Here is a 114,389-nt window from a genome sequence, read left to right as displayed (position 1 = left end):
GCGAGGACGGGATCGTCGCCGCCTCCACCGCGGTGCGCGAGCAGACCGCCGACCGGCCGACGGGTCCGGGAACGGATGTGCTCCGGGCTCGACCGGCCAACTAGGCTGAGCGACTCCCGACCACAGGAGTACCCAGAAGTGCCGAAGAAGCCGCCGTCCGCCCTCGACCACGTCGTCTCCCTCGCCAAGCGGCGCGGGTTCGTGTTTCCCGCGGGCGAGATCTACGGCGGCACCCGCAGCGCCTGGGACTACGGGCCGCTGGGCGTGGAGCTGAAGGAGAACATCAAGCGGCAGTGGTGGCGCTACATGGTCACCGCGCGCGAGGACGTCGTCGGCCTGGACTCCTCGATCATCCTGCCCACGCGCACCTGGGAGGCCTCGGGCCACCTGGAGACCTTCACCGACCCGCTCACCGAGTGTCAGAACTGCCACAAGCGCTACCGCGAGGACCACCTGCAGGAGGACTACGCGCAGAAGAAGGGCATCGGCGACCCCGACACCGTCGACATGAAGGACGTCGTGTGCCCCAACTGCGGCGTCCGCGGCGCTTGGACGGAGTCGCGCAACTTCCAGATGATGCTCAAGACCTTCCTCGGCGTCGTCGAGGACGAGTCGTCGGTCTACTACCTGCGCCCCGAGACCGCGCAGGGCATCTTCTTGGACTTCCAGAACGTCGTCACCGCGACGCGGAAGAAGCCGCCGTTCGGCATCGCCCAGATCGGCAAGAGCTTCCGCAACGAGATCACGCCGGGCAACTTCATCTTCCGCACGCGCGAGTTCGAGCAGATGGAGATGGAGTACTTCGTCAAGCCCGGCGAGGACGAGGAGCTCCACCAGTACTGGATCGACGAGCGCACCCGCTGGTACACGGACCTCGGCATCGACCCCGAGAACCTGCGCCACTACGAGCACCCGAAGGAGAAGCTGTCGCACTACTCCAAGCGGACCGTCGACATCGAGTACCGCTTCGGGTTCTCCGGTCGTGACTTCGAGGAGCTCGAGGGCATCGCGAACCGCACCGACTACGACCTCACCCAGCACTCCACGTTCTCCGGCCAGGATCTCTCCTACTTCGACCAGGCCGCCGACGAGCGCTACATGCCCTACGTCATCGAGCCGGCGGCCGGGCTGACCCGCAGTCTCATGGCCTTCCTCATCGACGCCTGGACCGAGGACGAGGCGCCCAACACCAAGGGCGGCGTCGACAAGCGCACCGTGCTGCGCCTGGACCCGCGGCTGGCGCCGGTGAAGGCCGCGGTGCTGCCCCTCTCTCGCAACGCCGACCTGACCCCGAAGGCCAAGGACCTCGCGCAGGTGCTGCGCGCCAACTGGAACATCGAGTTCGACGACTCCGGCGCCATCGGCCGGCGCTACCGCCGCCAGGACGAGATCGGCACGCCGTTCTGCATCACCGTCGACTTCGACACCCTCGAGGACCAGGCGGTCACCGTCCGCGAGCGCGACGCCATGACCCAGGAGCGGGTGGCGCTGGACCAGGTGCAGGGCTGGCTCGCCCAGCGGCTGATCGGCTGCTGATGGTCCGCTACCCGGTGCTGGTGGTTCTCGCGGCGCTGGTCACCGGGTGCAGCAGCACCGGAGGCGGCGCCGACGCCCCCGCCCCGAACGCCTCCAACTCCGGCATCGTGCCGCCCTCGCTGACCGCCAGCGCCGCGGCCCAGGGGCAGGGGCAGGGGCAGAAGCTGTCCTTCGGGCAGAGCGCGGAGGTCTCGTTCCGGCCCAACGCGAAGCGGGCCACGACGCTGCGGCTCGCCGTCACCGTCGCCCGCACCGGCCGGGTGAGCGACCTGGCGGCGTACGCGCTCGACGACCAGGCGAAGGCCTCGACGCCGTACTACGTGCGCGTCGACGTCGCCAACGACGGCTCCGGCGACGTCGGCGGCTCGCCGGTGCCACTGTGGGCGACCACCACCGCCGGCGCCGTGGTCGGTGCGTCGTCCTTCGCGCAGCCGTTCGCCAAGTGCCGCTCGACGCCGCTGCCGCAGCCCTTCGCCCGCGGCGCGAGCCTGCACACGTGCCTGCTGTTCCTGGTCCCGCAGGGTGCGACACTGGTGGCGTTGACCAACCGCACCGCCGCCGGCGACGTCGCGGTGACCTGGACGGGGCAGGTCGAGCCGCCTCGCCCGCAGAAGAAGTAGCGCTGAGGAGGTAGGAGTCCGGTGACCGTCACGCTCGAGCGCGGCCTGCAGCTCGGGCCGCTGCACGTCGACGTGCCCGTCGTGCTGGCGCCGATGGCGGGCATCACCAACGCCGCCTACCGGACGCTGTGCGCCGAGCAAGGCGCAGGCCTCTACGTCTGCGAGATGATCACCAGCCGCGGCCTGGTCGAGGGCGACGCGACGACGCGGGCGATGCTGGCCTTCGACGAGTCCGAGACCGTCCGCTCGGTGCAGCTCTACGGCACCGACCCCGGCTACGTCGGCCGCGCCACCGAGATCCTCTGCAGCGAGTACGGCGTCGCGCACGTCGACCTCAACTTCGGCTGCCCGGTACCCAAGGTGACCCGCAAGGGCGGCGGCGCGGCGCTGCCCTGGAAGCGCACCCTGCTGGCCCGCATCCTCGAGGCGGCGGTGGCCGCCGGCGAGCGCCACGGCGTGCCGGTGACGATGAAGACGCGCAAGGGCATCGACGACGACCACCTCACCTACCTCGACGCCGGCCGCATCGCGCAGGAGTCCGGCGCGGCCGCGATCGCGCTGCACGGTCGCACCGCGGTGCAGGGCTACTCCGGCGAGGCCGACTGGGACTCGATCGCGGCGCTGGTCGAGCACGTCGACATCCCGGTGCTCGGCAACGGCGACATCTGGGAGGCCGCCGACGCGCTGCGGATGGTCGAGCAGACCGGCGCCGCCGGCGTCGTGGTGGGTCGGGGCTGCCTGGGCCGGCCGTGGCTCTTCCGCGACCTGGCCGCCGCGTTCGGGGGCCCCTCCTCCCACGGCCAGCAGCGCACCGCGCTGCCCACGCTCGGCGAGGTGACGGCCATGATGCGGCGCCACGCCGAGCTGCTGTGCCGGCACATGGGGGAGGAGCGCGGCTGCAAGGAGTTCCGCAAGCACGTGGTCTGGTACCTCAAGGGCTTCCGGGCCGGCGGTGAGCTGCGGCGCTCGCTCGGCCTGGTCGACTCCCTCGCGACGCTGGACCTGCTGCTGGCCGACCTCGACCCAGCGGAGCCGTTCCCGGTCTCCGAGCTGGGTGCTCCGCGCGGTCGCCAGGGCAGCCCGCGCCACGGCGTCGCCCTGCCGGAGGGCTGGCTGGCGGACACCGACGGCACCGGCTGCGAGCTCGTGGAGGACGCCTCGGAGACCTCCGGCGGGTGATCCGGCTCACGCGATGAGCGGGCAAATCGGGGCGATCCGGCGCGGAAACTTGACCAAGGCGGTGGCCTTGGGGACGGTAGCGGGGTCCATCAGCCCCCGACGACGAGGATCGATCTGGTGCCCACGGGTCGACATGCGGCCGCCCGACATCGCGCGGTGCGCCCGGCGCGACGGCTCTCGCCGCTGACCGCGAAGAACCCCGCGCTGCGCGCAGCGGCCGTCACCGCTCCCGCTCTCACGGTCGGGGTCGTCGGCGTCGGCCTGGCCAACGCCGGGTCCCTGTCCGGCGAGCTCGCGGCCGCCGACGTCCACAGCACCGTCGCCTCACCGGCCTCCGACCCGGTGCAGACGACCCGGGCGGCCCAGTCGTCCCAGGCGCGGACCTCCTCGCTCTCCCGGTCGGCCGTCCGCGTCGTCGCCGTCGCCCGCGAGGGCCGGCAGGCCAGGCAACGGCTGGTCCGCTTCACCACCGACAGCCTCGACGTGCGCCTCACCCCCGCCTCCGACGCGCAGGTCGCCGAGGAGATCAGCAGCGGCACGAAGCTCATCGCCACCGGCCTGGTGCGCGGCGCGTACGCCGAGGTCAGCTGGAAGGGGCAGCGGCGCTGGGTGACCGCCCAGTACCTCTCCGACCAGCGGCCCACCGATCCTGCCGACCTGCCGCTCTCCGATGCCCCCTGCCCGGACTCCTCGGTCGAGCACGGCCTGACCGACGGTGCGGTCCGCGTCTACCGGGCGGTGTGCCACGCGTTCCCGATGATCACCTCGTACGGCGGCTGGGACGCCCACGGCGAGCACGCAAGCGGCAAGGCGATCGACATCATGCACCCCAGCGTCGAGGTGGGGTACCAGATCGCGGAGTTCCTCAAGGCCCACGCCGCCGAGCTCGGCCTCTTCGACGTCATCTGGCGCCAGCACATCTGGACCCCGGTGCGCGCCTCGGAGGGGTGGCGCTCGATGCCGAACCGCGGCTCGGCCACGGCGAACCACTTCGACCACGTGCACGTGTCGGTGAACTGACCCAGCCACCGGTGCAGAGATTGGGTCGCCCGCCCGTCCCGGGCCCGGTCGAGCTCGCTCGGTCCCTTCGCTTCCCACGATGGACGGACGGTTCCCGCGGTGAGTTCGTCATGGGAACCGTCCGTTCACCAAGGCACCGTGGTGAACGGACAACCAGGGGCCCTGAGGGTCACCGGCCGCGGGAATGGTCGGCGCCCCCCTTTAGGTTGGGGACCCGTGACCGACAACCTCGCCTCCGCACGCACCGGGACGCTGCGCGACGGGCTGCGGGTGCTCGGGGTGGCGATCCGGCGCGAGCCGGGGATCTTCACGCTCTCGGCGCTGGGCAGCGTGCTGTTCGGCGCCTTGACGGTGGCCGACGCCTGGGTGCTCGGGTGGGCCACGGACCACGCGATCGTACCGGCGTTCCGCGAGGGGCGGGTCGGCAGCGGCGTGCTGGTGGCGGTGGCGGCGCTGTTCCTGGGCGTCGCGCTGCTGCGGGCGGTCGGCATCGTGGCGCGGCGGCTGGGGGCGGGCGTCATGCAGTACCGGATGCAGGCGGCCTACCGGCGCGAGGTCACCCGGCAGTACCTGGCGCTGCCGATGGAGTGGCACCAGCGCCACCCCACCGGACAGCTGCTCTCCAACGCCAACTCCGACGTCGAGGCCGCGTGGTCGCCGATCGCGCCGCTGCCGATGGCGGTCGGCACCATCGCGATGATGGTCTTCGCGGTGGTGCAGATGCTGGTCACCGACCTGGTGATGGCGGTCGTCGGGTGTTGCGTGTTCCCCCTGGTCATCGTGGCCAACGTCGCCTACCAGCGGCTCTCCTCACCGCTGGTCACCCGGATCCAGGCGCTGCGCGCGGAGCTGAGCGAGATCGCGCACGAGTCCTTCGACGGGGCGCTCGTGGTCAAGACGCTGGGCCGCGAGGCGCAGGAGACCGAACGTTTCGGCGCGAAGGCGCGCCAGCTGCGCGACCTGGGCATCCGCGCCGGCCGGATCCGGGCTGCGTTCGACCCGCTGCTGGAGGGCCTGCCCAACCTGGGCATCCTCGTCGTGCTCGGCGTCGGCGTACTGCGGGTGCGCGGCGGTGCCGCCGACGCCGGCGACGTCGTCACGGTCGCCTACCTGCTCACCATCGTCTCCTTCCCGATCCGCAGCATCGGCTGGCTGGTGGGGGAGTTCCCGCGCAGCGTCGTCGGCTACGAGCGGGTGCACCGGGTGCTCGACGAGGAGCTCGAGACCAGCTACGGCGGGCAGCACCTCACGTCGCCGCGGCACGGTGTGCGGCTGGCCGTGGACCACCTCTCCTACTCCCACACGCCCGGTCAGCGGCTGCTGGAGGACCTCGACCTGGTGGTCGAGCCGGGGCGCACCGTGGCCCTGGTCGGCGCCACCGCCAGCGGCAAGAGCACGCTCGCGTCGCTGCTGATGCGGCTGGTCGATCCCGACGCCGGCGCCATCACCGTCGACGGCACCGACCTGCGCGACCTCGCCCACGGCGCGCTGGCCGAGCAGGCCGCGCTGGTGCCGCAGGGCACGTTCCTCTTCGACGACACCGTGCGCGGCAACGTCACCCTCGGCGCCGACGTGCCCGACGACGCCGTCTGGGCGGCCCTGCGCACCGCCCAGGCCGACGGCTTCGTCGCCGCCCTGCCGCACGGCCTCGACAGCCGTCTCGGCGAGCGCGGCACCACGCTGTCGGGCGGTCAGCGGCAGCGGCTCTCGCTGGCCCGCGCGCTGGTGCGCCGGCCGCGGCTGCTGGTGCTCGACGACGCCACCTCCGCGGTCGACCCCGAGGTCGAGCAGCGCATCCTGGCCGCCATGCGCGAGAGCGCCGACGACGACGCCGTGACCATGGTGCTGGTCGCCTACCGCAAGGCCACCATCGCGCTGGCCGACGAGGTGGTCTTCCTCGCCGACGGCACGATCGCCGACCGCGGCACCCACGCCGAGCTGCTGGCCCGCAACCCGGCCTACGCCCGGCTGGTCAACGCCTACGACGCCGAGGAGGTGCCCGCGTCATGACCACCGTCGCCACCGGCGAGGAGATCGGCGCGCTCGCCACCCTGCGCCGCGGCCTGCACTTCTCACCCGAGCTGGGCGACGGGCTCAAGGGCACCCTCGCGCTGGCGGTGCTGGGCACCGTCGGACGCGTCGTGGTGCCGATCGCGGTGCAGCAGACGCTCGACAAGGGTCTCAACGGGGCCGGCGGCATCGACCTGGGGTTCACCGGGCGGATGGCGGTGGTGGCCGCGGTGGCCATCCTGGTCACCGGGGTGTCGTCGTACCTGATGACCTTCCGGCTCTTCCGCACCGCCGAGACCGGGCTGGCCACGCTGCGCACGAAGGCCTTCCGCCACGTGCACGAGCTGCCGGTGCTCACCCAGAACACCGAGCGCCGCGGCGCGATGGTTTCCCGCGTCACCAGCGACGTCGACCAGGTCTCCCAGTTCCTGGTCTTCGGCGGCATCCTGGCGCTGGTCAGCGTGCTGCAGGTCATCGTCGCCACCGTGGTGATGCTGTTCTACTCCTGGCAGCTCACGGTCTGGGTGTGGGTGAGCTTCCTGCCGCTGATCTCGAGCCTGCGGTACTTCCAGCGCCGGCTCTCCGCGGCGTACGGCGTGGTGCGCCGCCAGGTCGGCCTGATGCTGGCGGCGATCAGCGAGCCGGTGGTGGGCGCGGCGGTGGTGCGCACCCACGCCATCGAGTCGCGCACCCAGGCCCGGATCGATGAGTCCATCGACGCCTACCAGCTGGCCTCGACCCGGGCCCAGGGGCTGACGGCGGTCTCGTTCTCCCTCGGCGGCATCTCCTCGGGGCTGGCCAACGCCGGCGTCGTGGTGATCGGCATCTGGCTCGGGTTCGGCGACCACATCACCTCCGGACAGGTGCTGGCCTTCGCGTTCCTGGTCAGCCTGTTCGTCGGCCCGGTGCAGACCGGCACGCAGGTGCTCACCGACGCCCAGAACGCCATCGCCGGCTGGCGGCGCACCATCGGCATCCTCGACACCCCGGCCGACCTTGCCGACCCCGGACCCGTGGGCGTCGACCTGCCCGCCGGTGCGCTGGCCGTCGACTTCGACGACGTGGGGTTCGCCTACCCCGGCGGCCCGCCGGTGCTGCGCGAGGTCACCGAGCACATCGACCCCGGCACCCGCGTGGCCGTGGTGGGCGAGACCGGCTCGGGCAAGACCACCTTCGCCAAGCTGCTCACCCGGTTGATGGACGCCGGCTCCGGCACGGTGCGCCTGGGCGGGGTCGACGTGCGCAGCGTCGGCTTCGACGCGCTGCGGCGGCGGGTGGTGATGGTGCCGCAGGAGGGGTTCCTCTTCGACTCCACGTTGCTGGCCAACGCCCAGTACGGCCGGCTCGGCGCCATCGCCGACGACGTGCGGCGCGCCGTGACCGACCTCGGCCTGGCCGACTGGCTCGAGGGGCTGCCCGAGGGGCTGCAGACCCGGGTCGGGCAGCGGGGCGAGTCGCTGAGCGCGGGGGAGCGGCAGCTGGTGGCGCTGGTGCGCGCCCACCTGGCCGACCCCGACCTGCTGGTGCTCGACGAGGCCACCAGCGCCGTCGACCCCGAGCTCGAGGTGCGCATCGGCCGGGCCCTGGAGCGGCTGATGGCGGGGCGGACGTCGGTGACCATCGCCCACCGGCTCACCACGGCCGAGAACGCCGACGAGGTGATCGTCTTCGACGCCGGCCGCGTGGTCCAGCGCGGGCCGCACGCGGCCCTGGTCGCCCAGGGCGGCGTCTACGGCCGGCTGCACGCCTCGTGGGTGGCCCAAGGGTCGGCGCCGGCCCCCGCACCGGGGACACTGGAGCCATGACCACGGCACCCGTCTCCGGTCTCGACCCCGCGATCGCCGCGCGCCTCAAGCGCAACGAGGCCGGCCTGGTGGCCGCGATCGTGCAGCAGCACGACACCGGCGAGGTCCTCATGCTCGGCTGGATGGACGACGAGGCGCTGCACCGCACGCTCACCACCGGTCGCGGCACGTTCTGGAGCCGCTCGCGGCAGGAGTACTGGGTCAAGGGCGAGACCTCCGGCCACCGCCAGCACGTCAAGGAGGTCCGCCTCGACTGCGACGGCGACGCCGTGCTGGTCAGCGTCGACCAGGAGGGCCCGGCGTGCCACACCGGCACCCGCACCTGCTTCGACGACGGGCTCCTCTCGTGACCCCACCACACGCCTCCTCCCCGGTCCGCTCCGCCGAGCAGCGACGCGAGGGATCCGCACGGGTGGGGCGCCGCACCTTCGGCCCCGTCGTGCTGGTCGGGCTCGCCTCGGCGGTGCTGCTCGCGGTCGCGGCCGCCCGGGTGTGGGTCTCGCACTCGCTGACCGTCGGGGGTCGTGACGCCGGCATCGACCTGGTCGGCTCCGACCTGGGCAAGGAGGCGCTGGCCGCGCCGCTGGCGTACGTGCTGCTGGTGGGCTGGGGCGTCGTCCTGGTCACCCGCGGCGCGGTGCGCCGGGTCGCGGCGGTGGTCGTCGTGCTGGTGGCGCTGGGGCTGCTCGTCGACGTCGTGCTGGGCGGCTTCGGGCTGGCCGACGACGTGCGCTCGGCCTTCGCCTCGCAGACCAAGGCCGGCGCCCGGCTGCACACCGGGTTCACCGCCTGGTACTGGGTGGCGCTGGCCGCGGCGGTGGTGGCCCTGATCGACACCCTCGTCGCGCTGCGGGTGGTCGGCACCTGGCCCACGATGGGCCGCCGCTACGACGCACCGAGCGCCCAGAGCGACGCGCCTCGCGCCGTCGCCCGCCCCGACGCCGACCCCGACGACCCCGAGGGCGGCAACCGGGCGCTGTGGAAGGCCATCGACGAGGGCGACGATCCGACGACACCGGGCGAGAGGGATCGCTAGCGTGGCCCACGTGACACAGGAACCACTGCGGTCGAGGCTGCTCCGGTGGGACCCGTTGACCGTCGGCATCGACATCGGCGGCACCAAGGTGCTGGCCGGCGTCGTCGACCAGTTCGGCCACGTGGTCGAGGTCAAGCGCCGCGCGACGCTGGGCCACGACGTGAGAGCGGTCGAGGACACCATCGTCGAGCTGATCCGCGAGTTCGCCGAGGACCACGAGATCGCGGCGGCGGGCATCGGGGCGGCCGGCTTCGTCGACGCCACCCGCTCGACCGTCATGTTCTCCCCGCACCTGGACTGGCGCCGCGAGCCGCTGCGCGACCGGGTGATGGCGCGGGTGCGCGTGCCGGTCGTGGTCGACAACGACGCCAACGCCGCGGCCCTGGCCGAGTGCCGGTTCGGCGCCGGGGTGGGTCACCGCTTCGTGCTGTGCGTGACGCTCGGCACCGGCATCGGCGGCGCGCTGGTGATGGACAACCGCGTCTTCCGCGGCGCGAACGGCATGGCCGGGGAGTTCGGGCACGTGCAGGTGGTGCCCGACGGCCACCGGTGTGAGTGCGGCAACCGCGGCTGCTGGGAGCAGTACGCCTCCGGCAACGCCCTGGTGCGCGAGGCCCGGCAACTGATCGCGCAGAACTCACCGGTCGCCCACCACCTGCGCGACCTGGTCGAGGGCGACCCGGCGCGGTTGAGCGGACCGCAGATCACCGAGGCCGCACGGGCGGGCGACGCGCTCTCGCTGGAGCTCATCGCCGACGTGGGGGAGTGGCTCGGCGTCGGCCTGGCCGGCATGGCCGCCTCGTTCGACCCCAGCTGCATCATCGTCGGCGGCGGCGTCTCGGCCGCCGGTGATCTGCTGCTCGAGCCGACCCGTCGCGCGTTCGCGCGACACCTCACCGGCCGTGGCCACCGGCCCGAGCCGCCCATCCACGCCGCCGCGCTGGGTCCCGACGCCGGCTTCATCGGCGCGGCCGACATGGCCCGCTCGGCCGCGCGCCGCGCCCGGCGCACGCGGGTACGCCGCAAGGACCGGCGGACCCGCCGGCTGCTGGAGACCCGCGCCTCGCAGCTGTAGCGCCCGGCGACGGCATTACACGAACGACGCTGACAGACGAACGGCGCTGTCACACGAACGTCATCGACCACGTCGTTGACGGCTCGGCGGTCGGCGGGGCAGGATCGACGACGTCGGATTGTATACGATCCGACCGTCACTGGAGTCGATCTCGAGGGGACCACCGTGACACTGCGACCGACGCTGCCCGTCGTCCGCACGACGTTGTGCCTGCTGGGCCTGCTGCTGATGGGCGCCTGCTACGCCGTCCAACCGCGCCCGGCCGCGGTCGAGCACGCCGACCGGACCAGCGTCGGGTCCGGCGGCCGGCAGGTGCAGCAGGGCGGCGACCTGGTGATGGGGCTCTCGGCGGAGCCCGACGTGCTCGACCCCACGACGTCCAGCTCGCTCTACACCCGCTACGTCATGAGCTCGATCTGCGAGAAGCTCTACGACCTCGACGCCAAGACCGAGCTGGTGCCCCAGCTCGCCTCGGCGCTGCCCACGCTGAGCGACGGCGGGCTCACGGTCACCATCCCGCTGCGCCAGGGGATCGAGTTCGCCGACGGCACCAAGTTCGACGCCGCGGCCGTCAAGACGACGCTGCAGCGCGACCTGACCAAGAAGGACTCCGCGCGGGCCTCGGAGATGGGACCGGTGCAGAGCATCGACACTCCCGACGACCACACCGTGGTGCTGCACTACAAGACGCCGTTCGCGCCGATCACCGCCGCGCTGGCCGACCGCGCCGGCATGATCATGTCGCCGGCCGCGCTGAAGAAGTACGGCGACGACTTCGGCAACCACCCCACGTGCGTCGGCCCTTTCCGCTTCGTCAAGCGCGTGCCTCAGACCGAGATCGTCGTGCGCCGCGACCCGCGCTACTACGATGCCAAGGACGTCCACCTCGACACCATCACCTACCGGATCATGACCGACGCCAACATCCGGGCGGCGAACCTGCGCTCGGGTCAGGTGCAGGTGATCGACACCGTCTCGGCTCAAGACGTCGACGCGCTGCGGCGCGAGCCCGGCATCGGGCTGCTGCAGGTCGGCTCGCTGGGCTACCAGGGCGTCACCTTCAACGTCGGCAACACCCGCGGCCTGGGCAAGCCGCCGGGCAAGATCGACACCCCCGAGGCGCGCGACGCCCGGGTGCGACGCGCCTTCGAGCTCTCGGTGGACCGCACGGCGCTGGTGAACTCGGTGTTCAACAACTGGGCCGAGCCCGCCTGCTCGGGCGTCGCGCCCGACACCGAGTACGCCACCACGGCCAGCAACCACTGCCCGGCCTACGACCCGAAGCGCGCTCGGCAGCTGCTGCGCGCGGCCGGGGTGCGTACGCCGCTGAAGCTGACGATGACGCTCACCAACACCCCGGACACGCTGCGGCTGGGGCAGGCGCTGCAGGCGATGGTGAAGAAGGGCGGCTTCGACCTGCGGCTCCAGGCGGTCGAGTACTCCACGCTGCTGGACCAGCAGGACCGTGGCGACTTCGACCTGCTGCAGCTGGGCTGGTCGGGCCGGATCGACCCCCACGGCAACCTCTACACGTTCCTGGCCACCGAGCAGGGCAACAACGTGGCGGGCTACAGCAACAAGGAGGTCGACGCGCTGCTGGCGCAGGCGGCGCAGCAGACCGACCCGGTGCAGCGCGGCGCCACCTATGGCCAGGCGGTGACGGCGGTGCAGCAGGACGACCCGATCGTCTACCTCTACCGCCAGCGCAACCTCACCGCGTACTCGACCGACGTCACCGGCATCTCCGCCTACGCCGACGGCGTGGTGCGGCTGGGCACGGCGGCCTTCGTGAAGGGAGCGCACTGACCATGGCCCGTTACCTGCTGGTGCGGCTGCTGCAGTCGCTGGTCACCTTGGTGCTCGCCTCGATGGTCGTCTTCGCCGGCGTCCGGGCGCTGCCCGGCGACCCCGCGCGGGCGCTGGCCGGCGAGGACGCCGACCCAGCCGCCGTCGCCGCCATCCGCGCCCGGCTCGGGCTCGACGACCCGCTGCCGGTGCAGTACCTGAAGTTCGTGGGCAACCTGCTGCACGGTGATCTGGGCACCTCGGTGCGCACCGGGCAGCCGGTGATCGACCTCATCAAGGCCACCTTGCCGGTGACGCTGTGGCTCTCGCTGTTCGCGGTGCTCATCGCCGTCGTGGTCGGCATCGGCGCCGGCACGGCGGCGGCCGTGTGGCGCGGCCGCTGGCCGGAGTGGGTGGCCAACCTGGCGGCCCTGGTGGGGCTGTCGGTGCCCAGCTTCTGGCTCGGCATCCTCGCGATCCTCTACCTGGCCGTCGGCCTGCACTGGTTCCCCGCCTCGGGCTACGTGCCGCTCACCGACGACCCGCTGCGGGGGATCTACTACCTGGTGATGCCCGCGGCCGTGCTCGGCACGGCGCTGGCCGCCGTGGTGATGCGCCAGACCCGGGCCTCGATGATCGCCACCCTCACCACCGACTACGTGCGCACCGCCCGCGCCAAGGGGCTGCCGCGCTCGAAGGTGCTGACCGGCTTCGCGCTGCGCAACTCGATGATCGTGGTGGTCACCATCGTCGGCCTGCAGCTGGGCGGCCTGATCTCGGGCGCCGTGGTCACCGAGCGGATCTTCGGGCTGCCCGGGTTCGGCAAGCTCACCCTCGACTCGGTGTTCACCCGCGACTATCCGGTCATCGAGGCCGTCGTGCTGGTGGTGACGGTGGCCTACATCGTCATCAACCTCGTGGTCGACCTCGTCTACTCACTGATCAACCCGCGCATCCGCGTGGGAGGGAGGACCTCATGAGCCAGGCCGTCACCGACACCGCCGCGGTGGACCTGGGCCGCGAGCGCGGCCGGGTGCTGCGCCAGCTGGCGCGCAACCCGCTGGGCCTCGTGGGCGGCGGGTTGCTGCTCGTGGTGGTGCTCGTCGCGATCTTCGCGCCGCTGCTCGCGCCGTACTCGCCCACCACCGTGCACTTCGACGCCCCCTTTCAGCGGCCCTTCACCGTCGGCTACGCGCTCGGCACCGACGACCTGGGTCGCGACGTCCTCAGCCGGCTGATCTACGGCACCCGCGCCTCGCTGCTGGTGGGGCTGCTCTCGGTGCTGCTGGCCGTCGTCGTCGGCACGCCGCTGGGCCTGGTGGCCGGGTACTGGCGCGGCTGCGACGCTGTGGTCTCGCGGCTGACCGACCTGACGCTGGCGTTCCCGTTCCTCATCATCGCCGTCGGGCTGGCCGCCATCACCGGCGCCAGCCTCACCAACGCGGCCATCGCCCTCGGCATCGCCCAGGTGCCCACCATGATCCGCGTGGTCCGCGCCGAGACGCTGCGCCACAAGGAGCTGGAGTTCGTGCTCGCCGCGCGCAGCCTCGACGCCTCCGGGCCACGCATCCTGGCCCAGCACATCCTGCCCAACGCCGCCTCGGCGATCATCGTGCAGGCCACGGTGGTGATGCCGGTGGCGGTCATCGGCGAGGCACTGCTCTCCTTCCTCGGGCTCGGCATCCAGCCGCCCACGCCGAGCCTGGGCATCATGCTGGCCGACGCCCAGCAGTACATCTTCCGAGCGCCGACGGCCGCGGTGTTCCCCGGCGTGACCATCGCGGTCATCTGCTTGGCCTTCAACCTGTTCGGCGACGCACTGCGCGACGCCCTCGACCCGAACGCCCAGCGATGAACGCCCTGTTCGTGACGCCGCCCGAGCACACGACGCGGCCGACCCTGCGCGGCCGGTTCGGGATGTGCGCCTCCACCCACTGGCTGGCCAGCGCCAGCGCCCAGTCGGTGCTCGAACGCGGCGGCAACGCCTTCGACGCCGCCGTGGCCGGCGCCTTCGTGCTGCACGTCGTCGAGCCGCACCTCAACGGCGCCGGCGGCGACCTCACCGGGCTGTTCTCCACCGCGGCCGACCCCACGCCGACGGTGCTGGTCGGCCAGGGCCCCGCCCCCGCGGCCGCGACCATCGCGCACTACCGCGGCGAGGGGCTCGACCTGGTGCCCGGTTCAGGTGCGCTGGCCGCCGCCGTGCCCGGCGCGGTCGACGCCTGGCTCATGCTGCTGCGCGACCACGGCACGTGGGAGCTGGCCGACGTGCTCGGCTACGCGATCTCCTACGCCGAGGACGGCCACCCGGCCTCCGCGCGGCTGGCGTCGGTCATCGCCCAGGTCGAGGAGCTCTTCACCGGCCACTGGCCCACCTCGGTCGAGGTGTGGCACCCCGAGGGCCGTGCCCCGGTCGCGGGCGAGGTGATCCGGCTGCCGGCGTACGCCGCCACGCTGCGGCGCCTGGCCGCCGTCGGCGGCGGCTCCCGCGAGCAGCGCATCGACGCCGCCCGACAGGAGTGGCGCACGGGCTTCGTGGCGCAGGCGGTCGACGCCTTCGTGCGCACCCCGCACCGGCACTCCTCGGGCACCGACCACGCCGGCGTGCTCACCGCGCACGACATGGCGGCGTTCAGCGCTTCTTACGAGCCGGCCGTGACTCGCGACTTCCACGGCGTGACGGTGGCCAAGACCGGACCGTGGGGCCAGGGGCCGGTGCTGCTGCAGGCCCTCGCCCTGCTCGAGGGCTTCGCCCCCGACGAGGTCGACCCGGCCACCGAGGCCGGCGCCCACCGGGTGCTGGAGAGCCTGAAGCTGGCGCTGGCCGACCGCGACGCCTACTACGGCGACGGTGGGGGTGAGGTGCCACTCGACGTGCTGCTGGGCGAGGAGTACACCGCGGCCCGGCGCTCGCTGATCGGCGAGGAGGCCTCGCACGAGTTCCGGCCCGGTGAGGTGGGTGGCGCCGAGCCCTTCCGCCCGCCGCTGCGCACCGACGCCGAGAGCACCGGGACCGGTGCCGGGACCGGCGAGCCGACCGTCGAGGCCTCGGGTCGTACCCGCGGCGACACCTGCCACATCGACGTCGTCGACCGGTGGGGCAACCTGGTCTCCGCGACGCCGTCGGGTGGCTGGCTCCAGTCGTCCCCGACGGTGCCCGAGCTGGGCTTCTGCCTCGGCACGCGGCTGCAGATGACCTGGCTGGAGGAGAGCTCGCCCTCCGCACTGCGCCCGGGTCGCCGTCCCCGCACCACGCTGACCCCGACGCTGCTGCTGCGCGACGGGGTGCCGGTGAGCGCGCTGGGCACGCCCGGAGGCGACCAGCAGGACCAGTGGCAGCTGCTCTACCTGCTGCGCACGATCGTCGGTGGCTACACCCCGCAGCAGGCCGTCGACGCCCCGGCGCTGCACACCACCTCGATGCCGGGCTCGTTCTGGCCCCGGCACTGGACGCCGGGCGGTGCGGTGGTGGAGGACCGGCTGGGGGAGCAGGTCATCGGCGGGCTGGAGCGCCGCGGGCACGTCGTGACCCGCGCGGGCGACTGGTCGCTGGGCCGGCTGTCGTCGGTCTCGCGCGACCCCGCGACGGGCCTGCTGTCGGCCGCCGCCAACCCGAGAGGAGCCCAGGGCTATGCCGTCGGACGATGAGGCGCTGCTCAGCGTCACCGGTCTGGAGGTCTCCTTCCGCACCCACGAGGGGCTGCGTCCGGTCGTGCACGGCGTCGACCTGCGGGTCGCGCGCGGTGAGCGGGTGGCGGTGGTGGGGGAGTCCGGCTCGGGGAAGTCGACGACCGCCGCCGCCGTGATCGGGCTGCTGCCCGGCACCGGCACGGTCTCGGGCGGTCGGGTGAGCTTCGCCGGCGAGGACGTCACCCACGCCGACGAGAAGCGGCTGCAGCGGCTGCGCGGCCGCGAGATCGGCCTCATCCCGCAGGACCCGATGTCGAACCTCAACCCGGCCACCCGGGTGGGTCACCAGGTGGCCGAGACGCTGCTGGCGCACCGGCTCGCGGGGCGCTCGGCGGCCCGAAAGCGCGCCGTCGAGCTGCTCGGCGAGGCCGGCATCCCCGAGCCCGAGCGCCGCTACCGGCAGTACCCGCACGAGCTGTCGGGCGGGCTGCGGCAGCGCGTGCTCATCGCGATCGCGCTGGCCTGCGAGCCCGACCTGCTCATCGCCGACGAGCCCACCTCGGCGCTCGACGTCACGGTGCAGCGCGGCATCCTCGACCACCTCGAGAGGCTGCGGGCCGAGCGGGGGGCGTCGCTGCTGTTCGTGACCCACGACCTGGGCCTGGCCGCCGACCGCGCCGACCGCGTGGTGGTGATGTCGCAGGGGCGGATCGTCGAGGAGGGACCGGCGGCCCGGATCCTGCGCGAGCCGCAGCACGAGTACACGAAGGCGCTGGTGGCGGCCGCGCCGTCGCTGGCCTCGGCGCGAGCCGCGCGCGAGGCGGCGGCGACGCCGGATGCGGCCCCCGCCGGGAGCGGGTCCGAGCCGATCCTGGTCGTCGACGACCTGGTGCGCAGCTTCCGCATCCGTGGGCGCAGCGAGCGGCTGACGGCGGTGGATCACGTCTCGTTCGAGGTCCGGCCCGGCACCACCACGGCGGTGGTGGGGGAGTCCGGCTCGGGCAAGACGACCCTGGCCCGGCTCGTGCTCGGGCTCGACACCCCCGACGCGGGCGAGGTGCGCGTCGACAGCGAGCACGTGGCCACCGCCACCGGGGCCCGACGGCGCGCCATCCGGCGGGCGATGCAGCCGGTCTTCCAGGACCCCTACGCCTCGCTCGACCCGATGTTCACCGTCGAGCACCTCGTCGACGAGCCGCTGCGGGTCTTCAAGGTCGGCGACCGGGCCTCGCGGCGCTCCCGCGTGGCCGAGCTGCTCGACCACGTCGCGCTGCCGCGCAGCGTGGCGCAGCGGCACCCCACCGAGCTCTCCGGCGGCCAGCGGCAGCGCGTCGCCATTGCACGGGCACTGGCGCTGGAGCCACGGCTGATGGTGTGCGACGAGGCGGTCTCGGCGCTCGACGTGCTCGTGCAGGACCAGATCCTCACGCTGCTGGGCGACCTGCAGCGCGACCTGGGTCTGACCTACCTGTTCATCACCCACGACCTCGCGGTGGTACGGCTGGTGGCCCACGACGTCGTGGTGATGCAGCAGGGCACGGTGGTGGAGTCGGGCCCGGTCGAGGCCGTCTTCGACGCCCCCGAGGCCGGCTACACCCGCGAGCTGCTCGCGGCGATCCCCGGAGCGGGTCTGGTCTCGTGAGCCGGCTGGCCGACGACGTCGTGCTGCGCCTGCGCGAGGAGATCGTCGCCGGCACGCACCAGCCCGGCGACCGTCTGGTCGAGCAGCAGCTGTGCCAGGCCTACGGCGTCTCGCGGGTGCCGGTGCGCGAGGCGCTCAAGCAGCTGGAGGCCGAGGGCTTCGTCGTCTCGCGCGCCTACGCCGGCGTGCGGGTGGCGCACCTGAGCGCCGACGACGCCGAGGACCTGTTCGCCGTGCGCACCAGCATCGAGTCCATCACCGCCCGCCGCGCGGCGCTGCGGTTCAAGCGCGGCGACGATGAGGTCGAGGGTCTGCGCACCGGACTGTGCCACCTCGTGGAGGAGGGCGAGCGGCTGCTCGACGCGGGCCGGCGCGACGACCTGCCGCCGCTGAACACCGCCTTCCACCTGGGCATCGCCGAGCTGTGCGGCAACCACAGCCTCACCGCGCTGCTGCGCCAGGTCTCGGCGAAGATCCAGTGGCTCTACGCCATGGACGTCGACGTGCGCGGCGGCCACTCCTGGACCGAGCACCGCACCATCGCCGACGCGGTGCTCGCCGGGCGCGCGGGCGAGGCCGCGCGGCTGATGACGCGCCACATCTCGAACTCCAAGGAGGGCTACCTGCTGCGGCACGCCGCTCCCGGTGTCTCCAGCTAGCGGGTCTGCTGTCCCAACGAGACCGACGCCCCGCTGCAGCCGGCCAGGTAGGAGTGGGTGCGGCGCGCGATCGGCAGCGGCTGGTCGGGCGGGCAGGGGTACATGTCCTGCTCGACGATCGCGTAGAGGTCGCGGTCCAGGCGCCCGACGGCGTCGAGCACCGCGCCCAGGTCGGGCACACCGCTCGGCGGCTCGCACATGACGCCGCGACGCACCGCCTCGGGGAACACCAGGTCCTCGGCCTCGACCTGCGCCACGATCGTGGGGTCGACCTGCTTGAGGTGCAGGTAGCCGATCCGGTCGGGGTGGCGCTCGATGAGGCCCAGGTTGTCGCCGCCGTAGTAGGCGACGTGCCCGGTGTCCAGGCACAGGTTCACGTAGGCCGGGTCGGTGGCCTCGAGGAACCGCTCGATCTCCGCCATCCGGCCCACGTGGCTGTCGGCGTGGGAGTGGAACTGCAGGTGCAGGCCGTACTCGTCGAGGATGCGGCGGCCCAGCTCCTCGGTGTCGCGGGTGAGCTTGGTCCACTGCTCGTCGGTGAGCGTGCCGGGCTCGAGGTTCTCGCCGGTCTTGTGGTCGCGGTAGAGGTCGGGGATCACCACGATGTGCTCGCCGCCGGCCGCCCGGGTGAGCGCGGCGACGTCGGTGACCTGGCGCCACACGTCGTCCCAGGAGTCGGGGCGGTGCAGCGCTGAGAACACGGTGCCGGCCGAGACCTTGAGGCTGCGCTTGTCCAGCGCGGCCAGCAGCTCGTCGGGGTCGCTGGGCAGGTACCCGTACGGGCCGAGCTCGATCCACTCGTAGCCGGCGGCGGCCACCTCGTCGAGGAACCGGTCGGCCGGGGTCTGCACGGGGTCGTCGGCGAACCAGACGCCCCAGGAGTCGGGGGCTGAGCCGATGGTGATCGTCATGTCGTGGGGCCTTTCAGGTAGGGCCGCTGGGCGGCCTTGTGCTGCTTGTAGGTGGCGCGGGCGGCGCGGGTGGACTCCAGGGTCGAGGTCTCGCTGACCGGCACGTCCCACCACGCCTCGGAGTCCGGCGAGCCCGCCAGCGGGTCGGTCTCGACGTGGATGACCGTGGTGCCGGGTGCCGCCTTGGCCGCGTGGACGGCGTCGGCCAGCTCGGCGGCGTCGTGCGCACGGACCACGCGGATGCCGAGGCTGGCGGCGTTGGCGGCCAGGTCGACCGGCAGCGGGTCGCCGTCCAGACGCCCGTCGTCGCTGCGGTAGCGGTAGCGGGTGCCGAAGCGCTGCGAGCCCAGCGACTCCGAGAGCGCCCCGATGGAGGCGAAGCCGTGGTTCTGCACCAGCACCACGATCAGCTTCAGGCCCTCCTGCACCGCGGTGACCAGCTCGGTGGCCATCATCAGGTAGGAGCCGTCGCCGACGAGGACGAACACGTCGCGGTCGGGCGCGGCCAGCTTCACGCCGAGCCCGCCGGCCACCTCGTAGCCCATGCAGGAGTAGCCGTACTCGACGTGGTAGCCCTTCGGGTCGCGCACCTGCCAGAGCTTGTGCAGGTCGCCGGGCATCGAGCCGGCAGCGCAGACCACGACGTCGCGCGCGTCGGCCAGGTCGTTGACGGTGCCGAGCACCTCGCCCTGGGTGAGCGCGGCGCCTGGTGCGCGGTGGTAGGTGGCGTCGACCTGGGCCTGCCAGGCGACGTCGAGGTCGCGGTAGTGCTCGACGTAGGCGTCGTCGACGCGGTACCCGGCGAGGGCCTTGGTGAGCGCGTCGAGGCCCTCGCGGGCGTCGGCGAGCAGCGGCAGCGCGCTGTGCTTGACCGCGTCGAGCCGGGCGACGTTGAGGTTGACGAAGCCGACGTCGGGATCGGCGAAGACGGTGCGGCTGGCGGTGGTGAAGTCGGTGAACCGGGTGCCGACGCCGATCACCAGGTCGGCCTCGCGTGCCACCGCGTTGGCCGCGGTGGTGCCGGTGGCGCCGACGGCTCCCAGGCACTGCGGGTGGTCGAAGACCAGGGAGCCCTTGCCGGCCTGGGTCTGCCCGACCGGGATGCCGGTGGCCTCGCAGAACGCCGCCAGCGCGGCCTCGGCGCCGGAGTAGGCCACCCCGCCGCCGGCCACCACCATCGGCCGCTCGGCCGCTCGGATCATCTCGACCGCGCGCTGCAGCAGCATGGGCTCGGGCAGCGGCCGGGCGACGTGCCAGGTGCGCGGCTCGAACAGCTCCTCGGGCCAGTCGTGGGCCTGGGCCTGCACGTCCTGGGGGAAGCAGACGGTGACGGCGCCGGTGGCGGCCGGGTCGGTGAGCACCCGCATCGCCCCCAGCAGCGCGGCCGGCAGCTGCTCGGGGCGCATGACGCGGTCGAAGTACGCCGAGACCGGCCGGAAGGCGTCGTTGACGCTGACGTCGCCGGCCCACGGCACCTCGAGCTCCTGCAGCAGCGGAGCGGCGCTGCGGTCGGCGAAGGTGTCGGCCGGCAGCAGCAGCACCGGCAGCCGGTTGACCGTGGCCAGCGCGGCGCCGGTGACCATGTTGGTGGCACCCGGGCCGACGCTGGTCGACACGGCGTAGGTGGACAGCCGGTCCTTCATCCGGGCGTAGCCGACCGCGGTGTGCACCATCGCCTGCTCGTTGCGGCCGAGCACGTACGGCAGCTCGCCGGGCCGCTCCAGCTCGTCGGCCAGCAGGGCCTGGCCGAGCCCGGCGACGTTGCCGTGCCCGAAGATGCCGAGCACCCCGGCCACGAGTCGCTGCCGCTCGCCGTCGCGCTCGGACCACTGCTGGGCCAGGAAGCGGGTGGTGGCCTGGGCCACGGTGAGTCGGATCATCGGAAGCTCTCCAACCGCGGGTCGACGTCCTCGTCGCGCCAGGTCTCGCGGATCCAGGCCTGGTCGGGGTGGTCGCTGATCAGCCAGGCCCGCTCGCCGGGGCCGGCCATCACGTTGAGGTAGTACAGGTCGTGCCCGGGGGCGGCGGCGCAGGGGCCGTGCCAGCCGTGCGGGACCAGCGCGGTGTCGCCGTGGCGCACCTCGGCCAGCACGTCGATCTCGCCGGCCTCGGAGCTGGTGGTGCGGTGGAAGCCGAAGCCGTGCGGGCCGGCCACCTCGAAGTAGTAGATCTCCTCCAGCACCGACTCCTCCGGCCCGGCGGTGTCGTGCTTGTGCGCGGGGTAGCTCGACCAGTTGCCGCCCGGCGTCAGCACCTCGCAGGCGATCAGCGCGCCCGCGTCGAGCACGTCGGTGGTGCCGAAGTTGCGCACCAGCCGGCTCGAGCGCCCGGCGCCGCGCTGCTCCACCGGCACGTCGGCGGCCGCCAGCAGGCGGGGCGCGCGGACGACGTCGGTGCGGGCGCCGCAGACCGCCACCCGGGCGCCCGCGTCGCTGACCAGGGTGAGCGCGGTGGCGGTGGGGGAGTAGAGGGTGTCGGTGGCGCCGGCGAAGACGTCGGTGCGGCCGGCCAGGTCGAACCCCTCGTCGCCGACCTCCACCCGCACCGCACCGGTGAGCGGCACCACGAGCCGCTCGTCGGGGCCCGCCGGCATCGTGACGCTCGCGCCGGCCGCGAGGGTGAGCACGTGCAGGCTGGTGTGGGCCCATCCTTCCGGAGCGGTCTCGGGGCTCACCTCGACGTCGAACGGCCCCGATCCGCTGCCGGCCGGCAGCACCCACGGGCTGCTCACGAGCGCACCAGCGAGACGGCGGTGTCGACCGCGGCGGCGACGTCGTCGTCGGGCGGGAAGAGCAGGGCCCGGCCCACGACCAGGCCGCGGACCGAGGGCAGCGCGAGCGCCTTCGCCCACTCGGCGTAGGTGGTGTCGGGCCGGCCCGACGGGTCGCCGCCGAGGATGAGCGTCGGCAGGGTCGTGGCGTCCATGACGCGCTCCATCTCCTCGACGACGGGCAGCTTGAGCCAGGTGCGGGCGCTGGTGGCGCCCAGGCCCTGGGCGACGTGCACCGAGCGGATGACAGCCTCGGCGTCGAGCTGGTTGACCACCCGGCCGCCGGTGCGGTGGCACCAGAACGGCTCGACCATGGCCAGCAGCGACTCGCGGGCCAGGTCGCTGACCGCGCGGCCGCAGGCCTCGAGGGTGCGCACGGTGCCGGGGTCGTCGGGGTCGATGCGGGTGAGCATCTTGCCGCCGTCGAGACCGGCGTCGCGGATGCCGGCGACGTCGTAGCCGGTCATCCGGTCGTCGAGCTCGAAGACGGCACCGGACAGCCCGCCGCGGTTCATCGACCCGACGACGACCTTGTCCTCCAGCGCGCCGAGGAGCAGCAGGTCCTCCACGACGTCGGCCGTGGCCAGCAGCCCGTCGACGCCGGGCCGCGCCAGCGCCGTCCGTAGCCGTGCCAGCAGGTCGGAGCGGCTGGCCATGGCGTCGGCGACGCCGCGCACGCCGAGCGCCGCCCGGGCGGGGTGGTCGCAGGCGACGAGCATCAGCCGGCCGTCGTCACCCAGCAGCGGGCGGCGCGTGCGGGCGGCCAGCAGCTCGGCGATCCGCTCGGGGTGGCGGGCGCGGATCTCGGCGACCTCGGCCAGGTCGCGGGCGAAGCCGGTCATCGCGCGGCCGCGATCTCGGCGGTGGTGGGCATGGCGGTGGAGCACTCCAGCCGGCCCGCGACGATGGCGCCGGCGACGTTCGCGTCGGCGATCACCTGCGCTAGCGGCCGGCCGGCCACGAGCCCGGCGGCCAGCGTGCCGCCGAAGGCGTCGCCGGCGCCGAGGCCGTTGACCACCTCGACCGGCACCGGCTCGGCCACCACGCGCTCCTCGTGCGTCTTGGCCAGCACACCGCGCGGCCCCTGCTTGACCACCGCCAGCTCGACGCCCGCCTCGAGCAGCGCGTCGGCCGCGCGCTCGGGGTCGCTCTCGCCGACCGCGACCCGGCACTCCTCGAGGTTGCCCACGGCGACGGTGACCGAGCCCAGCACCTGCTGCACCTGGGCGGTCGCCTCGGCCTCCGAGGCCCAGAACATCGGCCGCCAGTCCAGGTCGAGGACGGTGTGCGACCGCCGGCCGCGCGCCTCCAGCGCGGCGTGGTGTGCCGCGCGGCTCGGCTCCTTGCTCAGCCCGCTCACCGAGACCCAGAACACCCCGGCCTCGCGGACCGCCGCAAGCGGCACGTCGTCGGGAGTGACCTCGAGGTCGGGTGCGGTGGGCCAGCGGTAGAAGTACAGCGGGAAGTCGTCGGGCGGGAAGATCTCACAGAACGTGACGGGGGTCGGGAACTCGTGGTTGGTCACCACGAAGTCGTCGGCCACCCCGAGCCGCACCAGCTCGCGGCGCACGTAGCGCCCGAACGGGTCGTCGCCCACGCCGGTGATCGTGGCGGCGCTGCACCCCTGTCGGGCCGCGGCCACCGCGACGTTGGCCGTGGTGCCGCCGAGGAACTTGCCGAACGACGTCACGTCCTCCAGCCCGACCCCGGTCTGCAGCGGGTACACATCCACCCCGCTGCGTCCGAAGGTAAGCACGTCGACCACGGGCGCGACGCTACGTCCGGGGGTCGGCGGCGTCAATATTTTGTCAGGACATGCGGACAAGCGTTGGCCGGGGGTTTTGCCGGGTGCCCGGCAAAACCCCGGGAAACGGCGGGCGGTATGCGGCAGTTGTGAAGAGTTTTGCCGGGTGCCCGGCAAAACCCCCCCGGCCCCCGCAGCCCCTACCGATCCACCAACGTCGACTCGAACGCGTACCGGTCCGGCCGGTAGGCATGAACGCCGTACTCGACCGCCCGCCCGGCGTCGTCGTAGGCGATCCGCTCCATCGTCAGCAGCGGGGCGCCGCGCTTCTCCTCCAGCATTCTGGCCTCGGCCGGGTCGGCGCGACGTGCGGAGATCCGCTGCCGGGCGACCCGCATCACGACCCCGGAGGCGCGCAGCAGCCGGTAGAGGCCGTCGTGCTCGAGGTCGGCGCCGGCGAGGTCGATCACCGAGCAGGGGATGTGGTTGCGCATGTGCGCCAGCGGCTCGCCGGCCACCGACCGCAGCCGCTCGAGGAACCACACCTCGGCGTCCTCGGGCAGGCCCAGCTCGGCGGCGACGTCGTCGGAGGGCGCGCGCCGCTCCAGGGCCAGCACCTGCGTGGTCTGCTCCTGGCCGGCGTGGCTGAGGTCGTCGTAGAGGCTGGTCAGCTCCAGCGGCCGGTGCACCCGGCCGCTGACCACCTGGGTGCCGACGCCGCGCTTGCGCACCAGCAGGCCCTTGTCGACCAGCACCTGGATCGCCTGGCGCATCGTCGGTCGCGAGAGCCCCAGATCGGCGGCCAGGGCGATCTCGTTGGCAATGCGCTCACCGGCGCCGAGCGTGCCGTCGGCGATGGCCTGCTCCAGCTGCTCGGCCACCTGGAAGTAGAGCGGTACCGGGCTGAGCCGGTCCACCGTGATACGCATAGCGCCGCAGCATACGAGCCGTCGTCGCTCATGTCCTCATGTCCTAACAAATGATTGACACAAGGTGTGGCGCGGACCACACTGTGGCGGCATCGCCGTCGGAGGAGCCGTCGAAGGAGACGCCCATGAAGAACAGTCACGCCAAGACGATGCTGTGGGTGGCGGTGCTCGCCGTCGTCGCCCTCGTCACAGCCGCCTGCGGCGGCACCGGCCAGCCCAGCGGCGCGAAGGACGCGACGTCGCTGAACCTGAAGTACGCCGTCATCACCCACGGCGCCGCGGGCGACGCGTTCTGGGATCGCGTGAAGTCCGGCGCCGAGCGGGCCGGCAAGGACTACGGGGTGAAGATCTCCTACTCCTCCGACGCCGACGTGGCCAAGCAGTCCCAGCTCATCGACTCCGCCGTGGCCGACAAGGTCGACGGCATCGTGGTCTCCATGGCCAACCCCGACGGCTTGAAGTCCAGCGTCGAGAAGGCGGTGGCCGCCGGGATCCCGGTCGTCACCATCAACTCCGGCATCGACCAGTGGAAGCAGTTCGGCGCCATCACCCACATCGGCCAGTCCGAGGACATCGCGGGTGCGGCGGCCGGCGACCGGCTCAAGCAGGCCGGGCTCACCAACGTCATCTGCGTCATCCACGAGTCCGGCAACGTCGGCCTGGAGCAGCGCTGCTCCGCCGCGGCCAAGTCCTTCGGCGCCAAGATGACCAACCTGCAGGTCGACGGCACCGACGACAACGCCGTGCAGTCGACCATCACCTCCAAGCTGCAGGCCGACAAGACCATCGACGGGGTGCTCACCCTCGGCGGCCAGTACGCCATCGACGCGGTCAGCGCGGTCCAGCAGGCGAACAGCAAGGCCAAGGTGGCCACGTTCGACCTCTCCGACGACGTCATCAAGGACATCGAGTCCGGCTCGATCATCTTCGCCGTCGACCAGCAGCCGTACGTGCAGGGCTACCTCGGCGTCACCGCGCTCTACCTGAAGGACATCAACGGCAACGACATCGGTGGTGGCCAGCCCGTCTACTCCGGCCCGGCGTTCATCACCAAGGACAACGCCGCCCAGGTCGAGAAGTTCGCCAAGCAAGGCACGCGGTGACCGCTGCGACCCAGGCGACCGCCGCCGACGAGCGGGTTTCGCGCCAGAGCACGCTGACCCGGGTGCTGCGACGCCCCGAGGTCGGCGCGCTCGTCGCGGCGGTGGCCGTCTTCGTCTTCTTCGCCGTCCAGACCGAGGTCTTCGCCACCGCCAACGGCGCCAGCACGTGGCTGCGCTCGGCCTCGACGATCGGCATCATGGCGGTGGCCGTGGCGATGCTGATGATCGGCGGCGAGTTCGACCTCTCCGCCGGCGCGATGACCGGCTTCACCGGGCTGGCGGTCGGCGTCATGACCACCCACTGGGGACTGCCGATCTGGCTGGCCATCCTCATCTCGCTGCTGCTCGCGCTGGCGTTGGGCGTGGCCAACGGCGTCATGGTGATCCGTACCGGGCTGCCCAGCTTCATCGTCACCCTCGGCACCTTCTTCGTGCTGCAGGGTGTCGACGTCGCGCTCACCAAGGCCATCACCGGCGACGTCGCCATCCAGGGCATGTCGCTGGTGCCGCAGTACGACCAGCCGCACGCCGTCTTCGGCTCGGCCCTCGACGTCAACGGCGGCTCGCTGTACGTCTCGGTGCTGTGGTGGATCGTGGTGACCGCCGTGGCCACCTGGGTGCTGCTGCGCACCCGCGCGGGCAACTGGATCTTCGCCGTCGGGGGCGCCCAGACGTCCTCGCGGCAGGTGGGCGTGCCGGTCGCGCGCACCAAGATCGCCCTGTTCTGCACCACCGCCGGCGCCGGCTGGCTGGTGGGGATGCTGCTGCTGTTCACCACCTCCACCGTGCAGAGCAACACCGGCATCGGTCAGGAGTTCATCTACATCATCTGCGCCGTCGTCGGCGGCTGCCTGCTCACCGGCGGCTACGGCTCAGCGGTCGGCGCGGCGCTGGGAGCGCTGATCTACGGCATGACCAACCAGGGCATCGTCTACGCCGGCTGGGACAACAACTGGCTCAAGGCCTTCCTCGGCGTGATGCTGCTGCTGGCCGTGCTGCTCAACGAGTGGGTCCGCAAGCGGGCGGAGCTGGCGCGATGAGCGAGACGTTGATCGAGGTCCGCGACATCGGCAAGCGCTACGGCAACGTCATCGCGCTCTCCGGCGTCACGACGTCGGTCCACGCCGGCGAGGTCACCTGCGTCCTCGGCGACAACGGCGCGGGCAAGTCGACCTTCATCAAGATCCTGGCCGGCGCGCACCCGCACTCCGACGGGGAGCTGGTCGTCGACGGCGAGCCGCGGCACTTCACCAGCCCGCGCGACGCCCAGGCGCTGGGCATCGCCACCGTCTACCAGGACCTGGCCGTCGTGCCGCTGATGCCGGTCTGGCGCAACTTCTTCCTCGGCCAGGAGCCGACGAAGGGCTGGGGCCCGTTGCGCCGGCTGGACCGCGAGACGATGAAGCGCACCACCAGCACCGAGCTCGCCGCGATGGGCATCGACCTGCGCGACGTCGACCAGCCCATCGGCACGCTCTCGGGCGGCGAGCGGCAGTGCGTCGCCATCGCCCGCGCGGTGTACTTCGGGGCCCGCGTGCTCATCCTCGACGAGCCCACCGCGGCGCTGGGCGTCAAGCAGTCCGGCGTGGTGCTGAAGTACATTGCGCGCGCTCGCGAGCGCGGGCTCGGCGTCGTGTTCATCACCCACAACCCGCACCACGCCTACCCGGTGGGCGACCGCTTCATGCTGCTGCGCCGCGGCCGGTCGATGGGCGACTTCCCCAAGTCCGACCTCACGCTCGACGAGCTCACCGCGATGATGGCCGGCGGGGCCGAGCTCGAGGCGCTCAGCCACGAGCTGACCGCCGAGCTGGGCCAGGACTCCGAGGTCGCGCAGACGATGTCGCAGGACGTGAAGGTGCTCGACACGTGAGCCCACTGCGCGTCGCGGTCGTCGGGTACGGCTGGATGGGGCAGGTGCACGCCCGCGCCTGGTCGCGGCTGCGTCAGCACTACCCGGACGCGCCGTTTCGCCCCGAGCTGGTCGCGGTCGCCGATCCCAGCGCCCAGGCCCGCGACCTGGCGCTCGCCACCTACGCCGACGTCGCGACCTACGAGGACTGGCGCGAGCTGCTGGCCCGCGACGACCTCGACGTCGTCTCCATGGCCGGGCCCAACGCGCTGCACCACGAGGTCGGCGTGGCGGTCGCCGAGTCCGGGCGCCACCTGTGGATCGAGAAGCCGGCCGGTCGCCGGCTGGCCGAGACCCAGGCGATCGCCGACGCCGTCGAGACGGCCGGCGTGCAATCCGCGGCCGGGTTCAACTACCGCAACGCTCCTGCCGTGGAGTGGGCGCGCGAGCTGGTGCGCGGCGGCCGGCTGGGCCAGGTGCAGACCGTCGAGGTGCGCTTCCTGGCCGACTACGCCGCTCACCCCGACGGCGGGCTGTCGTGGCGGTTCATCGACGAGCACGCCGGCAGCGGCGTGCTGGGCGACCTGGTCAGCCACGCCGCCGACCTGGCCTGCCACCTGGCCGGCGAGGTCGCCGAGCTGGTCGCCGACGAGGGCCGCTTCATCACCGAGCGCCCGCTGGTCGCCGGCGCCGGCTCCCACTTCGCCCGCGGCGGCGACGGGGAGCGTGGCCGGGTGGAGAACGAGGACTACGTCGGCGCGCTGCTGCGTTTCGCCTCCGGTGCCCGCGGCACCCTCGCCGCGAGCCGCACCGCGGTCGGCGAGCAGTGCACCTACGGCTTCAGCGTGCACGGCAGCGCCGGTGCCTTGGAGTGGGACTTCCGCCGGATGGGCGAGCTGCGGGTCTGCCTCGACCAGGACCCGCAGGACGCTGCGTACCGCACCGTCTACGTCGACCGCAACCACGGCGAGACCGCCGCCTTCCAGCCCGCCGGCGGCATCGCGCTGGGCTACGACGACCTCAAGGTGATCGAGGCCCACCGGCTCGCCCGGTCGATCGCCGCCGACCAGCCCGAGGGAGCCACCATCCACGACGCCGTCCGCGCCGCCCGCCTGGCCCAGGCCATGGCCACCTCCGTCTCGACCCGGGGCTGGACGCCGTGCTGAGGGTCGGCATCGTCGGCGCCGGCGCGATGGGCGCCGGCCACGCCGCGATGCTCCACGCCTCGGTGCCCGACGCGGTCGTCGCGGCCGTCCACGACTTCTCCACCGAGCGGGCCGCGGCGCTGGCCGCCCAGGTCGGGGCCGACGTCGCCGCCGGTGCCGAGGAGCTGGTGGCCGGGGTCGACGCCGTCGTCATCGCCTCGCCCGACCCCACGCACGCCGACCTGGTGCGGCTCTGCCTCGAGGCGGGCCGGCCGGCGCTGTGCGAGAAGCCGCTGGCGCCGACACCGGAGGAGTCGGCCGCGCTGGTGGCCCTCGAGGGCGACCGACGGCTCGTGCAGGTCGGCTTCATGCGTCGTTACGACCCCGCGCTGGTGGCCCTGCGCGAGCGGCTGCGTGCCGGTGAGCTGGGGGAGCCCCGGGTGCTGCACTGCGTGCACCGCAACGCCTCGTCGGCCACCAGCACCAGCGACGAGACGCTGGTGACCGGCTCGATGATCCACGAGCTCGACCAGGTGCGCTGGCTGCTCGACGACGAGATCGAGTCCGTCGAGATCCGCTCGCCCCTCGCCGAGGGTTTCCGCGACCCCCAGGTGGGGCTGCTGCGGATGCGCTCGGGCGTCCTGGTCACCACCGAGGTGTTCGTCAACGCCCGCTACGGCTACGAGGTGCGCTGCGAGCTGGCCGGCACCGGCGCCACCGCCGTCGCCGACGGCCCGGTGACCGACGGCTTCCTCGACCGCTTCACCGACGCCTACCGCGCCGAGCTGGCCGACTGGGCCGCCGCCGCCTCGGCCGGGACCGCGTCGGGGGCGAGCATGCTCGACGGCCACCGCGCCACCGAGGCCGCGGCCGCCGGCGTGGAGTCGCTACGCACCGGGCAAGCCGTCGCCGTCGGACCGCCGCAGAGCGGCCTCCCGGCCGAGAAGTAGGCTCACCCCCATGTCGAGCAACCACGGCAACACCCCCGCCGCCTGGACGGGCGTCACGATCATGACGCTGGCGTTCGTGGTGGCCGGCATCGGTGCCGTCGCCTACAGCTGGGTCGTCTTCTGGATCGGCGTGGCGCTGCTGCCGATCGGGCTCGTAGTGGGCAAGGCCATGTCGCTGGCCGGGTACGGCTCTCAGGGTCCCGAGCAGCACTAGCGCGCCCGTGTCCGCCGCGGTCACCGAGCGCACCCCCTCCGACGCCGTCCGGCGCCGGGGGCCCTACGCCATGGCCGGGGCGATCGCCGTCGCGTCGCTGGGCCTACGGCTGCGCGACCCCCACGTCCAGGGCAGCTGGGGGTTCTGCCCGCTCCGCGCGCTGACCGGCCTGGACTGCCCCTTCTGCGGCGGCCTGCGGGCGGTCAACGACCTGACCCACGGCCATCTCGGTGCGGCGGCCACCAGCAACCTGTACTTCGTCGCCTCGCTGCCGCTGCTCGTCGTGCTGTGGCTGTGGTGGCTGCGCAGCGAGCGCCCGACCCCGGTGCTGCGGGCCGTGCTCGGGGTATGGGTGGTGCTCGGGGTGGTGTTCACCGTCTTCCGGAACACTCCGTGGGGAGCCGACCTCTGGGCCTAGGGGGCGGTGTCGAAGTGGTAGTCCAGCGCGCCGGAGGCGTAGAGGATGATGCCGACGATCAGCAGCACCACCGCCACGGCACCGAGGATGATCCCCGAGAGCGCCATGCCGTTGCCTTTCAGCGCCCCGGCCGACTTGGCGATCTGGCTGCGGGAGATGAAGCCGGTGACGATCGCGACGACGCTGATGATCACGCCGAAGCCGCACAGGCAGGTGAACAGCAGCCCGACGATGCCGGTGACCAGCGAGGTGATCGCCAGCGGCGAGGTGCTGGGCACCTGGCCGTAGGGCGTGCCGGGCGCTCCGGCCGGCGGGGGCGGCGGCGGAGGGGCGTTGTAGCTCACGGGGCGTCCAATCGGTGGAGGGAGCCGGGCTGGGAGCCAGAACCTACCGCGAAGCGTCGGCCCTGAAACCCGACCCGCCCGGTCGCGTGAGAGTCTGGACGGTGCACGCGTCCCGCCGCACCCCGTGAGGTCCACCCATGTCCGTCCTCGACGACATCGTCGCCGGCGTACGCGAGGACCTCGCCGAGCGGGAGTCGCGCACGCCGCTGCCCCGGCTGCGTGAGCTCGCCTCGCTGCGGCCCGAGCCGCGCGACCCGATGCCGGCCTTCCGCGCACCCGGTCTCAGCGTGATCGCCGAGGTCAAGCGCAGCAGCCCGAGCAAGGGCCACCTGGCCGAGATCGCCGACCCCGCCGCCCTCGCCACCAGCTACGCCCAGGGTGGCGCCGCCGCGATCAGCGTGCTGACCGAGCAACGTCGGTTCAACGGCTCGCTGGCCGACCTGCGGGCGGTGCGCGCCGCCGTCGACACCCCCCTGCTGCGCAAGGACTTCGTAGTCACCGAGTACCAGCTGGTCGAGGCCCGCGAGGCCGGCGCAGACCTGGTGCTGCTCATCGTGGCCGCGCTGCCCGGCGACGAGCTCGACCGGCTGCACGCGATCGCGGTCGAGCTGGGCCTGACCACGCTGGTCGAGGTGCACGACGAGGCCGAGACCGAGCGCGCGGTGGCGCTGGGGGCCGAGCTGGTCGGCGTCAACGCCCGCAACCTCAAGACCCTGCAGGTCGACCCCGACACCTTCGGCCGGCTCGCCCCCGGGCTGCCCGAGCAGGTGGTGAAGGTCGCCGAGTCCGGCATCACCGGCACCGCCGACGCCGCGCGGCACGCCGCCGAGGGCGCCGACGTCGTGCTGGTCGGCGAGGCGCTGGTCAAGGGCGGCGACCCCGCCACCGCCGTCAAGGAGATGAGGTCCGCATGACGACCGCCGCGTGGGCACCCGACGAGACCGGTCACTTCGGCCGCTTCGGGGGCCGCTTCATGCCCGAGGCGCTGGTGGCAGCGCTCGACGAGCTCGACACCGCCTGGCAGAAGGCGCTGGCCGACCCGGCGTTCGGCGCGGAGTTCGAGCGGATGCTGCGCGACTACGCCGGCACCCCGAGCATGCTCTACGACGCCGAGCGGCTCTCCGCGCGCGCCGGCGCCCGGATCCTGCTCAAGCGCGAGGACCTGCTGCACACCGGCGCGCACAAGATCCGCAACGTGCTGGGCCAGGCGCTGCTGACCAAGCGGATGGGCAAGCAGCGCGTCATCGCCGAGACCGGCGCCGGCCAGCACGGCGTGGCCTCCGCGACGGCCGCGGCGTACCTGGGCCTGGACTGCACGATCTACATGGGCGAGGTCGACACCGAGCGCCAGGCGCTCAACGTCGCTCGCATGCAGCTGCTCGGCGCCGAGGTGGTGCCCGTGCGCAGCGGCTCGCGCACGCTCAAGGACGCCATCAACGAGGCGCTGCGCGACTGGGTGGCCACGGTCGACCACACCGCCTACCTGTTCGGCACCGCCGCGGGGCCCCACCCGTTCCCGAGCCTGGTGCTCTCCTTCGTCCGCGGCATCGGCGACGAGGCCCGGCGCCAGTGCCTGGAGCTCACCGGGTCGCTGCCCAACGTGGCCGCGGCCTGCGTCGGCGGCGGGTCGAACGCGATCGGGCTGTTCGCCGGCTTCCTCGACGACGCCGACGTCGAGCTCTACGGCTTCGAGCCCGGCGGCGACGGCGTCGAGACCGGCCGCCACGCCGCCACCATCCACAACGGCGACATCGGCGTCCTCCACGGCGCGCGCACCTACGTGCTGCAGGACGAGGACGGCCAGACCCTGGAGTCGCACTCGATCTCCGCGGGCCTCGACTACCCCGGCGTGGGGCCCCAGCACGCGCGGCTGGCCGAGACCGGGCGCGCCACCTACGAGCCGGTCACCGACGCCGAGGCGATGGCCGCGATGCGGCTGCTGGCCGAGACCGAGGGCATCATCCCCGCCATCGAGTCCGCCCACGCCGTCGCCGGAGCGCTGCGGCTGGCCCCCCAGCGCCAGGGCCAGACGCTGCTGGTGAACCTGTCCGGGCGCGGCGACAAGGACATGGGCACCGCGCTGACCTACTTCGGGCTCGGCCAGGCCGACGCATGAGCGTCTCCACCGCCTTCGAGAAGGCCCGCGCCGACGGCCGGGCCGCGCTCGTCGGCTACCTCCCGGCGGGCTTCCCCAGCGTCGAGGGTTCGATCGAGGCGATGCGCGCCATGGTCGACGCCGGCTGCGACATCATCGAGGTGGGGCTGCCCTACTCCGACCCGGTGATGGACGGTCCCACCATCCAGGCCGCGGTGCAGCAGGCGCTCGACCAGGGCACGCGCGTGTCCGATGTGCTGCGCGTGGTCGAGGCGGTCGCCGCCACCGGCGCCCCGACGCTGGTCATGACCGCGTGGAACCCCGTGGAGCGCCTCGGCATCGAGCGCTTCGCCCAGGCCCTCGTCGACGCCGGGGGAGCGGGCCTCATCACCCCCGACATCACCCCCGACGAGGCCGGTGAGTGGACGGCCGCGGCCGACGCCCGCGACCTCGACAAGGTCTTCCTCGTCGCGCCCTCCTCCACCCCCGAGCGGCTGCAGCTGACGGTCGACGCCAGCCGCGGCTTCGTCTACGCCACCGCCGTCATGGGCGTCACCGGCGCCCGGGAGACCACCAGCGAGCTGGCCGCTCCGCTGGTCGAGCGCACCAAGGCCGCCACGGACCTGCCTGTCGGCGTCGGCCTCGGCATCTCCAACGGCGCCCAGGCCGCGGAGATCGCGGGCTTCGCCGACGCCGTCATCGTCGGCTCGGCCTTCGTGCGCACGCTGCAGCACGACGCCGACCTGCGGGGCCTGAGCGCCCTGACCGCCGACCTGGCCGAGGGCGTCCGAGGTGCGTAGGGCGCTCGTCCTGCTCGCCCTGCTCGCGGCGCTGGCCGGCTGCGGTCAGCGCGGCGGCAGCGACGGCGCGCTGGTCTCCGGCGTCTCCAACTCCGGCAACGACGGCTACGCCGGCGCGAAGCTCGACCAGCCCTACACGGCTCCCGACGTCGCGCTCACCGACACCGCCGACCAGCCGTACTCGCTGGTGAAGAACGGCTCGGGCAAGCTCAGCGTGGTCTTCTTCGGCTACTCCAAGTGCCCCGACGTGTGCCAGGTCGTGATGGGCTCGCTGGCCTCGGCCTACGCCAAGCTCGACGCCGCGGACAAGGCGCGTACCCAGGTCGTGTTCGTCACCACCGACCCGCGCCGCGACACCCCGGCCGTGCTCAAGACCTGGCTGCGCCGCTTCGACCCGGCCTTCATCGGCCTCACCGGGCCGCTGCGCACCATCGAGCAGGTCGGCGACCCGCTCCACGTCGCCATCGAGAAGGGCCAGAAGCTGCCCTCGGGCGGCTACGACATCACCCACTCCACCTCGGTGCTGGCCCTCGGCGGCGAGGGTCGCGTGCCGCTGGTCTGGGACGGCACCACCTCGCCGGCGCAGTACGCCCGCGACATCCACCGGCTGCTCACGAAGGACCACGCCGCGCCATGACGACGCTGACCCACCTGCTCTTCATCCCCAGCCCCGGCGAGGGCGTCTGGCACATCGGGCCGATCCCGATCCGCGCCTACGCGCTGTGCATCATCGCCGGCGTCCTGGTGGCCGTCTGGCTGGGCAACCGGCGCTGGGTGGCGCGCGGGGGCCGTCCCGGGGAGGTGGCCGACATCGCGATCTGGGCGGTGCCGTTCGGGCTCGTCGGCGGTCGGCTCTACCACGTCATCACCGACAACGACCTCTACTTCGGCAAGGGCAACCAGTACGGCGCCATCGGCACGCTGGAGATCTGGCACGGCGGGCTGGGCATCTGGGGCGCCATCGCGCTGGGCGGGGTCGGCGCCTACATCGGCGCCCGTCGCGCCGGCGTGGTCTTCCCGCCCTTCGCCGACGCCCTCGCGCCCGGCATCGTGCTGGCCCAGGGCATCGGCCGGTGGGGCAACTACTTCAACCAGGAGCTCTTCGGCCGGCCGACGAGACTGCCCTGGGGCCTGGAGATCTCACCGCTCCACCGCCCCGACGGCTACGAGCGGTTCACCACCTTCCACCCCACGTTCCTCTACGAGTGCCTGTGGGACATCGGCGTCTGCCTGCTGATCGTCTACCTCGACCGCCGGTTCCGCCTCGGCCACGGCCGCGTCTTCGCGCTCTACGTCATGGGCTACACCGTCGGTCGGGGCTGGATCGAGAGCCTGCGCATCGACACCATCGAGCTGCACAACGTGCTCGGCTTCCGGTGGGGGGTCTGGATGTCGATCCTGCTCTTCGTCGGGGCGTTGGCCTACTTCGTCTACGTCACCCGCACCCGCCCGGGCCGGGAGGAACGCGTCTACCGCGAGGGCAAGGAGCCCGATCCCGTCCCCGCCGAGACGTCGTAGATCCGCACGTCTGAGCCGCCGAGGCGTCGCAAGATCGCGCGTCCTGGGTGTCGAGGCGTCGCGAATCTCCGCCGACGCCGCACCGTCTCGGTCACCGAGACTTCCATCCCGCGGACCGGACGGGTAACACTGCCGTCACCTGGTTGTAGGCTCACCCTTGCTACGGGCCGATGTCGTCCCAGCACGCTTCATCCGCCGCACGCTCGTGCCCTCCGAGGGGTCCGGGTGCGCTCGACGACGGGAGAGTGCCGATGCCCGCATTCTTGCCGCCCTCGGCTCGTTCGCAGGGCCTCTACGACGGTCTCCACGAGCACGACGCCTGCGGCGTCGCGTTCGTCGCGACCCTGTCCGGGGACCCTGCCCACGACATCGTCGCGAAGGCGCTGACGGCGCTGCGCAACCTCGACCACCGCGGTGCCGCGGGTGCCGAGACCAACTCCGGCGACGGCGCCGGCATCCTGCTGCAGGTGCCCGACCGCTTCCTGCGCGAGGTCGCCGCCGACGCCGGCATCGAGCTGCCCGGCCGTCACCAGTACGCCGTCGGCACGGCGTTCATCCCCGGCGACGACGAGGCCGTGGCCAAGGTCAAGGCCCGGGTGGAGGAGCTCGCCGCCGAGGAGGACCTGGCCGTGCTCGGCTGGCGCGAGGTGCCCACCGACCCCTCCTCGCTCGGCCCTACCGCGCAGTCGGCCATGCCCTCGTTCTGGCAGGTCTTCGTGAGCGGCGCCCACGGCCGCGTCAGCGGCATGGCCCTGGAGCGCATGGCCTACTGCCTGCGCAAGCGCGCCGAGCACGAGGCCGACGTCTACTTCCCCTCGCTCTCGGGCCGCACCCTGGTCTACAAGGGCATGCTCACCACCGAGCAGCTCGACGCCTTCTACCCCGACCTGCTCGACGAGCGCGTCGAGTCGGCGGTCGCGCTGGTGCACTCGCGGTTCTCCACCAACACCTTCCCGAGCTGGCCGCTCTCGCACCCGTACCGCTTCATCGCCCACAACGGCGAGATCAACACCGTGCAGGGCAACCGCAACTGGATGCGCGCCCGCGAGGCGCTGCTGGCCTCCGAGGTCATCCCCGGCGACCTGGAGCGGCTGTTCCCGGTCATCACCCCCGACGGCTCGGACTCCGCCTCCTTCGACGAGGTGCTCGAGCTGCTCCACCTCGGCGGCCGCTCGCTGCCGCACGCGGTGCTGATGATGATCCCCGAGGCGTGGGAGAACAACGCCGACATGGACCCCGCCCGGCGGGCGTTCTACGAGTTCCACTCCTCGCTGATGGAGCCGTGGGACGGCCCGGCGTGCGTGTGCTTCACCGACGGCTCGCAGGTGGGCGCGGTGCTCGACCGCAACGGCCTGCGGCCCTCGCGGTACTGGGTCACCGACGACGGCCTGGTGGTGCTCGCCTCCGAGGCCGGCGTGCTCGACATCGACCCCGCCACCGTGGTCCGCAAGGGCCGCCTGGAGCCGGGCCGGATGTTCCTGGTCGACACCGAGCAGCACCGGATCATCGAGGACGAGGAGATCAAGGGCGACCTCGCCGCCGAGCACCCCTACGACGAGTGGCTGCACGCGGGCCTCATCGAGCTGCCCGACCTGCCCGAGCGCGAGCACATCGTCCACACCCACGCCTCGGTGGTGCGCCGCCAGCAGATCTTCGGCTACACCGAGGAGGAGCTGCGCGTCCTGGTCACCCCAATGGCCAACACCGGCGCCGAGCCGATCGGCTCGATGGGCACCGACACCCCGGTCGCGGTGCTCTCGGACCGGCCGCGGATGCTCTTCGACTACCTCAGCCAGCTCTTCGCCCAGGTCACCAACCCGCCGCTGGACGCCATCCGCGAGGAGCTGGTGACCTCCCTGGCCGGCAGCATCGGTCCCGAGGCGAACCTGCTCGAGCCCACGCCCGCCTCGTGCCGCCAGGTGCTGCTGCCGTTCCCGGTGGTCACCAACGACGAGCTGGTCAAGATCCGCAAGATCAACCGCGACGGCGACATGCCCGGCTTCGAGACCCACGTCTCGCGCGGGCTCTACGACGTGCAGGGCGGCGGCCGGGCGCTGGCGCGACGGCTGGAGGAGATCTGCGAGGAGGTCTCGGCCGCGGTCGAGCTCGGCGCGCGGATCATCGTGCTCTCCGACCGTCACGCGCGGGCCGAGAAGGCGCCGATCCCCTCGCTGCTGATGACCGCGGCCGTCCACCACCACCTGGTGCGGGAGAAGACCCGTACCCAGGTCGGCCTGGTCGTCGAGGCCGGCGACGTGCGCGAGGTGCACCACGTCGCGCTGCTGCTCGGCTACGGCGCCGCCGCGGTGAACCCGTACCTGGCGATGGAGTCCGCCGAGGACCTCGCCCGCGACCGGTACTACGTGACCGCCGAGCCCGAGGTGGCGGTCAAGAACCTGGTCAAGGCGCTCGGCAAGGGCGTGCTGAAGGTGATGTCCAAGATGGGCGTCTCCACGGTCGCCTCCTACACCGGCGCCCAGATCTTCGAGGCGCTCGGGCTCTCCCAGGAGCTGGTCGACAAGTACTTCACGGGCACCACCTCCAAGATCGGCGGCATCGGGCTCGACGAGATCGCCGAGGAGGTCGCCAAGCGGCACCGCACGGCGTACCCGCGCGACGGCATCACCCCCAGCCACCGCACCCTGGAGATCGGCGGGCAGTACCAGTGGCGGCGCGAGGGGGAGGAGCACCTGTTCGACCCCGAGACCGTGTTCCGGCTCCAGCACGCCACCCGCGAGGGCAAGTACGACGTGTTCAAGGCCTACACCCAGCGCGTCGACGACCAAGCCGCGCGGCTCATGACGCTGCGCGGGCTGTTCCGGTTCAAGGACGCCGCGGAGTCCGGTCGCGAGCCGATCGACGTCGAGGAGGTCGAGCCGGTCGCCGACATCGTGAAGCGGTTCTCCACCGGCGCGATGTCCTACGGGTCGATCTCGCAGGAGGCGCACGAGACGCTGGCCATCGCCATGAACCGGCTGGGCGGCAAGTCCAACACCGGCGAGGGCGGCGAGGACCCCGAGCGGCTCTACGACCCCGAGCGACGCTCGTCGATCAAGCAGGTCGCCTCCGGCCGGTTCGGCGTCACCTCGGAGTACCTGAGCAACGCCGACGACATCCAGATCAAGATGGCCCAGGGCGCCAAGCCCGGCGAGGGCGGCCAGCTGCCCGGCCACAAGGTGTACCCGTGGGTGGCCAAGACGCGGCACTCCACGCCCGGCGTCGGTCTGATCTCGCCGCCGCCGCACCACGACATCTACTCCATCGAGGACCTCGCGCAGCTGATCCACGACCTCAAGAACGCCAACCCGGCGGCTCGGGTGCACGTGAAGCTGGTGGCCGAGGTCGGCGTCGGCACCGTGGCGGCGGGCGTGTCGAAGGCGCACGCCGACGTCGTTCTCATCTCCGGTCACGACGGCGGAACCGGCGCGGCGCCGCTGACCTCGCTCAAGCACGCCGGCGGCCCCTGGGAGCTGGGCCTGGCCGAGACCCAGCAGACGCTGCTGGTCAACGGCCTGCGCGACCGGATCGTCGTGCAGACCGACGGCCAGCTCAAGACCGGCCGCGACGTCGTCGTCGCCGCGTTGCTGGGCGCCGAGGAGTTCGGCTTCGCCACCGCGCCGCTGGTGGTCTCGGGCTGCATCCTGATGCGGGTCTGCCACCTCGACACCTGCCCGGTCGGCGTCGCCACCCAGAACCCGGTGCTGCGCGAACGGTACTCCGGCAAGGCCGAGTACGTCGTCACCTTCTTCGAGTACATCGCCCAGGAGGTGCGCGAGCTGCTCGCCTCGCTGGGCTTCCGCTCGATCGAGGAGGCAGTCGGCCACGCCGACGTGCTCGACGCCGCGGCCGCGGTGAACCACTGGAAGGCCCAGGGCCTCGACATCGCGCCGATCTTCCATGTGCCCGACATGGCGGAGTTCCCGCAGTTCGCCGACCAGGACCGCCACTGCACCAAGCAGCAGGACCACGGCCTGGACAAGGCGCTCGACAACACCCTGGTCGAGCTGGCCGCGCCGGCGCTGGAGTCCGGCGAGCCGGTGCGAGCCCAGGTGGAGATCCGCAACGTCAACCGCACGGTCGGCACGATCCTCGGCCACGAGGTGACCAAGCGCTACCGCGGCGAGGGCCTGCCCGAGGGCACCATCGACATCACGCTCACCGGCTCGGCCGGTCAGTCGTTCGGCGCGTTCGTGCCCCGCGGGATCACGCTGCGCCTGGAGGGCGACGCGAACGACTACGTCGCCAAGGGCCTCTCCGGCGGGCGGATCATCGTCCGCCCCGACCGCGCCGCCACCTTCGACGCCGCGGAGCAGATCATCGCCGGCAACGTCATCGGCTACGGCGCCACCACGGGCGAGGTGTTCCTGCGCGGCAAGGTCGGCGAGCGCTTCGCCGTCCGCAACTCCGGGGCCCGGCTGGTGGTGGAGGGCGTGGGCGACCACGGTTGCGAGTACATGACCGGCGGCCGCGTGGTGGTGCTGGGCGCCACCGGGCGCAACTTCGGCGCCGGCATGTCCGGCGGCGTCGCCTGGGTGCTCGACCTGGCCGAGTCGCAGGTCAACCCCGAGCTGGTCGAGCTGCGCCCGGTGGTCGAGGAGGCCGCCGAGGAGCTGCACGAGCTGGTCAAGGCCCACGCCGAGGAGACCGGCTCGCCGGTGGCCGAGGCGCTGCTGGCCGACTGGGACACCGCGCTGGGCCGGTTCACCGAGGTCATGCCCACCGACTACCGCAAGGTCCTCGAGGCGCAGGCCAAGGCCGAGGCCGACGGCCTCGACGAGCAGGCCACCGCCGAGGCGATGATGGAGGCCCTCCATGGCTGACCCGAAGGGTTTTCTGAAGAGCGGTCGCGAGGTGGCCTCGCGGCGTCCGGTGGACGAGCGCGTCAGCGACTGGAACGAGGTCTACCCCGGTGGGCCCGGCCGCGCGCTGCTGCCGATCATCCGCGAGCAGGCCGGCCGCTGCATGGACTGCGGCATCCCGTTCTGCCACCAGGGCTGCCCGCTGGGCAACATCATCCCGGAATGGAACGACCTGGTCTGGCGCGAGGACTGGGACGGCGCCATCGAGCGGCTGCACGCCACGAACAACTTCCCGGAGTTCACCGGGCGGCTGTGCCCAGCGCCGTGCGAGACCGCCTGCGTCCTGGGCATCAACCAGGACCCGGTGACGATCAAGAACGTCGAGGTCTCGATCATCGACCGCGCCTGGGACTCCGGCGCGGTCCGCCCCCAGCCGCCGGAGTGGCTCACCGGCCGGACGATCGCGGTCATCGGCTCCGGCCCGGCCGGCTTGGCCGCCGCCCAGCAGCTGACCCGACAGGGCCACACCGTCGCCGTCTACGAGCGCGCCGACAAGATCGGCGGGCTGCTGCGCTACGGCATCCCCGAGTTCAAGATGGAGAAGAAGGTCCTCGACCGGCGGCTCGACCAGATGCGCCGTGAGGGCACCGTGTTCCGCGCCGGCGTCGACGTCGGGCGGAGCCTCACCGGCGACGACCTGCGTGAGCGCTACGACGCCGTCGTCCTGGCGATCGGCTCGACCATCGGCCGCGACCTCCCGGTGCCCGGCCGCGAGCTGGCCGGCATCCACCAGGCGATGGAGTACCTGCCGCAGTCCAACCGCGTCTCCCTCGGCGGTGAGGTGGAGGACCAGATCCGTGCCGACGGCAAGCACGTCGTCATCATCGGCGGCGGCGACACCGGCGCCGACTGCCTGGGCACCGCCATCCGGCAGGGCGCGGCCTCGATCACGCAGCTGGAGATCCTGGCCCAGCCCGGCGAGGACCGTCCGTCCCACCAGCCCTGGCCGACGTACCCGATGCTGTTCCGGGTCTCCTCCGCGCACGAGGAGGGGGGCGACCGGGTCTACTCGGTCTCCACCCAGGAGTTCCTCGGCGACGACGACGGTCACGTGCGCGCCCTGCGGCTGGCCGAGGTCGACATGAGCTCCGGCAAGCCCGAGGAGGTCGAGGGCACCTCGCGCGAGATCCCGGCCGACCTGGTGCTGCTAGCCATGGGCTTCACCGGCCCCGAGACCGACAGCATCGTCGACCAGCTCGGCCCGGAGCTGGGGGAGCGCGGCGTCATCGCCCGCGACGACTCCTACATGACCACCGCCGAGGGCGTCTTCGTCGCCGGCGACGCTGGCCGGGGCCAGTCGCTGATCGTGTGGGCCATCGCCGAGGGCCGGGCCTGCGCGGCAGCGGTCGACGCCTGGCTCACCGGCTCGACCACCCTGCCGGCCCCGATTCCGCCGACGGAGCGCCCCCTCACCGCCTAGATGAGCGGTCGGTGGCCGCGCCGGTCCTTGGATCGTTCAACTTCTCGCCAGATCCGCAGTAGGGTGAGGAATCGTGCGGAGAGCCAAGATCGTGTGCACGATGGGTCCGGCGGTGGCGACGCCCGAGCGGATCCGGGAGCTGGTCGAGGCCGGCATGGACGTGGCGAGGATGAACATGAGCCACGGCACCCACGAGGAGCACGCCGAGGTGTACCGGCTGGTGCGCGAGGCCTCGGACGCCTCGGGCCGCGGCATCGGCATCTTCGCCGACCTCCAGGGCCCCAAGATCCGGCTCGACAGCTTCGAGCGCGGGGCGGAGACGCTCGCCCCCGGTGACGACTTCACCATCACCACCCGCGACGTCCTGGGCACCGAGCGGCTGTGCGGCACGACGTACAAGGGCCTTCCCGGCGACGTCACGCCCGGGCACGACATCCTCATCGACGACGGCAAGGTGCGGCTGCGCGTCGAGTCGGTCGAGGACGGCACCGAGGTGCACACCAAGGTGATCGTCGGCGGCCGGGTCAGCGACCACAAGGGCATCAACCTGCCCGGTGTCGCGGTCAGCGTGCCGGCGATGTCGGAGAAGGACGTCGCCGACCTGCGCTGGGCGCTGCACCAGACGGTCGACTTCATCGCCCTCTCCTTCGTGCGCTCGGCCAAGGACGCCGACGACGTGCGCGCGGTGATGGAGGAGGAGGGTGTCGTCCTGCCGGTCATCGCCAAGATCGAGAAGCCGCAGGCGATCGACAACCTCGACGAGGTGGTCAAGGCCTTCGACGGCTTCATGGTCGCGCGCGGGGACCTCGGCGTGGAGTGCCCGCTAGAGGACGTGCCGTTCCTGCAGAAGCGGGTGGTGGAGAAGGCGCGCCGCAACGCCAAGCCGGTCATCGTCGCCACCCAGATGCTGGAGTCGATGATCACCAACCCGGCGCCGACCCGCGCCGAGGCCTCCGACGTCGCCAACGCCGTGCTCGACGGCGCCGACGCCGTGATGCTCTCGGGGGAGACCAGCGTCGGCGCCTACCCGATCGCGGCCGTGGAGACGATGGCCCGCATCATCGCCTCCACCGAGAGCCACGAGCTGGAGAAGATGGCCGCCATCGACTGGCAGCCGCGCACCAAGGGCGGCGTCATCGCCAAGGCCGCCGCCGAGGTGGCCGAGCGGGTGGGTGCCAAGTACCTGGTGGCCTTCACCCAGTCCGGCGACTCCGCACGCCGGCTCGCGCGCTACCGCGGCGCCGTGCCGGTGCTCGCCTTCACCCCGGTCGAGGCGGTGCGCTCGCAGCTCTCGCTGACCTGGGGCGTGGAGACCTTCCACGACAAGCCGGTCGAGCACACCGACGAGATGGTCCGCCAGGTAGACGAGCACCTGCTCGACCTCGGCCGCGTCGACCAGGGCGACCTGGTCGTCATCATCGCCGGCTCGCCACCCGGCATTCCCGGCTCGACCAACGCCCTGCGCGTCCACCGGATGGGTGACGCCATCAACGAGGTGGCTCCGGCGTACCACCGCTGAGGCCTCGCGATTCCCCGCACGTGCGGGGAATCGCGGAGACGTCGCGCTAGGCGATCTCCTCGCCCAGGTACGCCGCCCGGACCCGGTCGTCGGCCAGCAGGTCCTTGCCGGACCCCGAGAGGACGACCTCGCCGGTCTCGAGCACGTAACCGCGGTTGGCGAGGGCCAGGGCCTGGGCGGCGTTCTGCTCGACGATGAGCACGGTGACGCCCTCGCCGTTGATCTCGCGCACGATCTCGAAGATCTGCTGCACGATCAGCGGTGCCAGGCCCATCGAGGGCTCGTCGAGGAGCAGCAGCCGCGGCTTGCCCATCAGCGCGCGCCCGATGGCGAGCATCTGCTGCTCGCCGCCCGACAGCGTGCCGGCGAACTGGGTGATGCGCTCCTGCAGGCGCGGGAACAGCTCCATCACGTGGTCGAGCACCTGTTTGTCGGGGCGCTTGAAGCGGAACGCGCCCATCTCCAGGTTCTCCTTGACGCTCATCCGCGGGAACACCCGCCGGCCCTCGGGCACGTGGCAGATGCCGCGGTGGATGAGCGTGTGGGCGGGGACGCCGTCGATGCGCTCGCCGTCGAACCGGATCTCGCCCAACGCGGGGCGCATCATGCCCGAGACGGTCTTCTGGGTGGTGGTCTTGCCGGCTCCGTTGGCGCCGAGCAGCGCCACCACCTCGCCCTCCTCGACGTCGAAGCTGACGCCCTTGAGCGCCCGGATCGCGCCGTAGCGGACCTCGATGTCGTCGACCTCCAGGAGCGCCATCACACATCCCCTTCGGTGAGGTCGAGGTCGGTGTCGATCTTGGTGACCGAGGCGGTGCCGACCAGCTCGCTGGCCTCCTCGGTGGTGGTGCCCAGGTAGGCCGCCACGACGGCCGGGTCCTTCTGGATCTGTTCGGGCGAGCCCTCGGCGATCTTCTGGCCGAAGTTCAGCACCACCAGCCGGTGCGCCACCGACATCACCAGCTTCATGTCGTGCTCGATGAGCAGCACCGAGACGCCGCGCTCGGCGTTGATCTGCTGGATCAGCGCCGCCAGCTCGCGCTTCTCGGCCGGGTTGGTACCGGCCGCGGGCTCGTCGAGCAGGATGACACCGGGGTCGGTGCCGAGCGCTCGGGCGATCTCGAGCCGGCGCTGCTCGCCGTACGCCAGCGAGCTGGCCAGCTCGTTGGCCCGCGCGGCGAGGCCCACCGAGCGCAGCAGCTCGAAGGCCCGCTCGGTGCTCTCCCGCTCCTCGCGGCGCTGCCGGGGCAGGCCGAGCATCGAGGCGATCGGGCCCGACTTCATCCGCGTCTCCACCCCGACCTTGACGTTCTCCAGCGCTGTCAGCGCGGGGAAGAGCCGGATGTTCTGGAACGTCCGGGCGACGCCGAGGTGGTTGATGACGTGCGTCTTCTTGCCGATGGCGCTGACCGGGACGTCGCCTGCGCGAGCGGCCAGCATGATCGTCCCCTCCTGCGGCGTGTAAACGCCGGTGAGGGAGTTGAACAGCGACGTCTTGCCGGCCCCGTTCGGCCCGATGACGGCCAGGATCTCGCCACGGAACATCTGCAGGTTGACGTCGTTGAGCGAGACCACGCCGCCGAAGCGCAGCGTGACGTTGCGGACGTCGTAGACGACCTCGCCCGTGCTCGCCGGGGTGCTCACATCCCCTCCCCGGCTGGCACGGCGGTGGTCTCCGAGGAGTCCTTCTTGTCGAGGCCGCCCAGCTCCGCGCGACGGCGTCGGGCCGGGATGAGGCCGGCGGGCCGGAAGATCATCATGAGCAAGATGACCGCACCGATCCACATCTGCCGGTCCTCGGCCGGCACCTGGTCGCGCAGGAACTCCGGCAGCCAGGTCAGCACGGCGGCGCCGGCCATCGCTCCCGGCAGCGAGCCCATGCCGCCGAAGACGACGTAGGCGACCACCAGGATCGAGTTGTTGAGGATGAAGTTCTCCGGCGTGAACGACCCGATCTGGCTCGCGAAGTAGACACCCGCGACGCCGGACGTCGAGGCGCCGATGGCGAAGGCCAGCAGCTTGACCCGGACGGTGTTGATGCCGGTGGCCTGGGCTGCGACCTCGTCCTCGCGGATGGCCGCCCACGCCCGGCCCAGCCGGGAGTGCTCGAGGCGGTTGAAGAGCAACACCACGATGACGACGAAGACCAGCAGCAGGTACCAGTAGCCCAGGACGTTGTCGCCCCACTTGATGTCCAACGGCCCGATGTGGATCTCCGGCGGCGGGATGTTGAACGCGCCGCGCGAGCCGTTGGTGACCGGCGTGGAGTTGTTGGCCACCACGCGGATGATCTCGCCGAAGCCCAGCGTGACGATGGCCAGGTAGTCACCGCGCAGTCGCAGCGTCGGCGCCCCCAGCAGCACGCCGGCGACCAGGCAGATGACGATCGCGAACGGGATGGCCGCCAGTGGCGTGAGCTCCAGGAAGGACGGTGGCTTCACCGGCAGCCGGCCGGTCAGGTAGGCGGTGGTGTAAGAGCCGATCGCGTAGAAGGCGATGAAGCCCAGGTCGAGCAGGCCCGCCCAACCGACCACCACGTTGAGGCCGATGGCCAGCAGCACGTAGATGCCGATCTCGGTGACCAGCACGGTCTGCCAGAACTGCGTCGCCGTCGGGGGGAAGAACAGCGCGCTCGCGATGATCACCACCAGCAGCGCCGGGCCCAGCTTCGAGCCGGCCGCGAGGGCGGCGTCGCTGGAGACGCCGGGAGCCGCGTCGGGCACCTCGACCTGCTCGTGGCGGGCCACCAGGTAGCCGGCACCGGCCAGCACGGTCAGCGCGCCGCACAGCATCCAGCCGCCGGTGCCCAGGTTGTCCCAGGCGCCGGTGGCGCCGTCGAACTTCGACTGGGCGGCGAGCCCGGAGAAGTCGTGCATCACGTACAGCGTCACCAGCAGGCTCACCACGCCGAGCCCGGCCGCCACCCAGCCCAGCAGGTGATGACGCAGGTAGGAGGCCGCGCCGGCGAGGATGAGGGTGGCGAAGAAGAGGACGTACGCCAGCCAGGCCAGGTAGGCGGCCGAGAAGCCGCTCAGGCCGGTGCCGTGGAACATCGTCGAGGTGAGCCCGATGCCGGCGTTGCGGTCGGTGGGGGAGAACCACGCCGCCGAGAACAGGCCCACGAGCCCGACGACGGCGCCCAGCGCCACCAGCGGCATACCGGGTCGCCAGTCGTAGACACGCTGGAAGAACCCGCCGCTGTCGGCCTTGCCGTGGCTGCGGGCCACGACGATGCCGGAGACGCCGATCGTGACGAAGCCCAGCAGCGCCACGCCGGCTCCGGTGGAGTGGTCGGGGTAGTCGAGGAACGAGCGCACCGCGGACTGGGCGTACTGCGCCCAGATGCCGAACACGATCGCCAGGCCGCCACCGACGTAGCCGAGCGTGGAGGAGTCCTCGAAGCGGATCGCTGCCGCGACCAGCGCCACGACGATCAGCAGGAGCAGCCACGGGGTCAGGGAGAACGCTGAGCCGAAGAACAGCCTCGCGACGGGGTCGATGCCGCCGGTCTGGGCCGCAGCCGGTCGCAGGCCGCCGAACTTGCCGTTGTTCAGGTCGGTGCTGTCGGTCCAGTTCAGCAGCGTGAACGAGACGACGACCGTCAGCGCGCCGGCTGCGAGCGGGCGGACACCGGCTCGGCTGAGGTACGGCACGATGCGCGGCCAGAAGGTCACGGCCAAGAAGACCGCGACGCCGATGAGCGCGAAGATGCCGATGCGCGGGGCGAACACCGACTTGCGGAAGGCGTACCCGAAGTCGTCCTGGGTGCCCTCCTGGGTGCCGATCATCAGTGCCAGCACGAAGGCCAGGAACATGCAGCCGGCGAACCGCTTGGCCAGGGCGATGCGGGCCTCGGCGGCGTCGGAGCGGCGGGACTGCCCGCCGCCCTTGGTGACATCGGTGTAGGTGCTCATCAGGCAGCCCTCCCGAGCTTCTCGCCCAGCAGGCCGGTCGGTCGGAGCACCAGGATCAGCACCAGGATCAAGAACGCGACGACGTCGGTCCACTGGATCCCGATGAGCCCCGTGGCGTGCCACCACGGGAAGGTCGGCAGCAGCACCTCGATCAGGCCCAGCAGCATGCCGCCCAGCATGGCGCCGCGGATGTTGCCGATGCCGCCGAGCACCGCCGCGGCGAACGCCTTGACGCCCGGGATGAAGCCCATGGTGTTGGAGAAGAAGTAGGCGGTGCCGAACAAGAAGCCGGCGGCGCCTGCGAGGGCGCCGCCGATGATGAAGGTGCGCGCGATCGTCTTGTCGATGTCGATGCCCATCAGCGCGGCCGTGGGCGCGTCCTCGGCGACGGCGCGGATGCTGGAGCCGAGCTTGGTGCGGTTCACCATCGTGTCGAGGAACAGCATCATCACCAGGGCGGAGACGATGATGATCGCCTGCACCAGCGAGACGGTGACACCCGCGACGGCGACGACGTGGTGGTTGACGTTGAAGTACGTCGGGAAGTCGTTGTTGTTGAGCCGGTTGAACAGCTTGCCGGCGAGCTGGGAGAGGAAGAACGAGGCGCCGATCGCGGAGATCAGGAACGCCAGCTTGGGTGCCCCCCGGCGCCGCAGCGGCCGGTAGGCGACCCGCTCCAGTCCGTAGGCGACGGCGGCGCCGACCGCGGCCCCGGAGCCCAGGCCGAGGACCAGGATGCCGATCACCCCGTACCAGGCGGGGTGGGCGCCGTCGTGGGTGACGGCGTTGACCACCAGGTAGCTGCCGAACGCGCCGGACATGAACACCTCGCTGTGGGCGAAGTTGATCAGCTGCAGCACGCCGTAGACCAACGTGTAGCCGAGCGCGATGAGCGCGTACATCGAGCCTCGGGTGAGTCCGAGGACGACGTAGTTCAGGAATTCGTGCACCGACGGGACCTCTCTGCTGACCACGACAGATGGAGCGTGGCACAGGGCACGGACAAGGTTCAGGGGCGCCGCCGCCACGACGAGTGGCGACGGCGCCCCTGAGAGATCATGCGAGGTGGTGCTGACTACTTGGCTGCAGCGGCCTTGGTGATGTCGCCCAGGCTCTTGATCGTGCCGTTCTCGTCCTGGTAGAGGTTCACGACGCCGGACCCCTCGGGCAGGTCGCCGTTGCTGCCGAACTTGATGTCGCCGGTGATGCCCTTGTAGTCGATCGCGGACACCGCGTCGTTGACCGACGAGCGCGTCACCGAGCCCTTGCCCTTGGCCGTCTTGATCGCCTGGATCACGATGTTGGCGGCGTCGTAGGCCTCGGGGGAGTACGTCGAGGGGTCGGTGTTGAACTTCGCCTTGTAGGCCGCGGCGAAGTCCTTCGCCGTGCTCGACGTGGTGGCGTCCGCGCAACCGCAGGAGAAGTACCAGCCGTTGCCGGCGTCGCCCGCACCCTTGGTGAACACGTCGGACTTCACGCCGTTGCCCGACATCCGGACGCCGGTGTAGTCCACGGCCTTGAGCGCCTTGGCGAACTGCGCGCCCTGGGCGTCGTAGCCGGCGTAGAACAGCGCCTCGGCGCCCGAGGACTTCACGGTCTGCGCGATCGGGCCGTAGTCCTTGGTCGCCGTGGCGTCGGCGGCCTGCTCGATGACCGTGACGCCCTTGGCCTTCAGCTCCTTGGACACCGCGCCCGCGACGCCGTCGCCGTAGGCGCTCTTGTCGCTGACGACGATGACCTTCTTGACCGACTTGGCCAGCCAGTCGGCCGCGGCCGGACCCTCGGCGTAGTCGTTGGGGATGACGCGGTGCCAGGTCTTGAAGCCCTGGTCCTGCAGCTCGCCGTTGGAGGCCGAGGGGTTGACGATCGCGATGCCGGCGTCGCCGTACTTGCCGCCCACGGCCTGCGTGGCGCCGGAGAAGGAGGGGCCCACGACGCCCATGACGTTGGTGTCCTGGATGACCGTGGCCGCGGCGGCGGGCGCCTTGGCCGGGTCGCCGACGTCGTCGGCCTTGAGGAGCTTGAGCTTGAAGCCGAGGCTCTTGTCGGCGTTGGCTTGCTCGATGGCCAGCTCGACGCCGTTGACCTCGTTGATGCCCAGCTGGGCGTTGTCGCCGGAGAGGGGACCCTCGAAGGCGATGGTGTAGGTCTTGCTGCCGCCGCCGCTGCCGGAGTCGGCCTTCAGGCCGCCACCGCCCGACGACGACGAGCCGCATCCGGTCAGCGTGAGCGCACCGACGACCGCGACGGCCGCCATGCTCACGACAGAACGAGAGCGCATGTATTCCCCTCCATGACTGTGTCCCTGACGCCGCCGCGATCTGTTGCCGCAGCCGGCGGTCCCCCGAGCCCTGGACGAGCCGAGGTGCGAGGACCCTCACCCGGGGGCGGAGGGGGTGTCAAGGAAGCGCGCTCACCCGTGACGCGAACGAGACCGCCGGCAATACAGTGGTCTAGACGTGAGGGCGTTGTGTCGGGGATGTCGCAACCGCGCGCCCGGGAGGCCGCGGGCACGTGCCACCGCCTGCTCGGTGCCCCGGGTGGGACTCGAACCCACACTGGACGGTGTTTGAGACCGCGTTCTCTGCCGATTGGAATACCGGGGCGCAAGGCGCGGGAAACGCTACCCGAGGGGCTCACTAGGATTTCTCCCATGTCGATCTCCGCGCAGGACCCGGGCGCCCGGCGTCGCGTGCTCATTGCCGAGGACGAGGCGCTGATCCGCATGGACCTCGCCGAGATGCTGGGCGAGGAGGGCTACGACGTCGTCGGCCAGGCCGAGGACGGCGAGCGGGCGGTGGCACTGGCCACCGAGCTGCGGCCCGACCTCGTGGTGATGGACATCCGCATGCCCAAGCTCGACGGGCTGGCCGCGGCCGAGCAGATCGCGACGGCGCGCATCGCCCCGATCGTGATGCTCACGGCGTTCAGCCAGCGTGAACTGGTCGAGCGGGCCCGCGACGCCGGCGCGATGGCCTACCTGGTCAAGCCGTTCGACCAGACCGACCTGGTGCCGGCCATCGAGATGGCGCTCAGCCGCTACGCCGAGCTGCGTCAGCTGGAGGCCGAGGTCACCGACCTCACCGACCGACTCGAGACCCGCAAGGGCGTCGAGCGCGCGAAGGGCATCTTGCAGGAGCGGCTGGGCCTGACCGAGCCCGAGGCGTTCCGCTGGATCCAGAAGACCGCGATGGACCTGCGCCTGTCGATGCGCCAGGTCGCCGAGGGCGTGATCGAGCACGGCCCGGGCATCGCCGGCGGCGCCTGAGCCCGACCAGCGCTCCCCGGGTGCGACTCGGGCGAAGCGGACGTCGACCTACCGAAACTCGTCTGCGGTGCCGAAATCGGCGCCGGTTTCCCGGGGTTTTGCCGGGTGCCCGGCAAAACCCCCGCCGCGCGCGGCGCCTCAGCGCACCGCCGCGACGACCACCGTCAGCACCGGTGCCACGACCAGCGCCGGCAGCAGGTCGGCGACCTTGACCTGCTTGAGGTCGAGCAGCCGCAGCGCGACCCCGACCAGCAGCAGGCCACCCGTGGTGGTCAGTGCGGCGAGCTCGGCGTCGGGCAGGAAGTTGCCCAGCGCCGCCCCGAAGGCGGTCAGCAACCCCTGGATGACCAGCACCGCCAGCGAGGCGGTGACCACGCCCCACCCGAAGGAGGCGGCGAAGGCGATCGCGGCGAAGCCGTCGAGCGCGGACTTCAGCAGCAGCTGCTGGGAGCCGCCGCCCAGGCCCTCGGTCAGCGAGCCCAGGATCGTCAGCGGCCCGGCACAGAAGATGATCGAGGCGGTCACGAACCCCTCGATGAAGCGGGCGCGTCCGGCCGACGCGCCGCTGAGGCGGCCCTGCAGCCAGCCGCCGACGCCCTCGAGGCGGTCCTCCAGCCGCAGCAGCGAGCCGGTGATGCCGCCGATGAGCAACGCGCCGAGCACGATCAGCAGCGGTGCGCTGGAGCCGACCGCGCGGCGCCAGTCCGGGTCGCCGATCGAGGTCAGGTTGGTGCCGGCGATGAGCAGGGTGACCAGGCCGAGGCCGTCGGTGACCACGCGGCGGGTGCGCTCGGGCAGCCGCTCGCCGACCAGCACACCGACTGTTCCGCCGACCAGGACGGCGAGGACGTTGACCAGCGTGCCGGCACCGATGAACACGGGCGTCACTATGTCCCAGGGGGCGACTAGGGTCGCCACGTGTCCGCTGATGACCGCCCCCGGCTGCTCCTGCTCGACGGCCACTCGCTGGCCTACCGCGCCTTCTTCGCCCTCCCGGTCGAGAACTTCTCCACCACCACCGGGCAGCACACCAACGCGGTCTACGGGTTCACGGCCATGCTCATCAACGTGCTGCGCGACGAGCAGCCGACCCACCTCGCGGTGGCCTTCGACGTCTCCCGGCAGACGTTCCGCAGCGAGGCCTACGCGGAGTACAAGGCCAACCGGTCCACCTCGCCCGCGGAGTTCTCCGGCCAGGTCTCGCTGATCAAGGAGGTGCTCGACGCGCTGCGCGTCCCCTTCGTGGAGAAGGACGGCTTCGAGGCCGACGACATCATCGGCACGCTCGCCACCCAGGCCAAGGGCGACGGCTTCGAGGTGCTGATCTGCTCCGGTGACCGCGACTCCTTCCAGCTGGTCGACGACCACACCACCGTCATCTACCCGATGCGCGGAGTCTCGGAGATGAAGCGGATGACTCCGGAGGCGGTCGAGGAGCGCTACGGCGTGCCGCCGACCCGCTATCCCGAGCTCGCCGCACTGGTAGGCGAGACCTCCGACAACCTGCCCGGGGTGCCCGGGGTCGGACAGGGTTACGCCGCCAAGTGGATCAACCAGTTCGACGGGCTCACCAACCTGATCAACCGGGCCGACGAGGTCACCGGCAAGAAGGGTGAGTCGCTGCGCGAGCACCTCGACGACGTGCTGCGCAACCGGCAGCTCAACGCGCTGGTCACCGATCTCGACCTGCCGCTCAAGCCCGCCGACCTCGGGCTGCGCCCCTGGGACCGCCAGGAGGTGCACACCCTCTTCGACAGCCTGGAGTTCAGGGTGCTGCGCGACCGGCTCTTCGAGACCCTGGAGTCGGCGGAGGAGATCGACGACTCCGGCTTCGAGCTCGAGGGCGTCCGGCTCGGCGACGACGAGCTCGCCCCGTGGCTGGCCGAGCAGGCAGTCGAGGGCCGCGTGGGGCTGTGGGTGGAGGGCAGCTGGCGAGCCGGCACCGGCGAGGTCACCGGGCTCGCGCTGGCCACCGACTCCGGGGCCGCGGCGTACGTCGTGCCGTCGGGGCTGACCCCTGACGACGATGCCGCGATGGCCGGCTGGCTGGCCGATCCGCAACGTCGCAAGGTGCTCCACGACGCCAACGGCCCGATGCTCGCGCTGGGTGCGCGCGGCTGGCCGCTGGCCGGGCTGGAGCGCGACACCGCGCTCTCGGCGTACCTGGCGCGACCCGACCAGCGCTCCTACGACCTGGCCGACCTCACCGTCCGCTACCTCAAGCGCGAGCTGCGCGGGGCCTCGGCCGTCGGCGACGCCGACCAGCTGAGCCTGGAGGGGCTCAACGACGACGATCCGGGCGAGGCGCCGATGCTGCACGCCCGCGCGGTGCTCGACCTGGCCGAGGCGCTCGACGACGAGCTCGCCGACCGCGGCGGCACCGCACTGCTCAGCGACGTCGAGCTGCCGCTGGAGATGGTGCTAGGACGGATGGAGCAGACCGGCATCGCCGTCGACACCGACCACCTCGAGGCGCTCGAGGAGGAGTTCGCGGTCGGCGTGCGCGACGCCGCCGAGCAGGCGTACGCGGTGATCGGCAAGGAGATCAACCTCGGCTCGCCCAAGCAGCTGCAGGTGGTGCTGTTCGACGAGCTGGAGATGCCGAAGACCAAGCGCACCAAGACCGGCTACACCACCGACGCCGACGCGCTTCAGGGGCTGTTCGAGAAGACCGAGCACCCGTTCCTGGGCCACCTGCTGCGCCACCGCGACGTCATCCGGCTGCAGCAGACGGTGCAGGGGCTGCTCAAGACCGTGCAGCCCGACGGCCGCATCCACACCACCTTCAACCAGCTGATCGCGGCCACCGGGCGGCTCTCCAGCACCGACCCGAACCTGCAGAACATCCCGGTCCGCACCGAGGAGGGGCGCCGGATCCGGGAGGCGTTCGTCGTGGGCAAGGACTACGCGACGCTGATGACCGCCGACTACAGCCAGATCGAGATGCGGATCATGGCCGACCTCTCCGAGGACGCCGGCCTGATCGAGGCCTTCCGCTCGGGCCGCGACTTCCACTCGGTCACCGCCGCGAGGGTCTTCGGGGTCGAGGCCGCCGACGTGACCCCCGAGATGCGGGCGCGGATCAAGGCGATGAACTACGGGCTGGCCTACGGACTCTCCGCCTACGGACTCTCCGCCCAGCTGCGCATCTCCACCGGCGAGGCGCGCGCGCTGATGGATGAGTACTTCGAGACCTTCGGCGGCGTGCGCGACTACCTGACCGGCATCGTCGACGAGGCCCGCCGCACCGGCTACACCGAGACCATCTTGGGTCGTCGGCGCTACCTGCCCGACCTGACCAGCGACAACCGGCAGCGTCGCGAGATGGCCGAGCGGATGGCGCTCAACGCCCCGATCCAGGGCTCGGCGGCCGACATCATCAAGGTCGCGATGCTGCGCGTCGACGCCGCGTTGCGGGAGACCGGACTGACCTCGCGGATGCTGCTGCAGGTGCACGACGAGCTCGTGCTGGAGGTGGCGCCGGGGGAGGAGGAGCAGCTCGAGGCACTGGTCCGCGGCGAGATGGGCTCCGCGGCCTCGCTGGCCGTCCCGCTCGACGTCTCGGTGGGCACCGGACGCAGCTGGCACGAAGCCGCCCACTGATCTGGGCCGCCGCGGGCGCTCGTGACACAATGGGCACCGGCGACACAACGGACGCGCAAGTGGAGGAAACCGCCCTGGTGGGGGTCGGTTCGTCCGGGTTTTTGGTCGGTTTCCCCGCCTAGGCGGGGAAACCGACCCGCCCGCTCCAACCGGACGTACCCGACAACGGGCGCGCGTTCCCGGACGTTTCGCACCCGTTCTGCCCGGCTTCGTCCCCCGGTTTCACCCGCCGGCCGGTGAAACCGGGCCCGCCGCGGACCAGCTCACCCCGCCCGTACCGCCGGCTCCGGCTCCTCGACCAGCCCCGTCGTCCGGATCCGCCACAGGCTGACGGCGAGCAGGACCAGGAACAGCGCCGCGTCGACCCCGCTGACCAAGGTGACCAGCGAGGTGGCGCCGTCGGCGCGGGTGGCGGCGAGCACCAGCAGCGCCAGTGCACCCCAGATCAGGTACACCGAGCGCTGGGACTGGCGGGCCACGACGCTGTAGACCAGCAGCTGGAGCATGGAGAGCAGGGTGCCGAGGATCGCGAACAGCCACAGCCGGTGCTGGACGCCGACGTACTCCTGACCGCCGACGAAGATCAGCGCAAGGCCGCTGAGCACCGAGGCCGCGATCGTGGCCAGCGCGCCCAGGCCGAGCACCAGGAGGACGCTCTTGACCAAGGCGCCTTGTCGCTCGGTGTCGCTGGACATGCTGGGGAAGGCCACGATGACTACGAACTGGGGCAGGAACAGCACGGCCTTCACCAGGATCAGGCCACCGGCGTAGAGACCGGCCTGGTGTGGGGGGAGGAGGGCTCGGGCCAAGATGATGTCGGCGTTGGAGAGGGCGAAGAAGGCCAGTAGCGCGTGGGAGTTGCGGGCGGTCTCGCCGAACACGGTGCGCACGTCGTGGTCGCCCGAGGTCTCCGTCGAGCGGTGGACCGCCGAGCGTCGCAGTGCGGCCCAGCCGACGATCGCCGGCAGCACGAAGCTGACCGTCACGCCGACCATCGCCATCGTCTCGGTCGGCTTGAGGAGCAGGAGGATGCTCGCGACCGCCAGCCGGCTCACGCCGGAGGACATGTACAGCACCGCCAGCGGGTACCACCGGCGCTCGCCCTGCAAGATCCCGGCCTGTCCCCCCATCACGGTCATCGGCCAGGCGCAAAGGCCGACGAGCAGGGCGGTCCAGATGCTCTCGAGGTGGAGCGCCCGGTTCAGCACGGGGGAGAGCGCGAGCAGCGCCAGTCCGAGCACGGTGGCAGTGCGGTAGGTGACCGTGACGATGGCGCGCTCGATCTCGCCGACGTCGCCCGGCGTGGCCGCGACCCGGCGTGCACCGGTCGCCTGGATGCCCAGCTGGACCACGCCGACGACCAGCAGCAGTCCCATCACGGCGGCGAACCCGCCATAGCTGCGCGGGCCCAGCAGCCGGGCCGCGACGATGGTCGCGCCGTAGGTCCCCAGGTTCATCACTGCCATCGCGACGGCGATCCCGGCGCTGCGGCGCAGCACCGGGCGGGGGTCGAGGCGGGTCACGTCGCCACCCTAGATGTCGCCCCGGACGAGACGGCGACGGGCGCGCAGGGGCACCGGACTAGACCAAGCCTGCCGACAACAGGTGCATTCCGGACAGTTACCGGCACGTACTCGTGGTATGGACCACTCGGCCCTAAGTTACCGGCCAGTTAACGAAGCGGAAGGCTTCGTCGTTCGCCGGTCGCTCGCGACCGGCTCGTCTCACGGGAGGGTGAGCGTCCGCATGCGCAGAAGTCTCGTCACCGGCGTCGTCTTGGCGGTCGCCGCCGGGGTTGTCGTCCTCGTCAGCTCGGCCCTGGACCTCGGGCTGGAGTCCGCCGCTCTGCTCGGCGGGGCGCTGGGCGCCGTCGTCGCGTTGGTGCCCGACCGCTCGCCCGGGGCCCGGCTCGGCGGGTTCGCCGTCGGCTTCGTCGCGGCCTGGGTCGGCTACCTGCTGCGGGCGGGCATGCTGCCGGACTCGGCCGGCGGGCGCTCCGCCGCGGTGATGGGTGTCGTGCTGGTCTGCGTGGTGGCCACCGCCGTGTCCGGCGGACGCCTTCCGCTGTGGTCGCTGCTGCTCGGTACCGCGGCCTTCGCCGGCGGCTACGAGTTCACCTTCGACGCCGCCCCGCCCGAGGTGATGAGCACCTCCGTGGCCACGGCCACCACCCTGCTGCTCGACCTGGCCATCGGCTTCTTCGCCGGTTCCCTGGTCCCTGAGTCGGTCGACGAGGCCGACACCCGCACCGAGATGGCGGAGGTGGCCTGATGACGTCGCGCACCCATCTGCGACCCCACCTGCGACCCCACCTGCGACGGGGCGCCGCGCTGAGCGGGGCGCTCGGACTGCTCGCGCTGGCCGGGGCCACCCCGGCGATGGCTGCAGGCACCATCGGCAGCAGCGGCCACGTCGACGTCGTCAACACCGAGACCGTGCAGGTCTACATGTCGCCCGAGGCGAAGATCGAGAGCCAGCGGGTCTACGAGCAGCTGGCCATGACCGGTCACGGGTCGGTCGACCTCCTCAACCCCGTCTCCACCCGGGGACTGCGCAACCTCGACGGCTTCGCCCACATCTCGACCAAGGGCGGCGACCAGGTCGTGCGCACCACCGTCGACGGCACCAAGAAGACCCGCACGGTGAGCACCTACACCAAGAAGCTGCCGCTCGACGTCGCCGTCCACTACAGCCTCGACGGCAAGACGGTCCGGCCCGGCGACGTCGTCGGCAGGTCCGGCAAGCTCCAGGTGACCTTCACCGTCACCAACCGCACGGGTCGCACCGAGAAGGTCCAGATCGCCGACGGCAACGGCGGCACCGTGACTCGCGAGGTGAACGTCGTCATGCCGATCGTCGGGTCGGTCGACACGACGCTGCCCAGCAGCTTCACCAACATCCGCTCCCAGGCCGCCAACATGGCCGGCGATGGAGAGGGCGGCACCCAGCTGTCGTTCACGATGACGCTGTTCAAGCCGGTCGGCTCGACCACCTCCACCTTCGGCTACACCGCTGACGTCAAGAACGGCGTGGTGCCCCGCGTCGAGATCTCCGCGCTGCCGGTCAACCCGCTCGAGAGCCCCACCTTCAAGTCGGCCTCGACCTCCTACCAGGGCGGCGCCGACAGCGGCGCGGAGCTGACCGACGGCGCGGTCAAGATCGACGCCCACCTCCTCCAGCTGCGCGACGGCTCGGCCCAGCTGCTGGCCGGCCTGATCAAGCTGCGCGACGGCGCGAGCCGGCTCGACGACGGCCTGAGCGACGACGCCGCTCCGGGGGCCGAGAAGCTCGCCGCCGGCGCACTGACGCTCAAGACCGGTCTGGGCCAGCTCGACACCGGGTCCGGCAAGGTGGCCGCCGGAGCGGTTGCCCTGCGCGCCGGTCTGGGCAAACTTGACACCGGTGCGCGCAAGCTCGCGGCGGGCAGCTCCGACCTCGCCTCGGGCACCGCTTCGCTTGCCGACGGCACCGGATCGGCGCTGGCCGGGAGCACCCAGCTCACGGCGGGCCTGAAGCAGATCAGCGGTGGCCTCGGCCAGCTCAACGACGCACAGAGCGGACTGCCGTCCGCCAACGACGCCATCGCGCAACTCAAGGCCGGCATCGACCAGCTGATCGCCGGCATGGGCGACAACGCCTCACCCACCACCATTCTGGGCGGTCTGTCATCGCTGAACGGTGCGCTCGGCCAGCTCAAGACCGGTGCGCAGAACCTGCAGGGCGGTCTCTCGCAGGCAGCCGGCGGCATCGGCACGGCGAGGGGCGGCGTCGACCAGGTCAAGTCCAGCCTGAGCGGCGCAGCGGGCTCCATCGACCCGTCGGGCATCGACGCACTCAGCGGCGGGGTCACCGTGCTCAAGGGCTACTGCAACGGTGACCCCACCTGCGTGGGCTATGCCACCAACGTCCTGGGTGGGCTGAGCGCCGCGAAGGGAAACCTCGCCGATCTCAAGTCCGGTCTCACGACGGCCGTCAGCGCTCTGGGCCAGGTCTCCGGCGGTCTGGACTCGGCGCAGACGGCACTGGCCTCGGGCGGTGCGCTCAACAGCGGGGCGGCGCAGATCGCGGGGGGCCTGGCCCAGGCGATCACCGGCGTGGGGTCGCTGCAGACCGGTGCCGGCACGGTCAAGGGCGGCCTCGGGCAGGTCAGGTCCGGTCTCAACGAGCTGGCCGAGGGGGTCGAGGCCGCCGTCTCCGGGATCGCGCAGCTGCAGAGCGGCGCCGGTTCGGCCTACAGCGGCAGCTCGGACCTGACCGCGGGCTTGGGCAAGCTCGACACCGGTGCGAACCAGCTCGACGACGGCGCCGGCCGACTCGAGACCGGTGCCGCGCAGCTCGCCGACGGCGCCACCACGGCCTCCGACGGCTCGGTCGCCCTCTCCGATGGCGCTACCAAGGTCGCCGACGGTGCGGAGACCGCCTCCGACGGCTCCAGGAAGATCTCGGCGGGCGCGACCAAGCTCTCCGGTGGCCTGACGGCCGCCGCGACCGGTTCGAGCAAGCTCGCCGACGGTCTCAAGACCGCCGCCGGCTCGGCTCCTGCGCTGCCCGAGGGTGCCACCAAGCTGTCGAACGAGGGCACCAAGAAGCTGGTCGGCAAGGGCGAGTCCACGGCGCAGACCTACGGCGAGAACGTCGCGGTGATGAAAGCGGGAGCTCGGCTGGCCTCCACCGAGGACATGGCCTACGGCGCGCCGAAGGGTGCCCAGGGCCTGACCGCTTACAGCTACGTCATCCAGGGCGACGACGGGCAGAACGGTCGCAACTTGGCTCGGGCCCTCACCGGCGCCGGCGTGCTGCTGGCCGGTGGCGGAGTGGTGCTGCTGCGGCGCCGGCTGGTCTGAGTCGCCGGCCTGCTCATCTCGGGAGATGCGCCACGTAGATGGCGGTCCCCGGGGTGAGCAGGCCGCGCGTGCGGCTCCATCCGCCCCAGGTGCGGTCGTGCTCGGGCGGCCACTCCGGCTCGACGAGGTCGTCGAGCACGAACCCGGCGCGGGCCAGCGCCCGGACCCAGTCGCCGATGGTGCGGTGGTGCTCCACGTACGTCGGGCGACCGGTGTCCTCGGAGACCTCGACGTAGGGCGTGCGGTCCCAGTAGGACATGTCGGCGACCAGCCCGGCCTCCGACGGGTCGTCCTGGAACATCCACCGCGTCGGGTGGGTGATGGAGAAGGCGAAGCGGCCGCCGGGGCGCATCACGCGCGCCGCCTCGTCGACCACCACCTGCTCCTGCGCGACGAACTGCAGCGCGCCGAACGCGGAGAAGACGACGTCGAAGGAGTCGTCGGCGAAGGGCAGGCGCGTACCGGTGCCGAGCACGACCGGCACCACCAGCCCCGTGGCGTCGTCGATGCGCCGGCTGTGCTGGAGCTGGCGCCACGAGAGGTCCAGCCCGACGGGCCGGCCACCGTGGGCCAGCACCCAGCGCGAGCACTGCCCCGCGCCGCAGCCGATCTCGAGCACGTCGGCACCGCTCACGTCGCCGAGCAGACGCAGCTCGGACTCGTCGGTGCCCTCGGGTGACCAGACGAAGCCGCTGTCGCCGAGGAAGGGGCCGTGGGTGGCTTGGTACTCGTCGGAGTAGCGGTCCCACTCGCCGCGGTTGACCCGATCGGTCTCGTCCTGCCCGACCGCGCGCCGCTCCGGACGCACCGGGGTGTCCATGGTGCTCGAAGATAGACCCCGTGGAGATCGGTGAGCCGACCCCGCTCCCCGGTGGGATGAGCGGCGAGACCTTCCGGGCCCGTGTCGCGGGGGAGGACGTGGTCGTCCGGATCTACGGCGGCCGCTCGGTCCGGCGCGGGCCGAAGGCTCCCGAGGTGGATGCGGCGGTGCTGTCGTGGGTGCGCGGACTCCTGCCGGTGGCCGAGGTGCTCGAGGTCCGCCGCGCCGACCCCGAGCACGAGGCGCCCGGGTTGCTGGTCACCTCCCTGCTGCCCGGCGTACGACTCGAGCAGGTGCTGCCCGACCTCGACGACGCCGCGCTAGGCCGCGTGGGCGACCAGCTCGGCACGATGCTCGGCCGGCTGGCGCTGATCGCCACGCCCCGGCCGGGCCTGCTCGACGGACCGGACCTGGCCATCGCGCCGCTGCCCCCGGCGTACGCCGACCTGCCGAGCTTCGCCGACCACGTCGACCTGGACTGGCCCGAGGCCGACCTGTCGGCGCTGGGCGAGGTGCTCACCGACGCCCAGGCGTTGCTCGACACCGTCTCCCGTACCTGCCTGGTGCACGGCGACGTCAACGCCGAGAACGTGCTCGTCGACCCCGACACCCTCGAGGTGACGGGGCTGGTGGACTGGGAGTTCGCCCACGCCGGATCGCCCTACGCCGACCTGGGCAACCTGCTCCGCTTCGACCGCGCGCCCGCCTACGTCGAGGCGGTGCTCGAGGCGCGGGGCCGGCTGGTGCCCGATCAGCGCCCTGACGCACTCGATCGCGCCCGCGCCGCCGACCTCTTCGCGCTGCTCGACCTGGCCGCCCGGGCCGAGCAGGACCCGGTCGCGGCCCGGGCGACCGGTCAGCTGCGGGCCGTCGTGGCCGCGCGCGACGTGCACGGGTACTACGACCAAAGCCCGATGGCGTGAGGCACCTCGGCGCCCACACCCTGGTGTCAGGCGGATCGGACGTATCGGCGACGACCGATCGCGGGTTGGGACACAATCGAGCTGCGGAGGCACCTTCATGAAGCGCATCACCATCTACCTGGTCGCGGTGGCGGCGGCCCTCGTGCCGGCCGCCTTCGGGCTGTGGGGGAGCGCGTCGTTCGCGCGGGGCGTCAGCCACGACATCGTGCGGCCGCTGGTGGCTGCCGGCGCGGGCGTCGACGACGGTGCGGCCGAAGGGGCTCGCCAAGGGGCCGCCGAGGGCCGGCGCCACGAGGCCGGTGACGACCACGGCCGGCACTCCGAGGCCGGCGACGACCACGGCCGGCACGCCGCAGGCACCGACGACCACGCCCACGACAGCGGCCATCACACGTCGGCTGCCGAGGATCGGCCGCACCACACGGCGAGCACGGACGACCAGTCGCACCAGTCGCACCAGTCGCACCAGGCGCACCAGTCGCACGGGACCGACGACAAGAGCCACGACGCCGCGAGCGCGGACGACCACGGTCAGCACGAGGCGAGCAGCGACGACCACGGCCAGTCCGGCCAGGACGACGGCGGCACCGGCACTGGGTCCGGGGACGACAAGGGCTCAGGTGGACACCACTCGGACGACTGAGAGCAGCGAGCAGACCCGGTCCGTCGACCACGGGCCGCTCGGCCGGGACCGTGCCGGCGCCGACGAGACGCCCACGGCCCCGCTGCCGCGTGCGCCGTGGACGCTGCTCGGCGCGGCCGACCCGGTCGCCGTCGCCGAGCCGCCGCTGTCCTCGCGGCGACTGCTGCTGCAGCTGGTCGTAGCCGTCATCGCCGTGCTCGCGGTGGTCACCATCGGCGGGTCGCTGGCCGCGCGTCGGCTGGCCGAGCGCGAAGCGGTCGCCGACGCGGCCGACACCGCCGACGTGCTCGCCGAGGGCATCGTCCAGCCCGCGATCACCGACGCGCTGATCGACGGCGATCCCGACGCCCGCGCCGCCTTCGACGCCGTCGTCCGCCGCCAGATTCTGGGCGGCATCGTGGTGCGCGTGCGGCTGTGGCGCTCCGACGGCACCATCGCCTATGCCGACCAGGCCTCCTTGGAGGGCAAGCACTTCGGCCTGGAGGACGAGGAGCGCGAGGCGCTGGCCTCGCCGCGCACCGAGGCCGAGATCTCCGACCTCAGCCGGCCCGAGAACGCGCTGGACCGGATCAAGGGCGAGAAGCTGGTGGAGGTCTACCGGCCGGTGTGGACCCCCGACGGGCGCACGGCCCTGTTCGAGATCTACGAGTCCTACGACCAGGTCTCGCGGCGCTCGGGGCAGCTGTGGCGCGGATTCGCCGGGGTCACCCTGAGCACCCTGCTGCTGTTCGTGGTGCTGCTGGCCCCGGTCGTCGTGCACCTGCTCGGCCGCGCGCGTCGCGCGCAGGAGCAGCGGGAGCACCTGCTGCGCCGCGCCGTCGACGCCTCCTCGGCCGAGCGGCGCCGGATCGCGGCGACGCTGCACGACGGACCGGTGCAGGACCTCGCGGCCACCTCGTTCGTCGTGGCGGGAGCGACGGCGTCGGCGGAGAACGGCGGCAACGGCGCCCTGGCCGAGGACCTGCGCACCGTCTCCGCCTCCGTGCGCACCAGCATCCGCGCTCTGCGCACCCTGCTGGTGGAGATCTATCCCCCGAGCCTGTCTCGCGCCGGCCTCGGCGCGGCACTGGCCGACCTGGGTCAGACCGTGCGCGCTGAGGGGCTGCAGGTGCGCCTGCTGCCCGACGCCGACGACGCGCTGGGCCTCGACGGCGCCCAGGAGCGGCTGGTCTACCGCGTCGCCGAGGAGACGCTGCGCAACGCCGCCAAGCACGCCGCACCCGGCACCGTCACCCTCACGCTGCGACGCCACGACCACGCCGTCAAGCTCGAGGTCGTCGACGACGGCCCCGGGTTCGACGTCGCCGAGCGGCTCCGCGAGCCCGCGCCCGGCCACCTGGGCCTGCAGCTGCTGTGCGACCTGGCCGCCGACGCCGGCGCCACCTTGGAGGTGGCCACCGCGCCCGGGGCGGGCACACACTGGCGGCTCACGGTCCCCGATCACGAGGAGCCCCGCGCATGAGCGAGCCGTCCATCGGCGTCCTGCTGGTCGACGACCACCAGATGGTCCGCCTGGGGCTGACGGCGCTGATCTCGGCCGCCGACGGGCTCGAGGTCGTCGGCCAGGCCGGTGACGGCGAGGCGGCCGTCGCGATGGTCGCCGAGCACCGACCCGACGTCGTCTTGATGGACCTCTCGATGCCCGGCGTCGACGGGGTCGAGGCCACCCGCCGGATCCTGGCCGAGCACCCCGAGGTGCGGGTGGTGGTGCTGACCTCCTTCTCCGACCGCGACCGCGTCTCCGAGGCGCTGGCCGCCGGCGCGGTCGGCTACCAGCTCAAGGACTGCGAGCCCGCCGACCTGCTCGCCGCGATCCGCGCCGCCGCCGAGGGGCACGTGCCGCTGGACCCGCGGGTGGCGCGGGTCCTGCTGCCCGATAGCTCGGGGCGCCCCGGCGACTCGATGAGCGCCCGCGAGGTCGAGGTGCTGCGACTGGTCGCGCAGGGGCTGGCCAACAAGCAGATCGCCCGCCACCTGGGCATCAGCGAGCGCACCGTCAAGGCCCACCTGGGGCGGGTGTTCCGCCAGATCGGCGTGGCCGACCGCACCAGCGCCGCGCTGTGGGCCCGCGACCACCTCGACCGCGACCGCACGACGACCTGATCCCGCGCCCGCCGGTTGGCGCGTTGTCGGCCGGGCGGGATACCATGGGGTAAGCACCTGAGGTCTGCGCGAGTCTCGTACGGAGCAGCCTCTCGCTCGCTGGTCAAGGCGACGTGAACTCTCCTCGGCAGTGAAACCGGTCTCGGCGTGCGCCCAGTCCCGATCCCATCCGCCAAGGAACCCACCTCCTCCATGACCCTCACTTCCGACATCTCCGAGGCCCCCCAGGTCGCCATCAACGACATCGGGTCGGCCGAGGACTTCCTCGCCGCCATCGACGAGACGATCAAGTACTTCAACGACGGCGACATCGTCGACGGCACCATCGTCAAGGTCGACCGCGACGAGGTCCTGCTCGACATCGGCTACAAGACCGAGGGCGTCATCCCCTCGCGCGAGCTCTCCATCAAGCACGACGTCGACCCCAACGAGGTCGTCGAGGTCGGCGACCAGGTCGAGGCCCTGGTCCTCCAGAAGGAGGACAAGGAGGGTCGGCTGATCCTGTCCAAGAAGCGCGCCCAGTACGAGCGCGCCTGGGGCACGATCGAGCAGGTCAAGGAGGAGGACGGCGTCGTCACCGGCACCGTCATCGAGGTGGTCAAGGGCGGTCTGATCCTCGACATCGGGCTGCGCGGCTTCCTGCCGGCCTCGCTGGTCGAGATGCGCCGCGTGCGCGACCTCCAGCCGTACGTCGGCAAGGAGCTCGAGGCCAAGATCATCGAGCTGGACAAGAACCGCAACAACGTCGTGCTCTCGCGCCGTGCGTGGCTCGAGCAGACCCAGTCCGAGGTGCGCCAGGGCTTCTTGACCCAGCTGCAGAAGGGCCAGATCCGCAAGGGCGTCGTGTCCTCGATCGTCAACTTCGGCGCGTTCGTGGACCTCGGCGGCGTCGACGGTCTGGTGCACGTGTCGGAGCTGTCGTGGAAGCACATCGACCACCCCAGCGAGGTCGTGGCCGTCGGTGACGAGGTCACCGTCGAGGTGCTCGACGTCGACATGGACCGCGAGCGGGTCTCGCTGTCGCTCAAGGCGACGCAGGAGGACCCCTGGCAGCACTTCGCCCGGACTCACCAGATCGGTCAGATCGTGCCGGGCAAGGTCACCAAGCTGGTGCCGTTTGGTGCGTTCGTCCGCGTCGAGGAGGGCATCGAGGGCCTGGTCCACATCTCCGAGCTGGCCGAGCGCCACGTGGAGATCCCCGAGCAGGTCGTCCAGGTCAACGACGACGTCATGGTCAAGATCATCGACATCGACCTCGAGCGTCGCCGGATCTCGCTGTCGCTGAAGCAGGCCAACGAGACCGCCGCGGCCACCGAGGCCGAGGACTTCGACCCGACGCTCTACGGCATGACCGCCTCCTACGACGAGCAGGGCAACTACATCTACCCCGAGGGCTTCGACCCCGACACGGGTGAGTGGCTCGAGGGCTTCGACGAGCAGCGCAAGACCTGGGAGGACCAGTACGCCAAGGCGCACGCCCGCTGGGAGGCCCACGTCAAGCAGCAGGCCGAGGCCAAGCAGGCCGAGGTCGAGGCGGGCGAGGCCACCTCGTACTCCTCGGGCGGCTCGGACTCCGAGGGCAGCACGACCGGCGGCGACTCCGGTTCGCTGGCCTCCGACGAGGCGCTGCAGGCGCTCCGCGAGAAGCTCACCGGCGGCAACTGACGCCATCGGCCGGCACCACCGGCGATCTCGAGCCCGGACCCGCACAGGGTCCGGGCTCGAGTGCGTGGAGGGCCGGGTGGGGACCTGTGCGCCGTGTACGGGTTGTGTTCGGAGTACCCGAACGGCCCGTGACGGGTGTGACGCGTGCGACCTATCGTGAGACGTCCAGTTCCGTATCACGCTGCAAAGGGGCATCTCCCACCATGAAGACATCGCTCACTCTCGGTCTGGCCACGGCCTCGGTCGCGACCATGGTCGTGGCCGGCGTCGCCGCCTCCTCCGACGCCGCCCCCGGGGCCGTCGTCCCGGTGACCGGCACCGAGACCCACTCGGTGGTGCGCAACAGCACCTTCGTCACCCTCAAGACCGACCCCATCGCCACCGGCGACACCGAGGGCGACCCCGTCGCCTGGAAGATCCTCGTCGGCCCGGCGGGCCACACGCTCCACCAGCGGCTCGCGACCACCATGGGCGCCGGCGAGACGGTGGACTGGAACTACACCTTCCCCACCACCCTGAGCACCCGCCAGATCCAGGTGTACAAGAACGGCACTCTGGTCTCGGCCTACAACTTCACTCCGTAGGCCTCCGCCTCACGCCGACCGGCAGCGGTGCGGCAGACCGGGTTTCGCTCGCGCGAAAGCGGTCTGCGGCACCGCTGCTGTCGTTCTCGACCGGGCGGCGGTACGTGGGGCCGGGTGGTGGTGGGTGGTTCCCGGTCCTGCGTACCAGTGCCGCATCAGCGCTCGTTGACGTCGACGGTTCGCCGGCCCCTGTCGCCCACGGCGGCCCGCAGCGGACAGATCAGCTGGTGCCAACGGTCGGTGGCCAGGTCGGGCGCGGGCCCGGCGTATCCCAGCCGGACCAGCTCGCGATGGATCCGACCCAGCAACTGTCGCGGGCGGCGCAGCAGTTCCTTGGTCACCTGGAGGTAGGGCTGGTCGGCGCGCCGCAGGTCCGCATAGCGATCGAGGTCCGCGAGGTACTGGTCGCGATCGACCTGGTGCTGCTCGCCCTCGTACTCGATCGCCAAGCCAGGCGGTCGGATCTCCAGGTCGGCCAGAGCGACCCGCTGCACTGCTCCGCGAACCGGCTGGTTGACGATCGGTGCGGGAAGCCCTGAGAACGTGATCATGGCGCGCAGCTGTGACTCCGGCAAAGACCGGGACAGGCCGTCGAGGTGGTGGCTGATCCAGAGTGCCTCCTGCGCACCCAGCCGCCAGAGGTCACGCAGGGCCAGCTCGCGCAGCTGCCCGAGGGTGAGATGGCCGTGGTGCAGCAGCCAGTCGCCGACCCCGATGGCCTCGATGGTGCGCGCCGTCGCGCAGTAGGCGATGAAGGCCCCGGCCGGCTCGACGGCGTAGGCGTCGTGGGGCGCGAGCTGCTTCGTTCGGTGCAGGAAGACGCCGTCGAGCCGTTGGTGGTGATCACGGGCGAGAACGAACCTGAGGGGGAAGTGCGGACCGGCGTCGAGGCCGAGCTGCTGGATCCGGGTCATGCCAGTCAGTCGCGCGTCGTCCGGCAAGCCGAGCGCGGCGGCCAGGATCCAGTCGGCGTCGGTCATCTCGTACGCGTTCAAGCGCCACACCTTCGGATGGATCCTGACGAACCGTTGCCCCTCGAACATGTGCCGGCTGACACCCAGCTCGAGAGCGCGGCTGCGGGTGAACGGGCCGGTGTGCAAGACCTCGGGTATCGCTCGCATGGCCCGATCAGACCCTCGTCCAGGCGACCATGCGCCCGCCAGCTGGTCGAGCTGTGGAGAAGTTCGTGCGAGGCGCGGCTGTGGACGCGAAACGACCGCACGGGTCGGCCGGGTGGCGGTGTGTGTGGCCGGGTTTCGGGTGCTGGGACGCGGTCTGGGGTACCGCTGCCGGGGGTCGGCCGGGTGGCGGTACGGGAGGCCGGGTTTCGGGTGCTGGGACGCGGTCTGAGGTACCGCCACCCCGAGGCCGGCCGGTCGCCTCGTCAGCCCACCAGACCCGGCAGGTCGAGCCGGCGGACCTTGCCGGTCGCGGTCCGGGGGAGCTCCTCGAGCCGGTAGTACTGCTTGGGCCGCTTGGCCGGGGCCAGCCGCTCGCGCGCGAAGGCCTCCAACGCGTCGGGGGAGGCGGAGCCCACGACCGCTGCGCAGACCCGCTGGCCCCAGCGGTCGTCGTCGACGCCGAAGACCGCCACGTCGAGGACTCCGTCGGCCTCGGTCAGCACCGCCTCGACCTCCGCGGGGTAGACGTTCACGCCGCCGCTGATGACCAGGTCCTCGCGGCGGCCGTCGAGGTAGACGTAGCCGTCCTCGTCCATGCGGCCCAGGTCGCCGACGGTGAACGCCGGTCCGGCGTCGGTCTCCCGCCAGGCGGCGGCGGTCTTCTCGGGGGCGTCGAGGTAGCTGAACCGGGCGAAGGAGGGCACGACGCACCAGATGGTGCCGTCGTCGTCGACGCTGATGGTCCGGCCCGGCCGCGCCCGCCCGACGGTGCCCGGCCGCTGCTGCCACTCCTCGCTGCGGCAGGCGGTGAACTGGCCCTCGGTGGACCCGTAGAACTCCCAGGTGCTCGCGTCAGGGAACAGCTCGACCAACCGCTGCTTCAGCGACGGCGGGCAGGCGGCGCCGGCGTGCGCGACCAGCCGGAAGCAGGACAGGTCGGGGACGCCGACGTCGTCCCAGTGGGCGAAGAGCCGCTGCAGGTGCGCCGGCACGCAGAACATCGTGGTGGGCCGTTCGGAGGCGATCGCCGCGGTGACCCGGGCCGGGTCGAAGCCCGGCGGCTCCCCGACGACCACCCGCCCTCCGGCCAGCAGTGTCCCAGTGGCGAAGCGCAGCGGCGCGGAGTGGTGCAGCGGGCTGAGCACCAGGTTGACGTCGCCGGGCCCGAAGTCCCACAGGTCGCGCTCCTCGGCGGCCAGCGCCGCGGCATCGGCGGGCCCCAGCAGGCCCGACCACACCCCCTTGGGACGTCCGGTGGTGCCGCTGGTGACGTGAATCGGCCGCCCCAGCGGCGGACCGGACGCCGCCGGCACCTCGGCGAGCAGCGAGTCGACCCCACCCGGGTCGTCGATCACGAGCGTCGGCTCGAGGTCGGCCAGCAGCCGGGCACGCTCGTGCGAGGTGAGCGAGGGGTCCATCGGGACCGGGAACACCCCGTGCCGCAGCAGGGCCACGACCAAGCGCGGGTAGGCGGGCGAGCCGGGCACCAGGAGGGCCACGCGGTCGCCGGCACGCAGGTCCATGTCGTCATCCAACCAGCCCGATCTTTCGCGAACTGCTGACCGGACGGCCGCGAGCAGCGACACTTCTCGACGTGATCAGGGTCGAGGCGTTCTTCGGGGTCGTGACGTTGGCGCTCTGGGTCTACAGCCTGGTCGACGTGATCGGGGCGGACGAGGGGCTGATCCGGCACCTGCCGAAGTCGATGTGGATCCTCATCGTGCTGTTCTTCCCCCTGGCCGGATCGATCGCCTGGCTGGTCGCGGGCCGGCCCCAGACCGCACCGGTCCCGTCCGCCTACGAGCGCGCCGCGCCCGCGTTCCCCGAGTACGACCGGCCCGGGCGCGCGGCGGCAGCCAACCCCGAGGACGACGAGGCGTTCTTGCGCCAGGTCCGCGAGCGGGCCGACGAGCAACGCCGCCGCTACCGCGAGCAGCAGGGCGGCCAGGGCGGCCAAAGCGGCCAGGGGCACCCCGACGAGGGTTGAGTCGCGCTCGCCCATGACGTAGGTTCGAACGCATGAGCGACGACGACACCAGCTCGGCACGCGACCCCGAGCACGCGGAGACCCTGGGCAGCTCGACACCGGAGACGGGCGTCGAGCGCGACCCGGACGACTGGGTCACCGGCGACGACCCGATCACCGGCCCGCAGCGCAGCTACCTGGACTCCTTGGCCCGTGAGGCCGGTGAGGAGATCCCGGCCGACATCACCAAGGCCGAGGCCTCCGAGCACATCGACCGGCTGCAGCAGAAGCTGGGGAAGTAGCCTGCGCGCTGTGCGCGTGGGGCTGACCGGGGGAGTGGCCTCGGGCAAGAGCAGCGTCAGCGCGCTGCTGCGCGAGGCCGGCGTGACGGTGATCGACGCCGACCTGCTGGCGCGCGAGGTCGTCGAGCCGGGGACGCCGGGGTTGGCGCAGGTCGTCGAGGAGTTCGGCGACCATCTGCTCACGGCCGACGGCTCGCTGGATCGTGTGGCCCTGGGGCGGCTGGTCTTCGCCGACAAGAGCGCCCGACGTCGTCTCGAGGCCATCGTGCACCCGCTGGTCTACGAGCGGATCGCGGCGCTCGAAGCGCAGCTGGCGCCCGGCGAGCTGGTCGTGCACGACATCCCGCTCCTGGTGGAGAACGACCGGGCCGGCGACTTCGACGCGGTGCTCGTCGTCGATGCGCCCGAGGAGGTGCAAGTCGAGCGGATGGTGCGCGACCGGGGCTGGAGCGCCGGCGACGCCCGGGCCCGCATCGCGGCCCAGGTGGCGCGGGAGCGTCGGCTCGCCGCCGCCACCGTCGTCATCGAGAACACCGGAACGCGCGAGGACCTCCGACACCGGGTGTCGGAGGTCCTCGAGGAGCTGCGCGGTGAGGAGCGAGAGGGACGAGCTCCTCACTGACCGGCGGGGTGGGGTCCCCGGCGCAGCTGCGGCGTCAGGCGGCCAGGTCGGGATCGGCCAGCTTGCGCAGCCGGTTGATCGCCTCCCGCTCGAGCTGACGGACGCGCTCGGCGGAGATGCCGTGCTTGGCGCCGATGTCGGCCAGCTTGTGCTGCCGACCGTCGACCAGCCCGTAGCGCGAGCGGACGATGTCGGCCGAACGGTCGTCGAGCAGACCCACCAGTGCGCTGAGCCGGTCACGGGACTCGACGTCGAGCACCGTCAGGTCCGGCCCGGGAGAGCTCTCCTGAGCGATGAGGTCGCCGAGCGAGGTGTCGCCGTCCTCGTCGATGGGGGTGTCGAGGCTGACGTGGTCGCGACCCCAGGAGAGCAGGTCGAGCACCCGGTCGTAGTCCATGCCGAGCTCGGCGGCGATCTCCTCGGGCTCCGGGTCGCGGCCCAGCTGACGCTCGAGCAGCCGACGGGCGCCGGAGACCTGGTTGAGCTCCTCCACCACGTGCACCGGCAGTCGCACGACGCGAGCCTGCTGGGCGATGCCGCGGGTGATGGCCTGGCGGACCCACCACGTGGCGTAGGTGGAGAACTTGTAGCCCTTGGCGTAGTCGAACTTCTCCACCGCACGGATCAGGCCGGTGTTGCCCTCCTGGATGAGGTCGAGCATCGGCATCGCGCTGCGCCCGTACTTGCGGGCGATGGAGACGACCAGTCGCAGGTTGGCGTTGATGAACTGGCGGACGGCGCGCTCTCCCTCGGCGGCCAGCCACTCCAGCTCCTCGGCGCTGGCGTTGCCGGGCGCGCCGCCCTTGCGGCGGCCGACGCGGCCCTCGTCGAGCAGCGCCTGGGCGAAGAGTCCGGCCTCGATGGTCTTGGACAGCTCCACCTCGGTGGCGGCGTCGAGCAGCGGGGTGCGCGCGATCTCGTCGAGGTACAGGCCGACCGAGTCGCGGCCCTCGATCTCACGCTCGGTGCGAGTCGCAGTCATGGTGCTCCCTTCCTAGCCAGGTCCGACCGGGGGATCGGGACCTGCACTGGTACCAACGTTCGGGTCGACGAAGGGATTCCCGAAAGTGTGTTCGGACCCCGTCGATGTCCGTGTGGACACCGGAGGCTCCAGCGATCGGGCTCCTCGTGCACCAGGTCAGACGAACGTGCCGTACCCGAAGTTGCCCAGAACTACCAGTTCTCAGGCACTTCTCATCCGCGGGCCGAGGATGGAGCCATGAGGACCATCGACCTGAACGCCGACCTCGGCGAGGGCGTCACCGACGACGAGGGCCTGCTGGCGGTGGTGACCAGCGCGAATGTGGCCTGCGGCTACCACGCCGGCGACGAGGCCACGATGCGCGCGGTGTGCGAGCGGGCGGCCGAGCGCGGTGTGGTCGTCGGCGCCCAGGTCTCCTACGACGACCGTGAGGGCTTCGGCCGGCGCCGGCTCGACGTCGAGCACGACCTGCTGCGCGACCAGGTGGCCGACCAGGTGGACGTGCTCTCGCGCATCGCCGTCGCCGCCGGCACCCGGGTGCGCTACGTCAAGCCTCACGGCGCGCTGTACAACCGGGTCGTCGAGGACGAGGAGCAGGCCGACGCCGTGCTCGCCGGTTCGGGTGACCTACCGGTGCTCGGGCTGCCCGGCTCGGTCGTGCTGCGCCTGGCCGCGGCCGCCGGCCGCCGCACGGTGAGGGAGGGGTTCCCCGACCGCGGTTACACGGGCGGCCGGCCGGGTCAGGGCACCCTGATGCCGCGGGACCGGCCCGGCGCCCTGGTCGAGGACGCCGTCGACGTCGCCGCGAACGCCGTCGTGCTGGCGGCCGGGGTCGACTCGGTGTGCGTGCACGGCGACTCACCCGGCGCCGTCGAGGCCGCCCGCCGGGTGCGGGCGGCGCTGGAGGGTGCGCACTACCGCATCGCACCGTGGGTATGAATCCACATCGATGTGCACACGATCAGACCACTTCCTGTGGAGCCGAGCGCTTTCCTGTGGACATCGATGCCACTTCGGTGGAGTGCCCTGGGGATTGCCAAGAGGCCCTTGCGCGGCCGATCGGCAGCGGGATAGAAATCTCTCACCGCGGACCGCAAGGTTCACGGGGAGGCGGAGTAGGACCGATCCAGACCTCGGGCTTTGGCCAGAGGCGGACGCCAGCGATGGGGCGGACGGGATCGGGGAGGCTCCGGCTCGGTGTGGACCATCGTGGCCGCACCAACCGAAGGCCCCCAGCACTCATACTGCTGGGGGCCTTCATCTTTTCCGAGGCGCACCGGTGTTTTCTAGGCTGGAGCCGTGCAGGTCCACCGGCTCGGCGTCGACGCGCTCCTGGTCGAGTGCGCCGACCTGGCCGAGGCGATGGCGCTGCGCGCCGAGGTGGAGCGGCGCAGGATCGACGTGCGCGACCTGGTGCCGGGCGCTCGGACGGTGCTGCTCGACGGCGTCGCGGACCGCGAGCGGCTCGCCGCCGATCTGACGTCCTGGCCACTGGCCGTGCACGAGGCGCCGAGCGTCGATCCCGTGGAGCTGGCGACGGTCTACGACGGCCCGGACCTGGACGCCGTGGCGCGGCGGTGGGACATGAGCAGCCAGGAGGTCGTCGCCACCCACACCGGTACCCGGTTCACCGTCGCCTTCTGCGGGTTCGCGCCCGGGTTCGGCTACTGCGTCGGACTGCCCGAGGAGCTCGCCGTGCCGCGCCTGGAGAGCCCACGCGCCTCGGTGCCGGCCGGATCGGTGGGACTGGCCGGCGCCTTCACCGGCGCGTATCCGACCGCCTCGCCCGGCGGCTGGCAGCTCATCGGCCGCACCGACGCCGTGCTGTGGGACCCCTCGCGCGAGGCGCCCGCGCTGCTGGCGCCGGGCACGCCCGTCAGGTTCGTCCGTGCCTGAGCTGCGGGTGGTGGCCGCCGGACCGCAGACGACCGTGCAGGACCGCGGCCGTCCCGGGCACGCGCACCTGGGTGTGCCGCGCTCGGGAGCGCTCGACCAGGGCGCGCTGCGGCAGGCCAACCTGCTCGTGGGCAACGACGCGACGGCGGCCGCGCTGGAGTGCCTGCTCGGCGGTCTGCGGTTCACCGTCGACCACGCCGTGACCGTCGCGGTCACCGGTGGCCTCGCGCAGGTCAGCGTCGCGGGGCGAGCGGCACCGTGGGGGAGCGCGGTGAGTGTCCGCGCGCACGAGGAGGTGGCGCTCGGGCCGGTGACCGTCGGGCTGCGGGCCTACGTCGGGATCGCCGGCGGCATCGACGTCGCACCGGTGCTGGGGTCGCGGTCGGGCGACGTGCTCTCCGGCGTCGGGCCGGCGCCGCTGGCCGACGCCGACACGCTGCCGGTCGGGCCGGCGTCGGGACGCCCGAGCGCCGCGGAGATCGCACCGCCGACTCCGGGACGGCGCGAGCTCCGGTTGCGGCTCGGGCCGCGCGAGGACTGGTTCGAGCCGCGCGCGATCGACTCGCTCGACGGCGCGACCTACGCGGTCGGGGAGCGGTCGAACCGCATCGGGCTGCGGCTGGAGGGAGCGCCGATCGGCTGGCGCGGCGCCGAGGAGCTGCCCAGCGAGGGGATGGTGCTCGGTGCGGTGCAGGTGCCGCCCGACGGGCAGCCGGTCCTGTTCCTCCACGACCACCCGGTGACCGGCGGCTACCCCGTGGTCGGCGTGGTCGAGGAGGCCGACCTCGCGGTGTGCGCGCAGCTGCGACCCGGGGAGCGGGTCCGGCTGCGGATCATCGGTTCGTGACGGCGACCTCGTAGCTCCAGACCTCGCTGTGGACGCCGACGGGCTCCGGGGGCGCCTCGCCGCCGTCGCGCTCCTGCTGCGAGCGGTGGCCGTGCGCGAACGCCGCGGAGCTGGTCCAGGCCTCGAAGGCCGCCTCGTCGCGCCACCGGGTGAGGACCAGCCACTGGTCGCGCTCGTCGGTCGGCTTGAGCAGCTCGAACCCCTCGAAGCCGTCGGCGTCGTCCACGGCACCGGCTCGAGCGGCGAAGCGGTGGGCCAGCTCGTCGCCGCTGCCGGCCCGGACGGTGATGGCGTTGATCTTGATGACGCTCATGGTCGACATCGTGACACCGCGACGCACACGCCTCACCGCCGCGGGCGGTGGAGCGAGGTGAGCGCGGGGTCGTCGACGGCGAAGGAGAGCACCTTGCCCGGACCGGACAGGGCGGTCTCGAACCGGACCGTCACCACTCCCTTGCCCGATCCCCAGACCCAGCCTCGGCCGTGGGCCTCGTGCTCGACGTCCATCCCCGGTCGCCACTCCGCGCTCATCGGGGGTGAAGTGGGCAGCAGGTCCCCCGCGGCCTCCTCCTCGGCGCTCGACTCGTCGGCGAAGAGGTCCTCCTGGATCCAGTCTGCGAGCCCCGAGACGCCCACGCCGAGCAGTCGTACGCCGCCGGAGGTGTCGACCTCGCCCAGCAGCGACCGCGCCAGCCGGGACACGACGCGGCCGTCGTCGGTGGGGGCCGGCAACGTGCTGGAGCGGGTGTGGGTGGAGAAGTCGTGCAGCCGGATCTTCACCGTCACGGTGCGTCCCGACAGCTTGGCCGCACGCAGCCGCTCGGCGACCTTGGCCGCCTGCCGGCCGATCAGCCCGTCGAGCACGCGCCGGTCGACGTGGTCGGTCTCGTAGGTGTCCTCGATGCTGACCGACTTCGTCTCGCGCTCGGCCACGACCGGCCGGTCGTCCTCGGCCCGGGCCAGCCAGAACAGCCCGCGGCCGTGCGCCTGCCCCACCACTCGCACCAGCTCCTCCTCGCTGATCTCGAGCAGGTCGGCGACGGTGTGGACGCCGATGCGCCGCAGCCGCTCGGCGGTGGCGGGCCCCACGCCGGGGATCACCGTCACCTGCATGGGGCGCAGCAGGTCCAGCTCGCTGCCCGGCGCGACCACGACGAGGCCGTCGGGCTTGTCGAGGTCGCTGGCGATCTTGGCCACCAGCTTGGAGGTGGCCACCCCGACCGAGCCCGTGATGCCGCCGGTGGCCTGCGCGACGTCGTCCTTGAGGCGGCGCGCCAGCGCGGCCACGGCGTCGACGGAGGTCTCGGCCAGCCCGCCGGCGGCGAGGTCGACGAACGCCTCGTCGAGCGAGAGCGGCTCGACCAGCGGGCTGAGCTCGCGCAGCAGCGCCATGACGGTGGCGCTGGCTTCCTGGTAGGCGTGGAAGCGGCCGGTCAGGAAAGCCGCGTGCGGACAGCGGCGCCGCGCCTCGGCCGTGGGCATGGCCGAGTGGACGCCGAAAGCCCGCGCCTCGTAGGACGCGGTGGCCACCACGCCCCGGCCGCCGACGCCGCCCACCACCACCGGCTTGCCGCGCAGCGAGGGCTTGTCGCGCTGCTCGACCGAGGCGAAGAAGGCATCGAGGTCCAGGTGCAGCACCGTCGCCTCGCCTCGCACCTGCTCATGCTCGCACCCGCCGCCGACAGGACCCTGGGTCGGCGGGCCGGGGTAGTTCCGCGTGCACAGGCGACCGTCTCGCCGGGTTGTCCACAGGCCGTGACGGTGGGGCTGGTCCGGCTGCCCGGCACCGGCGAGCGTGACGCCATGGCCGACTCGCTCCCCGCCCCGCCGATGACGTTCACCGCCCGCACCACCGAGGACGTGCTGGCGCTGGTGCCGATCGTGCTGGGCTTCTTCCCGACCGACTCGCTGGTGCTGCTCACCTTCAGCCGGGCCACGAACATGCCGGTCGGCATGCCCGCCGGTGGCCTGCGCGGTGAGTTCAACGCCCGCGCCGACCTGCCCGCCGACGTCCGCGACGTCCCGGCGGTGATCGAGCCCATCCGGCAGGCGGTGCACACGCACCGTCCGCAGCTCGGCGCCGTGGTGGTCTACAGCGCCGACGTGGAGCTCGGCCGCGTGGCCGGCGCCACGGCCGCCCGGCTCCTCGAGCCGGAGCGGATCGAGCTGCTCGAGGTGGTGCAGGTCGACGGGACGCAGTGGTGGGAGCTGCCGCGCACGGTGCGAGCGCCGCGACGATGGCGACCCGAACGGCACGAGGCCGACATCACCGCCCACCCGATGCTGGCCGAGCGGATCTTCGCCGGGCACGTCGTGCTGCAGAGCCGACAGGCGCTGGTCGACTCGTTGCGCGGGTCGGACCCGGTCGACGCCGCTGCGGTCTCGGCTGCCGTCGTCCTCGCCGCCGAACGGCTGGCCGGGCACCTGGACGGCTGGGCCGCCGCCGAGGTGTCGACGAGCGAGGCTCGCTGGCTGCAGCACCGGTTGATGGGGGGTGGGCCGCTCAGCGTCGAGGACGTCGGACGCGTGCTCGCGCTGACGCAGATGAGCTCCGTGCGCGAGCGGGTCTGCCGGCAGCTCACCCGTCACGTGGCGCTGGCCCAGCTGCCGGTGTGGCGCGAGGTGGTGCACCGCGCGCCGCCGGTCGTCGTCGGCGAGGCTGCGGCCGTGCTCGCCCTGGTGGCCTGGCTGGCCGGCGACGGGGCGCTGGCCTGGTGTGCCGTCGACCGCTGCCAGGAGGTCGATCCCGACAACGGGCTCGCCCACCAGATGGCCCTCGCCCTGCAGCACGCGGTGCCGCCGTCGGCCTGGGACCTCGCGGGACGCGCGTCGTGACGCGCCCGACCCGAGCGCTAGGAGGGGCTCCGCGCGTGACACTAGGGTCGGGCCATGGGCGAAGAGGTGGAGCACCAGGAGTTCACCCGCGCCGACCGCACGCGCCACCGCGAGAAGGTACGCCGCAACCTCGACGTACTGGCCCGGATGCTGCGCGAGTCCCGGTTCGAGGCCGACGACCCGATGACCGGGATGGAGATCGAGCTCAACCTGGTCGACGAGCAGGCCCAGCCGGCGCTGCGCAACGCCGAGGTGCTCGAGGCCATCGCCGACCCCGCCTTCCAGACCGAGCTAGGCCTGTTCAACCTGGAGATCAACGCCGAGCCGCGCCGGATCGGCCAGGGTGGTCTCCACGCCTTCGAGGAGAGCCTGCGCGCCAGCCTCAACGACGCCGAGGAGAAGGCGGCGGCGCAGGGCGCCCACCTGGTGATGATCGGGATCCTGCCCACCCTCGACCACGGTCACATGGGTCCGGCGGCGCTGAGCGCCAACCCGCGCTACCGGCTGCTCAGCGACCAGATCCTGGCCGCGCGCGGCGAGGACCTCGCTATCGACATCTCCGGCCCCGAACGGCTCACCGCCACCTCGGAGACGATCATGCCGGAGGCGGCGTGCACCAGCACGCAGCTGCACGTGCAGGTCAGCCCCGAGCAGTTCCCGGCGTACTGGAACGCCTCGCAGGCGGTGGCGTCGATCCAGCTGGCCCTGGGCGCCAACTCCCCGTACCTGCTGGGCAAGGAGCTGTGGCGCGAGACGCGCATCCCGCTCTTCGAGCAGGCCACCGACGTCCGCAGCGAGGAGCTCAAGGCGCAAGGCGTCCGGCCCCGGGTCTGGTTCGGGGAGCGGTGGGTGACCTCGATCTTCGACCTGTTCGAGGAAAACGTGCGCTACTTCAGCGCGCTCCTGCCGATCACCGACGACGAGGACCCGCTGGCCGTGCTCGAGGCCGGCCGCACGCCGTCGCTCGCGGAGCTGCGCCTGCACAACGGCACCATCTACCGCTGGAACCGGCCGGTGTACGACGTGGTCGAGGGGATGCCGCACCTGCGGGTGGAGAACCGCGTGCTCGCCGCGGGCCCGACGATGGCCGACACCATGGCCAACGCCGCCTTCTACTTCGGCCTGGTGCGCGCCCTGGCCACCAGTGAGCGGCCGCTGTGGTCGCAGATGTCGTTCTCGGCGGCCGAGGACAACTTCCACGCCGCCGCCCTCCAGGGCATCGATGCGCAGGTGTACTGGCCCGGGGTCGGTCAGGTGCCGGCCGTCGAGCTGGTGCTGCGTCGGCTGCTGCCCCTGGCGCGGGAGGGTCTCGCGGCCTGGGGCGCACCCGAGGAGGAGAGCGGCCGGCTGCTCGACATCATCGAGCAGCGCTGCCTGGCCACGCAGAACGGTGCCTCCTGGTTCGTCGACCGCGTGCACGACGTGGAGCGGTCGGGGGAGGACCGGCACACGGCGCTGACGGCGGCGCTGCAGGAGTACCGCGAGCGGATGCACGCCAACGAGCCGGTGCACACCTGGGAGTAGCGGCCGGAGACGGGGCCGACGCACCGAGCGGCCGCCGCCCGACCGCTCACCGCAGGACCCGCCAGACGCGGTCCTCGTCGCGCGACGGTGCGAGGGGCGCCGGCTCGGGTCCCGGCCGCAGCCGCGGCCAGCTGCGCACGGCACCGCCGCCGACGTCGAGCCAACCGTGGCGGGTGACCACGAAACACGCCCATCGTCCCGGCTCGGCCACCCCGTGCCGGGCGAACCCGGCCTCGGCCGCCGCGCGCCAGGCCAGGTCGGCCTCGCCGACGACCAGCACGCCGCCGCGGGTCAGCCAGACCGAGCGCAGCACCGGATCGGCCAGCCGATCCAGCGCCCGGGTCACCACGTCGGCTCGCGACCCCGCGTCGTCGGGCACCGCCGCGACCGGCAGCACGATCCGCTCGGAGCCGAGACTGCCGACGTGGAGCAGGGTGGGCAGGGAGCGGGTCCGGCCCGCCTGGGTCTTGAGGCGACGCACCTCGCCCTGCAGTCGGTCGGCCAGCGGGGCGGGGACGTCGAGGGCCACGCCTCCAGCGTGCGGGGTCGGCGCCGCCCGTGCGAACGGTCGTCCACAGGCTCCGGCGGTGCATTGCTTGTAGCCTCGGGCGCACGAGTCCGGCCGGTAGTCCGGTCAGGGATCCGGCAGGGACGAGGGAAGGCGGCTGGTGTGGGAGCGATCGTCGTGGGCTACGTCCCCAAGCCCGAGGGGAAGGCCGCGCTGCAGCGCGCCATCGATGAGGCGCGCCTGCGCGGGCTGCGGCTCGTGGTGGTGAACTCCAACCGGGGCGGCCGCGAGCTCACCGGCGAGGACAACGACTCCATCGAGCACCTGCTCGACGACGTCCGCCACGAGCTGGAGGCCGCCGAGGTCGAGCACGAGGTGCGGCACTTCGTGCGTGGTCTGGAGCCCGCCGAGGACCTGATCTCGATCGCCGAGGAGGTGGCGGCCGACCTCATCGTCATCGGCCTGCGCCGCCGTACGCCGGTCGGAAAGCTGATCCTGGGCAGCAACGCGCAGCGGATCCTGCTCGACGCCTCCTGCCCGGTGCTGGCCGTCAAGGCATGAGGCGGTACCCCCACGGCGTCCCCTGCTGGGTCGACGTCGAGCAGCCCGACGCTGCCGCCGGGGCCGCCTTCTACGGCGAGCTGCTGGGATGGACCTTCGAGGAGGTCACCCCGGCCGGCGCCGCTGTCCGCTACCTGATCGCCTCGCTCGGGGGGCGTGACGCCGCGGCGATCGGCTCGGGGCCGCAGGCGCGGTGGCACACCTTCGTCGCGGTCGACGACGCCGACGAGACGACGGCCCGGCTGCGCGAGCTGGGGGCCACGATCGAGGCCGAGCCGGTGGACGCCGGCCCCGGTGGCCGGGCGGCGTCCGCGCGCGACCCCGAGGGTCATCTCTTCCACCTCTGGCAGGCCCGGCGCCGCCCGGGCGCGCAGGCGGTCAACGAGCCCGGTGCCTGGAACTTCAGCGACCTCCACACCGCCGACCCGGAGGCGGCCCGGGCCTTCTACGGATCCGCGTTCGGATGGCGCTTCGCCGAACCCGGCCCGAGCACGGCCATCGAGGTGCCGGGCTACGGCGATCACCTCGAGTCGACCGTCGACCCCGGCATCCGCACCCGACAGGCGAGTGCGCCGCCCGGGTTCGCCGACGTCGTCGGGTCGGTCAGTGTGGCCAACGGAGGTCCGACGGGTTGGCGGGTCACGTTCGCGGTCGCCGACCGCGACGACGCCGCCGCACGCGCCGAGCGGTTGGGCGCCACCGTCCTCACCACAGCTGAGTCGGAATGGACCCGGACCGCGAGCATCCGCGATCCGCAGGGCGCCGAGCTCGTGCTGAGCCAATTCACCCCGCACGAGGGATGGTGAGCGCAGTCCGGTGACCGATCCCGCCGCCTGGTTCCTCTCTGCCTCCGAACGGGGCAACCCCTCGACCCGTCTCGACGACCGCCACCCCGACGACCAGGCATGGTCGGTGGGCAACCGCGTCCGGCCGCTGGTGCACGGCGCCACCTACTTCGCCGAGCTGTACGAACGGCTGCAGGCGACCCGCGAGGGCGACCTGGTGCTGTTCACGGACTGGCAGGGCGACGCCGACGAACGGCTGACCGGCGAGCCCGGCAGCGAGGTGGCCGAGGTGCTGGCCAGCGCAGACGAGCGAGGTGTCGACGTCCGCGGCCTGATCTGGCGCTCGCACTGGGAGAGGCTCGGCTTCACCGCGGGGGAGAACCGCCGGCTCGGCGCCGAGCTGCAGTCGCGCGGGGCGGAGGCCCTGCTGGACATGCGCGTGCGGACCGGTGGCTCGCACCATCAGAAGTTCGTGGTCATCCGCCACCGTGACGACCCCAGCCGCGACATCGCCTTCGTCGGCGGCATCGACCTGTGCCACTCCCGGCGCGACGACGCCGACCACCACGGCGACCCGCAGGCGCTGGAGATGGCCTCGGAGTACGGCGACACCCCGCCCTGGCACGACATCCAGGCTGCCATCGAGGGCCCGGCGGTCCACGACGTCGAGACGGTGTTCCGTGAGCGCTGGCTGGACCCGACCCCGCTCTCGAGCAACCCGATCTCCTGGACCCAGGACCACCTGCTGCGCCTGGACCGCGAGCCCGATCCGCTGCCCGAGCAGCACCCCCCGCCGCCGGCGGTGGAGGGCGGCACCCACAGCGTCCAGCTGCTGCGTACCTACCCCGACCTGCGCGTCGGGCTGGACTACGAGTTCGCCGACGGCGGCGAGCGCAGCGTGGCGCGCGGCTACTCCAAGGCGCTGACTCGCGCGCAGGGCCTGGTGTACGTGGAGGACCAGTACCTGTGGGGCCACCGCGTCGGCGACGTCTTCACCCAGGCGCTGCGCCGCGAGCCGGAGCTGCGGGTGATCGTGGTCGTGCCGCTGCATCCGGACAAGGCGGGCTCCTCGCGCGCGCCGCAGCTGCTCGGCCGGCGCCGGGCGATGCTCGACATGCTGCGCGCCGCGCCCGGCCGGGTGGCGTTCTACGGCATCGAGAACCACGCCGGCACCCCGGTCTACGTGCACGCCAAGACCTGCAACGTGGACGACCAGTGGGTCACCATCGGCTCGGACAACTTCAACCGGCGCTCGTGGACCCACGACTCCGAGCTGTCGGCGGCCATCGTCGACACCGAGGGCGAGCTGCCGCGACGGCTGCGCCTCACCCTGGCCGCCGAGCACCTCGACCGCGAGGTGGACGAGGACTCGCTGCTGGAGACGATGGCCGACTGCGAGAGCCCGGCGGGGATGTTCCGCGCCTACCGCGACGCCGCGGCGGCCCTGGACGCCTGGCACGACGGCGGCCAGGTGGGCGAGCGCCCGCCGGGACGGCTGCGCCGGATGCGCCCGCCCGAGCTCAGCCGCCGCCAGCGACTGTTCGCGCTGCCCCAGTACCTGCTGATCCACGACCCCGACGGCCGACCGCGCCGCCTCAAGATCCGCCGTAGGTTCTGAACCGGGCATCTCGGGTGACGACGTCATGAAACTCGTCCCCGCGACCGATTCTGGAGCGAATTCCCGGGGGTTTTGCCGGGCACCCGGCAAAACCCCCGCCGCTCAGCCGGACGCCCCGAACTGCTCCACTCGCACCGCACCCGGCTCGACACCGCACTCGGCCAGCAGCCCCTCGGCCAGCGTGGCGAAGCGCGGTGACCCGCACACGAAGAACCGTTCCACGCCGTCGAGCAGCGGCCGGACCTCCTCGGCGGTGGGCGCACCGTGGGCACGGCCGCCGGCGTCGTGGCGGGTGTAGAGCAGCGTGGCGCCGGACCTGGCGAGCTCGTCGCGGTAGGGGAGCGAGGCCGGGTCGCGGCCGACGGCCAGCACCCGCAACAGGTCCGGGCGTCGCAGGTGGGCAGCCGCGCGCAGCATGGAGATCGCGGGCACGACGCCGGTCCCGCCCACCAGGGCCAGCGACGGCGTCCGCCTGTCCCAGACGAACCAGCGCCCGATCGGCCCGCGCACCTCCAGCACGTCGCCGACCTCGGCGACGTCGGCCAGGAACTCCGAGACCTCCCCGCCCGGCAGTCGCTCCACCAGCAGCTCGACCAGTGGCTCGTGGTCGGCCGAGGCGAGCGAGTACGAGCGTTGGGCGGTGTAGTCGTCGGGCGCGCGCAACCGGATCACGTAGTGCTGTCCGGGCGCGTGGTGCTGGCGGTCCTCCACCAGCAGCCGCAGCCGAACCTGGTCGGGCCTCGGCAGCTCCTTCTCGATGATCCTGCCCGTCGACCAGGTGGTGACCGTGGGGACGACGTCCTCCATCGAGGCCATCAGTCGCCCTGGTAGCGCTGCTCGAGCCAGGGGTCGCCGCGGTCGTGGTAGCCGTTGCGCTCCCAGAACCCCGGCCGGTCCTCTGCCAGCAGCTCGAGCCGCGAGACCCACTTGGCCGACTTCCAGAAGTACAGGTGCGGCACCAGCAGCCGCACCGGACCGCCGTGCTCGACCGGGAGCGGCCGGCCCGCGTAGTCCCAGACCACCCAGGCCCGGCCACCGACGAGGTCGGACAGCGGCAGGTTGGTGGTGTAGCCGGTGCTGGAGTGCACCAGCACGTAGCGGGCGTCGACCTGCGGGCCGGCGGCGTCGAGCAGCACATCGACGCTCACGCCGGTGAACGCGACGTCGAACTTCGACCAGGTCGTCACGCAGTGGATGTCGCCGGTGTAGGTCGAGGCCGGCAGCTGATGGGCGTCGGCCCAGGTCCAGGTGGTCGGCCGGTCCACGAGCCCGTCGACGGTGATCGACCACGTCTCGGGCTCGATGCGCGGGGTCGCCTCTGCGGTCAGCACCGGCCAGCCGCTGCCGGTGTCGTACTGACCGGGCGGCAGGCGCCCGGCCGGTCCCTCGGGGCGCTTGCGGAAGAAGCCGCGGGTGACGGGCATGGTGCTATTCAAGCGCGTCTAGCGGCTCCAGCGACCCTGCTGCGGCGACGATCTCGTCGAGCACGGCGATCACCTCGCGACGGGGCGCGGCCCGGGTGTGCCGGCGTCGTGCCACCAGCTGGCGCGCGCCGAGACCGGGCAGTGAGACGGCCTGGACACCGTCGTGCCGGATCGCACCGCGCAGCGCCAGCGAGGGCAGCAGCGCGATCCCTAGGCCGCCGCCGACCATCGAGATGGCGACGTCACTGTTGCTGTGCTGGTGCTCGACGTCGGGACGATGCGGCAGCAGCGACATCACGCGCTCGGTGGCGCTGTGGGCGGCCGCCGTCGGGTCGACGCCGAGCCAGGTCTGGTGCACCAGGTCCTCCAGCGACGTCGGGGCCGGCAGGCCCTGGGGCAGCGCCAGCAGCCACGGGTCCTCGAGCACCGTAAGGTCGCGCATGCCCCGCGGCGTCGAGCGCCCCACCGGGCTGTCGGCCTCCAGCAGCAGGAGGTCGAGCGTGCCATCGCGCAGTGACCGCATGCCCTCCTCGGGGTCGATGTCCTGGATCACCACGCGCAGCCCCGGCAGCCGGTCGGCGAGGTCGGTGGCCAGCGGCACCAGCACCGCCTGGATGACGCTCTGGAAACCGCCGACCGCGACGGTCCCGGTCACCTCGTCGAGCAGTGTCGCCATCGCCCGACGGGCGTCGGTGAGCTCGGCCTCGATGCGTTCGGCGGTCTCCACCAGCACTCGTCCGGCATCGGTGAGCACCGCGCCGCCGGGGCGTCGGTCGAGCACGGCGACGCCGACCTCGGACTCCAGCTTGGAGATCTGCTGCGACACCGCCGACGCCGTGACGTCGGTCTCGTCGGCGGCCGCGAGAACGCCGCCGTAGCGGTGCACGGCCAGCAGGACCGCCAGCCGGCGCGGATCAAGGGTCTGCATTCAGTACAAGTTAATCCCTGATGCATGTCAGTTCAATTGTGCTTGATGGTCTGAATCGGGACGATTGCCCACGTGAACAGCAGTGAGCTCGTCGCCGCCTCGACCCTGGGCTGGGTCGGCGCGGTCGGTACCGTCATCGCCTACGCCCTGGTCTCCCGACGTCGTCTCGACGCCACCTCGCGCACCTTCCAGGGCGTCAACGCCGTCGGTGCGGCGATGCTCGGCCTCAGTGCGACGTGCCACGGCAACTGGTCCTCGGCGGCGAGCAACCTGGTGTGGATGGCCATCGGCTCCCAGGCGCTGCTCACGGCGACGCTCACCCAGCGGCGGCAGTCGCGCGCGGCGATGACTCCCGCCCTCGAGTCGGGTCAGTCTGGTCATCGCAACGACCAGGAGGCGCTCCGTGACCACATCGATCTCGCCGACACCGCTCGACCGCACCTTCAGCTGCGTCCTGCTCAAGAGCGACGCCCCGGGCGGCTGGACGTACGCCGTCATGCCCGACTCGGCCACCTTCTTCGGGACCCGCGGCCTGGTGAAGGTCCGCGCGAGCGCCGACGGCGAGGAGTTCACCAGCTCCTTCATGGCCCTCGGTGACGGCACCCACAAGCTGCCGCTGGCCGCGAAGCTGCGCGCGAGGATCGGCAAGCAGGCCGGCGACGAGGTGACCATCCACCTCCTCGAGCGGCTCTCCTGAGCCCTCGCATTGCGACGTAGCAAAGGGCGCTCCTGTGCCCGAGACGTCGAGGTGTGTCCGATTTCAAGGAGCCTTAACTACGTCCGAATGCGACGATGACCGGCATGCCCTTCCACATCACCGGCGACCCGAAGGCCGACCAGGCGCTCGAGGAGCCGTTCGGGCTGCTGCTGGGCATGCTGCTGGACCAGCAGTACCCCATGGAGCACGCGTTCCGGGGGCCGGCGAAGATCCTGGACCGCTTCGGCACGATCGACCCGGCGGCCATCGCCGCGGCCGACCCTGAGGAGTTCGCCGCGATGGCGAGCACGACGCCGGCGATCCACCGGTTCCCGGGGTCGATGGCGACCAAGGTGCAGGCCGTCGCGCGGATCGTGGTCGAGCAGTACGGCGGGCACGCGGAGCGGATCTGGACCGAGGCCGCCTCGGGTGCGGACCTGGTCGAGCGGGTCGAGGCGTTGCCGGGGTTCGGCCGGCAGAAGGCAAAGATCTTCACCGCGCTGGTGGCCAAGCAGGCGGGCGTGCGTCCGGGGGGCTGGGAGAAGGCTGTCGGCGACTACGCCCTGGAGGGCTACCGCTCGGTGGCCGACGTCGTCGACCCCGACTCGCTGCAGCGGGTGCGCGACCACAAGAAGGCGATGAAGGCCTCGGCGACCTGACCTCGTGCGAACACGTGTTCTATCCTCGGCGAGGTGGGCCCACGCGAAGACAAGTTCGGCATCGGGGACGTCGCCGCGCCGCTGGCGGTCGGTCGTCCTCACCCTCGCTGCGAGCACGTCTGGATACTCCAGCAGGCCGCAGACCGGCCCCGCCTGCCCGGCATCCTGCTGTCGTTTCGCAGGAACGGCCGCGGACGCTGGGAGGGCTGGGTCGTCTGGGCCGCGCCCGACGTCTCGGTGGACGTGGACGAGGCGCACCTGCAGCAGGGGTGGGTTGACGCCGAGCGCATCGAGCAGGTGTTGACCTAGCGGTGGCGCCGATCGGCTCCTCAGGCCTGCGACCGGTGGTGTCGCGCACGCCAGGGTCCGGCGACGACGGCGACGAGGATCGCCGCGACGACGGCCTGGATGATCAGGACCACCCACCACCGGTCGATGCTGAGCCCCTTGGCGAGGAAGCCGCCGAGGAAGGCGCCGACGAGGCCGAGGACGAAGGTCAGGATCCAGCCGATCGCCTGCCGGCCGGGGATGATGAGACGGCCGAGGATGCCGATGACGATGCCGGCGAGGATGGCGCTGAAGATGCTTCCGGTGCCCATGGTGATCACTTACCCGTCGGTGCGTGATCCAACCCGGGGCATCGGGCGACCACCCGATTGACAACATCGAACAGGTGTTCGATCATCGTCAAGTGACCGCCCAGCCCCTCGAGAGCACCACCGCCCACACCGTGGCGATGCTGCGCGAGCGGATGCGCCGGCTGGGCGAGCCCACCGCCCGGCGCGAGCTGGCCACCCACCCGGCCCTGGCCGACGTCGTCCGGCTGCGCGCGGGCGGCACCTACCGGGTCGACACCGCCAGCCTGGCCTTCCTGCTCATGGCCGGGCCCTCGCGGGAGGGGGCCTGGACGGCGCTGGTCAACACCCGCGACACCGGGCTGGAGGCGGCCGCGGGCCTCGGCCTCGACCTGGACCGCACCCTGGTCGTCCCCGACGCCGCCGAGCACTGGGTCGAGGTCACCGCGGCGCTGGTCGAGGTGGCGGCGCTGGTGGTGCTGCGTCCGCCGCCCCGCGTCTCCGCGCACGCCGTGAGCCGGCTGGCGGCGCGGCTGCGCACCCGCGAGGCGGCGCTGGTGGTGTGGGGGGAGTGGCCGCGCTGCGACGCCGAGCTGAGGCTGGCCGGCTCGCAGTGGCTGGGGGCGGGGCACGGTGAGGGCCGGCTGCGCTCGCGGCGCACCCAGGTTTTGGTGCGCCGCGGCGCCGGGCCCGAGCGACGACGCGCGCTGTGGCTGCCGGGGGACGACGGGGAGGTGAGACCCGAGCACGAGCACGAGCCCCGCATCCTCACCGCCTCATGAGCCCCTCCCGCACTCTCGCGGTGTGGTGCCCGGACTGGCCGGTCGTCGCCGCCTGCGCCGAGGCCGGGGTCGGCACCCGCGCGCCGGCCGCGGTGTTCCGCGCCAACCTGGTCACCGCGGGCAACGCCGCGGCACGGCGCTACGGCATCCGCCGGGGCATGCGGCGCCGCGACGCCCAGGGCCGCTGCCCCGAGGTGGCCGTGCTGCCCGACGACCCCGACCGCGACGCCCGTGCCTTCGAGCAGGTGCTCACCACCATCGAGGCGCTGCGGCCGGGAGTGGCCGCCGTCCGCCCGGGGCTGGCCGCCCTCCCGGTGCCCGCGGCCTACTACGGCGGGGAGGCGCCGGCGGCGGCCGTCCTCATCGAGGCCCTGGTCGCCGAGGGGGTGCGCGACTGCCGGACCGGCGTCGCCGACGACCTGTTCACCGCCGAGCAGGCCGCCCGCACCGCCCCGCGCCAGGAGTGCGTGGTGGTCGCCCCGGGTGGGTCGCCGGGGTTCGTGGGACCGCTGGCCGTCGAGGTGCTCGAGGGGATGCTGGAGGAGGGGGAGGAGACCACGCAGCTGGTCGGCCTGCTGCGACGGCTGGGTGTGCGGACGCTGGCCGACCTGGCCCGGCTGCCCGCCCGCGACGTCCACCAGCGGTTCGGACCGCTGGGGGCGCGCGTCCACCGACTGGCCGGCGGCACCGACGCGCAGCTGCCGGTGCTGCGCGAGCCGCCTCCCGACCTGGTCCGCGAGGTCGCCTTCGAGCCGCCGCTGGAGACCGTCGAGGCGGTCTGCTTCAGCCTGCGGCGCACCGCGGAGGCCTTCGTCGAGCAGATCGCGACCCGGCAGCTGGTGTGCACCCGGGTGCGCGTCGAGGTCGAGTGCGAGGCGAGCATCGGCACCACCTACGCCGAGCGGTCCTGGGCGCACGTGCGCTGGTTCGGCCCGGGCGATCTCATCGACCGGGTCCGCTGGCAGCTGGGCGCCGCATCGACCCAGGGGCTGGGCAGCCCGGTGAGCCTGGTCCGGCTGGTGCCCGAGACCGTCGAGCCGGGTTTCGGCGAGGGACTGTGGGGCGGTGCGGAGGAGCTGGTCGACCGGCAGGTGGCCAAGGTCCGAGCCCTGCTGGGGCACGACGGCGTCGTCGTCCCGGTGCTCCAGGGCGGCCGTTCGCCCGCCGACCGGCAGCGATTGGTGCCGTGGGGCGACCGGGCCCCGGGGGGCCGCGACCGCGCTCTGCCCTGGCCCGGCAGCATCCCCGGTCCGGCGCCGTCGGTGGTGCTGGCCGAGCCGTGGCCGGCGGTCGTCGAGGACGCCGCCGGCCGGGTGGCGGTGGTGAGCGAGCGCGGGGTGATGAGCGGGGAGCCCACCCGGTTCCGCGCCCGGGAGGGGGAGGCGTGGCAGACGGTCGCCGCGTGGGCCGGACCGTGGCCGGTGGACGAGCTGTGGTGGGAACCGGACCCATCCCACGCAGAGACCCGCCGGGTGGCGCGGTTCCAGGTGGTCGGAGCCGACGGCCGGGCGTGGCTGATGAGCTGCACCATGACCAGCGGTGACGGCCGCTGGTGGACCGAGGCAGGCTACGAGTAATGGGGTTCAGCAACCCCGCGATGCCCTGGTCGGAGCTCGAGCGGCGGATGTCGGGACGTCCGCTGCCCACGGCGCCCGACGACGGCCCGGGCAGCCGCAAGCGACGCCGCTACCAGGCACGTCCGGAGGTCCGCGCCCCCGAGCGGACCACGCCGTACGTCGAGCTGCACTGCCACAGCAACTTCAGCTTCCTCGACGGCGCCAGCGACCCGCGCCACCTGGTCGAGGAGGGCGTGCGGCTGGGGCTGGACGGTCTCGCGCTGACCGACCACGACGGCTTCTACGGTGCTCCGCTGTTCGCCGAGGCGGCCCAGCGGTACCGGCAGCAGGGTGGGGGACTGGACACCGTCTACGGGGCCGAGCTCTCCCTCGACCTGACCCGCCCGCAGCTCGGCGTGCCCGACCCCGAGGGCCGTCACCTGCTGGTGCTCGCCAAGGGGGTCGAGGGCTACTCCCGGTTGGCCGGCGCCCTGACCGACGCCCACCTGCGCGGTGACGAGAAGGGGCGACCGGTCTACGACCTCGACGAGCTCACCGACCGCGGTCGTGGCCACTGGCTGGTGCTCACCGGCTGCCGCAAGGGCTGGCGCGGTGCCGCCGAGGTGGCCGAGCTGGTGAGCCGCTTCGGCCGCGACGACGTCGTCGTCGAGCTCACCGACCACGGCCACCCCGACGACTCCGGTCGCAACGACGCCCTCGTCGCGCTCGCCGCCGACCAGGGGTTGGCCACGGTCGCCACGGGCAACGTCCACTACGCCCGACCCGAGGGCCACCGGCTCTCCTCGGCGATGGCCGCGGTCCGGGCCCGGCGCAGCCTGTCCGAGATGGCGGGCTGGCTGCCACCGTGGGGTGGGGCCTGCCTGCGATCGGGGGAGGAGATGGCGGCCCGGTTCGCCCGCTACCCCCACGCGGTGGCGCGCAGCGTCGAGCTGGCCGCCGGGCTGGCCTTCGACCTGCAGAAGGCGAAGCCCGAGCTGCCCAAGCGGCACATCCCCGAGGGCCACACGGCCTCCAGCTGGCTGCGCGTGCTCACCCAGCGGGGCTTCGCCGAGCGGTACGCCGGCACACCGCTGGCCGAGCGGGCCCGCGAGCGGGTGGCGCGCGAGCTGGAGATCATCGACCGCAAGGACTTCGCGGGGTACTTCGTCATCGTCCACGACATCGTCGCGTTCGCCCGTGAGCAGCAGATCCTCTGCCAGGGCAGGGGATCGGCGGCGGCGTCGGCGGTCTGCTACGCCCTCGGCGTCACCGCCATCGACCCGGTCTTCTACCAGCTGCCGTTCGCCCGCTTCATCTCCGAGCACCGCGACGAGGAGCCCGACATCGACGTCGACTTCGACTCCGACCGCCGTGAGGAGGTGATCCAGTGGGTCTACGACCGCTACGGCCGCCGCAACGCCGCCCAGGTGGCCAACATCATCGGCTACCGGCCCAAGATGGCGGTGCGCGACGCCGCCAAGGCGCTGGGTCACTCCCCGGGCCAGCAGGACGCCTGGTCCAAGCAGATCAGCAGCTGGACCCACGTCCCGACCGGCGAGGACGGCGGCGAGCACGACGTGCCCGCGCCGGTCGTCGAGCTGGCCAACCAGCTGATGGGGGCGCCGCGCCACCTGGGCATCCACTCCGGCGGGATGATCCTCACCCACCAGCCGATCGGCGAGGTCTGCCCCATCGAGCGCGCCCGGATGGACAGGCGCACCGTCTTGCAGTGGGACAAGGACGGTGCTGAGTTCATGGGGCTGGTCAAGTTCGACCTGCTCGGGCTGGGCATGCTGGCCGCGCTGGACCACATGATCACCCTCGCCGGCGACCACCTGGGGGAGCGCTGGACGCTGGCCGGCATCCCGAAGGAGGAGCCGGCCGTCTACGACATGTTGTGCCGGGCCGACTCGGTCGGGGTGTTCCAGGTGGAGAGCCGGGCCCAGATCGGCACCCTGCCGCGGCTGCAGCCGCGCTGCTTCTACGACCTGGCCATCGAGATCGCCCTCATCCGTCCCGGCCCGATCCAGGGCGGTGCGGTGCACCCCTACATCCGCCGCGCGACGGGGGAGGAGGAGGTCACCTACGCCCACCCAGACCTCGAGCCCGTGCTCGCCCGCACCCTGGGCGTCCCGCTGTTCCAGGAGCAGCTGATGGACATGGCCCGCACCCTGGGCGACTGCACCGAGGACGAGGCCGACCTGCTGCGCCGCGCCATGGGCTCCAAGCGCGGCGTCGAGCGCATCGAGAGCGTCAAGGCCCAGCTGTACGTGGGGATGTCGCGGCGCGGCATCACCGGTGCGGTCGCCGACACGATCTACACCCAGATCCTCTCCTTCGCCAACTTCGGGTTCGCCGAGAGCCACTCGCTGTCCTTCGCCAAGCTCGTCTACGCCAGCTCCTGGTTCAAGCTGCACTACCCGGCCGCGTTCCTGGCCGCGCTGCTGCGATCCCAGCCGATGGGCTTCTACGCCCCGCAGTCGCTGCTGCAGGACGCCCGCCGCCACGGCGTCGAGGTACGCCGCCCCGATCTGCTGCGCTCGGCCGCCACCGCCGACCTGGAGCCGGTCGGGGGAAGCGTCGGCGACCCGGTGGTCGAGCAGCTCGGCGAGCCCTGCGAGCCGGCGCGTCGAGACCACCCCACCGCGCCCGCCCTCATCACGCCGGGTCTCGAGGCCTGCCTGCACGACCACGACCAGGGCCCCACGACGTACGACCCCACCGCCCCCGACCCGTGCCCGACCCATCGCCGCGACACCGGCTTCGCGGTGAGACTGGGCCTGGACTCGGTACGCGGCATCGGCGCCGACGTCGCCCGGCGCATCGTCGCCGCCCGGGAGGAGCGGGTCTTCACCGACCTGGTCGACCTCTCCCGGCGCGCCGGGCTGGACTCTCGTCAGCTCGAGGCGCTGGCCACCTCCGGGGCCTGCGAAGGGCTGGGACTAGGGCGCCGCGAGGCGCTGTGGCAGGCCGGGTTCACCGAGACCGACGAGCAGCTGCCGGGCGTCGTCGTGCCCGCTGCGGCGCCGTCGCTGCCCGGGCTGGACCCCGTCGAGGTGACGCTGGCCGACCTGTGGGCCACCCAGGTCTCACCCGACAGCCACCCCGTCGAGCACCTGCGTCCGATGCTGACCTCCCACGGGATCCGCTCGGTCGCCGACCTGGCCCGTGCCGAGCCCGGCCGGCGGATGCACGTGGCGGGGCTGGTCACCCACCGGCAGCGGCCGGGCACCGCCAGCGGCATCACCTTCCTCAACCTCGAGGACGAGACCGGCATGCTCAACGTCGTCTGCTCACCAGGGCTGTGGCGCCGGCACCGCGTCACCGCGAGGTCAGCGGCGGCGATGGTCGTGCGGGGGGTGCTGGAGCGTCGCGACGGCGTGGTCAACCTCGTCGCCGACGAGCTGGCCCCCCTCGACCGGATCCATCCCGAGGCCGGTCGTGCCCTGCGCGAGCGGCACCGCTCTCGCGACTTCCGCTGACGCCGGCTGGCGAATCGTGGGAGTGTTCCTCAGCCGGTTCTTGGGTATGAGGCTCACCGTGCCACAATGTGACGCGGGTGGTTGACAGGTGCGGCTCTTGTTGCGCCCGGAACCGCCGGCGACCCCGACCAGCCCGCGTGGAGAGGTACTTCGTGACTCCGAGCACGACCCGGAAGGCACCCGCCAAGAAGGCCGCAGCGGCCACCAAGAAGGCGACGCCCGCCAAGAAGGCGGCTGCCGACGCGGCTGCTGCCGAGGTACCGGCGCAGGTCGGCCCCGACGGTAAGAAGGTCCTGCCCGACATCCCGGACGCCGAGTTCGAGAAGGACGTCGCCTCGGACCCGTCGCTCAAGAGCGACGAGGAGGAGAGCACGACCTTCGTCGTCGCCGCCTCCGACGAGTCCGACGAGCCGGTCCAGCAGGTCATGGTGGCCGGCGCCACCGCCGACCCGGTCAAGGACTACCTCAAGCAGATCGGCAAGGTGCCCCTCCTCAACGCCGAGATGGAGGTCGAGCTGGCCAAGCGGATCGAGGCCGGCCTGTTCAGCGAGGAGAAGCTGGGCAAGGGCGGCAAGGTCTCGCCCAAGATGCTCGACGAGCTGGAGTGGATCGCCGAGGACGGGCGTCGCGCCAAGAACCATCTGCTCGAGGCCAACCTGCGCCTCGTGGTCTCGCTGGCCAAGCGCTACACCGGCCGCGGCATGCTCTTCCTCGACCTGATCCAGGAGGGCAACCTCGGCCTGATCCGTGCGGTCGAGAAGTTCGACTACACCAAGGGCTACAAGTTCTCCACCTACGCCACCTGGTGGATCCGGCAGGCCATCACCCGCGCCATGGCCGACCAGGCCCGCACCATCCGCATCCCGGTGCACATGGTCGAGGTCATCAACAAGCTCGCCCGCGTGCAGCGCCAGATGCTGCAGGACCTGGGCCGCGAGCCCACGCCCGAGGAGCTGGCCACCGAGCTCGACATGACCCCCGAGAAGGTCATCGAGGTGCAGAAGTACGGCCGCGAGCCGATCTCGCTGCACACCCCCCTCGGCGAGGACGGCGACTCCGAGTTCGGCGACCTGATCGAGGACTCCGAGGCCATCGTCCCGGCCGACGCGGTCTCGTTCACGCTGCTCCAGGAGCAGCTGCACGCGGTCCTCGACACCCTCTCCGAGCGCGAGGCGGGCGTCGTCAGCATGCGGTTCGGCCTCACCGACGGTCAGCCCAAGACCCTCGACGAGATCGGCAAGGTCTACGGCGTCACCCGCGAGCGGATCCGCCAGATCGAGTCCAAGACCATGTCCAAGCTGCGCCACCCCAGCCGCTCCCAGGTGCTGCGCGACTACCTGGACTGAGTACCCGCGCTCTGACAGGGCGTGGGGCCGCATGTGTCGAAGCGGCCCGGAAGTGTTCCTTGCTCGCGCACGGCGCGAGGAGCGGCTCCCGGTCGCCGCGCTGATCGCGATCCACGATCGCGCTGCACGGGGAGCGCATGGGTACGGGCGAGGTATGGACACGGACGTGCGCAGGCGCTGGGTCAACCGGCTGAGCCGGATCTTCCACGTGTTGCAGCGCGTGGGCGTGCGGACCGGTCGCGCACAGATCCTGACCACGACCGGTCGCAAGAGCGGACAGGCGCAAAGCCAACCCGTCGGTGTCGTGCCGATCGACGGGAAGGAGTACATCTTCCAGGCCTACCCGCGCGCGGCGTGGGTGGCCAACGCACGACAGACACCGGCGGCATCGCTGGCTTCGGGGCGCCGGGTGCGTGAGGTGGTGCTGGTGGAGCAGCCCGTCGAGACTCGCCGCCAGCTCCTGCTGCACCAGCTCCGTACGGAACCGGACACAGCCAAGCTCTTGGTCAAGAGCGGTCTGGTCGACGACTCCACACCGGAAGGCGTGGCCGCAGCGGCCGAGAGGATCGCCGTGTTCGAGGTGCAGCCGGGCGTCGCCTGAGGAGGTCGGTCGGGCGTGACGCTGACCTCGCGGGTTACGGCTCGAGCGGGTCGGCGTGGTCGGGGCCGACGATCGGCGGGTCCTCCGGCGCGCCTTGGTTCGGGTTGCCGTCGGGGCTGATGTCGGGGTCGGTGGGATCCGGCTCGTTCGGAGTGGTGGTCATGCCCGGGAGGTACCCACCTCGAGGAGTCGTAGCGTCAGCTCGACTCCTCCGCGGGTCCCGGGGCCTGCTCGGGGTCGCCGACGGGCTCGGTGTCCGGGGTGGCGTCCGGGGTGTCGTCGGGGAGCTGCTCGGGCTCGACGGCGGGTTCGTCAGGTGTGGTGGTCATAGGCGTGCCGGTAGCCAGCCGGGCGCGGGATACGCGTCGGTCTGGACCGCTGGGCGCGACAGAGCCGGACGAGGCGCGGCCCGGGCATCAGCAGCCGGGCGACGACCCTGGGGCTAGGTGGGGTCGGCGTCCCCGGTCTCGTCCTCGGGTTCGATGTCGCCCTGCTCGACGTCGAACCGGGGCGTCTCCTCGACCGGTGAGTCGTCGGGATCGACCGACGGCTCGTCGCTGGTGTCGGCCGGGCTCTGGGCCACGTCGCCCGGTTCGACGACCGGGTCCTGGGGTGCGGTTCCGCTCATGCTGTGCCGGTGCCCCCGAGCGCCGGTTCGATGCGGTGGCGGTTCGATGCGGGGCGGGCTACGACTTGGGCGGCCGGGGCAGGAAGAACGCGACACGACGCTGGTAGTCGCGGTAGGCCTCACGCTTCTCCATGCGCTTCTCGGTGCGCTTGGCGCCGGTGGCGTAGACGAGCAGGTAGGCCATCGCGATCGGTGCGGGGGCGGTGAGGCCCGCCGGCGGAGAGGCGGCCGAGGCCAGCCACGCGCCGGCCCACACGCAGGAGTCGCCGAAGTAGTTGGGATGACGCGACCAGGCCCACAGCCCGGTGTCGAGCACGTCGGGCTTGTCCTCGTCGTCGCGCTCCTGGTACTGCGCCTTCTGCCGGTCGGCGAGAGCCTCGACCACGGCACCGCCCGCCATCACGGCCACGCCGGCGGGGAACAGCCAGCGCCGGGCCGAGTCGGGCAGGCGGGTGGCGGCGGCGACCTGCAGCGGCGCGGAGACCAGCAGCTGCGCCAGGCCCTGGGTGAGGAAGACCTTGCCGATCACCACGGGCACCGGGTCGCCCTCGAGGAACTCGGTGTAGCGCGGGTCCTCCTCGTCGCTGCCCGCGACGCGCTGGACGATCAGCCGTCCCAACCGGGTGGCCCAGGCGCTGGTCAGTCCGGCCAGCGTCCAGCGGCGTACCGGGTCGCCGCTGCCGACCAGCGCACTGCTGACGGCGACGGCGGCCAGGCCGGGCCCCCAGACGACGTCGGCGGCGTCGCGACGACCGGTGCGGACGGCGACGGTGGCCGCGCCGGCCTGCACGAGGCCGACGACGCCCGCGGCGGCGGCCGAGACACGCAGGAGGTTGTCCCGGTCCAGCAACGGGCGGTCGCGGTGGGGGGTGACGAGACTGCGCAGACGACTCACCCCGCCCACTGTGCCGGGGTCGCCGGCGCCCTCGCTGCCCCGGCAAGGGTGTATCGGCCCCCGACGGTGGTCAGGGCCGCCCCCTGCGCTGTCCCCGGACGTCGAGAAGCCCCGGCACGTAGCCTGTGCCGGGGCTTCCCTCTGGCTTCAGCCCATGAGCTGGCGCCGTTCGATGGACGTCAGCCCGGGGGGCTGATGGCCTTCACGACACCTGTGCCCAACGGGCCGAGCTTCATGCGCCTGCGAGCGGCGACCTAGATGTCGGTGCGCGTCTCGCGCACGGTCTGCGTGCCGTCGCCGTGCGTCACCGTGCTGGTGCTGCGAGCGCCGCGACCGCGGTTAAGGGTGAACGCGGTCAGCGCGATGAGCAGCACCCCGACCACGGTCATGATCCAACCGACCGTCTGCAGGTCGATGCCGCTGACCGAGGTGTTCACCGCGAGAGCGAGGATCAACCCCACCACTACGAGAAATCCGCCTGCTCCGTAACCCATGTGCGACTCCCTGGTCGAAGGATCCGAGATCGCAGGGAACTGTGCCCCGTTCCCACGCGATCCAAACGCGGTCGGGACCGAGCTCCACCGACCCCTCGAACATGCGTTCTATGCTGGGTGCGTGGAGGGAGCACCGCGGCGCGACGGGTGGCTGCCGCGGGCCGAGCACGTGTGGATCCGCCACCACAGCGTCGACCAGCCCCAGCTGCCCGGACTGCTCCTCGCCTGGCGCCGCGCCGGGACCGAGGGCCGGCGGGCGCGGTGGGAGGGCTGGGTGATCTACGTCGAGCTCGGACCGCCCGCCCATGACGCCGGACCCTTCGTGCGACAGGGGTGGCTGGGTGCCTCCGGCATCACGCCGCGCGCCTGACTGCCGGTCGGCGCGGTGCGCCGGGGCGCGACCTGGCTAGACCGCACCTCGACGACATCGGCGGGCAGAAGCATCGATAGCGGACCGACATCGCCCATCGCGTCTCGCGAAAGGGGTGTCGAGGCGGCGCCCACCCGGAGGTGTGTCTACGCTGAGCCGACGTGGCGAACCAACTGACCGACGACATCTACACGATGAAGACCGTCAAGACGGTGTCGCTGGACGACGGGATCTCCTGGGAGCAGGTCGAGTGCCCTCACTGCGGGTCGAGCCCGCTCTTCGTGGTGGCGACGGCGCTCGACGGCAACATCAACGTCGACCCGAACCAGCGCACCCGGTGGTTGCGGTGTCCGCACTGCCTGCGCGGTTCGCTGCTGGACCGCGGCACCATGCACCCGGCGCCGGTGCCGCTGCGTGAGCCGGGCGGGCTACCCGCCGACGTCGCCGCGGCGTGGTCGCAGGTGCGGCAGTGCCTGCAGGTGGGCGCGCCCACCGCGACCGTGCTCGTCAGTCGGGCGATCCTGCGTCGGCTCGCGGCCGGCGCCGATGCCGCCGACCAGGCGGCGGAGCCGGGGACGGAGCGGTGCACGGGTCTGGTGGGGCTGGTCGAGCACCTGGTCGCCGAGGGCTACCTGACCGCGCGGATGAAGGTCTGGGCCGAGCGGCTGGCGCCGGCGGTCGACGCGGCGGACGACCTCGCGGTGACACTCGAGCCGGCCACTGCGCGCGATGTCGCGTCGTTCACACTGCGCACGCTGGAGGCCTTCTACGAGCTCGACGAGGTCATGGGGGAGGGCAGCGCCGACTCCTGAGTGGCCGCCGCTGCCGACCCGCTCGCAAGGTTCGTCGATCTTCGGGCGCGGATTCCGCGATTTCGCCCAACGGGCTTGGATGCAGCCGCTAGAGTCGGTCTTGGAACCGCTGGTGACCCGAGACGCCAGCGGTTCCTTCATGTCCGCGGCCCCTCTGTCGAGCTCGCCCGTGCGCGACATCTCATGCGAATCGCGTGCATCTGCGCTCTTGGATCGATAAAATCGAGCCATGACGCTCACCCTTGTCAAGGAGCTCGACCGCCTGCACGCGGGCTACGTCGCCGCGGTGAACGCCGCGGTGGCCGACGACGACCTGGCCCGTGCCGACCAGCTCGCCGCCGACTACGACGTGGCCGCCGTACGGCTGATGGCCGAGCACGAGAACCGCCCCGACCTGGTCCAGCCCGTGCTCGAGGCGCTGGGCCGCCTCGAGGGCACCCGCCCGGACTCGCGGCTGCGCCGCATGGTCAACCGGCTCCGCGCCGTCCGCGCCGCCTGACCCACGCGTCGCCGCGCGCCCCGGTCGTACGAGACTGGAGCGCATGGACAGGGTGCGCCAGGCGGTCGGCTTCGCGACCGCTCTGTACGGCGACCGGTTGCGCACGGCCGTCGGCGCCTACGTGCAGCGCGACCCGTTCAGCCGGCTGCGGCAGCGACCGGGCCGGGTGGATCCCTACCCGGTCTACGAGCACATCCGCGCCCGCGGCGGCTGGGTCGGCACGCGGCTGGGCAACCTCGCCACCGTCGACCATGCCGCCTGCGACCAGATCCTGCGCAGTCGCCGGTTCGGCGTGCGGCCCGAGGGCGAGTCCGGCGCCGACGAGACCGGCGGGCTGTCCTTCCTCAACGAGAACCCGCCCGACCACGGCCGGCTGCGGCGACTGGCCGCGCCGGCCTTCGGCGCCCGGCAGGTGGCCGGCTACCGGCCCCGCATCGAGCGCGTCGTGGCCGAGTTGCTCGACCGCGCCGGGTCCCGCTTCGACCTGGTCGACGACCTGGCCGCACCGCTGCCGATCGCGGTCATCACCGAGCTGCTCGGGATCCCCGACGCCGACGCGACGGCGTTCGCGGCGTACGGCGAGGTCGTCGGCTCGGCGCTGGGCGGCATCCGGTCGCTGGGCCACGCGCGCGCGTTGATGCGCGCCAACGCCGACCTCGAGCAGATCTTCGAGCGGCTGGTCGAGGAGCGCCGGCGCCGGCCCGCCGACGACCTGGTCAGCCGGCTCGCGGCCGCCGAGGGCGACGCGTTGCGCCCCGGTGAGCTGGTGCCGATGTGCACCCTGCTGCTCATCGCCGGCTTCGAGACCACCGTGAACCTGATCGGCAACGCCGTCGGGGCACTGCTCGACCACCCCGACCAGTGGGCGCTGCTGTGCGAGGACCCATCGCAGGCCGGGCGGGCCGCGGCGGAGACGCTGCGCTTCGACCCGCCGGTGCAGCGCACCGCCCGGGTCAGCTTCGACGAGGTCGAGGTCGCCGGGCGGCCGGTGGCGTCCCACCAGGTCGTCCACGTGCTGCTGGGCGGCGCCAACCGCGACCCGGCCGTCTTCACCGAGCCCGACCGCTTCGACCTGACCCGCCCCGACGCCGGCGAGCACCTGGCCTTCGGCAGCGGCGCCCACCACTGCCTGGGCCGGCCGCTGGCCGAGCTGGAGGCCGAGATCGCGCTGCGGGTGCTGGCCGAGCGGCTGCCGCGGCTGCGCCGCGCCGGACCCGTACGACTGCGCCCGGCCACGCTCATCCGCGGCCCGCTGCACCTGCCGGTGGCCGCGTGAGCGACCTGCTGCACCTGCAGACCGCCGCCTGCGGACGTCCCTCGCCGGCCACCATCGACGCGGTGCGCCAGCACCTGGAGCTCGAGGCGGCCGAGGGCGGCTACGTCGCGGAGGAGCAGGCGGCACCGCGGCTGCGGCGGCTGAAGGCCGGCGTGGGCCGGCTGCTGGGCCACGACGCCGATGCGGTCTGCTTCACCACCAGCGCCACCGACGGCCTCGAGCAGCTGCTGCGACGCTGGCCGCTGCCCGAGGACGCCGACGTGCTGGTGGCGGCGGGGGAGTGGGGACCGAACCGCGACCGCTTCCTCGCGCACGGCCTGCGCGTGCGTACCGCGGCAGTCGACGCGCACGGCCGGCTCGACCTGGCCGAGCTGCAACGCGAGCTGCGCATCGACCCGCCCGCGCTGGTCCACCTGGTCTCGCTCGCCTCGCACCGCGCGCTGGCCCAGCCGGTGGCCGAGGCGCTGCGCCTGTGCGGGGAGGCCGGGGTGCCGCTGTGGGTCGACGCCGCACAGGCGCTCGCCCACCTGCCCACCGGGTTCGGCGCCGACGCGGTCTACGCGCCGGCGCGCAAATGGCTGGCCGCACCGCGCGGCGTCGGCTTCCTCGCCGTCGCGGCGCCGTGGCGCGACCGGTTCAGCGGCCTGGACGACGAGGAGTGCTCGGTGGCCTCACGAGTCGGTGCGGCCCAGGCGCTCGCCGAGCTGCCCACCGACCACGTCGATCGGCTCGCCGCCGTCGGACGGCGACTGCGCGAGGCGGTGGCCGACGTCGAGGGCTGGGAAGTGGCCGACCCGCCGGGCGCCACCGGCGCCCTGGTCGGGCTGCGCCCCACCGCGGACCAGGACGTCGAGGCCGTGCAGCGTCGGTTGCACCAGGAGCACCGCGTGCTCACCACCGCCTGCCTGACCTGGCGGGCACCGGACGACATGGCCGAGCCGCTGCTGCGCCTCGCCCCCGCCGAGCTCGCGGAGGCGGACGTCGAGCGGCTGACGGGGTCCTTACGGTTGCGGAAACCTTCGCTCGGGTAGTTGGGATTGTCGGTGGGGTCGGGTTAGGTGGTCCACAGGAACCAGCACCACCCCGTCACACCCCGTACTTCCCGCTGCACGATCGAGGACGGTCGACCAGGACCGCCCCCGCACCGACCCGCGGTCGAGACTCGACCGGTCCGGACCTGGAGGGGGCATCTCACCGATGACCGCATCGCACCTCGTCGTTCCCGACGACCCGCTCATCGCCGGCACGCTCGGCGTCGACCGCGAGACCGTCGCCTTCGAGCACGTGGCTGCCCGCGCCCTGTCCGACGGCCCCGTCGGGCGCGTCGGCCTGGAGCTCGAGCTCCACCTCGTCGACCTGGCGCAGCCGCTGCAGCGTCCCACCTGGGAGCAGGTCGAGACGCTGGCCGCCAGCGTGCCGCCGCTGCCCTCGGGAAGCCCCGTCACCCTCGAGCCGGGCGGGCAGATCGAGATCAGCACCCCGCCCGCCGACGACGTCGTCGCCGCGGTCGCGGCCCTGCGTGCCGACGAGGCGGTGCTCCGCAGGGCGCTGCGCGAGGCCGGTTTCGGCGCCGCACCGCTGGGCACCGATCCGGCGCGCGAGATCCGGCGCATCAACCCTGGCGCGCGCTACGCGGCGATGGAGACCCACTTCGACGCCGCCGGCTGCGCGGGCTGCGGCATGGAGATGATGACCGCCACGGCCGCGCTGCAGGTCAACCTCGACGCCGGACCGGCGTCGGGCTGGCGGCAGCGGGTCGACCTGGTGAAGGCGCTTGTGCCGGTGCTGGTCGCGATGTCGAGCACCTCGCCCTATCTGGGCGGTCGCAGCTCGGGCTGGCACTCGATGCGGCAGGGCACCTGGCAGGGCATCGACCACGGCCGATCCGACGCCGTCCCCGACGGCGAGCCGGCCGAGGCCTGGGCCACCTACGCCCTCGACGCCCCGGTGATGCTGGTGCGCGATGGCGACACCGCGACCCCGTTGACCAGGCGCGTGACGTTCCGCGAGTGGCTGCGCGGCGAGGGTGGGCTCCACCGGGCGCCCACCCTGGTGGACCTCGACTACCACCTGACCACCCTGTTCCCGCCGGTCCGTCCGCGCGGCTACCTCGAGCTGCGCGCCGGCGACGCGATGCCCGATCGCTGGTGGCCGGCTCTGGCCGCCGTCACCGCCACCCTGGTCGACGACCCGGTGGCCGCCGACGAGGCGGCGGCCTGGTGCGAGCCGGTCGCCGACGCCTGGGACGCCGCGGCCCGCGTCGGTCTGGCCGACCTCGGCGTCCGCCGGGCCGTGCTGGGCTGCCTCGACGTGGCGGTGCTGCGTGCCCCGGCGGGCCTGCGGACGGAGGTCGAGGCGTTCGCCGAGCTGCTGGCCTCGGGGAGCAGCCCGAGCCAGGAGCTGCGGGCCACCGCCGAGACGTACGGACCGTTGCGCGTGCTGGAGGAGGAGTCCGTTGCCTGAGCTGACGACACAGGCCATCGCCGACGGCCTCGAGGCGGCCAGGGTGCGTACGCACGGCCTCACCACGCTGGAGGAGGCCGAGCTGACCAAGCAGCACAACGTGCTGATGAGCCCCCTGGTCTGGGACCTCGCCCATATCGGGCAGCAGGAGGACCTCTGGCTGCTGCGCGGGGGCAACGCCGCCGCCCAGGGCCTGCTCTCGTGCAAGGTCGAGCAGCTCTACGACGCCTTCGAGCACCCGCGTGCGGAGCGGGTCACGCTGCCGTTGCTCTCGCCCACGGAGTCGCGCCGCTACATCGCCGACGTGCGCGGCCGCGTGCTGGAGGGTCTGGAGCGGCTCGGCGACGGCGACCCGTTCCCCTACGTGATGGTCGAGCAGCACGAGCAGCAGCACGTCGAGACGATGCTGGCCACCCATCAGCTGCGGCGCGGCGAGCCGGTGCTCGGCGGCGGTGCCGCGCTGCCCGCCGGTCGCGACGTCGCCCACGACTCGGTGCTGGTGCCGGCCGGGGAGTTCGTGCTCGGGGTCGACGGCGACGCCGAGCCGTGGTCGCTGGACAACGAGCGGCCCGCGCACGTGGTCGACCTGCCGGCGTTCCGGATCGGCCGGTTCCCCGTCACCAACGGCGAGTGGCGCCGCTTCGTCGAGGCCGGCGGCTACGACGAGCCGCGCTGGTGGTCGGCGACGGGGTGGGAGTACCGGCAGCAGGCCGACCTGCGGCGACCGTTGTTCTGGTCGGCGGACGGCTCGCGGCGCCGGTTCAACCTGGTGGAGGAGATCCCCGACGACGAGCCGGTGCAGCACGTCTGTTTCCACGAGGCGCAGGCCTACGCCGCCTGGGCCGGCGCCCGGCTGCCCACCGAGCAGGAGTGGGAGAAGGCCTGCGTCTGGGACCCGGCGCTGGGGCGCCGTCGCCGCTGGCCCTGGGGCGACTCGGAGTGGACGCCGGCGCTGGCCAACCTGGGCGGTGAGGGGCTGCGGCCCGCCGCCGTGGGCGCCTACCCGGCCGGCGCCTCGGCCTACGGCGCTGAGCAGATGATGGGCGACGTCTGGGAGTGGACCTCCTCGGGCTTCGAGGCGTGGCCGGGCTTCGAGCCGATGCTCTACGCGACCTACAGCGCGCCCTTCTTCGGCGGCGACTACCGAGTGCTGCGTGGTGGCGCGTGGTCGGTGGGCAGCAACGCCGTCCGGCCCTCGTTCCGCAACTGGGACCTGCCGATCCGGCGCCAGATCTTCTGCGGCCTCAGGCTGGCCTGGGATGTGTAGGCACCTGGCCTGGCTGGGCGAGCCGCGCTCGCTGTCCTCGCTCGTGCTCGAGCCCGAGCACGGCCTGGAGCGGCAGTCCTACGCCCCGCGCCGGCAGGAGCGGGGGCTGATGAACGCCGACGGCTGGGGCGTCGGCTTCCACGACGAGCAGGGTCAGGTGCGGCGCTGGCGCTCGGCGCGTCCGCTGTGGGCCGAGCCGTCGTTCGCCTCGGTGGCCCCGGTGCTGCGCAGCGGCGCGGTGCTGGCCGCCGTCCGTTCGGCCACCGTCGGCATGCCGCTGGAGGAGTCGGCTGCCGCTCCGTTCAGCGACGGCGGTCGCTGGCTGCTCTCCCACAACGGCAAGGTCGACGTCGGCGTGCTGCCGGCCACGCACGAGGCAGAGTCGGTGTGCGACTCCGCGGTGCTGGCGGCCCACGTGTTCGCCGAGGGAGTCGACCGGATCGGCGAGGTGGTGGGCAAGGTGGCGGCTGCCGACCCTGGCGCCTACCTCAACCTGCTGCTGACCGACGGCGAGCGCATCGTCGCGATCACCTGGGGCGACCCGCTGAGCTACCTGGTCGAGCCCGACGGCGTCGCCGTGGCCAGCGAGCCCTGGGACGACGACCCGCGCTGGGTCGACGTCCCCGACCGACACCTCATCGAGGTGACCCGCGACCGCGGCGTCACCGTGACCTCCCTGGAGTAGTGCAGTGCCGCACATCGAGCTCGACGTCCACCTCAACCCCGATGCGCTGGCGCGACAGCTGGCCGACGACGTGCGCGAGGGGCTGACCGCTACGCCCAAGTGGCTGGCTCCCAAGTACTTCTACGACGGCCGCGGCAGCGAGCTGTTCGACCAGATCACCCGGCTCGAGGAGTACTACCCGACCCGCGCGGAGCGGGCCATCCTCGCCGAGCGGGCCGCCGAGATCGCCGACCTGACCGGTGCCGAGACGCTGGTCGAGATCGGCAGCGGCACCTCGGAGAAGACCCGGCTGCTGCTCACCGCGCTGGCCGAGGCCGGGACGCTGCGCCGGTTCGTGCCCTTCGACGTCGACCCGGTGGTGCTCGAGGACGCCTCGCGCGCGGTGGGCGAGGAGTTCCCCGACATCGCCATCGCGGCCGAGGTCGGCGACTTCGAGCAGCACCTGGGCCTGCTGCCGCGCCACCCACGCCGGCTGGTGGCCTTCCTGGGCTCCACCATCGGCAACCTGACCCCCGACCAGCGCGCCCGCTTCCTGGCCGACGTCCGCTCGACGATGGGCGAGGGCGACGCGCTGCTGCTGGGTACCGACCTGGTCAAGGACACCGACCGGCTGGTGGCGGCCTACGACGACACCGCCGGCGTCACCGCCGAGTTCAACCGCAACGTGCTGCGGGTCATCAACGGCTCGCTGGGCGGCGGTTTCGACGTCGACGCCTTCGCCCACCGCGCCGTCTGGGTCCCTGAGTCGGAGTGGATCGAGATGCGGCTGGAGTCGCTGCGCGAGCAGACGGTGCGCGTGCGCGACCTCGACCTCACGGTCGGCTTCGCGGCCGGCGAGCAGATGCGCACGGAGATCTCCTCGAAGTTCCGGCGCGAGAGGGTGACCGCCGAGCTGCACGATGCCGGGCTGGAGCTGAGGCAGTGGTGGACCGACGGGCCGGGCGACTTCGCGGTGAGTCTGTCCGTCCCCGGATGAGCGGGCCTGGCCGTGTGACGCGCGCGAGCGCCGGCGGGTTCACGAAGAGTCGCGGCTAGCCTCTCGGCCATGGCTGACGAGGACGACCGCGACGTCGATGTGCGCGACGCGGAGCGGACCAAGTTCTTCACCGACGCCGTCGTCGCCATCGCGATGACGCTGCTGATCCTGCCGCTGATCGAGAGCGTGGCCGAGGCCGGTCGCGACCTGTCGACGTCGGCGTTCCTGCACGAGCACCGCGACCAGCTGCTGACGTTCGTCATCTCGTTCCTGGTCATCGCGCAGTTCTGGGTCAACCACGAGCGGATGTTCGACCGCGTCGAGTACTGCAGCCCACGGCTGCGACTGCTCAACGTCGCCTGGATGCTAACCATCGTCTTCCTGCCCGTCCCGACGGCGATGAGCGGCGCCATGAGGACCGACTCGCTGCAGCTGGTGATCTACATCGGCACCATGCTCGCCAGCAGCCTGGTGATGGCGGTCATGAATGTTCTCGTCCGCGCCGATCGTCGGCTGACGGGTCGCCACCAGCCGCCTACGTTGAGCTCGCTGGCGAACTCGATCGCCACACCCGTGATGTTCGCGTTGGCGCTGGTGCTGGCGCTGGTGGTGCCCGGTCTCGACTACTCTGCGTTGTACATCCTGCTGTTCACGTTCGTGCTCCAGCGCACGATCGGCCGCCTGCTGCTCCTGCGGGGCGCCTCCGGCTGACCGGTGTCCCGGGCCTGCGGCCCGTCAGTCCTCGAACGCCTCCATCACCGCGGTGTCGATGGTGTGCTTGGGCCCGGTGAACCACTTCTTGGCCGAGACGTTCCACCAGATCGCCAGCACCACCAGCGAGCCGATGGTCAGCACCGGCGCGTAGTTGACGCTCGCCCAGGCGAAGTCACCGGAGAAGATCCAGCCCGAGGGGACGAAGGGCAGGATGAAGTAGATCGAGATGACGACGATCTCGGCGACGGCCACCAGGTTCATCCACTTGTACTTCGAGCCCAGGGTCCACGAGCCCGGCTCGAAGGAGTCGCCCATCCGCCAGCGCAGGAAGATCGGGATGGCGAAGGCCAGGTAGAGGCCGATGACCGCGACCGAGGTGACGGCGTAGAAGGCGATCGGCACGCCGCCGATGCTCTTGAGCGCGGGCAGCGTGATGACGATGCCGACGACGGTCACGAAGATGACCGCGTTGCCGGGGATCCGCGTCGTCTTGTTCACCGTCGAGAGCCACGACGAACCCGGGATCGCACCGTCGCGGCTGAAGGCGAAGGTCATCCGCGAGGCGCTGGTCAGGCAGGCGACGGTGCAGAAGAGCTGACCGCTGGTGGAGATCAGGAGCACCAGGAAGTGCCAGCCCTCGGGCAGCGCCTGCCCGAAGATGACGTCGACCGCGCCGAAGCCCTTGTTCAGGCCGGGCACGTCCTGGATGGCGAAGACGAACGCGAGCAGCAGCACGTAGCCGCCGACGGCGGAGTAGAAGATCGAGCGCCAGATGCCCTTGGCCGCGCCGTCGGCCGCACCCTGGGTCTCCTCGGAGAGGTGGGCGGAGGCGTCGAAGCCGGTGATCGTGTACTGGGTGAGCAGGAACCCCAGCGGCAGCACCAAGAACCAGTAGAGGCCGTTGGAGTAGCCGGAGTTGTTGATCCGGTCGGTGAAGACGAAGTTGAGGCTCTGGTGGGTCTTGGGGATGAAGATGAGGATCAAGATCACGATGGCCGCGCCGGCGACGTGCCACCACACCGAGATGTTGTTGACGATGGCCAGCAGGTGGCCCGAGAAGATGTTGGCCAGGGCGGCGACCACGAAGATGACCACGAACTCGATGAACACCCGCGTCAGCGAGTAGCCGTCGGCCCAGCCCTTGCTGATGGTCGACAGCGTCAGGTCCAGGAACGTCGCACAGCCGTAGGCGACCGAGGCGGTGACCGCGAGCAGCCCGATCAGGTTGAGCCAGCCGGTGAAGAACCCCGCGGCGGGTCCGCCCATCTTCGCCGCCCACCAGTAGATGCCGCCCGAGGTCGGGTAGGCCGAGACCAGCTCGCTCATGGTGAAGCCGATGATCAAGATGAAGGCCGAGATGATCGGCCAACCCCAGCTGATCGCCACCGGGCCGCCGTTGTTCCAGGCCTGCCCGAAGGTCGTGAAGCAGCCGGCCAGGATCGAGATGATGGAGAACGAGATGGCGAAGTTGGAGAAGCTCGACCAGGAGCGGCTCAGCTCCTGCTTGTAGCCCAGCTTGGCCAGCAGCTCGTCGTCGGCCGAGAGGCTCTTCGGGTTCTCCGCGGCTGCGTCACGGGTCGCGTCGGACATGGGCACTCCTGTGCTGGTCACGTACGGGGGGACGTTGGCGCAGAACGTAGACCCGGCCCGCCGTGGACGTCTACGGTCCAGCCCGAAATGGTTTGAACTCAGACCATTGTCCGGGGTGGTGCTGGGCAGGGAGGTTCTACACAGCGTTGCTGGTCTGGACAGGTGAGCGCATCGGCTGCTGAGGATTCGATCGCCTGGGTCGGGCGAGGTCACGGCCCAGCGGCAGGACAAAAAGGTTTGAACTCAGACCATTGACAGACCTCCGACGCCGTCGTGAGACTGCGCCGGTGAGCACCGCCGCCCGACCCGCGGAGAGCGCGGGAGAGCTGGGCGTCGCCGTGCTGCACGCGGTCCGCGGCCAGCACGCGTTCGAGGCCTGCGTCGAGCAGCTGGGCACCGCCATCCGCCTCGGGGTGTTCCCTCACGGCAGCACGCTGCCGCCCGAGCGCGAGCTGGCGACTCGCATGAATGTCTCGCGCGCGACGCTGCGCGAGGCGATGGCGGCGCTGCGCGAGGCCGACCTCGTCGAGACCCGCCGCGGCCGGCACGGCGGCACGGTCGTGACGCTCACGCCGAAGCTGCCGGCGCGCAGCAGCGCCCGCCGCACCGCCGATCGTCGCGCCGACTGGCTCGACACCCTGGACTTCCGACGCATCGTGGAGCCGGGCGCCGCGGCGCTGGCGGCGTCGCGTGAGCTGACGGCCCCCCAGCGCAGGACGCTGGAGAAGGCGCACGCCGTGGTGGCGGGGGCGACCAAGCCCGCCACCCATCGGCAGGCCGACTCCCGCTTCCACCTCACCATCGCCACCCTGACCGGCTCGGCGCGCGCGGTCGAGGCCGTGACGTCGGTGCAGGCCGGCCTGCACGAGATGCTCGGCGCGATCCCGGTGCTGGGCACCAACATCGACCACTCCGACCGGCAGCACGCGCGCATCGTCCGCGCCGTCCTCGCCGGTGACCCCGCCACCGCCCGCCGGGCGATGGAGCAGCACTGCGACGACACGGCCGCGCTGCTGCGCGGACTCCTGGAGTAGGGAGCGGCAGATGAGGAACGACCGGCACCTGAGCGCCGAACAGCTCACCACGAAGATCGACTCCGGCGAGATCGACACCGTCGTGGTCGCCTTCACCGACATGCAGGGTCGGCTGCAGGGCAAGCGGCTGCACGCCGCGTACTTCCGCGACGAGGTCCTGGGCCACGGCACGGAGGGCTGCAACTACCTGCTCGGCGTGGACGTCGAGATGAACACCGTCGACGGCTACGCCATCACCTCCTGGGAGCGCGGCTACGGCGACATGGAGTTCGTGCTCGACCTCGACACCATCCGGGTGCTGACCCATCTGCCCGCCACCGCGATGGTGCAGTGCGACCTGGCCTGGCCCGACGGCACGCCCGTCGTGCAGTCACCGCGCGCGATCCTGGCCGCGCAGGTCGAGAAGGCCGCCTCGATGGGCTACGTCGCGCTGGCCGGCACCGAGCTGGAGTTCATCCTCTTCGAGGACAGCTACGAGAGCGCCCACAACGCCGACTACCAGCACCTCACGCCGGCCAACCAGTACAACGTCGACTACTCCATCCTCGGCACCTCGCGCGTGGAGGGGGTGCTGCGCGACATCCGCAACACCACCTACGCCGCCGGGATGAACGTCGAGGGCGCCAAGGGCGAGTGCAACTTCGGCCAGCACGAGATCGGCTTCCTCTACGACGACGTCGTGGTCACCGCCGACAACCACGCCGTCTACAAGACGGTGGCCAAGGAGATCGCCGCCCAGCACGGCAAGTCGCTGACGTTCATGGCCAAGTACAACGAGCGCGAGGGCAACTCCTGCCACATCCACCTCTCGTTGCGCGGCCAGGACGGCGACATCGTGTTCTGGGACGATGGCGCTCGTACGCCGCTCTACGACCACTTCGTGGCCGGGGTGCTGGCCGGGATGGCCGAGCTGACCTTGCTCTTCGCGCCGAACGTCAACTCCTACAAGCGCTTCGCTGACGGCTCCTTCGCGCCCACCGCGATCGCATGGGGCGAGGACAACCGCACCTGCGCCGTCCGGCTGGTCGGCCACGGCGCCGGTGCCCGGATGGAGAACCGGGTGCCCGGCGGCGACGTCAACCCCTACCTGGCACTGGCCGCGATGCTGGCCGCGGGCCTCCACGGCATCGAGCAGGAGCTGGAGCTGGAGCCGGCCCTGGTGGGCAACGCCTACTCCTCGGACAAGCCGCGGGTGCCGCACACTCTGCGCGAGGCGCGCGAGGTCTTCGCGAGCTCCCCGCTGGCGCGCGCGACGCTGGGCGAGGAGGTCGTGGACCACTACACGAACATGGCCGACGTGGAGCTCGCCGCCTACGAGGCCGCCGTCACCGACTGGGAGCTCCGACGAGGGTTCGAGCGGCTGTGAGCGTCGATGTGAGCAGCTCGGGGAGCACCTACACCGTCCTCAACCCGGCCTACGCGGAGCCGGTCACCGAGGTCCACCTGGCCTCGGTGGAGGAGACCGACGCCCTCATCGAGCGAGCCGCCGACGCCTTCCCCGCCTGGCGCGACGTCGCCCCCGCCGACCGCGCCCGGCTGCTGCGTCGCTTCGCCGAACTCGTCGACGACCACGTGGAGGAGTTGGCCGACCTCGAGGTCCGCAACGCCGGCCACACCCGGGGGAACGCGCGGTGGGAGGCGGGCAACGTCCGCGACTGCCTGACCTACTACTCGGCCACGCCGGAGCGGCTGTTCGGGCGGCAGATCCCCGTGCCGGGCGGGCTCGACGTCACCTTCCGCGAGCCCCTGGGTGTCGTCGGCATCATCGTGCCCTGGAACTTCCCGATGCCGATCGCCGGCTGGGGGTTCGCGCCCGCCCTGGCGGCCGGCAACTGCGTGGTGCTCAAGCCGGCCGAGCTGACTCCGCTGACCGCGATGCGGCTGGCCGAGCTGGGCCTGGAGGCCGGGCTGCCCGAGGGCGTGTTCACCGTGATCCCCGGTGCCGGCCCGGTGGTCGGGCAGCGGTTCGTCACCCATCCGCTGGTGCGCAAGGTGGCCTTCACCGGGTCGACGCGGGTCGGCAAGCAGGTGATGGCCGGCTGCGCCGACCAGGTCAAGCGGGTCACCCTCGAGCTGGGCGGCAAGAGCGCCAACATCGTCTTCGCCGACGCCGATCTCGACCGGGCCGCCGCCTCGGCGCCGTACGCCGTCTTCGACAACGCCGGCCAGGACTGCTGCGCCCGCTCGCGGATTCTGGTCGAGCGCTCGGCCTACGACGACTTCCTCACCGGGCTGGAGCGGGCCGTCGCCGGGATGCGGGTGACCGACCCGAACGAGGACCCGGACTCCGAGATGGGCCCGCTCATCTCGGCCGTGCAGCACGAGAAGGTGCAGGGCTACGTGGCCGGGGCCGACGTCGCGTTCACCGGACCGACGCCGGACCTCCCGGGGTTCTGGGTGCCGCCGACGGTGGTCCTGGCCTCCGACGTGACCGCGCCGGTGTGGCGCGAGGAGGTCTTCGGACCCGTCGTCGCGGTGATGGCCTTCGACGACGAGGCCGACGCGGTCGCCAAGGCCAACGACACCGAGTACGGCCTCTCCGGCTCGATCTTCACCCGCGACGTCGGACGGGCGCTGCGCGTCGCGCGCGGCGTCGAGGCGGGCAACCTGAGCATCAACTCCCACTCCGCGGTGCGCTACTGGACGCCGTTCGGCGGCTTCAAGCAGTCCGGCCTCGGCCGGGAGCTCGGCCCCGACGCGCCGCAGGCGTTCACCGAGGAGAAGAACGTCTTCATCAGCAACGAGTAGGAGGCAGCACGAGCATGGCTGGACGCCTGGCAGGCAAGGTCGCAGTGGTCACCGGGGGAGTCTCCGGGATCGGACTCGCGACCGTGCAGCGGTTCACCGAGGAGGGCGCCAAGGTAGTGATCGGCGACATCTCCGACCAGCAGGGGATGACGCTGGCCGAGCAGCTCGGCGGCGCGGAGGTGGCGACCTACGTGCACGTCGACGTCACCTCCAAGGAGGAGGTCGACGCCCTCTTCGCGACGGCCAAGGACACCTACGGCTCGGTCGACGTCGCCTTCAACAACGCCGGGATCTCCCCGCCCGACGACGACTCGATCCTCGACACCGACCTCGACGCCTGGCGCCGGGTGCAGGAGGTCAACCTCACCTCGGTCTACCTGTGCTGCAAGGCGGCACTGCCGTACATGCTCGAGCAGGAGCGCGGCTCGATCATCAACACCGCCTCCTTCGTCGCGGTGATGGGCGCCGCCACCTCGCAGATCAGCTACTCCGCCTCCAAGGGCGGGGTGCTCTCGATGACCCGCGAGCTCGGCGTGCAGTTCGCCCGGCAGGGCGTGCGGGTGAATGCGCTGTGCCCCGGCCCGGTGAACACGCCGCTGCTCAAGGAGCTCTTCGCCAAGGACGCCGAGCGGGCCGCCCGGCGACTGGTGCACGTGCCGATGGGCCGGTTCGGCGAGCCGGAGGAGATGGCCAACGCGGTGCTGTTCCTCGCCTCCGACGAGTCCAGCTTCATGACCGCGTCGACCTTCCTGGTCGACGGTGGCATCTCGGGCGCCTACGTCACGCCGCTGTGAGATGACGCGCCCGCTGATCGGGATCAGCACCTACCGCGAGGAGGCGGCCTGGGGGGTGTGGCGCCAGCGCGCCGACCTGTTGCCCACCACCTACGCCGACGCCGTCGCGCTCGCCGGGGGGACCCCCGTGCTGCTGCCGCCCACGGCACCGTTCGAGGAGTCGGCCGCCGACGTCGTCGCCCGCCTGGACGCGCTGGTGGTGGCGGGCGGCGCCGACGTGGCCTCCTCGGCGTACGGCGAGCTGCCGCACCCGCGGACGGGTCCGCCGCGGGCCGATCGCGACGCCTGGGAGCTCTCGCTGCTCGACGCTGCCGTGGCCCGCGACCTGCCCGTGCTCGGGGTGTGCCGGGGGATGCAGGTGATGGCCGTGCACGCCGGGGGAGTGCTCGACCAGCACCTGCCCGACCTGGTCGGCACCACGGCCCACGACCCCGGCGGCGACTCCTTCGGCGAGGTGGAGGTGCAGGTGGCCGCCGAGAGCCTGGTCGGCCGGCTGCTGGGATCGGGGACCGCGCAGGTCAGCTGCCACCATCACCAGGCCGTGCGCTCGCACCCCGGCTACACCGCGGTCGCGTGGGCCGACGACGGCACGGTCGAGGCCATGGAGCGCGGCGCCTCCCGGTTCCGTCTCGGCGTCCAGTGGCACCCGGAGGTCGTCGCCGACGTCGGGCTCTTCCGCGGCCTGGTGGAGGCGGCCCGGGCGCCCTAGCCGCCCGCGACCAGTCCCACCGTCACCGCGCACAGCAGCAGCCCGAGCCCCTGGGTGCGGGTCAGGCGCTCGTGGAGCACGAGCACGGCCAGCACGACGGTGAGGGCGGGGTAGAGCGAGGTCAGCACCCCGGCCACGGTGAGGTAGCCGTGCTGGGTGGCGAGCAGGAACAAGACACTGGCCGAGCTGCCGAACGGTCCCGAGGCCAGCGCCCACCACGTGGCGGGCTCGCCCGGACGCCACGAGGCGCCCAGTGCGGTGGCCAGCGCGATGATCGTGGGCACCGAGATCGCCTGCGACGCCGCCAGCGGCCACAGCCCCGAGGAGTGCGGGACCTGGCCGATCGCGGCGAAGAGCACACCGAACCCGGCGCCGGCCAGCACCCCGTCGAGCAGTCCGGCGCGCACCGAGCCGTGCTCGTCGAGCTCGCCGGCGGCCGAGACCAGCCAGATCGCCGGCCCGGCGGCGAGGATGCCCAGCCAGACCAGCAGTCCGGGCCGCTCGCCGGTGGCGACGCCGACCGCCACGGGCACCAGCGCGGCTCCCACGGCCGAGACCGGCGCGACGATGCTGATCTGGCCGGCGGCGAACCCGCGGTACAAGAAGGCCACGCCGCAGCCGACCGCGATGCCGGCCAGCACCGCCCAGCCGAAGTCGACCGCACGCGGGCTGCCGGGCACCACGAGCGCGACCGCCGAGGCGCACAGCGCCGAGGACAGACCGCCCACGACGGCGACCGGCCACGCCGAGGTGCGCCGCGAGACCAGGCCCCCGACGAAGTCCGACATCCCGTAGGCCAGCGCCGCGGCCAGCGAGAGCAGGACGGCGATCACCTGGACAGACAAGCAGACAGATGAACAGAGCCCCCGACCGGTGCGGTCGGGGGCTCTGCAGTGGAGTCTGGGTCAGTCTTCGCTGTCAGGCGTCGTGGCCGGGGTGTCGGCCAGCTTCCCGGTCTCGTCGTGGATGTCCGTGGCGATCTCTCGCAGCTTGGGACCGTGCTCGCGAGCGTGGTGGGCGCAGAACAGAAGCTCACCGCCCCCGGGGAGCATGACGCGAAGGTAGGCCTGCGCACCGCACCGGTCACAACGGTCGACGGCGCTCAGCGGGCTGCTGGGTGCAACGGCTGTGGTCACTGAACTCACTTCCCTTCGGCTTCGCTCATCGAGGACAACGCTTGGTCTGCCGGGGCTCATTCCCCGTCAACTCACCGTTGAATCGACGTGTTCATCGAATCACACTGCTGCCGCACCCCTGTGGGTGCATCCGGTGTTCGGACGACGCCCCGCTGCGTGCGGACCCTCAGTGTGACCTCGGGGGCCAAACCAGGGGGCCGAATGCCACGATCTCGTCCGTTCGGCCACATCAGCGGGGCCCTCATGGGTGCGATCCTGCTCCTCCTCCCGCGACGGGCCGGCCACGACACGCAGGGTCTGGACCCTGCGAACGCGCGGAGCGCGGTGTCGCAGAGGGATTCGGTCCGCGCTCCTCGGTAGATTGGGCCCGAGCACCACGACCCGTGTCACGACCAGCCGGGAGCACCCCAGGGGGCCCGAGATCGACAACACCTACAACGCCCAGCACCTCCTCGTCCTCGAGGGGCTGGAGGCGGTGCGCAAGCGTCCCGGCATGTACATCGGGTCCACCGACGGCCGGGGCCTGACCCACTGCCTGTGGGAGATCATCGACAACGCCGTCGACGAGGCGCTGGCCGGTGTCTGCACCCACGTCGAGGTCACTCTGCACGCCGACGGCTCGGCCGAGGTCCACGACGACGGCCGCGGCATCCCGGTCGACAAGGAGCCCAAGACGGGGCTCTCCGGCGTCGAGGTCGTGTTCACCAAGCTGCACGCCGGCGGCAAGTTCGGCGGCGGCTCCTACACCGCCACCGGCGGTCTGCACGGGGTCGGCTCCTCGGTGGTCAACGCGCTCTCCTCGCGCCTGGACGTCGAGGTCGACCGGTCGCCCGCCACCCAGCACATGAGCTTCCAGCGCGGCGTCCCCGGCGTCTTCGCCGGCGAGGGCCCCGAGACCACGTTCACCCCGCAGTCCGGGCTCCACAAGGGCGGCCGGGTGCGCAAGGGCATCACGGGTACGCGCATCCGGTTCTGGCCCGACCGGCAGATCTTCACGCGCGACGCCGACTTCTCCTTCGACGAGTTGATCGGACGCGTCCGGCAGACCTCCTTCATCGTGCCCGGGCTCGAGCTGGTCATCCGCGACCTGCGCGGCGATCAGCCGGTGGAGGAGAAGTTCCGCCACGACGGCGGCATCACCGAGTTCTGCGACTTCCTCGCCCCCGACGAGCCGGTCACCGACGTGCTGCGGCTGCAGGGCAGCGAGACGTTCACCGAGACCGTGCCGATGCTCGACGAGCAGGGCCACATGACCCCGCAGGACGTCGAGCGCGAGCTCGCCGTCGACGTCGCCGTGCGCTGGGGCACCGGCTACGACACCGAGCTGCGCTCGTTCGTCAACGTCATCGCCACGCCCAAGGGCGGCAGCCACGTGGCCGGCTTCGAGGCGGCGCTGACCAAGACCTTCAACGACGCCATGAAGGCCGCCAAGGTGCTCAAGGTCAACGACGACGACGTGGTCAAGGACGACGTCACCGAGGGCATGACCGCCGTGATCACCGTCCGGCTGGCCGAGCCGCAGTTCGAGGGCCAGACCAAGGAGGTGCTCGGCACGCCGGCCGCCCGCTCGGTGGTGCGCAAGGTCGTCTCGGCCGAGCTGAAGGGCTTCTTGACCTCGACCAAGCGCGCGGAGAAGGCCCAGGCGCGGCTGGTGATGGACAAGGTGCTCTCGGCCTCGAAGACCCGGATCGCCGCCCGCCAGCACCGCGAGACCCAGCGCCGCAAGAACGCACTCGAGTCCAGCGCGCTGCCGGCCAAGCTGGCCGACTGCCGCTCCAACGACGTCGACCGCAGCGAGCTGTTCATCGTCGAGGGCGACTCCGCGCTCGGCACCGCCAAGCTCGCCCGCAACTCCGAGTTCCAGGCGCTGCTGCCGATCCGCGGCAAGATCCTCAACGTGCAGAAGGCCGGCGTGGCCGACGTGCTGAAGAACGCCGAGTGCTCCTCGATCATCCAGGTCGTCGGCGCGGGGTCGGGTCGCACCTTCGACCTCGAGCAGTGCCGCTACGGCCGGATCATCTTCATGGCCGACGCCGACTCCGACGGCGCACACATCCGCTGCCTGCTGGCCACGCTGTTCTTCCAGCAGATGCGGCCGCTGGTGGAGGCCGGCCGGGTGTTCACCGCCGTGCCGCCGCTGCACCGCATCGAGCTGAGCAACCCCAAGAAGGGGATGGACAAGTACGTCTACACCTACTCCGACCCCGAGCTGCAGCGGAAGCTGGCCGAGCTGACCAAGAAGGGCATCCGTTGGAAGGAGTCCCCGCAGCGTTACAAGGGACTCGGCGAGATGGACGCCTCCCAGCTCGCGGAGACCACCATGGACCCGCGCCGCCGCACGCTGCGCCGGATGTCGCTGTCCGACGCCGAGGCGGCGGCCGACGTCTTCGAGATGCTGATGGGCACCGATGTCGCGCCGCGCAAGGAGTTCATCGTCGCCGGGGGCGGCGGGCTCGCGGTCGAGGACATCGACTTCTGAGGGGCCGGCCGGGGTGTCGGGTTCCGGTGGGGGCGGTTTCCCCGCCTAGGCGGGGAAAGCGGCCTGCGAACCGGGGCGAACCGGGGCGAATCGGGTCACGGAAGGGTGGTTTCCTCCACCCGCGTGCCCGATAGGCGACGTTGATCCGTTGCGTCCGCCCCGGCCTCTCGCCGACCGCCGCGGCTTTACACGAGCATCGCGGCCGATCGGGGCTGCTGCACGATTCTGTGACAGTTGGTTAGGCCGCC

At 72.2% G+C, this 114,389-nt stretch carries 108 protein-coding genes, 1 tRNA gene and 1 pseudogene; 76 read left to right on the top strand and 34 right to left on the bottom strand.

Annotated elements, in window-relative coordinates; all coding sequences use genetic code 11:
• Positions 1–138 precede the first annotated feature (138 nt).
• From D9V37_RS06425 to D9V37_RS06355, 15 genes are all read left to right on the top strand, one after another.
• Positions 139–1,536 carry a glycine--tRNA ligase gene (locus D9V37_RS06425; RefSeq protein WP_232524786.1) on the top strand — a complete coding sequence of 466 codons (1,398 nt, stop codon included), beginning with the start codon at positions 139–141 and terminating at the stop codon, positions 1,534–1,536.
• Positions 1,536–2,156 (top strand): hypothetical protein, encoded by a 621-nt coding sequence (locus D9V37_RS06420; RefSeq protein WP_121805321.1) that lies wholly within the window; start codon positions 1,536–1,538, stop codon positions 2,154–2,156. The genes D9V37_RS06425 and D9V37_RS06420 overlap by 1 nt, the downstream gene beginning before the upstream one ends.
• Positions 2,157–2,177: 21 nt before the next feature.
• On the top strand, positions 2,178–3,335 hold the full coding sequence (gene dusB, locus D9V37_RS06415) for a tRNA dihydrouridine synthase DusB (protein ID WP_121805320.1): 1,158 nt from the start codon (positions 2,178–2,180) through the stop codon (positions 3,333–3,335).
• 117 nt (positions 3,336–3,452) lie between these two features.
• Positions 3,453–4,355: an SH3 domain-containing protein gene (locus tag D9V37_RS06410; RefSeq protein WP_147455878.1), complete on the top strand. Its 903-nt coding sequence runs from the start codon at positions 3,453–3,455 to the stop codon at positions 4,353–4,355.
• 216 nt (positions 4,356–4,571) lie between these two features.
• On the top strand, positions 4,572–6,365 hold the full coding sequence (locus tag D9V37_RS06405; RefSeq protein WP_121805318.1) for an ABC transporter ATP-binding protein: 1,794 nt from the start codon (positions 4,572–4,574) through the stop codon (positions 6,363–6,365).
• On the top strand, positions 6,362–8,170 hold the full coding sequence (locus D9V37_RS06400; RefSeq protein WP_121805317.1) for an ABC transporter ATP-binding protein: 1,809 nt from the start codon (positions 6,362–6,364) through the stop codon (positions 8,168–8,170). The genes D9V37_RS06405 and D9V37_RS06400 overlap by 4 nt, the downstream gene beginning before the upstream one ends.
• The gene (gene hisI, locus D9V37_RS06395; protein ID WP_121805316.1) at positions 8,167–8,520 is read left to right on the top strand and encodes a phosphoribosyl-AMP cyclohydrolase; all 354 of its coding nucleotides are present in this window, start codon (positions 8,167–8,169) and stop codon (positions 8,518–8,520) included. The genes D9V37_RS06400 and hisI overlap by 4 nt, the downstream gene beginning before the upstream one ends.
• Positions 8,517–9,206, top strand: coding sequence for a Trp biosynthesis-associated membrane protein (locus D9V37_RS06390; RefSeq protein WP_158604391.1), 690 nt, complete (start codon positions 8,517–8,519; stop codon positions 9,204–9,206). Before hisI ends, D9V37_RS06390 begins: the two co-directional genes overlap by 4 nt.
• A gap of 10 nt (positions 9,207–9,216) precedes the next feature.
• Complete coding sequence (locus tag D9V37_RS06385) at positions 9,217–10,281, top strand: ROK family glucokinase (protein WP_232524785.1); 1,065 nt, start codon at positions 9,217–9,219, stop codon at positions 10,279–10,281.
• A 165-nt stretch (positions 10,282–10,446) separates the two neighbouring features.
• On the top strand, positions 10,447–12,087 hold the full coding sequence (locus D9V37_RS06380; protein WP_232524784.1) for an ABC transporter substrate-binding protein: 1,641 nt from the start codon (positions 10,447–10,449) through the stop codon (positions 12,085–12,087).
• Positions 12,088–12,089: 2 nt separating this feature from the next.
• Positions 12,090–13,046: an ABC transporter permease gene (locus D9V37_RS06375; RefSeq protein WP_121805313.1), complete on the top strand. Its 957-nt coding sequence runs from the start codon at positions 12,090–12,092 to the stop codon at positions 13,044–13,046.
• Entirely contained in the window at positions 13,043–13,921 is an 879-nt protein-coding gene (locus D9V37_RS06370) for an ABC transporter permease (protein WP_121805312.1), read from the top strand. The genes D9V37_RS06375 and D9V37_RS06370 overlap by 4 nt, the downstream gene beginning before the upstream one ends.
• Positions 13,918–15,714 carry a gamma-glutamyltransferase family protein gene (locus D9V37_RS06365; RefSeq protein ID WP_121805311.1) on the top strand — a complete coding sequence of 599 codons (1,797 nt, stop codon included), beginning with the start codon at positions 13,918–13,920 and terminating at the stop codon, positions 15,712–15,714. The genes D9V37_RS06370 and D9V37_RS06365 overlap by 4 nt, the downstream gene beginning before the upstream one ends.
• Positions 15,698–17,338 carry a dipeptide ABC transporter ATP-binding protein gene (locus D9V37_RS06360; RefSeq protein ID WP_121805310.1) on the top strand — a complete coding sequence of 547 codons (1,641 nt, stop codon included), beginning with the start codon at positions 15,698–15,700 and terminating at the stop codon, positions 17,336–17,338. Before D9V37_RS06365 ends, D9V37_RS06360 begins: the two co-directional genes overlap by 17 nt.
• Complete coding sequence (locus tag D9V37_RS06355; protein ID WP_198412419.1) at positions 17,335–17,997, top strand: GntR family transcriptional regulator; 663 nt, start codon at positions 17,335–17,337, stop codon at positions 17,995–17,997. The genes D9V37_RS06360 and D9V37_RS06355 overlap by 4 nt, the downstream gene beginning before the upstream one ends.
• Here the strand turns inward: D9V37_RS06355 and D9V37_RS06350 are convergent.
• The 6 genes from D9V37_RS06350 to D9V37_RS06325 form a co-directional block, all read right to left on the bottom strand.
• Positions 17,994–18,908, bottom strand: a complete 915-nt coding sequence (locus D9V37_RS06350; protein WP_121805309.1) for a sugar phosphate isomerase/epimerase family protein — start codon at positions 18,906–18,908, stop codon at positions 17,994–17,996. The genes D9V37_RS06355 and D9V37_RS06350 overlap by 4 nt on opposite strands.
• Complete coding sequence (gene iolD / locus D9V37_RS06345; RefSeq protein ID WP_121805308.1) at positions 18,905–20,788, bottom strand: 3D-(3,5/4)-trihydroxycyclohexane-1,2-dione acylhydrolase (decyclizing); 1,884 nt, start codon at positions 20,786–20,788, stop codon at positions 18,905–18,907. The genes D9V37_RS06350 and iolD overlap by 4 nt, the downstream gene beginning before the upstream one ends.
• Entirely contained in the window at positions 20,785–21,639 is an 855-nt protein-coding gene (gene iolB, locus D9V37_RS06340; protein WP_121805307.1) for a 5-deoxy-glucuronate isomerase, read from the bottom strand. Before iolB ends, iolD begins: the two co-directional genes overlap by 4 nt.
• Positions 21,636–22,520: a Cgl0159 family (beta/alpha)8-fold protein gene (locus tag D9V37_RS06335; RefSeq protein WP_121805306.1), complete on the bottom strand. Its 885-nt coding sequence runs from the start codon at positions 22,518–22,520 to the stop codon at positions 21,636–21,638. The genes iolB and D9V37_RS06335 overlap by 4 nt, the downstream gene beginning before the upstream one ends.
• Positions 22,517–23,443 carry a 5-dehydro-2-deoxygluconokinase gene (iolC, locus tag D9V37_RS06330; protein ID WP_198412418.1) on the bottom strand — a complete coding sequence of 309 codons (927 nt, stop codon included), beginning with the start codon at positions 23,441–23,443 and terminating at the stop codon, positions 22,517–22,519. Before iolC ends, D9V37_RS06335 begins: the two co-directional genes overlap by 4 nt.
• 179 nt (positions 23,444–23,622) lie before the next feature.
• On the bottom strand, positions 23,623–24,351 hold the full coding sequence (locus D9V37_RS06325; RefSeq protein WP_121805304.1) for a GntR family transcriptional regulator: 729 nt from the start codon (positions 24,349–24,351) through the stop codon (positions 23,623–23,625).
• A 125-nt stretch (positions 24,352–24,476) separates the two neighbouring features.
• On the opposite strand from D9V37_RS06325, the gene D9V37_RS06320 reads away from it, so the two are divergent.
• Genes D9V37_RS06320 through D9V37_RS06290 form a run of 7 tightly spaced genes read left to right on the top strand, consistent with a single transcriptional unit; the run spans position 24,477 to position 30,033 of the window.
• Positions 24,477–25,454: a sugar ABC transporter substrate-binding protein gene (locus D9V37_RS06320; RefSeq protein WP_121805303.1), complete on the top strand. Its 978-nt coding sequence runs from the start codon at positions 24,477–24,479 to the stop codon at positions 25,452–25,454.
• The gene (locus tag D9V37_RS06315; RefSeq protein ID WP_121805302.1) at positions 25,451–26,494 is read left to right on the top strand and encodes an ABC transporter permease; all 1,044 of its coding nucleotides are present in this window, start codon (positions 25,451–25,453) and stop codon (positions 26,492–26,494) included. Before D9V37_RS06320 ends, D9V37_RS06315 begins: the two co-directional genes overlap by 4 nt.
• Positions 26,491–27,327, top strand: coding sequence for an ATP-binding cassette domain-containing protein (locus D9V37_RS06310; RefSeq protein ID WP_121805301.1), 837 nt, complete (start codon positions 26,491–26,493; stop codon positions 27,325–27,327). Before D9V37_RS06315 ends, D9V37_RS06310 begins: the two co-directional genes overlap by 4 nt.
• Complete coding sequence (locus D9V37_RS06305; protein WP_232524783.1) at positions 27,324–28,472, top strand: Gfo/Idh/MocA family protein; 1,149 nt, start codon at positions 27,324–27,326, stop codon at positions 28,470–28,472. The genes D9V37_RS06310 and D9V37_RS06305 overlap by 4 nt, the downstream gene beginning before the upstream one ends.
• Positions 28,466–29,401 carry a Gfo/Idh/MocA family protein gene (locus D9V37_RS06300; RefSeq protein WP_198412417.1) on the top strand — a complete coding sequence of 312 codons (936 nt, stop codon included), beginning with the start codon at positions 28,466–28,468 and terminating at the stop codon, positions 29,399–29,401. Before D9V37_RS06305 ends, D9V37_RS06300 begins: the two co-directional genes overlap by 7 nt.
• A 10-nt stretch (positions 29,402–29,411) precedes the next feature.
• Positions 29,412–29,615: an HGxxPAAW family protein gene (locus tag D9V37_RS06295; RefSeq protein ID WP_121805300.1), complete on the top strand. Its 204-nt coding sequence runs from the start codon at positions 29,412–29,414 to the stop codon at positions 29,613–29,615.
• Positions 29,616–29,622: 7 nt separating this feature from the next.
• The gene (locus D9V37_RS06290) at positions 29,623–30,033 is read left to right on the top strand and encodes a DUF2752 domain-containing protein (protein WP_121805299.1); all 411 of its coding nucleotides are present in this window, start codon (positions 29,623–29,625) and stop codon (positions 30,031–30,033) included.
• On the opposite strand, the gene D9V37_RS06285 is transcribed toward D9V37_RS06290, so the two are convergent.
• Entirely contained in the window at positions 30,030–30,377 is a 348-nt protein-coding gene (locus D9V37_RS06285; RefSeq protein ID WP_121805298.1) for a DUF4190 domain-containing protein, read from the bottom strand. The genes D9V37_RS06290 and D9V37_RS06285 overlap by 4 nt on opposite strands.
• Before the next feature lie 137 nt (positions 30,378–30,514).
• Between D9V37_RS06285 and trpC the strand changes: the two genes are divergently transcribed.
• The 8 genes from trpC (at position 30,515) to pyk (ending at position 42,588) form a co-directional block, all read left to right on the top strand.
• On the top strand, positions 30,515–31,291 hold the full coding sequence (trpC, locus tag D9V37_RS06280; RefSeq protein ID WP_121805297.1) for an indole-3-glycerol phosphate synthase TrpC: 777 nt from the start codon (positions 30,515–30,517) through the stop codon (positions 31,289–31,291).
• On the top strand, positions 31,288–32,493 hold the full coding sequence (trpB, locus tag D9V37_RS06275) for a tryptophan synthase subunit beta (RefSeq protein ID WP_121805296.1): 1,206 nt from the start codon (positions 31,288–31,290) through the stop codon (positions 32,491–32,493). The genes trpC and trpB overlap by 4 nt, the downstream gene beginning before the upstream one ends.
• On the top strand, positions 32,490–33,272 hold the full coding sequence (trpA, locus tag D9V37_RS06270) for a tryptophan synthase subunit alpha (RefSeq protein WP_121805295.1): 783 nt from the start codon (positions 32,490–32,492) through the stop codon (positions 33,270–33,272). Before trpB ends, trpA begins: the two co-directional genes overlap by 4 nt.
• Positions 33,265–33,909, top strand: coding sequence for an SCO family protein (locus D9V37_RS06265; protein ID WP_121805294.1), 645 nt, complete (start codon positions 33,265–33,267; stop codon positions 33,907–33,909). Before trpA ends, D9V37_RS06265 begins: the two co-directional genes overlap by 8 nt.
• The gene (lgt, locus tag D9V37_RS06260) at positions 33,906–34,790 is read left to right on the top strand and encodes a prolipoprotein diacylglyceryl transferase (protein WP_198412416.1); all 885 of its coding nucleotides are present in this window, start codon (positions 33,906–33,908) and stop codon (positions 34,788–34,790) included. Before D9V37_RS06265 ends, lgt begins: the two co-directional genes overlap by 4 nt.
• Before the next feature lie 251 nt (positions 34,791–35,041).
• Positions 35,042–39,610 carry a glutamate synthase large subunit gene (gene gltB / locus D9V37_RS06255; protein WP_121805852.1) on the top strand — a complete coding sequence of 1,523 codons (4,569 nt, stop codon included), beginning with the start codon at positions 35,042–35,044 and terminating at the stop codon, positions 39,608–39,610.
• The gene (locus D9V37_RS06250) at positions 39,603–41,069 is read left to right on the top strand and encodes a glutamate synthase subunit beta (RefSeq protein ID WP_121805293.1); all 1,467 of its coding nucleotides are present in this window, start codon (positions 39,603–39,605) and stop codon (positions 41,067–41,069) included. The genes gltB and D9V37_RS06250 overlap by 8 nt, the downstream gene beginning before the upstream one ends.
• 73 nt (positions 41,070–41,142) lie before the next feature.
• A complete protein-coding gene (pyk, locus tag D9V37_RS06245; protein ID WP_198412415.1) occupies positions 41,143–42,588 on the top strand; it encodes a pyruvate kinase in 1,446 nt (481 codons plus the stop codon).
• 46 nt (positions 42,589–42,634) lie between these two features.
• Here the strand turns inward: pyk and D9V37_RS06240 are convergent, their stop codons facing one another.
• From D9V37_RS06240 to D9V37_RS06215, 6 genes are all read right to left on the bottom strand, one after another.
• Positions 42,635–43,348, bottom strand: coding sequence for an ABC transporter ATP-binding protein (locus D9V37_RS06240; RefSeq protein ID WP_121805291.1), 714 nt, complete (start codon positions 43,346–43,348; stop codon positions 42,635–42,637).
• Complete coding sequence (locus tag D9V37_RS06235) at positions 43,348–44,232, bottom strand: ABC transporter ATP-binding protein (protein ID WP_232524782.1); 885 nt, start codon at positions 44,230–44,232, stop codon at positions 43,348–43,350. Before D9V37_RS06235 ends, D9V37_RS06240 begins: the two co-directional genes overlap by 1 nt.
• Entirely contained in the window at positions 44,229–46,502 is a 2,274-nt protein-coding gene (locus tag D9V37_RS20400; protein ID WP_198412413.1) for a branched-chain amino acid ABC transporter permease, read from the bottom strand. Before D9V37_RS20400 ends, D9V37_RS06235 begins: the two co-directional genes overlap by 4 nt.
• Complete coding sequence (locus tag D9V37_RS06225) at positions 46,502–47,452, bottom strand: branched-chain amino acid ABC transporter permease (protein WP_232524781.1); 951 nt, start codon at positions 47,450–47,452, stop codon at positions 46,502–46,504. Before D9V37_RS06225 ends, D9V37_RS20400 begins: the two co-directional genes overlap by 1 nt.
• 125 nt (positions 47,453–47,577) lie before the next feature.
• Positions 47,578–48,759, bottom strand: coding sequence for a branched-chain amino acid ABC transporter substrate-binding protein (locus tag D9V37_RS06220; RefSeq protein ID WP_158604390.1), 1,182 nt, complete (start codon positions 48,757–48,759; stop codon positions 47,578–47,580).
• Positions 48,760–49,034: 275 nt separating this feature from the next.
• Positions 49,035–49,108: transfer RNA gene (locus D9V37_RS06215), tRNA-Leu, on the bottom strand.
• Positions 49,109–49,155: 47 nt separating this feature from the next.
• On the opposite strand from D9V37_RS06215, the gene D9V37_RS06210 reads away from it, so the two are divergent.
• Complete coding sequence (locus tag D9V37_RS06210) at positions 49,156–49,770, top strand: ANTAR domain-containing response regulator (protein WP_121805289.1); 615 nt, start codon at positions 49,156–49,158, stop codon at positions 49,768–49,770.
• Between the two features lie 138 nt (positions 49,771–49,908).
• Here the strand turns inward: D9V37_RS06210 and D9V37_RS06205 are convergent, their stop codons facing one another.
• Positions 49,909–50,649, bottom strand: a complete 741-nt coding sequence (locus tag D9V37_RS06205; RefSeq protein WP_121805288.1) for a DUF554 domain-containing protein — start codon at positions 50,647–50,649, stop codon at positions 49,909–49,911.
• 39 nt (positions 50,650–50,688) lie between these two features.
• Here D9V37_RS06205 and polA point away from each other — a divergent pair, with 39 nt between their 5' ends.
• Positions 50,689–53,373, top strand: a complete 2,685-nt coding sequence (gene polA / locus D9V37_RS06200; RefSeq protein ID WP_198412412.1) for a DNA polymerase I — start codon at positions 50,689–50,691, stop codon at positions 53,371–53,373.
• 263 nt (positions 53,374–53,636) lie between these two features.
• Here the strand turns inward: polA and D9V37_RS06195 are convergent, their stop codons facing one another.
• Positions 53,637–54,896 (bottom strand): lipopolysaccharide biosynthesis protein, encoded by a 1,260-nt coding sequence (locus D9V37_RS06195; protein WP_121805287.1) that lies wholly within the window; start codon positions 54,894–54,896, stop codon positions 53,637–53,639.
• A gap of 223 nt (positions 54,897–55,119) precedes the next feature.
• Here D9V37_RS06195 and D9V37_RS06190 point away from each other — a divergent pair, with 223 nt between their 5' ends.
• Positions 55,120–55,644, top strand: coding sequence for a hypothetical protein (locus D9V37_RS06190; RefSeq protein WP_147455877.1), 525 nt, complete (start codon positions 55,120–55,122; stop codon positions 55,642–55,644).
• On the top strand, positions 55,644–58,217 hold the full coding sequence (locus tag D9V37_RS06185) for a YhgE/Pip domain-containing protein (RefSeq protein WP_121805285.1): 2,574 nt from the start codon (positions 55,644–55,646) through the stop codon (positions 58,215–58,217). The genes D9V37_RS06190 and D9V37_RS06185 overlap by 1 nt, the downstream gene beginning before the upstream one ends.
• A gap of 13 nt (positions 58,218–58,230) precedes the next feature.
• Here D9V37_RS06185 and D9V37_RS06180 read toward each other — a convergent pair whose 3' ends face one another.
• Positions 58,231–59,037, bottom strand: a complete 807-nt coding sequence (locus tag D9V37_RS06180; protein ID WP_121805284.1) for a class I SAM-dependent methyltransferase — start codon at positions 59,035–59,037, stop codon at positions 58,231–58,233.
• Positions 59,038–59,057: 20 nt separating this feature from the next.
• Between D9V37_RS06180 and D9V37_RS06175 the strand changes: the two genes are divergently transcribed.
• From D9V37_RS06175 to D9V37_RS06150, 6 genes are all read left to right on the top strand, one after another.
• Complete coding sequence (locus D9V37_RS06175) at positions 59,058–59,960, top strand: phosphotransferase family protein (RefSeq protein ID WP_121805283.1); 903 nt, start codon at positions 59,058–59,060, stop codon at positions 59,958–59,960.
• 97 nt (positions 59,961–60,057) lie between these two features.
• Positions 60,058–60,603: a hypothetical protein gene (locus D9V37_RS06170; protein ID WP_121805282.1), complete on the top strand. Its 546-nt coding sequence runs from the start codon at positions 60,058–60,060 to the stop codon at positions 60,601–60,603.
• Positions 60,581–62,065, top strand: a complete 1,485-nt coding sequence (locus D9V37_RS06165; protein ID WP_121805281.1) for a sensor histidine kinase — start codon at positions 60,581–60,583, stop codon at positions 62,063–62,065. Before D9V37_RS06170 ends, D9V37_RS06165 begins: the two co-directional genes overlap by 23 nt.
• Positions 62,062–62,706: a response regulator gene (locus D9V37_RS06160; RefSeq protein WP_121805280.1), complete on the top strand. Its 645-nt coding sequence runs from the start codon at positions 62,062–62,064 to the stop codon at positions 62,704–62,706. The genes D9V37_RS06165 and D9V37_RS06160 overlap by 4 nt, the downstream gene beginning before the upstream one ends.
• 192 nt (positions 62,707–62,898) lie before the next feature.
• A complete protein-coding gene (rpsA, locus tag D9V37_RS06155) occupies positions 62,899–64,371 on the top strand; it encodes a 30S ribosomal protein S1 (RefSeq protein WP_121805279.1) in 1,473 nt (490 codons plus the stop codon).
• Positions 64,372–64,574: 203 nt separating this feature from the next.
• Complete coding sequence (locus D9V37_RS06150; protein WP_121805278.1) at positions 64,575–64,955, top strand: hypothetical protein; 381 nt, start codon at positions 64,575–64,577, stop codon at positions 64,953–64,955.
• A gap of 155 nt (positions 64,956–65,110) precedes the next feature.
• Here D9V37_RS06150 and D9V37_RS06145 read toward each other — a convergent pair whose 3' ends face one another.
• Together D9V37_RS06145 and D9V37_RS06140 are read right to left on the bottom strand one after the other, a co-directional pair.
• Positions 65,111–66,055, bottom strand: a complete 945-nt coding sequence (locus D9V37_RS06145) for a hypothetical protein (protein ID WP_147455876.1) — start codon at positions 66,053–66,055, stop codon at positions 65,111–65,113.
• A gap of 284 nt (positions 66,056–66,339) precedes the next feature.
• Positions 66,340–67,662, bottom strand: coding sequence for a class I adenylate-forming enzyme family protein (locus tag D9V37_RS06140; protein WP_269778368.1), 1,323 nt, complete (start codon positions 67,660–67,662; stop codon positions 66,340–66,342).
• An 8-nt stretch (positions 67,663–67,670) separates the two neighbouring features.
• Between D9V37_RS06140 and D9V37_RS06135 the strand changes: the two genes are divergently transcribed.
• From D9V37_RS06135 to coaE, 3 genes are read left to right on the top strand one after another with little or no spacing between them, the layout of a single operon-like run.
• Positions 67,671–68,063: a PLD nuclease N-terminal domain-containing protein gene (locus tag D9V37_RS06135; RefSeq protein ID WP_121805275.1), complete on the top strand. Its 393-nt coding sequence runs from the start codon at positions 67,671–67,673 to the stop codon at positions 68,061–68,063.
• A gap of 32 nt (positions 68,064–68,095) precedes the next feature.
• Complete coding sequence (locus tag D9V37_RS06130) at positions 68,096–68,344, top strand: DUF3072 domain-containing protein (protein ID WP_121805274.1); 249 nt, start codon at positions 68,096–68,098, stop codon at positions 68,342–68,344.
• Positions 68,345–68,354: 10 nt separating this feature from the next.
• Positions 68,355–68,966: a dephospho-CoA kinase gene (gene coaE, locus D9V37_RS06125; RefSeq protein ID WP_198412411.1), complete on the top strand. Its 612-nt coding sequence runs from the start codon at positions 68,355–68,357 to the stop codon at positions 68,964–68,966.
• A 34-nt stretch (positions 68,967–69,000) separates the two neighbouring features.
• Here the strand turns inward: coaE and D9V37_RS06120 are convergent, their stop codons facing one another.
• Entirely contained in the window at positions 69,001–69,948 is a 948-nt protein-coding gene (locus tag D9V37_RS06120; protein WP_121805273.1) for a sigma-70 family RNA polymerase sigma factor, read from the bottom strand.
• 237 nt (positions 69,949–70,185) lie between these two features.
• Here D9V37_RS06120 and pxpA point away from each other — a divergent pair, with 237 nt between their 5' ends.
• The 3 genes from pxpA (at position 70,186) to D9V37_RS06105 (ending at position 72,691) form a co-directional block, all read left to right on the top strand.
• On the top strand, positions 70,186–70,887 hold the full coding sequence (gene pxpA, locus D9V37_RS06115) for a 5-oxoprolinase subunit PxpA (RefSeq protein ID WP_121805272.1): 702 nt from the start codon (positions 70,186–70,188) through the stop codon (positions 70,885–70,887).
• Positions 70,888–71,247: 360 nt separating this feature from the next.
• Positions 71,248–71,844: a 5-oxoprolinase subunit B family protein gene (locus tag D9V37_RS06110; protein ID WP_198412410.1), complete on the top strand. Its 597-nt coding sequence runs from the start codon at positions 71,248–71,250 to the stop codon at positions 71,842–71,844.
• The gene (locus tag D9V37_RS06105; protein WP_198412409.1) at positions 71,837–72,691 is read left to right on the top strand and encodes a 5-oxoprolinase subunit C family protein; all 855 of its coding nucleotides are present in this window, start codon (positions 71,837–71,839) and stop codon (positions 72,689–72,691) included. The genes D9V37_RS06110 and D9V37_RS06105 overlap by 8 nt, the downstream gene beginning before the upstream one ends.
• Here D9V37_RS06105 and D9V37_RS06100 read toward each other — a convergent pair.
• Together D9V37_RS06100 and D9V37_RS06095 are read right to left on the bottom strand one after the other, a co-directional pair.
• Positions 72,678–73,004, bottom strand: coding sequence for an antibiotic biosynthesis monooxygenase family protein (locus D9V37_RS06100; protein ID WP_121805270.1), 327 nt, complete (start codon positions 73,002–73,004; stop codon positions 72,678–72,680). The genes D9V37_RS06105 and D9V37_RS06100 overlap by 14 nt on opposite strands.
• Positions 73,005–73,036: 32 nt before the next feature.
• The gene (locus tag D9V37_RS06095) at positions 73,037–74,347 is read right to left on the bottom strand and encodes a DNA polymerase IV (RefSeq protein WP_121805269.1); all 1,311 of its coding nucleotides are present in this window, start codon (positions 74,345–74,347) and stop codon (positions 73,037–73,039) included.
• 99 nt (positions 74,348–74,446) lie between these two features.
• Here D9V37_RS06095 and D9V37_RS06090 point away from each other — a divergent pair, with 99 nt between their 5' ends.
• Positions 74,447–75,526 (top strand): DUF4192 domain-containing protein, encoded by a 1,080-nt coding sequence (locus D9V37_RS06090; RefSeq protein ID WP_158604389.1) that lies wholly within the window; start codon positions 74,447–74,449, stop codon positions 75,524–75,526.
• 54 nt (positions 75,527–75,580) lie between these two features.
• The gene (locus tag D9V37_RS06085) at positions 75,581–77,050 is read left to right on the top strand and encodes a glutamate--cysteine ligase (protein WP_121805267.1); all 1,470 of its coding nucleotides are present in this window, start codon (positions 75,581–75,583) and stop codon (positions 77,048–77,050) included.
• Positions 77,051–77,096: 46 nt separating this feature from the next.
• On the opposite strand, the gene D9V37_RS06080 is transcribed toward D9V37_RS06085, so the two are convergent.
• Complete coding sequence (locus D9V37_RS06080) at positions 77,097–77,579, bottom strand: hypothetical protein (RefSeq protein WP_121805266.1); 483 nt, start codon at positions 77,577–77,579, stop codon at positions 77,097–77,099.
• A gap of 141 nt (positions 77,580–77,720) precedes the next feature.
• Here D9V37_RS06080 and D9V37_RS06075 point away from each other — a divergent pair, with 141 nt between their 5' ends.
• Genes D9V37_RS06075 through D9V37_RS06065 form a run of 3 tightly spaced genes read left to right on the top strand, consistent with a single transcriptional unit; the run spans position 77,721 to position 80,522 of the window.
• Positions 77,721–78,119 (top strand): universal stress protein, encoded by a 399-nt coding sequence (locus D9V37_RS06075; protein ID WP_121805265.1) that lies wholly within the window; start codon positions 77,721–77,723, stop codon positions 78,117–78,119.
• Entirely contained in the window at positions 78,116–78,925 is an 810-nt protein-coding gene (locus D9V37_RS06070; RefSeq protein WP_121805264.1) for a VOC family protein, read from the top strand. The genes D9V37_RS06075 and D9V37_RS06070 overlap by 4 nt, the downstream gene beginning before the upstream one ends.
• Before the next feature lie 10 nt (positions 78,926–78,935).
• The gene (locus D9V37_RS06065) at positions 78,936–80,522 is read left to right on the top strand and encodes a phospholipase D-like domain-containing protein (RefSeq protein WP_121805263.1); all 1,587 of its coding nucleotides are present in this window, start codon (positions 78,936–78,938) and stop codon (positions 80,520–80,522) included.
• 102 nt (positions 80,523–80,624) lie between these two features.
• Here D9V37_RS06065 and D9V37_RS06060 read toward each other — a convergent pair whose 3' ends face one another.
• From D9V37_RS06060 to D9V37_RS06050, 3 genes are read right to left on the bottom strand one after another with little or no spacing between them, the layout of a single operon-like run.
• A complete protein-coding gene (locus D9V37_RS06060; protein ID WP_232524780.1) occupies positions 80,625–81,338 on the bottom strand; it encodes an FAD-binding oxidoreductase in 714 nt (237 codons plus the stop codon).
• Positions 81,338–81,946: a sulfite oxidase-like oxidoreductase gene (locus D9V37_RS06055; protein ID WP_121805262.1), complete on the bottom strand. Its 609-nt coding sequence runs from the start codon at positions 81,944–81,946 to the stop codon at positions 81,338–81,340. The genes D9V37_RS06060 and D9V37_RS06055 overlap by 1 nt, the downstream gene beginning before the upstream one ends.
• Before the next feature lie 4 nt (positions 81,947–81,950).
• Positions 81,951–82,874 (bottom strand): LysR family transcriptional regulator, encoded by a 924-nt coding sequence (locus tag D9V37_RS06050; RefSeq protein ID WP_121805261.1) that lies wholly within the window; start codon positions 82,872–82,874, stop codon positions 81,951–81,953.
• Positions 82,875–82,946: 72 nt separating this feature from the next.
• On the opposite strand from D9V37_RS06050, the pseudogene D9V37_RS21050 reads away from it, so the two are divergent.
• The 4 genes and pseudogenes from D9V37_RS21050 to D9V37_RS06030 form a co-directional block, all read left to right on the top strand.
• Positions 82,947–83,156: pseudogene (locus D9V37_RS21050) on the top strand (CBU_0592 family membrane protein); the annotation flags it as partial.
• 121 nt (positions 83,157–83,277) lie between these two features.
• A complete protein-coding gene (locus D9V37_RS06040; protein WP_232524779.1) occupies positions 83,278–83,571 on the top strand; it encodes a DUF1905 domain-containing protein in 294 nt (97 codons plus the stop codon).
• A 104-nt stretch (positions 83,572–83,675) separates the two neighbouring features.
• Positions 83,676–84,230: an HhH-GPD-type base excision DNA repair protein gene (locus D9V37_RS06035; protein ID WP_121805844.1), complete on the top strand. Its 555-nt coding sequence runs from the start codon at positions 83,676–83,678 to the stop codon at positions 84,228–84,230.
• Positions 84,231–84,263: 33 nt separating this feature from the next.
• Positions 84,264–84,539, top strand: coding sequence for a hypothetical protein (locus D9V37_RS06030; protein ID WP_121805259.1), 276 nt, complete (start codon positions 84,264–84,266; stop codon positions 84,537–84,539).
• Positions 84,540–84,559: 20 nt separating this feature from the next.
• Here the strand turns inward: D9V37_RS06030 and D9V37_RS06025 are convergent, their stop codons facing one another.
• Positions 84,560–84,829, bottom strand: a complete 270-nt coding sequence (locus D9V37_RS06025; RefSeq protein ID WP_121805843.1) for a GlsB/YeaQ/YmgE family stress response membrane protein — start codon at positions 84,827–84,829, stop codon at positions 84,560–84,562.
• A gap of 92 nt (positions 84,830–84,921) precedes the next feature.
• On the opposite strand from D9V37_RS06025, the gene D9V37_RS06020 reads away from it, so the two are divergent.
• The 5 genes from D9V37_RS06020 (at position 84,922) to D9V37_RS06000 (ending at position 92,572) form a co-directional block, all read left to right on the top strand.
• Positions 84,922–85,587, top strand: a complete 666-nt coding sequence (locus tag D9V37_RS06020) for a hypothetical protein (RefSeq protein WP_232524778.1) — start codon at positions 84,922–84,924, stop codon at positions 85,585–85,587.
• Complete coding sequence (locus D9V37_RS06015) at positions 85,584–87,164, top strand: DNA polymerase Y family protein (protein ID WP_121805258.1); 1,581 nt, start codon at positions 85,584–85,586, stop codon at positions 87,162–87,164. Before D9V37_RS06020 ends, D9V37_RS06015 begins: the two co-directional genes overlap by 4 nt.
• Positions 87,164–90,625 (top strand): error-prone DNA polymerase, encoded by a 3,462-nt coding sequence (locus tag D9V37_RS06010; protein WP_121805257.1) that lies wholly within the window; start codon positions 87,164–87,166, stop codon positions 90,623–90,625. The genes D9V37_RS06015 and D9V37_RS06010 overlap by 1 nt, the downstream gene beginning before the upstream one ends.
• 152 nt (positions 90,626–90,777) lie before the next feature.
• The gene (locus D9V37_RS06005) at positions 90,778–91,971 is read left to right on the top strand and encodes an RNA polymerase sigma factor (protein ID WP_232524777.1); all 1,194 of its coding nucleotides are present in this window, start codon (positions 90,778–90,780) and stop codon (positions 91,969–91,971) included.
• A 154-nt stretch (positions 91,972–92,125) separates the two neighbouring features.
• Positions 92,126–92,572 (top strand): nitroreductase/quinone reductase family protein, encoded by a 447-nt coding sequence (locus D9V37_RS06000; RefSeq protein ID WP_121805256.1) that lies wholly within the window; start codon positions 92,126–92,128, stop codon positions 92,570–92,572.
• A 34-nt stretch (positions 92,573–92,606) separates the two neighbouring features.
• Here D9V37_RS06000 and D9V37_RS20870 read toward each other — a convergent pair whose 3' ends face one another.
• The 5 genes from D9V37_RS20870 to D9V37_RS05985 all read right to left on the bottom strand — a co-directional run bounded on the left by D9V37_RS20870 (position 92,607) and on the right by D9V37_RS05985 (position 94,589).
• The gene (locus tag D9V37_RS20870; RefSeq protein WP_269778367.1) at positions 92,607–92,735 is read right to left on the bottom strand and encodes a hypothetical protein; all 129 of its coding nucleotides are present in this window, start codon (positions 92,733–92,735) and stop codon (positions 92,607–92,609) included.
• 34 nt (positions 92,736–92,769) lie between these two features.
• The gene (locus D9V37_RS20865; RefSeq protein ID WP_269778366.1) at positions 92,770–92,901 is read right to left on the bottom strand and encodes a hypothetical protein; all 132 of its coding nucleotides are present in this window, start codon (positions 92,899–92,901) and stop codon (positions 92,770–92,772) included.
• 113 nt (positions 92,902–93,014) lie between these two features.
• Positions 93,015–93,200 (bottom strand): hypothetical protein, encoded by a 186-nt coding sequence (locus D9V37_RS05995; RefSeq protein ID WP_121805255.1) that lies wholly within the window; start codon positions 93,198–93,200, stop codon positions 93,015–93,017.
• Between the two features lie 58 nt (positions 93,201–93,258).
• Complete coding sequence (locus D9V37_RS05990) at positions 93,259–94,095, bottom strand: DUF1295 domain-containing protein (protein ID WP_158604388.1); 837 nt, start codon at positions 94,093–94,095, stop codon at positions 93,259–93,261.
• Positions 94,096–94,349: 254 nt separating this feature from the next.
• On the bottom strand, positions 94,350–94,589 hold the full coding sequence (locus D9V37_RS05985) for a DUF6458 family protein (protein ID WP_121805253.1): 240 nt from the start codon (positions 94,587–94,589) through the stop codon (positions 94,350–94,352).
• A 121-nt stretch (positions 94,590–94,710) separates the two neighbouring features.
• Here D9V37_RS05985 and D9V37_RS05980 point away from each other — a divergent pair, with 121 nt between their 5' ends.
• The 10 genes from D9V37_RS05980 (at position 94,711) to D9V37_RS05935 (ending at position 103,648) form a co-directional block, all read left to right on the top strand.
• The gene (locus tag D9V37_RS05980; protein ID WP_121805252.1) at positions 94,711–94,959 is read left to right on the top strand and encodes a hypothetical protein; all 249 of its coding nucleotides are present in this window, start codon (positions 94,711–94,713) and stop codon (positions 94,957–94,959) included.
• Between the two features lie 161 nt (positions 94,960–95,120).
• Entirely contained in the window at positions 95,121–95,771 is a 651-nt protein-coding gene (locus tag D9V37_RS05975; protein ID WP_121805251.1) for a hypothetical protein, read from the top strand.
• A 229-nt stretch (positions 95,772–96,000) separates the two neighbouring features.
• Positions 96,001–96,270 carry a hypothetical protein gene (locus tag D9V37_RS05970; protein ID WP_121805250.1) on the top strand — a complete coding sequence of 90 codons (270 nt, stop codon included), beginning with the start codon at positions 96,001–96,003 and terminating at the stop codon, positions 96,268–96,270.
• Positions 96,271–96,313: 43 nt separating this feature from the next.
• The gene (locus D9V37_RS05965) at positions 96,314–97,546 is read left to right on the top strand and encodes a cytochrome P450 (protein ID WP_121805249.1); all 1,233 of its coding nucleotides are present in this window, start codon (positions 96,314–96,316) and stop codon (positions 97,544–97,546) included.
• Positions 97,543–98,577, top strand: a complete 1,035-nt coding sequence (locus tag D9V37_RS05960) for an aminotransferase class V-fold PLP-dependent enzyme (RefSeq protein WP_121805248.1) — start codon at positions 97,543–97,545, stop codon at positions 98,575–98,577. Before D9V37_RS05965 ends, D9V37_RS05960 begins: the two co-directional genes overlap by 4 nt.
• 166 nt (positions 98,578–98,743) lie before the next feature.
• Positions 98,744–100,009, top strand: coding sequence for an ergothioneine biosynthesis glutamate--cysteine ligase EgtA (gene egtA / locus D9V37_RS05955; protein ID WP_121805247.1), 1,266 nt, complete (start codon positions 98,744–98,746; stop codon positions 100,007–100,009).
• On the top strand, positions 100,002–101,276 hold the full coding sequence (gene egtB / locus D9V37_RS05950) for an ergothioneine biosynthesis protein EgtB (RefSeq protein ID WP_121805246.1): 1,275 nt from the start codon (positions 100,002–100,004) through the stop codon (positions 101,274–101,276). The genes egtA and egtB overlap by 8 nt, the downstream gene beginning before the upstream one ends.
• Positions 101,269–101,961 carry an ergothioneine biosynthesis protein EgtC gene (egtC, locus tag D9V37_RS05945; RefSeq protein WP_121805245.1) on the top strand — a complete coding sequence of 231 codons (693 nt, stop codon included), beginning with the start codon at positions 101,269–101,271 and terminating at the stop codon, positions 101,959–101,961. Before egtB ends, egtC begins: the two co-directional genes overlap by 8 nt.
• Before the next feature lie 4 nt (positions 101,962–101,965).
• Positions 101,966–102,937, top strand: coding sequence for an L-histidine N(alpha)-methyltransferase (gene egtD, locus D9V37_RS05940; RefSeq protein ID WP_232524775.1), 972 nt, complete (start codon positions 101,966–101,968; stop codon positions 102,935–102,937).
• Positions 102,938–103,006: 69 nt separating this feature from the next.
• Positions 103,007–103,648 carry a TMEM175 family protein gene (locus D9V37_RS05935; RefSeq protein WP_121805244.1) on the top strand — a complete coding sequence of 214 codons (642 nt, stop codon included), beginning with the start codon at positions 103,007–103,009 and terminating at the stop codon, positions 103,646–103,648.
• Positions 103,649–103,672: 24 nt separating this feature from the next.
• Here the strand turns inward: D9V37_RS05935 and D9V37_RS05930 are convergent, their stop codons facing one another.
• Complete coding sequence (locus D9V37_RS05930; RefSeq protein ID WP_121805243.1) at positions 103,673–105,241, bottom strand: amino acid permease; 1,569 nt, start codon at positions 105,239–105,241, stop codon at positions 103,673–103,675.
• 287 nt (positions 105,242–105,528) lie between these two features.
• Here D9V37_RS05930 and D9V37_RS05925 point away from each other — a divergent pair, with 287 nt between their 5' ends.
• Genes D9V37_RS05925 through D9V37_RS05905 form a run of 5 tightly spaced genes read left to right on the top strand, consistent with a single transcriptional unit; the run spans position 105,529 to position 110,526 of the window.
• The gene (locus D9V37_RS05925; RefSeq protein WP_121805242.1) at positions 105,529–106,275 is read left to right on the top strand and encodes a FadR/GntR family transcriptional regulator; all 747 of its coding nucleotides are present in this window, start codon (positions 105,529–105,531) and stop codon (positions 106,273–106,275) included.
• Positions 106,276–106,285: 10 nt separating this feature from the next.
• Positions 106,286–107,641, top strand: a complete 1,356-nt coding sequence (locus D9V37_RS05920; protein ID WP_121805241.1) for a glutamine synthetase family protein — start codon at positions 106,286–106,288, stop codon at positions 107,639–107,641.
• Positions 107,638–109,023, top strand: coding sequence for an aldehyde dehydrogenase family protein (locus D9V37_RS05915; protein WP_232524774.1), 1,386 nt, complete (start codon positions 107,638–107,640; stop codon positions 109,021–109,023). Before D9V37_RS05920 ends, D9V37_RS05915 begins: the two co-directional genes overlap by 4 nt.
• Positions 109,024–109,037: 14 nt before the next feature.
• Positions 109,038–109,817: a 3-oxoacyl-ACP reductase gene (locus D9V37_RS05910; protein ID WP_121805240.1), complete on the top strand. Its 780-nt coding sequence runs from the start codon at positions 109,038–109,040 to the stop codon at positions 109,815–109,817.
• A 1-nt stretch (position 109,818) separates the two neighbouring features.
• A complete protein-coding gene (locus D9V37_RS05905) occupies positions 109,819–110,526 on the top strand; it encodes a gamma-glutamyl-gamma-aminobutyrate hydrolase family protein (protein WP_121805239.1) in 708 nt (235 codons plus the stop codon).
• Here D9V37_RS05905 and D9V37_RS05900 read toward each other — a convergent pair.
• The gene (locus D9V37_RS05900; RefSeq protein ID WP_232524773.1) at positions 110,523–111,359 is read right to left on the bottom strand and encodes a DMT family transporter; all 837 of its coding nucleotides are present in this window, start codon (positions 111,357–111,359) and stop codon (positions 110,523–110,525) included. The genes D9V37_RS05905 and D9V37_RS05900 overlap by 4 nt on opposite strands.
• A gap of 72 nt (positions 111,360–111,431) precedes the next feature.
• Positions 111,432–111,722: a DUF7455 domain-containing protein gene (locus tag D9V37_RS21045; protein ID WP_456299566.1), complete on the bottom strand. Its 291-nt coding sequence runs from the start codon at positions 111,720–111,722 to the stop codon at positions 111,432–111,434.
• A gap of 301 nt (positions 111,723–112,023) precedes the next feature.
• Here D9V37_RS21045 and D9V37_RS05890 point away from each other — a divergent pair, with 301 nt between their 5' ends.
• Positions 112,024–114,141, top strand: a complete 2,118-nt coding sequence (locus tag D9V37_RS05890; protein ID WP_198412407.1) for a DNA gyrase/topoisomerase IV subunit B — start codon at positions 112,024–112,026, stop codon at positions 114,139–114,141.
• Positions 114,142–114,389: the final 248 nt, after the last annotated feature.

Origin of the sequence: Nocardioides mangrovicus (assembly GCF_003674065.1) — a bacterium.
GTDB lineage: Bacteria > Actinomycetota > Actinomycetes > Propionibacteriales > Nocardioidaceae > Marmoricola > Marmoricola mangrovicus.
The sequence above is the reverse complement of the archived record's forward strand: the minus strand, read 5'-3'. Positions and strand labels throughout refer to the sequence as shown.

Excerpts from the sequence above, each read along its gene's own strand:
- D9V37_RS06085 (WP_121805267.1), top strand. The coding sequence starts at position 75,581 with ATGGGCGAAGAGGTGGAGCACCAGGAGTTCACCCGCGCCGACCGCACG.
- D9V37_RS06025 (WP_121805843.1), bottom strand. The coding sequence starts at position 84,829 with ATGGGCACCGGAAGCATCTTCAGCGCCATCCTCGCCGGCATCGTCATC.
- D9V37_RS06180 (WP_121805284.1), bottom strand. The coding sequence starts at position 59,037 with ATGGACACCCCGGTGCGTCCGGAGCGGCGCGCGGTCGGGCAGGACGAG.
- D9V37_RS05995 (WP_121805255.1), bottom strand. The coding sequence starts at position 93,200 with ATGAGCGGAACCGCACCCCAGGACCCGGTCGTCGAACCGGGCGACGTG.
- D9V37_RS06000 (WP_121805256.1), top strand. The coding sequence starts at position 92,126 with ATGGACACGGACGTGCGCAGGCGCTGGGTCAACCGGCTGAGCCGGATC.
- D9V37_RS20400 (WP_198412413.1), bottom strand. The coding sequence starts at position 46,502 with ATGAGCACCTACACCGATGTCACCAAGGGCGGCGGGCAGTCCCGCCGC.
- D9V37_RS05910 (WP_121805240.1), top strand. The coding sequence starts at position 109,038 with ATGGCTGGACGCCTGGCAGGCAAGGTCGCAGTGGTCACCGGGGGAGTC.
- D9V37_RS06375 (WP_121805313.1), top strand. The coding sequence starts at position 12,090 with ATGGCCCGTTACCTGCTGGTGCGGCTGCTGCAGTCGCTGGTCACCTTG.
- D9V37_RS05920 (WP_121805241.1), top strand. The coding sequence starts at position 106,286 with ATGAGGAACGACCGGCACCTGAGCGCCGAACAGCTCACCACGAAGATC.
- D9V37_RS06050 (WP_121805261.1), bottom strand. The coding sequence starts at position 82,874 with ATGCAGACCCTTGATCCGCGCCGGCTGGCGGTCCTGCTGGCCGTGCAC.
- D9V37_RS05970 (WP_121805250.1), top strand. The coding sequence starts at position 96,001 with ATGACGCTCACCCTTGTCAAGGAGCTCGACCGCCTGCACGCGGGCTAC.
- D9V37_RS06055 (WP_121805262.1), bottom strand. The coding sequence starts at position 81,946 with ATGCCCGTCACCCGCGGCTTCTTCCGCAAGCGCCCCGAGGGACCGGCC.
- D9V37_RS06320 (WP_121805303.1), top strand. The coding sequence starts at position 24,477 with ATGAAGAACAGTCACGCCAAGACGATGCTGTGGGTGGCGGTGCTCGCC.
- rpsA (WP_121805279.1), top strand. The coding sequence starts at position 62,899 with ATGACCCTCACTTCCGACATCTCCGAGGCCCCCCAGGTCGCCATCAAC.
- D9V37_RS06010 (WP_121805257.1), top strand. The coding sequence starts at position 87,164 with ATGGGGTTCAGCAACCCCGCGATGCCCTGGTCGGAGCTCGAGCGGCGG.
- D9V37_RS06150 (WP_121805278.1), top strand. The coding sequence starts at position 64,575 with ATGAAGACATCGCTCACTCTCGGTCTGGCCACGGCCTCGGTCGCGACC.
- trpB (WP_121805296.1), top strand. The coding sequence starts at position 31,288 with ATGACGACCGCCGCGTGGGCACCCGACGAGACCGGTCACTTCGGCCGC.
- D9V37_RS06120 (WP_121805273.1), bottom strand. The coding sequence starts at position 69,948 with ATGACTGCGACTCGCACCGAGCGTGAGATCGAGGGCCGCGACTCGGTC.
- egtA (WP_121805247.1), top strand. The coding sequence starts at position 98,744 with ATGACCGCATCGCACCTCGTCGTTCCCGACGACCCGCTCATCGCCGGC.
- D9V37_RS05985 (WP_121805253.1), bottom strand. The coding sequence starts at position 94,589 with ATGGGTTACGGAGCAGGCGGATTTCTCGTAGTGGTGGGGTTGATCCTC.
- gltB (WP_121805852.1), top strand. The coding sequence starts at position 35,042 with ATGCCCGCATTCTTGCCGCCCTCGGCTCGTTCGCAGGGCCTCTACGAC.
- D9V37_RS06160 (WP_121805280.1), top strand. The coding sequence starts at position 62,062 with ATGAGCGAGCCGTCCATCGGCGTCCTGCTGGTCGACGACCACCAGATG.
- trpA (WP_121805295.1), top strand. The coding sequence starts at position 32,490 with ATGAGCGTCTCCACCGCCTTCGAGAAGGCCCGCGCCGACGGCCGGGCC.
- D9V37_RS06350 (WP_121805309.1), bottom strand. The coding sequence starts at position 18,908 with ATGACGATCACCATCGGCTCAGCCCCCGACTCCTGGGGCGTCTGGTTC.
- D9V37_RS06370 (WP_121805312.1), top strand. The coding sequence starts at position 13,043 with ATGAGCCAGGCCGTCACCGACACCGCCGCGGTGGACCTGGGCCGCGAG.
- D9V37_RS06310 (WP_121805301.1), top strand. The coding sequence starts at position 26,491 with ATGAGCGAGACGTTGATCGAGGTCCGCGACATCGGCAAGCGCTACGGC.
- D9V37_RS06220 (WP_158604390.1), bottom strand. The coding sequence starts at position 48,759 with ATGGCGGCCGTCGCGGTCGTCGGTGCGCTCACGCTGACCGGATGCGGC.
- D9V37_RS06185 (WP_121805285.1), top strand. The coding sequence starts at position 55,644 with ATGACGTCGCGCACCCATCTGCGACCCCACCTGCGACCCCACCTGCGA.
- D9V37_RS06420 (WP_121805321.1), top strand. The coding sequence starts at position 1,536 with ATGGTCCGCTACCCGGTGCTGGTGGTTCTCGCGGCGCTGGTCACCGGG.
- trpC (WP_121805297.1), top strand. The coding sequence starts at position 30,515 with ATGTCCGTCCTCGACGACATCGTCGCCGGCGTACGCGAGGACCTCGCC.
- D9V37_RS06060 (WP_232524780.1), bottom strand. The coding sequence starts at position 81,338 with ATGGCCTCGATGGAGGACGTCGTCCCCACGGTCACCACCTGGTCGACG.
- D9V37_RS20865 (WP_269778366.1), bottom strand. The coding sequence starts at position 92,901 with ATGACCACCACACCTGACGAACCCGCCGTCGAGCCCGAGCAGCTCCCC.
- hisI (WP_121805316.1), top strand. The coding sequence starts at position 8,167 with ATGACCACGGCACCCGTCTCCGGTCTCGACCCCGCGATCGCCGCGCGC.
- D9V37_RS06325 (WP_121805304.1), bottom strand. The coding sequence starts at position 24,351 with ATGCGTATCACGGTGGACCGGCTCAGCCCGGTACCGCTCTACTTCCAG.
- D9V37_RS06190 (WP_147455877.1), top strand. The coding sequence starts at position 55,120 with ATGCGCAGAAGTCTCGTCACCGGCGTCGTCTTGGCGGTCGCCGCCGGG.
- D9V37_RS06400 (WP_121805317.1), top strand. The coding sequence starts at position 6,362 with ATGACCACCGTCGCCACCGGCGAGGAGATCGGCGCGCTCGCCACCCTG.
- D9V37_RS06360 (WP_121805310.1), top strand. The coding sequence starts at position 15,698 with ATGCCGTCGGACGATGAGGCGCTGCTCAGCGTCACCGGTCTGGAGGTC.
- D9V37_RS06015 (WP_121805258.1), top strand. The coding sequence starts at position 85,584 with ATGAGCCCCTCCCGCACTCTCGCGGTGTGGTGCCCGGACTGGCCGGTC.
- D9V37_RS06335 (WP_121805306.1), bottom strand. The coding sequence starts at position 22,520 with ATGACCGGCTTCGCCCGCGACCTGGCCGAGGTCGCCGAGATCCGCGCC.
- D9V37_RS06295 (WP_121805300.1), top strand. The coding sequence starts at position 29,412 with ATGTCGAGCAACCACGGCAACACCCCCGCCGCCTGGACGGGCGTCACG.
- D9V37_RS06250 (WP_121805293.1), top strand. The coding sequence starts at position 39,603 with ATGGCTGACCCGAAGGGTTTTCTGAAGAGCGGTCGCGAGGTGGCCTCG.
- D9V37_RS06035 (WP_121805844.1), top strand. The coding sequence starts at position 83,676 with ATGCCCTTCCACATCACCGGCGACCCGAAGGCCGACCAGGCGCTCGAG.
- egtC (WP_121805245.1), top strand. The coding sequence starts at position 101,269 with ATGTGTAGGCACCTGGCCTGGCTGGGCGAGCCGCGCTCGCTGTCCTCG.
- D9V37_RS06365 (WP_121805311.1), top strand. The coding sequence starts at position 13,918 with ATGAACGCCCTGTTCGTGACGCCGCCCGAGCACACGACGCGGCCGACC.
- D9V37_RS06240 (WP_121805291.1), bottom strand. The coding sequence starts at position 43,348 with ATGGCGCTCCTGGAGGTCGACGACATCGAGGTCCGCTACGGCGCGATC.
- D9V37_RS05965 (WP_121805249.1), top strand. The coding sequence starts at position 96,314 with ATGGACAGGGTGCGCCAGGCGGTCGGCTTCGCGACCGCTCTGTACGGC.
- D9V37_RS06210 (WP_121805289.1), top strand. The coding sequence starts at position 49,156 with ATGTCGATCTCCGCGCAGGACCCGGGCGCCCGGCGTCGCGTGCTCATT.
- D9V37_RS06130 (WP_121805274.1), top strand. The coding sequence starts at position 68,096 with ATGAGCGACGACGACACCAGCTCGGCACGCGACCCCGAGCACGCGGAG.
- D9V37_RS06070 (WP_121805264.1), top strand. The coding sequence starts at position 78,116 with ATGAGGCGGTACCCCCACGGCGTCCCCTGCTGGGTCGACGTCGAGCAG.
- D9V37_RS06100 (WP_121805270.1), bottom strand. The coding sequence starts at position 73,004 with ATGAGCGTCATCAAGATCAACGCCATCACCGTCCGGGCCGGCAGCGGC.
- D9V37_RS05930 (WP_121805243.1), bottom strand. The coding sequence starts at position 105,241 with ATGTCCGACGCGACCCGTGACGCAGCCGCGGAGAACCCGAAGAGCCTC.
- D9V37_RS21045 (WP_456299566.1), bottom strand. The coding sequence starts at position 111,722 with ATGAGCCCCGGCAGACCAAGCGTTGTCCTCGATGAGCGAAGCCGAAGG.
- D9V37_RS20870 (WP_269778367.1), bottom strand. The coding sequence starts at position 92,735 with ATGACCACCACTCCGAACGAGCCGGATCCCACCGACCCCGACATCAGC.
- pxpA (WP_121805272.1), top strand. The coding sequence starts at position 70,186 with ATGAGGACCATCGACCTGAACGCCGACCTCGGCGAGGGCGTCACCGAC.
- D9V37_RS05935 (WP_121805244.1), top strand. The coding sequence starts at position 103,007 with ATGGCTGACGAGGACGACCGCGACGTCGATGTGCGCGACGCGGAGCGG.
- iolD (WP_121805308.1), bottom strand. The coding sequence starts at position 20,788 with ATGATCCGACTCACCGTGGCCCAGGCCACCACCCGCTTCCTGGCCCAG.
- D9V37_RS05905 (WP_121805239.1), top strand. The coding sequence starts at position 109,819 with ATGACGCGCCCGCTGATCGGGATCAGCACCTACCGCGAGGAGGCGGCC.
- D9V37_RS06170 (WP_121805282.1), top strand. The coding sequence starts at position 60,058 with ATGAAGCGCATCACCATCTACCTGGTCGCGGTGGCGGCGGCCCTCGTG.
- lgt (WP_198412416.1), top strand. The coding sequence starts at position 33,906 with ATGACGACGCTGACCCACCTGCTCTTCATCCCCAGCCCCGGCGAGGGC.